We start from the raw sequence: 113,482 nt of genomic DNA on the forward strand, positions 1-113,482 counted from the left end.
AACCTGGGGGCGGCGCTGTACTCTGCGGGCAAATACTCCGACGCGGAACGGGTGCTCTCGCAGGCGGTGGCCCTGGATGGCCGCAACTCGGTAGCGTGGTACAACCTGGGTCTCACCCTGCGCTCCTTGGGCCGGGTAGCCGAAGCCCGGCGGGCCTGGCAGCGCTCTGCCGATCTGGGCTATGCGCCTGCCCGGGACTTATTGCGGTAGATTGGTGGCATGGGTTGGCTTAGAACAAATTGGCTCGATGCACTGATCTTCCTGCTGGTCGCAGCCATCATGGCGGGTGTGGTGCTTTTTTTGACCGGGGTTAACCCGTTTGCCGGATCACGGGGGGGGGCTACGCCCCCTTCTAGCGTTTCACCGCCAGCCCCGCAGGCCCAACCCCCAACCCCTCCACCTGCGCAGCCCCAGCCGCAAACTACCCCGGCAACCCCACAGCCCAGGCCCCAGACCCCGCCTGCCGCGCGGCCTCAGCCCCAGCCTGAACCCGAAACCGTGGTCACGGTGCTGCCCATTCCGCAGGCCCCCACGGCCCCAGCCCCCGTCGCCAAACCCGTTCCGGCTCCCCCCAAGGTAGAGGACAGGCAATCGCAACCGGTACAGCCGGAGACGGCCCGCCCTGTGCCCGCTCCCAGACCTGAGCGTCCAAACCTTACCGCCGATGCAGGTGGTACTTGGCGGGTAGCGGTGGGCTCATTTGGCAACCGCGAAAACGCCGAACGCCTGGCCGCGACCCTGCGCCGGCAAGGCTATCCGGTGCGCCTCGAGACCTCTGGAAGCCTTACCCGTGTTTGGGTGGGCCCCTACGATAGCCAGGCTCGAGCCCGCACCATCGCCAGCACGCTGGGTCAGTACCAGCCCCAGGTCGCTCGAATGACGGCCAGTTCCCCTTCAGCCCCCACCCCCCAATCCCAGACCGAACCCGCCCCCAGCGCTAGCCGCTTCCTTCAGGTAGGGGCTTTCCGCAACACCCAGAGCGCTCAGTCGGTGGTCGAGACGGTGCGGCAAGCAGGCTATCCGGTGGTGCTGGTGGAGGAAGGCGGCCTGGTGAAGGTGCGCGTGGGCCCCCTGGACGATGCTTCGTCGGCTGCGGCGGCCCTGCGGGCCAGGGGCCTCGAGGTTCTGGAGGTTCGCTAGATGGTTTCAACAGGAGTTTTCTATGGCTAAAGTACCCAGTGCGGCCATCTCCCGCCTGGTCACCTACCTGCGGATTCTGGAAGACCTCGAGGCCAGGGGCATTAACCGCACCTCCTCTGAACAACTGGCCGAGGAAGCCCAGGTCACCGCTTTTCAGGTGCGCAAAGACCTCTCGTACTTTGGTAGCTACGGAACCCGGGGGGTGGGCTACACGGTGCAGATTTTACGCCGGGAGCTGCGGCAAATTTTGGGCCTCAACCGCCGCTGGGGGCTTTGCATTGTGGGTATGGGCCGGTTGGGCCAGGCCATCGCCGACTACCCCGGCTTCAGCGAGATTTTCGAGCTAAAGGGTCTTTTTGACCGCGATCCCTCCAAAGTCACTGCCACCTTCAGGGGCTTGCAAGTCGAAAGCATGGACAATCTTCCCCGGGCCGTAGCCGAAAGACGCATCGAGTTCGGCCTTCTGGCAGTTCCTGCTGATTCGGCCCAAGCGGTGGCCGATCGTCTGGTAGAGTCAGGGATAAAGGGCATCCTGAATTTTGCTCCGGCAGTTCTGGAAGTGCCCAAGGAAGTGGCAGTGGAGAACGTAGATTTCCTGGCCGGACTGAGCAGGCTCTCGTTCTTCGTGCTCAACCCCAAGTGGAGAGAGGAGATGATTGGATGAAAAAACTTATTGCCCTGGTGGTGGCCGCTTTTATACTGGCGGGGTGCGGCAACTTTGTAACCGATTTTGGGATCCCTACGGTGCGGTTTCACTCGGTATCGTTTGGGCCCTCAGCGAGCGGCTACGAGGTCGTTTTTGAAGCGCAGCCCTTGCCTGGCAGCCCATCTGCGTATGTTACCCAGCTCAACCTGACTGGAGGCCCCGCGCTTAGCGGGTTTGGTGTGCCCGAGTGCCCGCCCCCCACCGCTGCTGACGACTGCCCTAAGCTAGTAAAATCCATACCGTTTAGCGCAAACCCCGGTACGCTGGCCATTACCGGTTATGTGGCTCAAAGCCTCAACGGAACGGTACGCACGGTTACGCTGCCTGCGCCGGTAGTTATCAATCCGTAAGCACGGTAAAGATGACCCTCTGAAAAACGACCAACCGCCGCTCTGGCAACCCCAGTTTAATAACCAGGCCAGGCCGCGCCCGGCCCTCAGCCAGCTAAATGGGTCAGGATCGGTGTGTAAACCCCTGCAAACCTTAGCTAAGTGCGCTTTAGACGGCCGGTGTTGCAAAAAAACGCTGCTAGGCAGGCCACCTGGCCGGGTATTAGGCCCCCACCTAGCCTCCCCCGTTGGGGGGGGAAGTAGAGTTCTTACTTTATGCACCGGCCCTGAAAAATGGATGCGAACCTAGGTTGCGCCGGGAGATGAGGTCTATAATCGTTGGGATGAGTATCCAGCCCTTCACCCTCGACCTTGAAGCCCAGCTATCGGAGTTCGAATCCCGCCTGCGGGCGGTGGTGCGGTCAGAGGTGGAGTTTGTTCAGCTCATCGAGGAAGACCTGGTAACCGCAGGGGGCAAGCGGGTGCGGCCCCGGCTGGTGTTTCTGGCCAGCAACGCGCTGGGCGGGGTTCCGGGCGCGATGGAGCTGGCATTGGCGGTGGAACTGCTGCACTCGGCCTCGCTCCTGCACGACGACTTAGTAGACGATGCCGAGACAAGGCGCGGCAAAGAGGCTGCTTTTCGCAAGTACGGCAACGCGGTCTCGGTGCTCTCGGGCGACTATCTGCTCTCGCGTCTGATGGCCCTCCTGGCCCAGACCGGGCGCATGGAGCTGGTGGCCATGTTCGCCGAGACCGCCCGGCAGCTTTCCGAGGCCGAGGTCTTGCAGTTTCAGGTGGCCGCTTTACACGATTACTCGCTGCAAAACTACGAGCGCATCATAGATGGCAAGACGGCCTCGGTGATGCGGGTGGCCTGTGAAGGGGCGGCGGTGCTGGGGGATGCACCAGTGGAAGAGCGGAAGGCCCTGGCCCGCTTTGGCTCCTTGTATGGGCAGGCCTTCCAGATGCGCGATGACTACCTGGACTTGATGGGTACCCCAGAGGTGCTGGGCAAACCGGCGGGCGGCGATGTGCGCGAGGGTAAGGTGACGCTTATTACCTTGCGGCTGTTGGAGGCCTATCCCCAAGAGGTGGAAGCCATCTTCAAACGTCGGGCCAGCGAGCCACACGATATTGCCCGCCTGCAGGAACTGGCGGAGCTTTCTGGGGCCGGCCTCGAGGTCACCCGGGCCATTGCGGCGCGGGTCGAGCAGGCCATTGCGGCCCTGCGGGTACTGCCCCATTCGGTTTACCGCGACGAACTCGAGGCCCTGGCCCGACGTGAGCTGGTGCGGGTAAAGTAGGGGGTTATCTACCCATCGACTGGGGTAGGCTTTCCGGTTTCGTCCACCGCGACATAGGTGAGGTTGCCCTTGGTCGCGAGCATTCTGGGTTCCCGCAGGTTTTCGCGGTAGACCTCGACCTCCACCGTGAGCGAGGTGCGGCCCACCCGCACGACCCTAGCAACCACCTCGAGCAAGTCGCCCACCTTAATGGGCACTTCGAACACCACCTCGCCCACCCGCACGGTCACGCAGCGCTTGCGGGCCCGGCGGATGGCCGCGTAGGAGCCCACCTTGTCCATCAGGCCCAGTACAAACCCCCCAAAGGCGTTGCCGCCAGGGTTGGCATGTTCGGGAAAGACCAGTTCTAGTGTGCGGGCTTCGCTCATACCATCACCGCTCACAGCCTACCGCTTGGCTGCAGGGGTCGGCAATCTACTTGATACCGAAGTTTGTGCGCGATACCCACACTTTACCCTCGAGCCTTTTTGTTTCTTCAAAATCAGCCTGCGGGTATACTCATGAGCGTCGAAATTAGGGTCAAACGCCCATGTGGGCTGTGACAAAATGGCCCCAAGACCTACGAAACGGAGGTTCTTTAATGCCGCTCAGAAACGCTTACTGCCCCCCTGGAGATGCAAGCCTGTGGGATAGCTTCTTGCGCCGCCTCGAGGCTACCATCAAAGTAGCCAAGATTCACCCCGCCACCATCCAGTACCTGACCCACCCCAAGCGCCTGGTGGGGGTCTCGCTGCCGGTGGTGATGGACGACGGCAGTGTGCGGAACTTTACGGCTTACCGGGTGATCCACAACATCGCCCGGGGCCCGGCCCTGGGGGGGGTGCGCTACCACCCGGAGGTAGGCTTGGGCCAGACCTGTGGCATGGCCGCCTGGATGACCCTGAAGTCGGCGGTGTTTGGCCTGCCTTTTGGGGGGTCGGCGGGCGCGGTGGAGGTAGAACCGGACAAGCTCTCGAGGCGCGAACTCGAGCGCCTCTCGCGCCGCTACGTCACGGAACTCATCGAGCTGATTGGCCCCGATGAAGACGTGCTGGCCCCCGATGTGGGCACCAACGAAACCGTGATGGCCTGGTTTCAGGACACCTTCACCATGACCCGGGGCCAGACTTCCCTGAGCGCGGTGACCGGCAAACCACCCCAGCTTGGGGGGGTCGCCACCAAAGACGAAGGCGGTGGGCAAGGGCTGGTGTATGCGCTTTCCGATCTGGCCCAGGCCAAAGGGTGGCCGGTGGTGGGCGCCCGCATGGCCATTCAGGGTTTTGGGCAGGTGGGCAGTGCGGTGGCCCGGTATGCGGTCAAGGAGGGCATCCGGGTGGTGGCCATCTCCACCAGTCGGGGCGGGGTCTACAACCCCGAAGGGCTGGATATAGCGGCCCTTGAGCGCCACTACGCCGAGCATGGCCACCTCGAGGGCTTCTCCGGCGGGCAGTACATCACCAACCACGAGCTGCTCACCCTGAAAGTTGACTACCTGGTTCCGGCGGCGGTAGAAGGCGTCATCCACGAGGGCAACGCCAAGCAAATCGCCGCACAGGTGGTCCTGGAGGGGGCCAACGGGGCCATCACCCCCGAGGCCGAATACCTGCTCAAACTCCAGGGCGTCCAGATTGTCCCGGACATCCTGGCCAACGGTGGCGGGCTGGTGCTGTCGTATCTGGAGTGGGTGCAAGACCTCTCCATGCTTTTCTTTGAAGAAGGCGAAGTGCAGCAAAAACTGCGTGAGTTCATTCACCAGAGCTTGCAGGCGGTGCTCGAGCGGGCCAAACCCTTGCAGGGCGACCTGCGGGCGGGGGCCTATGCGCTGGCTCTCGAGCGCATTAACGAGGCCAGCCGCTTACGTGGGGTATACCCCTGAACAGAGGCCGCTTTAGCAGTACATCACATACAGCAGTACATCATATACCAGCTATGAGCCATGAACCATCCGCTCCGTGGAGGAACGCATGAAATCCGAACCCCTTTCCTATCTTTGCAGCGATAACATCGGCCCCTGGGAAATCTATCTGGCCCAGGTTGACCGCGTCACCCCTTACCTGGGCAAACTGGCTTTCTGGGTCGAAGACCTCAAACGGCCCAAGCGCATCCTGATTGTGGATGTGCCGGTGCAAATGGACGATGGCTCGGTGGCCCACTTCGAGGGCTACCGGGTTCATCACAACACCTTCCGCGGCCCCGCCAAGGGGGGGATTCGCTACCACCAGGACGTGACCCTCTCCGAGGTGATGGCGCTATCGGCCTGGATGACCATCAAGAACGCCGCTGTGGGCCTGCCCTACGGGGGTGGCAAGGGGGGCATCCGGGTGGATCCCCGTAAGCTCAGCCCCGGCGAGATCGAGCGCCTGACCCGGCGCTACACCTCCGAGATTGGCATCATCATCGGCCCGGACAAAGACATTCCGGCGCCCGACATGGGCACCGGGGCCCGCGAAATGGCCTGGATGATGGACACCTACTCCATGAACGTGGGGCGCACCGCACCGGGGGTGGTCACCGGCAAGCCCATCGCGGTGGGGGGTTCGCTGGGGCGACAGGACGCCACGGGCCGCGGGGTATTCGTAACGGCGGCGGCGGCGGCGGAAAAAATTGGCCTGCCCGTAGAAGGCAGCCGGGTTGCGGTACAGGGCTTTGGCAACGTGGGCAACGCAGCGGCCCGCATCTTCCACGACCACGGGGCCAAAATCGTGGCGGTCTCGGATGTGACTGGAGCGATTCGCAACGATGCCGGTATAGACCCCTACGACCTCACCGCCCATGTCAAGCAGATGGGCGGCGTGAAGGGCTACCCCAAGGCCGAGCCCATTCCTGCCGCCGAGGTACTGACTACCCCCTGCGAGTTCCTGGTTCCGGCTGCCCTGGAAAAACAAATAACCGAAGCCAACGCCTGGAAGGTGCAGTGCAAAATCATCGCCGAAGGGGCCAACGGCCCTACCACCCCTGCTGCCGACGACATCCTGAGTGAGCGGGGGATTCTGGTCATCCCCGATGTGATTGCCAACGCAGGCGGCGTCACGGTGAGCTACTTTGAATGGGTGCAAGACTTCAACAGCTTTTTCTGGACCGAAGATGAAATTAATGCCAAGCTCGAGCGCCTCATGCGCCAGTCATTTGAGGCGGTCTGGCAGGTGGCCCAGGACAAAAAAGTCTCGCTGCGCACGGCGGCTTACATTGTGGCAGCTACGCGGGTACTGGAAGCAAGGTCTTTACTGGGGTTGTACCCGTAGCTAGGGGTCTTTGGTCTCCAACCCCAATGGGTATCTGTACATCAACGGATTTGAGCTTCTCCGGGGTGGTTGATCAAATCCACCCCGACCTATCCGCTCAAAACGCGGTAGAGTAGCTATGATGCGCGTTTTGGGCCTGATGTCCGGCACTTCGGTAGACGCGGTGGACTTGTTGCTAGCTGAGTTAGACGGGCGGCCTCCAAAGCTCCGCTGGCACGTGCTCGAGCACAAAGAGGTTCGCTTTCCGCACGACCTGCGGGCCCAGATTATCCGTACCCTGAAGTCGCAGGCCGTTACCCGCGAGGTGGCCCTGCTGCATCATGCCCTGGGGCGTTTTTATGCCGAAGCAGCGGCCCCTTTCAAAGGCCGGGTAGATCTGGTGGCTTCCCACGGACAGACCGTCTGGCACGAACCTCCCCAGGCCACCTTGCAGATGGGCGAGCCGGCTTATCTGGCCGAGGCCCTGGAAGTGCCGGTGGTGTCGGATTTTCGGCCTTCGGACATGGCCCTGGGCGGGGAGGCTGCGCCCTTTGTGCCCTACCCCGACCTGCTGCTCTATGGAGAAAAGGGGATCAGCCGGGCCATACACAACATTGGGGGCATCTCCAACCTGACCTACTTGCCCACCGACCTGAACCCCGAGAAGGTGCTGGCCTTCGATACCGGCCCCGGCAATGCCCTGCTCGACGAGGCCGCAGGCCGACTGGGTCTGCAACAGGATACCGGGGGAACAATTGCCGCTTCGGGCAAGGCTGACCCGGTGCTGGTTGAGCGCTGGCTTACCCACCCCTACTTTGGTCGTAAGCCCCCCAAATCTACAGGCCGTGAAGTCTGGAATCTGGAGACTTTAGATGAAGATGCGGCACTTCCCCCCGCCAACCTGCTGGCCACCCTGACCGAGTTCACGGCTCGCTCAATCGCGATGGCCTACCAGAATTTTGTGCTCCCACACGGGCTAGATGAAATCTGGGTAGCTGGTGGGGGGGCCTACAACGCCACCCTGATGCGACACCTCCGGACGCTGCTGCCGGTTCCGGTATATACCTTTGAAGAAAAAGGCCTTGACTCCAAACACCGTGAGGCGCTTTGTTTTGCGGTACTGGGATACCTTCGCTACCTGGAGCTACCCAACATTCTCAAGCAGACCACAGGTGCCCAGAGGGATGCCATCGCCGGAAAAATCACGCTGCCATCCACACACCGGAGCCAATAGAACAGCCTGAAAAAGGCACGTCCAACGCCACCTAGTCCTGGCCTCTTCTAAAACAGTGAACTGGGCGTTCTTGCAAAAAACTGGTGGGCCGTGCAGGACTTGAACCCGCGACCTGGCGATTATGAGTCGCTTGCTCTGACCAACTGAGCTAACGGCCCCCAAGCAGGGTTTAGTTTAGCGGGTTTGCCGGTTTTGCTCAACGCGGGGGATGCCTGTCCTGGCCAGTGAGCTGGTCTTCGAGTTCGCCGATGTAGGCCGCCAGGGTGTTGCCGGCTTTCTCGATATCCTCGCGCAACTCGTGTTCTACCCGGTCAATGCGCTCGACGAGTGCTTCAAGTTTGGCCTCGAGCCCTGCTGGGCTCTGGGCTTTGATGGCCTCGAGTTCCCCTTCGAGCCATTTCTTGAGTTCGGAGAAGCGGCTGGCCTCGGCCTCATCGGCCAGCTTGCGAGCAGAAAGCAGCTCGCGGGCGTATTTCTTGACCTCGAGCAAAGCGGCGGTCTCGAGCCCCACCGTGTACAAGAAATACACCACGACCAGCACCGCCATGATGGAAAGCATCACGATGCCAAAAGGTGCGGTTATCTGGGTAAAAATCAGCGAGAGCGTTTTTTCCTCGCTAAATACCGCCCAGTTGCGCCAGGCGAAAACCGCCATCAGGATGATCAGAACCAACAGAAAAACATTGCGCCCCCGCATCTCTAGCCTCGTATGGGATTATATCCTTTCCTACAAAGTAAACCTGAGCCGTAACGGTGCTTTAGGGCATATCCAGTAGGGGTTTTGCCCGTTGAGAACAGCAAAAAATGCACTCCTTACGGCGCGGTTTGATGGGAGCTGGTAGCCAGCGCACACAAGGCTATATTTTGTCTTTGCTCACTCTTTTTCGGTCTGGTATGTTGCAATCAGATTGAGCGGGTGGCCATATGAGGATTACGGCTCGTGCCGCGCCATGGGGTATCTTCGCAGCAAGGAAATCCCTAGGTGGTCTGGTTACCAAGAATTCAGTATGCACTTTAGTGCCCCCCAATGGATCGCACATCGCAATTATGGGCAATCAACCTGCTTCAAAACGTGCCGCAAAACAAGTTACCCGTGCACTAAGAGCCTAGACCAGCACGGACTCGGGTTGGTTGGCATCCTCGGTGAGCCGTAGGAAGAACTCCTCGAGGTCGGCAGAGCCGTGTTGATGCAAAAGTTCTTTAGGGGAGCCCAAGGCCAGCAGACGGCCCCGGTGCACCAGGGCTACCCGGTCGGCAACCTGCTCGGCGAGGTGGAGCTGGTGGGTGGCGTACAGCACCGCCCGCCCGTCCTTGGAATAGGCGTGGAGCAGGTCTTTGACCAGCCGGGTGGCGTGGGGGTCGAGCCCCACCATCGGCTCGTCCAGAATGAGCGCCTGCGGCGCGTGCAGCAGGCTCAGGGCCAGCGAGAGCTTTTGCCGCATACCGTGTGAATAGGTTTCAATCAGCGAGGAAGCAAAACGATCCAGGCGAAACTGCACCAGTAGCTCCTCGATGCGGGCCTCGGCCTGGGCTTTGGGGAGACGGTATACCCCGGCAGCAAAGCGCAAGAGCTCGAGGCCCGACAGCTTGCCGTACAGGTAGGGCCGGTCGGGCACGTAGCCAAACTGGGCTTTGGCCCGTACCGGGTCTTTCCAGACATCTACCCCGTTCACCAGCGCCCGGCCCCGGCTGGGCCGCAGCAACCCCACCAGCGCCTTGATGGTCGTACTTTTGCCGGCCCCGTTGGGCCCCAAAAGGGCCAGGGTTTCGCCGGGACGCACCTCGAGATTCAGGCCATCCAGCGCCACAAACGGGCCGTACCGCTTGCTGAGGTCTTCGAGCAGGATCATCGCCACCCTTAAAGCCTAAGGCCGAAGGCCCAAAGCAATGGTGCAAAACCTGCTCTATAGCCCCGGCCTATGAAGAAAAACCTACCTGAGCTCTTCCAGCGCCCGGCGCAGGATGGCATCCTTATTCAGGTCTACCTCGGCCTGGCCGCGCTCGGCGGGTAGGTTCACGGCAGGGCGGGGCTGGCTAAAGCTGAACTTGCCCTTGTCGTCGGCCCTGGTCGTAAAGGTCTGGCCGCCAATGCTGATGGTCACGTTTTCGCCCGGCTTGGCTCCGGTGCCCTCGAAAGCCACCGGTACCTCAAAGCGGGTGTCTTTGACCTCGATATCGGGCTTGATGCCCTGCTTGTTGATGCCCCGCCGTTTGGGGGTGAGCCACTCGAAGGTCACCAGGGTCAGGTCGCCGCCGTTGGCCAGGTCAATTACGTTCTGTCCCACGCCCTTGCCAAAGGAGGTTTCACCGATCACCTTGGCCCGCCCGGTGTCCTGCATGGCCCCTGCTACGATCTCCGAGGCCGAGGCCGAGTTGCCGTTGATGAGCACCACCATCGGGCCGCTCCAGGCGACCTGTCCGTTGGCCTCGCAGTAGAGCCGGGTTTCGCTACGGGTACGGGTATACACGATGGGGCCTTCGCGGATGAAAGCCCGCGCGACCTGGCAGCCCTGATCCAGCAGGCCGCCCCCGTTGTCGCGCAGGTCGAAGACCAGCTTTTGTACCCCCCGCTGCTTCATCTCGTTCAGGGCGGCATTCAGTTGCTCAATCACCCGCACATTGCCGAAGGTTTCCAGGGCCACATAGCCCACGTTTCCGGGCAGTATGGTCTTGGAAACCGAGATGATTTCCACCCGTTGCCGGATCATCTCGAAGCGCAAAACCGCGTTGGTACCATCGCGGCGCACACCTACGGTAACCTTGGTGTTTTGCGGACCGCGAATCTTGGCGACGATTTCGTTGAGGTCAAGCTTGGTCATGTCCTCGCCGTTGACCTCGATGATGACATCGCCGGCGCGAATTCCGGCATTGAAGGCGGGCAGACCACGAATCACGCCCTGAACCCGTGCGCCGCCGCCGTTTTCGTTGGGGGCCAGGGTGGCCCCAATGCCAAAGAACTCGCCCTGCACATCCTGGTTGCGCAGGCTGGCCCGCTGGGGCGGGGAGTAGCTGGTAAACTCGTCGTCCAGGGCCCCGAGCATACCCCGAATACCGCCCTCCAGCACCCGGTTGAGCTTGTCGGCCTCGAGGCGGCTCAAATACTGATTTTGGATTAGTTGATAGGTTTGTATCAGGGCTTGTCCGTTGGGGTTGCGGTTGAAGGCTTCGACAGCTCCCCCCGACAGTTGGGCATAGACCAGGGCAGCCAGAATGCCACCCGCTGCGATTAACCAGGCTCTGCGCTTCATGGTTTCGTTCACCTAACTCAACAGTGTAGCGGCAATGGATGAGAGCGAAGTGTTCATTAAAGGACAAAGCCGAAGGCCGAAAGCCAAAAGCACCTGGGCTTCAGCCATGTGACATTTGTGGGGCCCAAAATCCTGTGAACTTGTACTGGCCTGTAAGGTGGCGCTTTGTTGTACCCTGAGTACCGATGATTCACTTCCACCGGGTGACGCTCGAGTACCCCCGCACCCAGACCAAAGCGCTGTTTGACCTGAACCTGGAAGTCAAAAAAGGCGAGTTTGTGTTTCTGGTAGGGCATTCAGGTGCGGGCAAGTCCAGCCTGCTCAACCTGATTCTGAAGCGCCTCGAGCCCAGCTCCGGGGCGGTGTACTTTGCCGGAGAAAACCTCAAGGCCCTGCGCGGCGACCGCATTGCCCTGCACCGCCGCCGGATCGGGGTGGTGTTTCAGGATCACCGCCTCCTGAAGGAAATGACCGTGGAGGAGAACCTGCTGTTCACCCTGCGGGTGCTGGGGGTGCCCAAAACCGAGTGGGACACCCGCGCCACCCGCGTGCTGCGCCAGGTGGGGATTGTTCACAAGAAGCGGGCCTACCCCGAAGAACTCTCGGTGGGGGAGGCCCAGCGGGTGGCCATTGCCCGGGCGCTGGTGGGTGATCCCCAGGTCTTGCTGGCCGATGAACCAACCGGCAACCTCGACCCGGCCAATGCCCTGGCGGTGCTGGAAATTTTCAAATCGGTGCACGCCCGGGGGGCCACCGTGCTGATGGCTACCCATTCTCGCGACCTGGTGGAAGCCTATCCCCAGCGGGTGGTGGTGCTCAAGGCCGGGCAGTTGGTGCGCGACGAGCGGGAGGGCAGGTATAGCCTGGTGTAGAAGGGACTGGCGTTGGACATATATCCCTCATGGGGTGGTGATAGTATAAAGGCACCAGGCTAGAGGGGCATTTTGAAAGCCCAGACCACAGTTTCGGGACTCCCAGGCCCAGCGGAGGTATCCGAGTAGCCTTCGCTCCCCCGAAACCCCGCCTGGAAACCCAACTCGGGCAGCGATTGGAGGGCGAGAATGAACGTCTACAAGCTGGTGGGTCGTCAAATCGAGATTACCGAGGCCCTCAAGAACTACCTGGACAAAAAAATGGCCCGGCTGGATCGTCACTTCGAAGACAATGCCGAAGCTCGAGTGGTGCTCTCGCTGGCCCAGGGGCCGCGGGTCGAGCGCAAGGCCAAGGCCGAGATTCAGGTCAATGTGCCGGGGGGGATGGTGCGGGTAGAGGAGTCCGACCCCGACATGTATGCGGCCATAGACCGCTCGATTGACCGCCTCGAGTACCAGCTCAAGCGCTACAAGGAACGTCACTTCCAGCGGACACGCCAGCCGCTTCCTGAGCCCGTCATGATGGGAGCAGGACAGGCTGAGCTCGAGGAAGAAGCCACACCGCGCATTGTTCGTACCAAGCGCTTCAACATGAAACCCATGACCCCCGAGGATGCCGCCTTTGAGATGGAGGCCCTGGGCCACGATTTCTTCGTGTTCCGCAACTCCGAGACCGAGCAGATTAACGTGATTTACCGCCGTCGCGACGGCAATTATGGTCTTATTGAACCTACCGCATAAAAAAATAGAGTCGAAGCTTCATAAAGATGCTGCTGTAACGGGCGGCATCTTTTGGTTGGTGCAAGGTCACCAGCCCACAATACCGGATTCACAAAGACCGCGTACAAAACCAAACGCCAGAGCAGGGTCGGTGCGTAAACCCCCTGCAAACCTTAGCTTAGTGCGCTCTAGATAGCCAGTGTTGCAAAATAATGCTCGTAGACAAGCGACCAGGCCGGGTATTAGGCCCCCACCTAGCCTCCCCCGTTGGGGGAGGAAGGAGAGGTTTTACTTTATGCACCGGCCCTGAGACCCCCAGAGGCTATCTTTTTGAATCCTAGAGTACTCCTTTCAGTCGGGTTAGTTCGTCACTGTTTAGTGACGAACTAACCGAATCTGGTATTAGAACATGGTATCGGTGAGGACGGTGGGGTTTTTTTCCTGGTTCACCTGCCCGGATTTAGGGCGGTGCAGGGTGCGGGGGTAGTAGGTGGGGTTGCTCAGGGCTTGGGTCTGCTTGGCAACGGTGGCCGCCATTTTGGTCCAGCGCAACTCAGCCAGTCGCTTTCGCAAGGTCTGCTCGCTGATGAAATTTTCGGCCACCAGAATTTCCCCCAGCCGAGGGCGATAAATGCCATAGTTCTGCATTTGCATGGCCCGTGCGAGCTGTTTTGCGGAGATGTCGTTGTAGAAGAGCAATAAGTCGCCCAGGCGCAGCCGGTGGGCCTCGATGTGGGCTTCGCTCATGTAGGCGGATGTTGTCCTGGACGATATTTTGTTCAGCAAACCCAATAAAATCCAGCGCAGGGGAAAACCAGGCGGCAACCAAGAAGCCTGGCGTGCTACCTGAGAGCCATAGAGGGAGTGTACTGCCGTGTAGCGCATGGCCCAGCGAATCAGCAAAATTGCACCAATGAGGGCCAGCATCCCACCCACCACTGGATGATGGGCTGCAGGCCAGCCAAAGAATTGGGCCAGAAGGGCGTAAACAAAGGTGGGAAAACCCAACAGATGGGCCAGGTTGAGCAGGGTGGGGGCGTACTTGCTGGGCTGGGGAGGTCGGGCCTCTTTGAATGGGGTTTGTCCCAGTAGCAGACCGAGCAGTTGCCTACCCAGGCCATATGTCCAGGGCGTTTTGTTCCTGCCGATGGCATTATGGGGGCCAAAGGACTGCTGCACCGCAATCATTTCACGGTGTGTTTCACCGTGGTCGTCCAGGCGCCAGATGGGTTGCAGGTGAAAGTGAACCGGCTGGCCGATGCGCCACAGCCGCAGGGCGGGGTCGAAATCGGTTGCGTCCGGCTGTTCGCTAAAGACGTGACCATCGCTGGCCATCTCGGGTAAAAGTTCGCGACGCAAGGCAAACCCGGTGGATGCGTTGGGTATAAAAACCCCCAGGTGTTCCCGCAGCGGCAGGTGACGAAGCTGCTGTTCGGCCAAATCGGCAGCATAGCTTACTTCCAGCCAACGTTTCCAAAAAGGGCTCTGCGATGGCAGCGAGAGCACCGGCAACTGCACGGCGGGATATTTACGCAGCAGGGTGCTGTAGAGCTTGAAAGTGTAGGGATGGATTACATCGTCTGCACTATGTAGGGCCACGGCCTCGAAGCGTATCCGGTTGTTGCGTTCGAAGCGCTCGAGATAGCCGTACATGCAGTTAAGCAAATGCCCCTTGGGCAGGGGGCCAGGGCGGTCGTAAACCACCACGTGCACGTTGACGAACTCCTGGGAAAGCGCCTCTACAGCCTCCAGGGTTTTGGGATCATTGGGGTAGATGCCCACGAAAAAGTCGAGGTGCAAGGGGGAGTAGCTGGTGTAGCCCAGGGAGGCCCGGAGCATCGGGCCGATGCGCTGAGCATCCTGCTCGGTGGGCAGCAAAACCGCCAGGCGCTGGGGCCGGTCGGCCTCGAGTTCTTCGGGGGTCAGGGTCTGTTTTTTCAGGCTGCGGAAGCGTAGAAGATAGGCCACATCGAAAATCAGTTCGTCCCGAAAAAAAAGCGCATATACCAGCAGTATGCTCAGCACCAATCCAACAAGCCACACTTCACTCATAATGCCTCCATTCGGATAGGGCGATGGTTGAGACCAATGATGCTCTACAACCATCAATTACCGTCATGGTAGCTGAGAAAAGCCCGCTGTGTGCGAAAAGTAGCGGTTTAACGCATACTTTATGCAACTGTAACGTTGTTTCGCAGGTGGGGTTGCCGAGGGGAAGGTTCGCAAAGTCCTGTTCAAACGTGGGATTTTGAGAACTGACGAAGAACTGCTACAAAACGGATCCTGTCTGAAAACCTTTATGACAGTTAAAAATGCACAACTTTCCTAATCGCTAGACAGAAGGATATGCTGCTATCATGCGACTTCCCATTGGTTTTCGTGCGGGTGCCACCCAGGCTGGAATCAAACCCTCGGGCAAGCCCGACCTGGCCCTCTTGGTCTCGGGGACTCCGTGCAACTGGGCCTTTGTCGGAACCCTGAACAAGGCTGCCGCTCCTTGTGTAATTCGGGGCCGAGAACTGCTGGCGAGGGGTCAGCCGCTACAAGCTGTGGTGGTCAATGCGGGTAATGCCAACTGCGCTACCGGCCCGCAGGGTTTCTGGGCCGACCGGCAGATGGCCGAACTGGCCGCAGCCCAGCTGCATATCGCCCCCGAAGCTGTCCTGACCGCTTCCACGGGGGTCATCGGGCAGCCCTTGCCGGTGGAGAAAATTGAAGCAGGTCTACCCAATATTCATTTGGGCCAGGACATTGACCCCTTCATGGAAGCCATCCTGACCACCGACCTGGTGCCCAAGATGGCCGAGGCCACCTTGAAGAGCGGAGCCCGGGTGGTGGGGGTGTGCAAGGGCAGCGGCATGATTGCCCCCAACATGGCTACTATGCTGGCCTACATCGTCTCCGATGCCGAGGTTTCCCAAGCAGAGCTGCGCCGGGGCTGGCAGGGGGTGGTGGACAGAAGCTTCAACCAGGTCACGGTGGACACCGATACCTCTACCAACGATATGGCCGTTTTGATGACCAACGGCGCGGCGGGGCCGGTGGATCTGGGTGAGTTCTGGCAGGCCGTTGAACAAGTCTGTGTTGAGCTGGCCCGCAAGCTGGCCCGCGACGGCGAAGGGGCTACCAAGCTGCTCACAGTGAAAGTAACCGGGGCCTCTAGCGACGCGGAAGCCCGCAAAGCTGCGCTCTCGGTAGCGGCCAGTCCCCTGTGGAAAAGCGCTGTCTACGGCAACGATCCCAACTGGGGCCGCGTCATGATGGCGCTGGGGAAAGCGGGGGTGGCGCTCGAGCCAGACAAGGTTCGGATTGTCCTGCAAGGCATCCCCCTCTATGCCGGGCGGGTGCTGGATTTTGACCGTGCTGCAGCCAGCCAGGCTATGCAAGCCGACGAGGTGCTGGTAGAGGCCGACCTGGGTCTGGGTGAGGGGCAAGGAATGGCCTGGGGATGCGACCTTACCGAGGGCTATGTGCGAATTAATGCGCTTTATACCACCTAAAGTAACGCAAAAATAACGCAAAGGTGCTAGACTCTCCTTGGAGGTGAGCAATAAAATGAAACGTTTAGTCCCCTTGATCGTCTTGTTTGCGTTGGTATTTGGCTCTCTAGGCAAAGCTCAGTCGGATGGTTTTGGTCTCTACTCGGGCTTCCCGACCTGGCTTGGTGTGCAATACCAGGTCAGCAACTTCCGTGTAGGCGCTGGCCTTGCTTTCGCTGGGCTGGGGGCTGGAGCTGACTATATCTTTTTGGAGCAAGCCATCCCTGCTGCCCCGGGCTTCGATCTGAGCTGGTTTGCCGGCGCGGGAGCTTCTGTGGGTTTTTGGACCTTCAGCGGCGTGGGCGGCATCTACATCTTCCCCCACGGCCTGGCGGGTATCGAGTATGCCTTCCCGGGACAACCCTTTAGTGTCTATGGCGAACTGCAGGTTGGCTTTGGCATCTTTACAGGCACTGTGCCAGGCGTAGGTGGCCTGGACTTCAACGGGCGCGCGGGCCTAATTTTTAGGCCCTGAGCAACTGCTAGGATGAAGGGGTGCGTTTCGTGCCCCTTCTTTTTTTATTGCTGCTCTCATCGTGTCAACGGCCTGGGGATACCCAGCCGCCCTTGATTGGCATCACCCAACCCAAAAGCGGGGTGCTTTCGCAGCGTTCGTTGCAGGTACAGGGGTATGCCCTGGATGATGTGGGGATCCAAAGCGTGAAGGCAGGCGGAAAAGAGCTGCTTTCGGAGACCAACCGGGGGCAGAAGCTGGTGCGCTTTAGCTTCCGGGTGCAGGCCCCCCAGTCGGGGCAGGTGGAAATCAGGGTAGATGCCACCGACATGAGCGGCCAAACCCGCACGGTTCGGCTGCCCATGGTGCTGGATGCTCGCCCTCCGCAGGTTGTGATTGAACGGGCCGAGCGAGTAGTGACGGTGGTGCAACCGGCCAGCAAACGTACCCTGCCCGATGGCACCGAGGAGGAAATCCCCGCCCGCACCGAGTCGAGCTTGCAAATCTCCGGGCGCGTGCTGGACGACACCGGGGTGGATCGGGTGACCTTGCAATACGACCGAACCTTTAGCCCTTTGTCCCTGCCCAAGGGCAAGGAAGTTAATTTCTACGTGGAGGTTCCGGTGCGCCGCGTGACCCTGATTGCAGTAGATGCGGCGGGCAACCGTACCAGTGTGGAGGTGAGTCGCTGAGCGACATCTGCATATAATGCCCACTTTACCCAGACAGTTAGCTTTGAGGGTCATCCCAAACTCCCTCATCCAGCAACACCCCAGGTGCAGCCTATCGTGTTCCTATCGCCGTTTGTAAATAGCATGGTCGGGGTGTTACCACCTTCTCCCACCGGGGAGAAGGCAAGGGGTTCATGTGGGTTTGGTATAACAATAGCCGATGCAAGTTTGCATTACAAATCCTGTGCAAAACGGGTTTTGTTGAGGGCAAGCCCGCCAGGGGTGGGACGCAAGCCGTCTCTCAAGACCTCGAGCCAGCCCTCCCGCAGGGCTTTATTCCTGGCCTGGCGCAGGAAGGCGGGGTTCCAACCAAACTCCGCCAGCACTTCCTGCTCGGGGACCGGTTGGTCGTGGTGGGCCAGGTGGGCGACCAAAAGACGGGCCGCGACCTCGAGGCGCTCTCGTTCGCGGCGCAGCCGGGTGGTCAGATAGCCCCCCAGGGGTGAAAAAAGGAAAGCCAGGGCAAAGCAGATTCCGGCTACCGTGGCCATCATGCCGGCAATCGAGGCATCGAGCCAGATGGCCAGCCCGTAGCCCGCCAGGCTGGACACCACACCCACCCCCACGGCCAGGCCGATCATCACCGGCAGGCGCTGGGTGAGCAGGTAAGCCGTGGCGGGAGGAATAATCAGGAACGCCACAATCAAGATGGCCCCTACCGACTGGAAGGCCCCCACCGAGGTAAAGGAGACCAGGGTCATCAGGGCATAGTGCAATACGCCCGGTGCAAAGCCCAGGGCAGCGGCCAGGCCTGCATCGAAGGTGGAGAGCTTGAGTTCTTTGTAAAACAGCAGCACGAAGAGCAGGTTGAGCAGGGTCAGCGAACCCATCACCAGCCACGACTCGGGAATTTCACGGCCCCACAGGGTCAGGGTATTGAAGGGTGTATAGGCAATTTCACCATAGAGCACCGCGTCTAAGTCCAGGTGCACATGGCGAAAATAAAGCGATACCGCCAGTACCCCCAGGCTAAACAGGGCTGGGAATACGATGCCGATGGCAGCGTCGTTCTTAACCTTGCCGCTGCGGGTGAGCCACTCCACTAGACTTACGGTGACGAGTCCCGCTGCGGCGGCCCCCAACAAGGCGGGCAGGGTGGCCCGCTCGCCTCCCGAGAGCCAGTAGGCCAGCACAATCCCCGGCAGAACCGCATGGGAGATGGCATCGGACAGGAGGGCCATGCGACGCAGCACCAGAAAGGTGCCTACCAGGGCTGCGGCGGTGGAGACCAGGATGGCCGTGACGATGATGACCAGGTCGGCGTTCATATCAGGCGCCCTCGAGCGTTTTCGGCAGAACCCGCATGGCCTGTTCTAGTTCGTGGGCTTTTTGATGGCCGGCCGGTGTCAGCGCGTAGCCTGTGCGGCTTGGCTGTACCCAGCCTCGAGTCCGCAACATTTCCAGATGCCGCTGTGCTGCTGCCAGCGACTCGCGGCGGTGATGGGCCAGGGTCTGGGGGGTCAGGACATCGTGGTTGTGCAGCACATGGGCGTCCAGGAGAAGGCGCTCGAGGAAAATCCGGCGGCGGTTTTGTCGGGTACGAACCCCGTCCCACACCAGCCCACGCAAGGGGGCCAGGAACAGCGAAACCAGCAGAATTGCACTAATGGAGAGAATGACCAAAGGGCCGGTGGGCAGGTTCTCGCGGCTGGCCGAGACCAGGGCCCCGCTCACCCCGGCCAAGGCGCCAAACAGCGCCGAGAGCCCAATCATGGTGCTGAGTCGATCCGTCCACTGACGGGCTGCCGCCGCCGGCGCAATCAGCATGGCCGCCATCAAGACCACCCCCACGGTTTGCAGCCCCACCATTACGGCCAGCACCGTCAGTGAAGTGAGCAGGGTGCTCAGGCCGCGCACCGGCAGGCCCAGGCTATGGGCATATTCGGGGTCGAAGGAAAGGAGCTTGAACTCTTTGTAGAAAAGACCTACGGTGAAGAGGGCCAGCCCCCCCAGCACCATAAAGTTCAATACATCCGAGGCCACGATGGTGGCAGCCTGCCCGAAGATGAATTGATCCAGCCCCGCCTGGTTGGCGTTGTTGCTGTGCTGGATAAAGGTCAGGAGGGCAATGCCAAACCCGAAAAAGCTGCTCAGCATCACGCCCAGGGCCGCGTCTTCGGGCAGCCGGCTATGGCGCAACACGGCCAGCACCCCCAAAGAAGCCAGCCAACCGGCCAAGCCCCCACCCAGGAGCAAAATGAGGGGTACTTTGGAGCCCGTGAGGATAAAGGCCAGACAGATACCCGGCAGCGCCGCATGGGCCAGCACATCACCCAGCAAACTCTGCCGACGCAGCATGGTAAAAGCCCCCAGCACCCCGCCAATCACGCCCAACAGAGCCGAACCCAGGGCCACATTGCGCAGGGTATAGTCGGTGAAGATTTGGGATACAAGTTCAAACATATTATTTTCGGCTCATTGCAGTACCCGGTGCCTTGTTGGGCTGCGTGATGCTTGGAATGAGGGTTCTTGCACGCACAGGACGAATACTTTGTTGCACTTTCATATTCGCTTTTGGCTATCCACGATGGGCTATGGGCAAAGAAGCTGCCATCATACGTTCGCCATAGGTTTGTCTCAGGTTCTCAGCGGTGAAGACCTCGTGCATGGGCCCGCTTGCAATCACCTGTACGTTGAGCAGGGTCAGGTGGTCGAAGTAGGCCCGCACGGTTTCTAAGTCGTGGTGCACGACCACCACGGTTTTTCCATGACCTTTGAGCTCATGCAACACCTTCAAAATGGCGTCCTCGGTGACGGCATCTACTCCGGCAAAAGGCTCATCCATAAAATAGAGGTCGGCGTCCTGGGCTAGCGCACGGGCCAGGAAGACCCGTTGTTGTTGTCCGCCGGAAAGTTGGGAGATTTGCCGATGGGCGAATTCTCTCATCGAGACCTGCTCTAAGCAGTGCATGGCTGCCTCGCGTTCGTGCTTACCGGGCCGCTTGAACCAGCCCAACTTGCCATAGAGCCCCATCATCACCACATCCAGCACGCTGGTAGGGAAGTCCCAGTCCACCGTGCCCCGCTGGGGTACATAGCCAATTCGGGTGCGGGCTTCGGTTAAGGTCTGTCCGAAGAACCCAACCTGTCCGGAGGCTCTGGGCACCAGCCCCAGCACGGCCTTAATCAGGGTGGATTTGCCCGCCCCGTTGGGGCCGACAATGGCGCATAGCTGCCCGGGCGGCACCTCCAGATCTACGTCCCACAGCACCGGCTTTTCGCGGTAGACCACCGTCAGGTCGCGCACGCTCAGGGGGCTTGGAGCTTCAGGCGCTGAACGCCGGGCAGAGGGGGTGGGTTGGGCGGTCATAGCTGCCTCCCCAGGAGCCCGCTCACAATGGTGCGGACGTTGTGTTCCATCATGCCCACATAGGTGCTTTCGGGGGTGCCCGGGTTGCCGGCAGCGTCAGAAAAGAGTTGGCCCCCTACCGCCACATTCCAGCCTCGAGCCCGCACGGCGGCCACCACCGCCCCCATGGCCCTCTGGGGCACGCTGGACTCCACAAAGACGGCACGAATCCTTCGCTGGACAATAAAATCGGCCAGTTGCTGCACGTCGCGGGTTCCGGCCTCGCTCACCGTCGAGACCCCTTGGAGGCCGCGCACCTCGAGGCCATAGCGCCGCCCAAAGTAGGCGAAAGCGTCGTGGGCGGTGATCATCACCCGTTGCTGGGCGGGAACTTGCGCGATTTGCTGGCGAATGAAGGCATCGAGCTGCTCGAGGCGACGACCATAAGCCGCGGCGTTGGCCCGATAGTAGGCCGCTCCGACTGGGTCTATCTGGCTCAGTGCATCCTGCACGCGAGTTACCGTTAGCTTCCAGAGGGTGACATCGAACCAGACGTGCGGATCGTAGGTGTACTGCCCCCCAAAACCCCCGGGGGGCCGGATCAGCCGTTCGCGCGGAATGGCATCGCTGACCGCGATGGCCCTGGGCAGGCGCTCGAGGAGTTCGACCATCTTTCCTTCCAGGTGGAGCCCCGCGTAGAAAATCAGGTGGGCTTGCTGCAGTTTGCGCACATCCCCCGCCGATGCCTTGTAGAGGTGGGGATCTACCCCGGCCCCCATCAAGCCTTCGACCCGCACGCGGTTGCCCCCGACCTGCTGTACCAGGTCGGTAACGAAATTGACGGTTGCCACGATTTGGAGGGGTATTTGCTGCACCGGCTGGAGTTGGGCAATTTTGTCCTGCTGGGCTCTAGCTTGAAAAAGACAGGGGGTCAGTATTAGCAGGCTCAGCACAGAAAGCCACCGCTGTTTATCCATCATGGGGGCCTCCCTCGAGGTGCACCCACAGCACCTTGGCCAGGCTCATGGGAAGCAGATAGCGCTCTTTTCCGACCTGGATGCGGCTGCCCTCGGCTACCTGCTCCAGCAGTTGAAGCGCAGCGCCGGGTTTGAGGCCCAGGTGGGCCAGCAGGTTGAGCGCGTCCTGATCCTGGGTAGCGACCCGGGCCACCAGGCCACGTACACCGTGCTCCAAAGCGCTCAGGCGGCGGTTGGGGGTGGTGGGGGGCAGCTCGAGGGTTGCGCTGGGAATGGCGTCGCCGTGGGGGTCGTGGGAGGGGTGGCCCAGCCACTCGGCAATGCGCTCCTCGAAGGCTTCGGAGATGTGGTGCTCGAGCTTTTCTGCTTCGGCATGCACTTCTTCCCAGCCATAGCCCAGGGCCTCATGCAAATAGGCCTCGATCAGCCGGTGGTGGCGGAGTACCTCGAGGGCCACCCGGTAACCCGCCTCGGTGAGCCGCACGCCCCGGTAGGCCTCGTATTCCACCAGCCCCAGCTCGGCCAGTTTTTTCAGCATGCCCGTGACCGAAGCGGGCTTGACCTGCATCTGATCGGCCAGCGACTGGGTGGACACCGGATGGGTATCTTCCAATCGGCCAGGGCCCTCGCCTCCGCTGCCCAGGAGCAGCACCTGCTTCAGGTAGTCTTCCTGGGCTTCAGAGAGTGGGGTTCGGTTGGTCAACTTGTACATGTGCTCTCCCTCAAGACCCGCCCGTTGTATTTAGGCAAGCCTTCATAAATGGGATTTTATTTTTAGGCAAGACTAAATCTTTGTCAAGTGCCCTGCGGAAAATGAATGAGGCTACCCGGCCAAATACTGGCCGGACGAGGAAAGTGCTTTTTTAATAATCCAGCGGCGGCTGGTGGGCTACTGTGCTCTACCCTCCGCAAAGCGCCAGGCGGTCTCTACGCACTGCCCAGCGGTGGGGGGTGCTGAGGTTGTCATACCGGATTCAAAAAGATAGTCATTCAAACAAAAAAATCCAGAGGCTATCTTTTTGAATCCCAGAGCACTCCTTTCAGTCGGGTTAGTTCGTCACTGTTCAGTGACGAATAACCGGATCTGGTATCAAACACCACAGGGTTAGTCCGGCTTTCTTCAGGGTTTTAGCGGTGTGGCTGCCGATATAGCCCGCCCCTCCCACAACCAGAACGTTCATCAAAGCACCTCGATCATGGCTGAATCAAAAAATCTTCCCACAGCCCATTCCTAATGCGAAGCCGCTGCCTGAAGGCTCCTAAAGTAAGCGATGGTGTGGGTCAGGCCCTCGCGTACCGGCACCCGGGGCTCCCAGCCCAGCAGCGCTTTGGCGCGGCTGATATCGGGGCGGCGCTGGCGGGGGTCATCTTGGGGGAGTGGTTTGTGCTCGAGGGGCATCTTGGAACCTACCAGTTCCTGGATGAGCTCGGCCAACTGGAGCATGGTGTATTCCTCGGGGTTGCCCAGGTTCACCGGCTGATGGTACTCCACGTCCATCAGGCGGCGGATGCCCTCGATCAGGTCGTCTACGTACTGGAAGCTGCGGGTCTGGCTGCCGTCGCCGTAGATGGTGAGGGGCTGGCCGCGCAGGGCCTGGCTAATGAAGTTGGTGACCACCCGCCCATCTTCGGCGTCCATGCGGGGCCCATAGGTATTGAAGATCCGAATGATGCGGGTCGAGACCCCTTTGGCCTCTTGGTAGGCCACCGTAAGGGTCTCGGCGTAGCGCTTGCCTTCGTCGTAGATGGAGCGCGGCCCCACCGGGTTCACGTTGCCCCAGTAGGTCTCGGGCTGGGGGTGTACCAGGGGGTCGCCGTAGATCTCGGAGGTGGAGGCCAGGAAAAACTTCGCACCCTTTTCGACAGCCAGGTCGAGCAGATGGCGGGTGCCTTCGCCGTTGACCAGTAGGGTCTGGATAGGCAGCTTCAGGTAGCGCGGGGGGGAGGCGGGCGAGGCGAAGTGCATCACCCAATCCAGGGGCCCTGCTATCTGGAGGGGCTTGGAAGCATCGGCCTGGACAAAGTGAAACCTGGGATAACGAGAGAGCAGCTCGATGTTGCGCGGCTGGCCGCTGCTGAAATCGTCTATGCCCACCACTTCGTGACCCTCGAGCAGCAGCCGCTCTGAGAGGTGACTCCCCAGAAAACCCGCTGCGCCAGTAATGAGAATTCGCATTTTTACCCTTTCCTGCAAAGCCGGATTATGATTTTTTTCTTTGGTTCAACCCCGTGCATGAATCGCATGTCGCAGTTGGGAGGAATTTTCTTTGTGCTTTTAACTTCGGCTCCCGGCCATTCTGCAAGTGATCTACAAACCCGGCCCACCCCTAACCTTCCGCCGTGACCAGCTGCGGGTTGGTGCCTGTGCCCACCCCCACATGCTGAAAACCGGCTTTTTCCAGGCGCCGCTTGTCGAGGAAGTTGCGCCCGTCCACCACCAGGGGCTTTTTCATGACCCTGGCCATGCCCTCCCAGTCGAGGTCGCGGTAGACGGCCCAGTCGGTAACCAGCACCACTGCATCGGCATCCTCGGCCAAGTCCATCACGCTCTCGCAATACTCCACGGCCAGGTCGGGGTTTTGTTCCCTGGCCTGCTTTAGGGCGATAGGATCGTGGACGCGCACCTTGACCCCCTGCTTGATGAGACGCTGGGCGATATCCAGGGCCGGAGAATCGCGCAGGTCGTCGGTATTGGGCTTGAAGGCCAGGCCCAGCAGGCCAATGGTGCGGCCCTTGAGGATCTTGAGTTCGCGCTGCAGTTTTTCCACGATACGCTCGCGCTGGCGGTAGTTCACCTCGCGGGCTGCCTGCACGATGGGCATCGAGAGGCCGTACTCCTTGGCGGTCGAGACCAGCGCAGCGGTGTCCTTGCCGAAGCAGCTACCGCCCCAGCCGATTCCGGCCTGAAGAAAACGGGGCCCAATGCGACTATCCAGACCGATGCCACGGGCAATCTGGGTCACATCGGCACCTACCCGCTCGGCCAGGGCTGCAATCTCGTTGATGAAGCTGATCTTGACCGATAAGAAGGCGTTGGCAGCGTACTTGATCAGTTCGGCAGAGGCCAGGTCGGCGGAGATTAGCGGCACCGCTTTCATGGCATTGGGACGGGGCTGGAAAGCGGGCTCGGGAAAGCTTTGCTCAATCAGGGGACGGTAAAGGTTGTAGAGGGTCTCGAGGGCTTCCTCCCGCTCGGCGCCCACCACGATGCGGTCGGGGTAGAGCGAGTCGTAGATGGCTGAGCCTTCGCGCAGGAACTCGGGGTTAGAAGCCACCGCAAAGTTGCCCTTAGCCTTCTTGCCGTTCTTGGCCTCGTAAGCGCTTTGTACCAGCGACTCCACCCAGTTACCCGAGCCAATGGGTACGGTGGATTTGTTCACGATTACCGTGAACTTGCTGTTCAGGTGCTGACCGATGCCCTCGGCAGCCGCCTGCACATAGCGCAGGTCGGGGCTGCCATCGGGGGCCGAGGGGGTGCCTACCGCAACAAAGATCACGTCGGCATCCGGTACGGCTTCGGCGTAGGCGTCGGTGAACTTAAGGCGCTCGCGGGATAGGTGCATGAGTTCCTCGAGGCCCGGCTCGTAAATGTGCGCCTTGCCGGAGCGTAAAAGGGCCAGCTTCTTGAGATCCACATCCACGCAGGTTACCTGATGGCCAATGTAAGCCAGCGTGACCCCAGTGGTAATGCCTACGTATCCAGTACCGATGACAGCGACTTTCATAGCTTTCATGCTCTACCCCTCTCGTTGTAATCCATACAGTTGTGGCATGGAATATTGCAAAGCTGTTACACCGGATTCAAAAAGATAGTCATTCAAACCAAAAAATCCAGAGGCTATCTTTTTGAATCCCAGAGCACTCCTTTCAGTCGGGTTAGTTCGTCACTGTTCAGTGACGAACTAACCGAATCTGGTATTATTTAGTTTACAAGGCTCTCTGCCAGACCCAACCGCCAAATATCACAGCACAGATAGAGAAGCTGCCTCACAGGCGTCAGTTTTACGCCGCAGCGTTACGGTAGAGTGAAAGTGGGGGACAAAGTTCACGTTTTCCAGCTTATACATAGCTTTCCAGCCGCTTGACATCGTCTTCGCCCAGGTACTCGCCGGTTTGTACCTCAATCAAGACCAGATCCAGCAGTCCGGGGTTGATGAGTTGATGGGCAACTCCGGCCAGGGCACTGACCGATTCGCCCTGCCTTAGCATCTGTGCTCTGCCGTCCAGCCAGACCTGGGCCGTACCTCGCAACACCGTCCAGTGTTCGCTGCGGTGGTGGTGCAGGTGGTTGGAGAGGGCCTGGCCCGGCTTGACCACCACCCGCCGTATTTTGAACCCACTCGTTTCTTCCAGCGTCAGGTAGCTTCCCCAGGGCCGCCGGATGGTGCGGTGGCGGCGTACGGTGTCGTGCTTGGAGTGGGTGAGTTGTTCCACCACCTTCTTTACGTCCTGTACTTTATCGCGCCGGGCCACCAGCAGGGCATCGCGGGTATCCACGATCACCAGATCGCTGGCACCAATTACCGCTACCACACGGTCTTCAGTCTGGACAAAAGTATTGGTGGTCTCGAGCAAAACCGCCTCGCCAAACACCCGGTTGCCCGCTGCATCCGGCGGCACCATCAAAGCGGCAGCGTCCCAGGAGCCCAGATCACTCCAGCCCAGATCAGCGGGTACTACTGCTACCTGCGCGGCTTTTTCCATGACCGCATAGTCCACCGACTCACTGGGAACCTGTTTGAAGAGGTTTGCATCCAGATAGGCCACGTCCCCCTTCTCGCTACCCTGCCAGCAGTCCAGCGCTGCTTTGTACATATCGGGCTGGAGGTGCTCCAGGGCTTGCAGATAGGTGGTCGCCTTGAAGCAGAAAATGCCTGCGTTCCAGAAGAAGCGCCCGGTTTGCAGATAAGCCTCGGCAGTCTGCTGGTCGGGCTTTTCCACGAAGCGGGCAACCCGATATGCGCCATCTTGTAGAGGTAGACCTTGCTCGATGTAGCCAAAATTGGTGGCCGGGTAGGTAGGCTGAATGCCAAATGTCACCAGATAGCCCTCTTGGGCGATGGCCTGGGCCTGAGTGACCGCCTGGGCAAAGGCCTCTTCTCGCAAAATGAGGTGGTCGGCCGAGAGCACCAGCATGACCTCATCGGGGTTGTGCTCGGCAACCCACAAAGCGGCCATGGCAATGGCGGGGGCGGTGTTGCGGCGCAGGGGCTCGACCACAAACGAGGTCTGCACTTCGGGCATGCCCAGGGCCTCGTACTCACTGGCGGTGCTGTAGTAATACTCCAGGCCCGTAACAGTGAGCACCCGCTGAGCTCCAACCCGTGCGGCCCGCAAGAAGGCTTTTTGCAACAGGCTTTGCCCGTCGGGTAGTTTCATGAAGGGTTTGGGGTACTGTTCCCTCGAGACCGGCCACAGGCGTGTACCGGCCCCACCTGAAAGAATGACTGCCACCATGCTTCACCTCAAATGCCGTGGGGTCAGCAGACACCGCACTAAAGCATACTGTACGGGCCAGCACGGCAGAGCCGGGGTTATTTGATAGCCCACTGGGCTCGTCCTTTGAGCTTCTAGCCTTGTGTGGGGCCTTTAGCCTTTGGCCATAAGAAATCCGTTTATTTCGTTCCTAATTTTCCGAACAGTCACCCAAAATGCCACTGCTGGAAAGAAAAAGTTTTGCTAAGTACGACAACGTTAGGAATTTGCTCTACCCGAAAAGGGGAGCCCATAAGCCGCGCTGCTTTAAACACCGGCCACTTCTTTCGCCGAGACCGTCACCGCAAAAATCTAATGTGGGCGCACTTAGAGGGTTCCGCGGATGGGCACTGCCCCCCTGACCTCCCCCGCTGGGGGAGGAAAAGGAGGTCTTTTGCCAGGGCAAAATGGAATGCAACAGGCAGGTTTCTTATCAAACCCTGATTCCTTCGCTCCCCCAGCTCGAGTATGCATAGAATCTGCCCCGCTCGCCCTGCAGGTAGTCCATCAGGGGCTCCAGGAGGGGGCGGTGTTCATCCAGCTTGACGGCTACCTCCTCGGCGGTGAAGAAACGGGCCTCCACGATGTGCCCATCGGGGTCTTTGGGGTTGAGCAGGCCCTCGTAATCGGCACGGAAAGCCATGGCGATGGTGCGTTCGCTCTTACGGGCATCCTCTACCTGGATTACATACGCCAGGTGTTGAATGCCTCGGATCCGGAGGCCTGTTTCTTCCTGTACCTCTCGTGCGATGGCAGCCGGGATGGTCTCCCCAGCCTCGACCATGCCACCCGGCAGGGTATAGCGCACCCTGCCCCGGCGGCTCCAGTCGTTGGCGACCAGCAAAACCCGTCCCTGCTTGTCCAGCAGGATAGCCGCGGCTACCAATAGGTCACGTCGCAACCCATGCATACAGACCGCCTTTCACGCCCTAGGCGGACTTGGGTGCGCTGGAGAGGGCCTCGAGCTGGCGTTCCTGATCGGCCTTGCGCAGGGCTTCGTGCAGCTTGGAGAGGTCGCCCGAGAGTACGCCTTCCAGGTCGTGGGTGGTAAAGCCGATGCGGTGGTCGGTAACGCGCGACTGGGGGAAGTTGTAGGTGCGGATTTTCTCCGAGCGCTCGCCCGCCCCAATCTGGGCCAGGCGGTCTTCGCGGCGGCGGGCGGCCTCCTCGGCCCGTTTGATCTCCAGGAGCCTCGAGCGCAGGATGGAGAGGGCTTTTTCCTTGTTCTTGATCTGGCTGCGCGACTCCATGCAGGAAACAATTATGCCGCTAGGCTTGTGCAAGACCTGCACCGCCGAGTCGGTGGTGTTGACCCCCTGCCCGCCCGGCCCCGAGGCCCTCGAGACGGTAATATCCAGATCGGCGGGGTCGAGTTGCACGTCGACTTCCTCGGCCTCGGGCATCACCGCTACGGTCGCGGTGGAGGTGTGGATGCGGCCCTGGGTCTCGGTGGCGGGCACCCGCTGCACCCGGTGTACCCCGGCCTCGTATTTCAAGTAGCCATAAGCCCCCGGCCCCGTCACCTCGAAGGAGACCTTGGAGACCCCCCCTAAGTCGGTGAGCGAGGTGTCCAGGAGTTCGACCTTATAGCCGCCCCGCCGGGCATACTCCATAATCATGTCGCGCAGCTCGGCAGCAAACAGCGCGGCCTCCTCGCCCCCGGTGCCGGCCCGAATTTCCACAATGACGTTTTTCTCATCGATAGGGTCCTTGGGAAGCAGCAAGAGCTCGAGCTCGGCCTCGAGGGCCTTTACCCTGGGTTCCAGGGCCTCGATGTCGGCCTGGGCCATCTCGCCCAACTCGGGGTCGAACTGCAGTTCACGGGCCTCCTCGAGGTGGGCCAGGGTTTCTTTGTAGGCGCGAATGGTTTCTACCAGATGCCCCATCTCGGCATAGCGCTTGCTGATGCGCTGATACTCCGATGGGTTGGTGAGTACTGCCGGGTCGGCCAGTTGCCGCTCGAGCGTCTGGTACTCGGCTTCTAGGGATGCAAGTTTCTCTAGCATAAACGGTCACTGCCTACCAGGATAACGCGGATGCCACCTGTCCGATAGGTGATGCCTTACCGAGACACCTTGGAATCAGAACTCTCGGGCTACTGGAAGACCGTCAACAAACAGCCTTTAGCATTTAGCTTTCAGCTTCCTCTTTGGGTTTTAGTTGAATGGGGCTTTGTTTGCTGGGGTCACGACCTACTTTGTCGGCGTAAAAAGCCTTGATTTGCTCAAAGTCGGTCTCAATGTTGCCGCTGGGGGTGAAGTACCCTCCGATGCCCACCTCTTTACGGCTATAGTCAATGTAGGCCAGTGCAATGGGCACATTGGCCTCCAGGGCCATGTAGTAAAACCCGCTTTTCCAGTAAGGGGCGCGGCTGCGGGTGCCCTCGGCGGCCACCACCACCCAGAGGTTGTCGTGCTGGTCGAAGATGCGGGCTACCTGCTTCACAAAATCGCCGCCTGCTCTGGAGCGGTCTACCGGGATGCCCCCCAGCCAGCGCATCACCACCCCCAACACCGGGGGAAAAAGCTGTTTTTTGCCCACCCAGCGAAAGCGCGTGCCCGAAGCCATGCCCCACAAAAGCGCATAGAGAAAGTCCCAGTTGGAGGTGTGGGGGTAGCCTACCAGCACGAACTTTTTTCCGGGAGGCGGAGCCATCACCGCCGTCCAGCCCAGCATTCGCAAGGCCCAAACCCCAAAACGCTGCCAGGGCGTCTGGGGGTGAATCGCATACGGATGTGCCATTTGCTACTGGTATACCACAGCGGGCGGGGGTATCCTGTGCTATGAACAATGACCTGCGGGTTTTTTATGGTTGGGTGCGGCGTTCCCGCGAAATCCTCTTTGGCTACTGCACCTCGCTGCCGCCGGAAATCTATACCCAGGAGCGCCCCGATTTTGCCTTTGGCAGCATGCGCAACCTGCACGCCCACGTGGCTGACTGCTACTTGTGGTGGGTGGGTACGGTGGGCCTGGGCAAGCCCCAGGCCCCAATCCAGGGGTCGGAGGTGCCCGATGTAGCGGCCATGAGAAAGGTCTTTGCTCAAGCCGATGCGGTGGTCGAACAGGCCCTGCAAACATTTAACCAGCTCGACCAGATATACGAGTGGACGCATCCACGCAAGGGCTGGAAGGCCAAGGTGAGCCAGCGCTGGCTGCTGCTGCATCCCATCACCCACGAGTTCCACCACAAGGGCCAGATTACCGCTCTGGGGCGGGTGCTGGGGCATCCGGCAGTGCTTTCGCCAGGGGTGGACACCGATCTGGTTAATCCTGAGTTTTGACCAGGGCCTCCAGCATTCCCTGCGCCTCGCGCAGCCTGGCCTGTACCTCTTGCACCTGCTGCTCGAGGCTTCCGGGTGGGGGAAGCCGGGTTTCTTGCAGGCTTTTTCGCATCTCGTCCATGCTGTTGACCACAATGCCTACCAGCAGGTTCAAGAACACCAGCGTGCCCAGCAGCACAAACGAGACCATGTACACCACCGCCAGTAGGGGCTGGGCTTTGGGCTGGGTACACAAAGCGGGGTCGGGCAGCTCGAAGCGGTCGCAGCCGAAATACTGGATGCGGAGGATATCCACCCAGCCCTCCAGGGTCAGGATGCTGAAGAGGGTGAGCAGGGCGGTGTGCAGATTGCCGAAGTGGAAGGGGTCGCCCTGGCCGAACAAAAACACCCCGGCCACCGCATAGACGTAGAGCAGCAGCATCATCAAGACCAGCACCCAGCCAATGGAGGGGATGCTTTTGAGCAGGGCACCCAAAATAATCTGAAGGTCGGGCAGGGTGCGGATGAGCCGCAGCACGCGCAAGAGCCGCAGCAGGCGGGCCGCTACCGCATACGTTCCCAGGCCCGGCAGCAGGCTAAGGGCCACAATGACGAAATCGAACACGTTCCAGCCACTCTGAAAATAGTGCAGAGGCCGGGGCCAGAGGGCCGCCATGCGCAGGAGCACCTCGAGGGCAAACAGGGCCAGCACCAGGTTGTTGAGCAGGTGGAGGGTAGGGCCAAAGCGCTCCATCAGGGCGGGATAGGTCTCGAGGCCCACCAGCACCGCCGCAAATAGGATGATGACGGTTACCAAGCGGTTGAACGGTGCCGATTCCACCAGGCGGGAGAGGGTATTGGATACAGAGCGGCTCACACCTGAAGAGTATAGGCTGTCCAGTCAGATGAACTGCATGTAACTTCGTCGGTTACTGTATCTTAGCTCCGCTACTACCAGGGTCGGTGCATAAACCCCTGCAAATCTCAGCTAAGTACGCTTTAGACAGCCGGTGTTGCAAAAAAATGCTTGTAGGCAGGCGAACTAGACGGGTATTAGGCCCCCTCCAAGCCTCCCCCGTTGGGGGAGGAAGGAGCGGTTTTGCTTTATGCACAGGCCCCGCTGCCACTACCTGATGGATTGCGAAAAATCCCGAGCAGAAGACCAGGAATGGGGCGACCTGCGCCTTTGGCCGAGGATGGCCTACAGACTGGTGTGGCTGCCAAAAGCGCTTCATCCCTGGTAGACCACCTCGGTCTTCCACCGGCCGGGCGGCTGGGCGTGCAGCTCCCAGAACTTTTCGGCAATCAGGTCGGGGTCGAAGGGGGTGTTGCGCTTCACCTGGCCTGCAATGGTCACGGTGGCTACGTGGATGCCTTCGTGGTAGAGCTCCTTGCTGAGCGCACCCACCAGGGCGCGTAGCGAGGCTTTGCCAATGGAGAGCGCGGCCAAGTCGGGCGCGGGGTTCAGGGCCAGGCCGCCCCCGGTAAAGAGGAGGGTGCCTTTGCGGCGCGAGAGCATACCGGGGATCACCAGTTGGGCCGCCACCAGCGCCCCATACAGGTTGACCTTGAGGGTGTCCTCGAGGGCTTCCACGCTGAGCTCCGAAGCCCGGCTGTCCGCCGAGGCATAGGCGTTGTAAATCAAAACCTCGATGGGGCCAAGCTGCTTTTCGGTTTCCCTTACCGCTGAAATCAGTTGCGGCGTGCGGGTGATGTCGGTGGGAAAGGTTTTGACCGTGCAACCGTCGAGCTCGAGGGCGCCCGCATAGTTCTCCAGGTTGGTTTCGCTGCGGGCAACCAGACCCAGCCGATACCCCTCCCGGCCAAAGCGTCGGGCCACGCTCAGCCCGATGCCCCGCCCCATGCCCACCACCAGACAGACCTTGGGTTTCATACCTCGAGCGCATGGTAACATCAAGGATGCTTTTTGTGGATTCAGGTAACGCTGCCTGGAGCCGTTCTTGAACCGAATGCGAGTGGAACTATGTATCGAGTGGTGATTGTGGGTCGCCCCAATGTGGGCAAGTCGAGCCTGTTCAACAAACTATTGGGTTTGCGGGCCGCACCCGAGAAGTACGCCAAGGCCGGAAGCCAGTTTGCCGTGGTGGCCGACGTGCCGGGGGTTACCCGCGACCTCAAAGAGGGTGTGGTGGAGAACGAGCAGGGACGCTTCAAGCTGGTGGATACCGGGGGCTTGTGGTCGGGGGACGTGTGGGAGAAGAAAATCAAGCAAAAGGTGGAGCGGGCCATTCAGGACGCCGACCTGGTGCTGTTTGCCGTGGATGGGCGCAGCGATATTGCGACCGCCGACCTCGAGGTCGCCGACTTTTTGCGCCGCCAGGGTAAACCGGTGTTGCTGGTAGCCACCAAGATAGACGACCCCAAGCACCAGGCCTACCTGGGCGACTTTTATGCCCTGGGCTTTGGTGAAGCGGTTCCCACCAGTGCAGCCCACAGCCGGGGGTTTGACGAACTGCTGGAGCGCATCTGGGAGTTGTTGCCCGTGCGCCAGGGCGAAAGCGAGCCCGAGGTCGTGCCTATCCGCCTGGCCATTGTGGGTCGCCCCAACGCGGGCAAGTCCAGCCTGCTGAACGCCATTCTGGGCGAGGAGCGGGTGATTGTCTCGGAAATCCCCGGCACCACCCGCGACACCATCGACGTGGAGTTCGACTACGGGGGCAGCCGGTTCTTGCTGGTAGATACCGCCGGCATCCGCAAGCGCCCCGAGACCGGGGTCGAGGAGCAGGCCATCGGACGCGCCCACCAGGCCATTCTGGACGCCGACGTGGTGTTGCTGGTGGTAGACCCTAAGGAACTCGGCGACCACGAGCTCAAGCTGGCCAACGAGGCCCTGGACGCCGGCAAACCGGTAATCGTGACCATTACCAAGTGGGATCTGATTGAGAGCAAAGAGGAGGCCAAGCGGGTGCGGGCCGATCTGGCCCTCAAACTCTCCCACATCCAGCACCTGCCCATGCTGTACGTTTCGTCCGTTACCAAGCAAAACCTGCACAAGCTGCTCTCGGAAGCGGCCCGGCTCTACGAGCTGGCTCGAGTGCGCTTCGAGACCGCCGAACTCAACCGCTGGCTCTCAGTCTGGAGCACCCAGACCATGCTTCCTAACTTCAAGGGCAAGCCCCTCAAGCTCTTTTTCCTCACCCAGCCCGAGGTAGCCCCCCCGACCTTTGTCTTTTTTTGCAACCACCCCGAGTTTGTGACGCGGGCTTTCGAGGGCTTCTTGCGCAACCGCATCGGCGAAGACCTGGGCTTGCGCGAGATTCCCTTCCGGATGGTTTTTAGGGGCCGCAGGGAGCCGAAGGGTGGGGGAGAGGGTTCGTGAGGTTCAAGAGCCTCTGACCAGGGCTATGTAGACGGGCATTATGCCAGATTCGGTTAGTTCGCCGCCATCCTGTGCCGAACTAACCGAATCTGGTGTGAGTGGATGGGAACATGGGCTGGCCCGGATGCGCCTCGAGCACGCGATGCTGGTCGGGCCGGAGGAGGGCGTGGGTCTGGTGCAAAAGTCGCTGGGGTGGGCCAGAGCCCATTATATTCCCGGTATGGAGACCGAGGCCCTGGCCTACCTGGCGCGCACACTCCTGAGGCTGAGGCGTGTAGAGGAGGCGCTGGAGTATAGTGCCTTGGCCCTAAAGCGCCTGAATACATTCCCCCCGCCCTCCACGGGCCTTGGGCTGGCCCGCTATGAGGCCCTCAAAGGAGCGGGAGAGCCCTTGGCTGGGCAGATGCTACAGAAGGCTTTGGACTGGGTTGACCACGTTGCACAGCAGCACGTTCCCCAGGAGTTCCGCCAGGGCTACCTGAGCCAGAACCCCATCAATGCCGAAGTTCTACGGCTGGGCCGGTTGGAGGGATTGTCCTGAGCCAGGCGAGACCTCTGGCTAATTGGCTGCGCTCGCCAGCACCCGCCCGCTAGAGTCCGCAAACTCCACCCGCGTAAAGCGCCCCGGCACTTCCAGCAGCACAAAGGGGCTGGTGAGGGCCTGGGTCACAATGGCCCCCGGTGCTGGGCTCAAGAGGCGCAAGGTGACCCGCAGGGTATTGTCCGAAAGCTGGCTGCTTATGTATTGCACGCTGTAGCCGCCGGTGGGTTTTTGACCCCAGAAGAAAGCCACTACCCGGTTCAGGTTGAAGTCCACTGCCGGTGTGGCCGGCTGGGGAATCTGGTTGCCCGTGGCCAGGCGCCAGAGCGTCACCAACTGGCTGGTGTTGCTGGCCAGGTAGGCCGCCGGGTTCTGGGCGGTGTAGGCGGACTGCCCGCCTTGTTGCAGGATGCGCGGGGTGGGGCTGGGGGTGGGGGGCATAAGGGTTAGCTCCGTCTCGAGGCCATACTGCACAGCTAAAGCCGCCACCCGGCTTTGAGCGGGGGCGGGCTCATAGCGGTTGGGCACTAAAGGAGGCTCAATTTCGTACACCACCACCGGACGCCCTCCCCGGCGGCCCAGAATTTCCCGCAGCACCGCCTCGTTTTCGGCTTCCGAGAGGGGGGCCAGTCGGGGTGCACCAGGGCGGCTTTCCACCACCTGCGCGGCATTGCTGGCAAAAACATTGCCCAGCCGCGACCAGCCCCCGTCGAAGAGCCAGGTGCTTTGTACGTTGCGGTTGGTACGCACCACAAACTGTAAGCCGGGGAAGGTGCGGGTGGTCTGGGCCACGCGGGGCAGGGCAGGGTTTATCTCCCGGTAGAGCGCCTCGCCATCCACCAGCAGGGCGTCGGCCACGGCCAGGGGGCTGGCCGAGGGGCCACGGGTCAGGGCCAGGCTGCGCTCACCCAGGCGCACGGCCTGGGGTTCGCCGTAAAAGTATGTCCAGCGCTCGGTGTTCTCGGCGAAGAGCAACTGAATCTCGCTTAGTTGATAAGGTTGCTGCTCCGGTTGTGGTACACAACCCGCCAGCGCCAGCATTGTCAGAACCCACCATCGCTTCATGCCTTCATCTTAGCGGCTTTGGAAGTGCGAATGGCCCTGGGTGAAGCTTTGCTCAAAAGGCGGGGGTAGCTTTGGCTAGGGGTGAGAAGCTGCTAAAGGGGTATAGAGAGAGGTTTGTTGCAACTTCTGCTTGCTTTTGCCTGACGGCCCGGGGTCGAGTGCATCGCCCAACAGATTGAACCCTGGCCTTACGAACATGATAGCCAGCACTGGAAAGGTGGCCACGTATGTAGACCACGTAGTCGGATAACTTCCAAGGGGCTTACGCCCTCCGCTACGCGGATAACTTCGGCCCTTTTAGTTCGTCACCCTTTGATGCCAAACTAACCGAATCTGGTATGAATGAGCCGCACATGTCAATTTTAGGCAAGCAACATGCCGCAAAACAAGTTACCCGTGCACCAAGATGCAGTTTATCGTTACTTTCAACTTTCACTTAAGGGCCCTTGGGTCGAGGGCATCGCGCAGACCATCGCCCAGCAGATTGAAGGCCAGCACGGTAAACATAATAAATAGACCGGGGAAGATCATGGTCCAGGGCGAATTAAGTGCATAGCCACCCCGGAAGGCGTCCGATAGCATCGCGCCCCACTCGGGTGCGGGTGGCTGTGCGCCCAGGCCCAGGAAGCCTAAAGCGGCGGTCTCGAGCGTCGCGGTGCCGATGGAAAGGGTGGCCTGCACGATGATTGGGGGCAAAGCATTGGGCAGCAGGTGACGCAGTAGAATCCGCCGGTTGGGTGCGCCCAGTGCGGTAGCAGCCTGCACATAGTCGAGCTCGCGGGCAGAAAGCACCACACTGCGGGCCAGCCGAATATAGACCGGAATCTGCGTAATGCTGACTGCAATCATGGCATTGGTCAGGCTAGGCCCCACCACTGCCACAACGGCGATGGCCAGCAAAGTGCTAGGGAAAGCCAGCAAAATATCGGTAATCCAGCCAATCAGAGCCTCGATTCCGCCCCTGAAGTAGCCCGCAATCAGCCCCAGCAAAGTGCCTACGGTTAGGCTTAGGGCTACGGCGACCAGCCCAACCTGTAGCGAAATTCGGCTGCCGTGAATCACGCGGGTAAAAACGTCGCGCCCAAGGTTATCGGTGCCAAATACTCGCTCGGCAGAGGGGGGCTTCAGGCGGTTGATGTAGTCGCGGTCGGTAGCGGGATTATAGGGCTTGAACACAGGCGCCAGCAATGCGAGCAAGATGAGAAAAACAGCCATTACCAACCCGATTTTTCCCGAGCTGGATTTCATAAAGCGCCGAATCGCCAATCGGCTTGGGGTATCGTTGGAGGCCTTGGGAGCGGTCACAGTCAGGGCCATATCACCTCGCTAAGCTTGCGAAGTTCAAGCCCACACCAGGGAGATACTTGCTTTGGATGGACACAGTTTTTCATCGGTATTGAATCCTTGGGTCGAGCAGGGCATAAGACAGGTCTACCACCAGATTGACCACCACAAACACCAGGGCCACAAAAATAACCCCACCCTGTACGACCGGATAGTCGCGGTTGAGGATACCTTCATAAATCCAGCTTCCGATGCCGGGCCAGCTAAAGATGGTCTCGGTCAGGATGGCGCCGCCCAAAAGGGTTCCGAACTGCAAGCCGATGATGGTCACGACGGGCAGGAGGGCGTTTTTGAGGGCATGACGCCAGATTACCAGCCGTTCGGTCTGGCCTTTAGCCCTGGCGGTGCGCACGTAGTCCTGCGTGAGCACCTCGAGCATGGCCCCACGGGTGATGCGGGTCAGAATGGCCAGGGGGATGGTACCCAGGGTCATGGCGGGCAGAATCAGGTGCCGAACCACATCCCAGAAGCTCTGGGGCTGAAATAGCCCATCCAACACGTAAAACCCGGTAATGGGCTTAAACACTGCATCCACATCAATAGAAAGCCGCCCGCCTGCGGGTAGCCACTGGAGGTTCACCGCAAACAGGTACACCAGCAGTAAGCCCAACCAGAAAACCGGTAGCGACACCCCTAAGAGCGAAAAGGAGGTGGCAAGATTGTCCAGGAGCGTGTTTTTGCGCACGGCAGCCAGGATTCCAAAGGGAATTCCAATGACGACCGCAAACAGGGTTGCGGCGATAGCCAACTCGAAGGTAGCAGGCCAGCGGCGGGCCAACTGCTCGTTGATGGTGAGCTGATTGAAAATGCTCGTACCCAGATCGCCACGCAGCAAGTTGCCCACAAACAACAGGTACTGTTCCCACAGCGGGCGCTCGAGGCCCAGCTTGCTGCGAAGCTCGGCGATGCGTTCGGGGCCAGCCCGCTCGCCCAGCATGACCACTGCCGGATCACCGGGGATCAGATGAAGAAATATAAAAACCAGCAGTGAGATCCCAAACAAGACCGGGATGACACTCAACAAACGCCTGCCTGCATAAGACCACATGTGCTAGATACCTAACCTTTCAGATGATATATTTCTGGATTACAGTTGTGAAGTCCTGAAGAGTAAAAGGTACTGCTACCGATGGCCTCCAATAAAAAAAGGGCGTAGCGAACTACGCCCTACAGAGGGTCTGTGGGTTTAGCGCTTGACGATATCCTCGAAGGACTCGCTGCCCAATGGGCTGGGAACCCAACCGCTTATGGAAGTGCGCTGAGCGATGAGGGGCTGGCTATGCACGATGGGGATGCGCAGGGCCAGGTTAAAGGTGATTTCGTCGGCCTGCTGGTAGAGCTTGACACGCTCGGCCTGGTTGGAACTGGCGGCACCCTTCGCTAGAACCTCATTGAGTTCCTTAATGTCCAGCTTGTTGCCCGCGCTATCGAAGAGGTCGGTGATGGGGGAGGCGAAGTGGGGGTCGAAGAAGTTGGAAGGGTCGCCATAGTCACCCGTCCAACCCAGCATGTAGGCCTGGAAGCCTGGCGGGTTGCGGCGGTCGTTGAGGTAGGTGGCCCAGTCCTTGGTCTGGAATTTCACCCGGATGCCAATGGCCGAGAGGTCGGCGCCCATGGCTTCGGCAATTTCTTTGGGGGTGGGGAAGTAGGGGCGTGAAACCGGCATGTACCAGAACTCGAGGTCAAAGCCATTGGGATAGCCCGCTTCGGCCAGCATTTGCTTGGCCTTGGCGGGGTTGTACTCATAATCGGTCACTTTGGGCGAGTAGTAGGTTTTGAAGCTGCTGGGCATGAAGTGACCGTTGGTTACGCCCAGGTCGCCCCAGAAAGCCTTGACGATTTCCTTTTTGTTGATGGCCATAGCGATGGCCTGACGCACCCGCACATCGGAAAGCGGTTTGTAGCTGGGGTTCAAGGCCAGATAGCCCACATTGAAGCTGGGGCGGAAGACGGCGCGGAGGTTGCGGTCATTTTGCAGGTCTTTGAGGTTGGCTGGAGGAATGTCGGTGGTGAAGTCAATGGAGCCAGCCTTGAGTTCGGCCAGGCGCGCGGCAGGGTCCTTGATGAAGCGGAACACTACGCCATCGCTTTTAGGGAGGCCCGTCTTCCAGAAGTTGGTGTTCTTTTCCAGGATCAAGCGGTCGCCGGGGCGCCATTCCTTGAACTTGAAGGGACCCGTGCCCACTGCACCCCCTGCAGCCGTACCGTACTTGGCCCCAGCGGCCTTGATGGCAGCGGGGCTGGCAATGCCAAAATAGCCTGAGCCAATGGCCACCGGGAAGTAAGGCACGGGGCTATTGAAGGTGAAGCGTACGGTGTATTTATCCACCGCGCTCACACCTGCCAGAAAGCTGCCCTTGTCGCCCTTGTAGCCACCAAATAGCTCACCCCAGATTTCATAGTTGGAACCACCGCTGATGCGTGTGGGGTCTTTGGGATCCCACCAGCGGTTGACGTTGAACACCACCGCGCTGGCGTCAAAGTCGGTGCCATCGTGGAACTTGACCCCCTGGCGCAGACGGAATGTCCAGGTTTTGCCGTCTGGAGAGGCAAACCAACTGACCGCCAGCCCCGCCTGGGGATCGGTGGAGCCGGGTTTGAAATCTACCAGGGTATCGTAGATTTGACGCTGGGCATAGATGGAAATTCCATCGGTGATGTTGCCCGACTCGAGGCTTGCGGGCTCTCCGTTGGAGCCAAACACCAGGGTTTTTTGGGCCATGCCCAGGCTGCCCAATAGCCCAAGAGCCAAGATACCTAACAGCCGATATTTCATAATGGTTCCTCCTACCTTCGAGTTCACCCAATGAGCCGAAAACACATTAATTTGCGTTTTCAGCACTGGCTGAAATGGGCAAAACTCGGTAGCACAAACTACAGAGCGAAGTATACACCTGCCTGCTTATTCGTGAAGAGAGCCGAAAAAAATGAGCTCATGTTTGACGAAAGCAATCTGCTACCATAATCCTTACACCCGTTGGTTGGGGGTGCAACACATGCTTTTTTGTTTGTCCAGCTTGCTTCTGGCGAACCAGGAGGGCCAAACGTGGCCAGTGAAATTCAAAAACTAGAACTGATAGAGATCGAACCAAGTGAGCGCTACAGCGATGCGGCATTCTGGCGCAAGCTCCGGCGTTTTGCCCGTTACGCGGGCCGCGAGTTGGTGGAGAAGGCCCTGTGGCTCTACTACACCCTGCAGCACCCGGCCACCCCTGCCTGGGCCAAACGTACCATTGTAGGGGCTTTGGTCTACTTTTTGGTGCCCCTCGACCTGGTGGCCGACCTGGCGCCTTTGGTGGGCTTTACCGACGATCTGAGCGTGTTGTTGCTGGCGGTGGGCACTGTGGCTGCCCACATCACCCCGGATATCAAGGAGCAAGCCCGCCGCAAGGCCGATGAATGGTTTGGCTAGCGCTAGGCTCCGTCCCAGGGGCCGGGGGTTTGGTCGGGAATCTCCTGGGTTTGGGTATCGGTCTTGTAAAGCCGCATACCCCGGGCCAGGTAGTTGGCCAGGGCTGCCGGGCTATCCAGTGAGCAGGTGTGTACCCAGACCCTGTGGGCTCCGAGCCGCCAGGCCTCCTCGAGCGCACACGTGAGCAGATGGCCCCCCAGCCCCATCCCACTAAACTGCGTCAGCAGGCCAAAATAGACAATTTCGACATTCTCCTCGGGTTGCACCTCGAGCTGAAAGTAACCTGCCGGGGTGCCCTTCAGGTAGGCCACCCAGGTGTGCAGGTTGGGGTTCTGGGCATAGGCCCACCACTGCCGGTAGGTCCAGTGGGCCTTTTCGTACCAGTACCAGTTGCCCCCCACGCTTCGGTAGAGGAAGTGCTGCAACTCGGCGCAGGGAATTTCAGCTTTCATGACCAGAAGCCCCTCTATTTGTGCATGCTTGGGACGCAGTTCGTTGGGCGAGGTCATCTCGAGGTAATAGGTAGTAACTTCTGCCCGCATGGGCCGATTTTATCGGGGTGTTTTAGAGATTGACTACAGCGATGGAGTCTTTTGTGGCCATCGCCCTTACTTGAGCTTGTCCAGTAAATCCTGCCGCACCGGATGGAAGGCATCAAACACCACACTATCCTCGATAAAAAAAGCCTCGTGTTCCACCCCTGAGGGCACGTGGGCAATATCGCCGGGGCCAAGCTCGAGCCATTCTGCCCCAATCCGCAGCTTGAGCCGCCCCGAGACCACCAGGGTGATCTGTTCGTGGGGGTGGGCGTGGGGTGCTAAGGGCGAGCCTGCTTTACCCTCGGCCCGCATCAGCATGAGTTGTTCACCTGCAAAGGGGCGCAGCACCGCACCGGGCACCTCGAGGCCCGGCAGGCTGGCCGTGTGGGCAAATTTGGTTTTCATGACCCAACGCCTCCGATCCTTGATCTGGGCTAGAACCTAGTGCCCGCCCAGATAGGCCTCCTGAATCTCGGGCCGGGCTGCCAGCTCTTTGGCGGGGCCGCTCATGGCGAGGTGGCCGGTTTGCAAGACATAGCCCCGATGGGCAATCTGCAGGGCCAGGCGAGCGTTTTGTTCAACCAACAAAATGGTTTTGCCCTGCTGATTGAGCTTCTGGATAATCTCGAAAATAAAGTCTACCAGCACCGGAGCCAGCCCCATGGAGGGCTCGTCCATCAGCAAGAGCTTGGGGTCTTGCATCAGGGCCCGGCCGATGGCCAGCATCTGCTGCTCCCCACCCGACAGGGTGCCGCCCTTCTGGTGGCGGCGCTCGGCCAGCCGAGGAAACAGGGTAAAAGCCTGTTCTTTGCGCTCCTGCACAACCTTGGGGTCGTTGATCAGAAAGCCGCCCATCTCGAGGTTCTCCTCCACAGTCATGCGGGGGAAGATGCGCCGCCCTTCGGGCACATGCCCGATGCCAAGCCCCACAATTTTGTCGGCGGGCAGCTTATGGATGGGGCTGCCCTGATACACCACCTCCCCTTTGCGGGGTTTGTTCATGCCGCTAATGGTGCGAAGCGTGGTGCTTTTGCCAGCGCCGTTGGCGCCGATCAGGGTCACGATCTCGCCTTCTTCCACCGTGAGCGATACCCCTTTGAGCGCGTGGATGTGCCCGTAGTAGGTATGGATGTCCTTAACTTCAAGCAGAGGCATGCGTCCCTCCGGCCTGTCCGGCTGCGCCCTTGCCCAAGTAGGCCTCGATCACCTTGGGGTTGCTGCGAATTTCCGCCGGTAACCCCTCGGCAATCTTGGAGCCGTACTCGAGCACCGCAATCCGATCCGAGATGCTCATCACCATGGCCATATCGTGCTCAATAAGTACGATGGTCAGGCCCAGGTCGTCGCGCAGCTTGCACACCCGCGCCTTAAGGTCTTCGGTTTCCTGCTCGTTCATGCCGGCGGCGGGCTCGTCCAAAAAGAGCAGCTTGGGCTCTAAGGCCAGAGCCCGGGCGATCTCGAGCCTGCGTTGCTCGCCATACGAAAGCCCTGAGGCCAGTTCCTCGGCCCGCCTGTCTAAGTTCATGTAGGCCAGCAGCTCCATGGCCCGCGCTTTGGCCTTCTTTTCCGCCAGATGAAAACGCGGGGTATGTAGCAGGACATCAAAATAGGTCTGGTGGGTATGGCTATGATGGCCTACCAACACGTTTTCCAAAACCGTCATGGCCTTGAAGAGGCGGATGTTTTGGAAAGTGCGGCCAATGCCGTTGCGGGCGACCCAGTCGGGCGAGCGACCGGTGATATCGCGCCCAAAAAAAATCACCCTCCCGGTATCCGGCTTGTAGATGCCGGTGAGCAAATTGAAAAAGGTGGTTTTACCCGCGCCGTTGGGGCCAATGACCGAGAAAATCTCTCTGGACCGCACCTGCAGACTTACATCGTTTACGGCCACCAACCCGCCGAATTTTTTGGTGGCGTTCTGGACGTCTAGGGCCAGTTCGCTCATTTGCCACCCCCTTCCTGGGCCTCCTGACGGGCTTCTTGTAGCTCGGCTCTGTGTCTTTGTTCGGGTATCAGCCCTTCGGGCCGGAAGATCATCATCAGGATCAGAATCAAACCAAACACCAGGCGTTCATACTTTGCAGGGTTGAGCTGGGGGGGCAGGTTGGCCATGTTGTAGCCCAGAATGTTAACACCGGTCTGCCGCCAGGTGTTGAGCAAGTCGGAGAAGTCCTTGAGGATGCCGATGTTGAGTACGGTTACGGCAGCAGCACCCACCACCGCCCCGCCAATGGAGCCCATACCGCCCAGAATTACAAAGGCCAGAATGTTGATGGAGGCTTGCAAGGTAAACGACTCGGGGCTTACGAAGGTCTGCTTGGCAGCAAACACCGCACCCATAATGCCGGAAAAAGCCGCCCCCGTTGCAAAAGCCAGCAGCTTGGAGGGCAACAGTGGAATGCCCATGGCTTTGGCGGCGATTTCGTCCTCGCGAATGGCCACCCAGGCCCGTCCAAAGCGTGAGTTGGCCAGCCGAATGTTGACCAGAACCACGATGCCAATTACCAGCAGCACCAGTAGGTAGAAGAAAAACGAGTAGGCGATGGGCTCGTCGATGGGGCGCCCATACAGGCGTTCCGCCCCGATGGCTTTTAGAAACTCGGTGAGCGGCCCCACCTCAGGCCGGTTGACCGGCGTGATGCCTTGGGGGCCGTTGGTGATGTTCCAGGGTTTATCGAGGTTGTTGGCGAATACCCGCACCACCTCGCCCAGCCCCAGGGTTACGATGGCCAGATAGTCGCCCCTAAGCCTCAAGGCGGGCAGACCGATGAGTACGCCGGTGATGGCGGCGGTGATGATGGCCAGGGCCATGAACAAGTACAGGTAGTTGCCCGGCAGACCACCGGCAGGAAAACCGTCAATAAACGCGGAAGCCTGGGGCGAGCCAAAGATGCCCCAGGTATAAGCCCCTATGGCGAAAAAGGCGGCAAAACCCAGGTCGAGCAAACCGGCCTGGCCCACCACTACGTTCAGACCCAGGGCCAGCGCGGCAAAAATTCCAATCTGGATGCCCAGTTCAAACAAAAACGAGTTGGTAAGCCCGGCAATGGGCACCGCTATAAACAGGATGGCTACGCCCAGGGCGATGCGCACCAGATTGCTCAGGTTGGGCAGCAAAAAAGCCGCTACCAGCACGCCCAAGAGGCCATAAAAGGCCAGTTTGTCGTCGGGGTTGAGGCGCAACAGGATGGTCAGGGTAAGGGCCAGGACAGCCAGCAAGCCAGAGCGCCAGGGGGCAGGTATTTTGCCCAGGCTCACCAATCCCACCGAGATCAGCAAGGCGAGGTTGGTCAAACCGTTTTGCGGCATCAGCAAGGCCCCTAGAATGGAGAGGGCCGTGAAAGCGAGGGTGAAAGGAAAAATAAACCGGTTCATACCTTTTCGCTCACATTCTGGCCAAAGATGCCCTGGGGTCTAAAAAGCAAGAGCAAAACCAGGGTCAGGAAGGCGAACACATCTTTGTACTCGGTACCGAAATTGCCGTTGGTGAGGAAGGGCAGGTAGGTGCCCGAGAGGGTCTCGAGCTGCCCCAGAATCAGACCCCCGACCATGGCCCCGGGTATGTTGCCAATGCCGCCCAGAACTGCTGAAGTAAAGGCTTTGAGCCCGGGCAACACCCCGGAATAGGGGGTTACATTGGTGTAGAGCAGGCCAAACAAGACCCCGGCCACCCCGCCCAGAGAACCCCCGACCAAAAAAGTGCGCGAAATGATGGTGTCGGGGTTAATACCCATGAGCGCAGCCGTCTGCATATCCTGGGAGACGGCCCGGATGGCCTTGCCAAGCTTGGTGCGGTTGACCAGGTAGGTGAGCCCGATCAGCATCAGAATCGAGACCACAATGACGATAATGCCCTTGACTTGAATGGTGGTTTGTAGGGGTAGCTCGAGCACAGTGTTGAGAGCATCGAAAGTGCGGTACTGCATGTTGAACTCGTTGTGCCTGAGCGCTGCATAGATTCGGGTCAGGTCTTGCAACAAGAAGGAGACCCCGATGGCGGTAATCATGGGTACCAAAATGCTCTTGCTACCGCGCTTGCGCAGCGGACGGTAGGCAAAACGCTCCACAAGCACGGCCATGATGCCCGAGCCTATCGCAGCAAAAACCAGGGCAACCAGCAATAGCAAGAAGGGATTGGAAATTACTGGGGCTTCGGGGTTGCCCCAGAAGCGGAAAACCTCGAGGCCAATCACCGCCCCGATCATGAACACCTCGGAGTGTGCAAAGTTAATCAGCCCCAATACCCCGTAGACCATGGTGTAGCCCAGGGCTACCATGGCATACACAAAGCCCAGCAATAGCCCCTCGAGGAAAGTTTGCGGCAGGATGGCAAACAGATCGGCAACCGTCAAGTAAAACCTCCTATTTTTAGATTATACGAATGCACGCATATTTACTCACATGCAGATGCATTCTTTCCAGCTTTAGCCTGCCAGAGTATATCGGTTGCCGGTTGGGCTGACAACGGGGGTCACGGTGATTGGTCACAGCGTCAAATCTGACCCTGGGGTCAGTTTAGGGTTGGATCTGATACCAGATTCGGTTAGTTCGGCGCCGTATGGCGCCGAACTAACAGGGCCGAAGTTATCCGCGTAGCGGAGGGCGATACCGCCCCTTGGAAGGGAGTGCTCTAGGATTCAAAAAGATAGCCTCTGGGGGTCTTTGGTTTGGATGATTACCTTTTTGAATCCGGTATGACCACAAACAGAAAAGACTCCCGCCTCGGCGGGAGTCTATGGGTTTGAACCTTATTGCTTGGCAGCCGGGGGGGCAAACTGAATGACCCGCAGCACGTCACCGGGGTACTTGGCTTCCTTCATGCCCACGATGTAGTAGTCGGAGAGCTTACGGTCACCCTTGCTGTCAAACTCGATACGACCGGTAAGGCCGTCGAGCTTAACCTCGCGCACGGCGCGGGCTACCTGCTCGCGGGTGGGCTTTTTACCACCGTTGGCCTTGATAGCGGCCTCGAGGGCATTCAGGATCACGTTGGCAGCATCGAAGGCATACACGGCGTAGGCCTCGGGGTCTTTACCGAACTTGGCCTTGTAGCGCTGGGCAAAGGCGGCAGCCTTGGGAAGGGTGCTGATGGGGCCCGCGGTGGTGGTGAAGAGCACGCCCTTCGAGGCGCTACCGGCAATCTTGACCAGGTCGGAGGCGTCCAGACCGTCGCCGCCCATGAAGGTAGCGGTGATGCCGCGCTCGCGCATCTGCTTGACCAGCACGCCGCCCTTGTCGTAAATGCCGCCGTAGTAGACCAGGTCGGGGCGCTGGGCCCGCATCTGGAGAATGAGGGGCTGGAAGTTAGAGGCTTCCTCAGTGCCAACAATGGACAAAATGTTGGCCCCCAGTTCCTTGGCCCGGTTTGCAAAGGCTTCCGCCAGGCCCTGGCCGTAGGGGGTCTTATCGTGGATCACGAACAGGCGGGTACGCTTGAGAACCTTCACAGCGTACTCGGCTCCTACTGGCCCCTGTACGTCGTCTCGCCCGCAGATGCGGTTGACGCTCAAGTAGCCGCGGTCGGTAACGCGGGGGTTGGTATTGGCCGGGGAGACCATGACCAGGTTGGTGTCCTTGTAAATTTCTGAAGCGGGGATGGCTACGCCCGAGTTCAGGTGGCCCACAATGCCCAGTAGGTCGGCATCGTTGACAATACGGCGCGCTACCGCCACACCCACATCGGGGGTCGCCTGGTCGTCTTGAGGGGCAAACTGAAGCTGGAAGCCAAGCTGCTGGAAGCGGGCTTGGGCATCCTCGATGGCCATCTGGGCGCCCTGCTGGATGGCTGTACCCAGACCCGACTGCGGCCCGGACAGGGGCGAGACCGAAGCGATCTTGATGACGTTGGACTGAGCCGAGGCCACACCCAGGGCCAACGCGCCCAGCGCTAGAATTGCGAGTTTTCTCATGCCGATTCCTCCTAAACCTTCTTTTAGCCAAAAAACGGCTGGCCTATTCTACCTAACCCAGGCCGATGTGTGTCAATGTGGGTCATCGTTTTATAATCCAGCCACTATGAGGGTACACAATTTTGGTGAGACTGCAAACTTGACTCAAGACACAATTGCGCACTTAAAACCATGAAGCATACCAGTAAGCCTCGGAGGAGAGGGCGCCAAGGCAGGCCATCCACCGTTGGGTGGAGAGAGATCGATAGGCAGTAGGGCAATGCCCTATCTGCGGGGTCGTAGGTGAAGTGCGCTGCTCTGCGCCCGACTTGACAGAGTGCTTTGTATTCGGGGCGGGTAATAATTGAGCGTACTCGGTGCACAGGCAACTTGTCTTTCGGCAGTTTTGAAGCACGTCGACCGCCCAAAATTGTGATGTGCAGATCATTGAGGGGGACTGCAATGTGCATGAAATCCTGGTTGCCAGACCGCTCAGTATTCGGCCAGATACTGATTGAGTTCCCACTGGTGAACGGCAATGCGGTATGAGTCCCATTCGACCCGCTTGGCGTTCAGGAAATCCTTGTAGACCTGCTCTCCTAGGGCATTGCGTACGACCCGGTCTTTTTGTAAGGCTTCCAGGGCCTCGCGCAAGGTTCCGGGCATCTCGCTAACACGGTACTTGCGCCTGTCACGTACCGAAAGCTCATATACGTCACGTTCGATGGGGGGTGGGGGGGTCAGGTTGCTCTCGAGGCCCTCGAGCCCGGCGGCCAGAATCACCGCCAGGGCCAGGTAGGGGTTGCAGGAAGGGTCGGGGAAACGAAACTCTGCCCGGGTTCCCGCACCACGACGCTTGGGCACCCGAATCATGGCGCTGCGGTGCGAGACCGACCAGGCCACACTGGTGGGGGCTTCGTAGCCTGGGGTCAGGCGTTTATAGGAGTTGACCAACGGGTTGGTGATGGCGGCCATACCCTCTGCGTGTTCAAACAGGCCGGCAATAAACTGCAAGGCCGTTTTAGAGAGTTGATGCGGCCAGACCTCGAGCCTTCCTTTAGGCTCATAAAAGGCATTTTCGCCGTTTTTGAAGAGCGAGAGGTGAAAGTGCAGGCCCGAGCCGTTGATACCAGCAATGGGCTTGGGCATGAAGGTGGCGTGCAGGCCGTGGTTGATGGCCACACGCTTGACCACAAACTTGAGCGTGGTCAGGTGATCGGCTGCCTGAAGGGCATTGGTGTATTTCAGATCAATTTCGTGCTGACCGGGGGCCCCTTCGTGATGGGCGGCCTCGAGGGGCAAACCCAACCGAACCAACACATCCACCATATCCCGCCGGGCTTCTTCACCCTTATCGGTGGGAGCCAGATCGAAGTAGCCCGCCCGGTCGTAGGTGTGGGTGGTGGGGCTGCCTTCAGGACTGCGGTTGAATAGGAAGAACTCCACCTCGCTGCCCACGTAAAGGTTCTCGAAACCTTTTTTCTGGGTTCGCTCGATTTGTCGCTTGAGCACCTGCCGGGGGTCGCCCTCAAAGGGCTTGCCATCGGGGTAGGCAATATCGCAAATGAGGCGGGCAACAGCGCCTTTGGTGGTGGGCTCGAGCTCCTTTGGGTAGATGATAAAGGTGTTGTAATCCGGCTTCAGCAGCATGTCCGACTCTTCGACCTCGGTGCGACCAAAGCCCTCGATAGAGGAGCCATCGAACATAATTTCGCCGTCCAGCGCTTTTTCGAACTGGTTGACGGGCAGTTCTACTACCTTGTTGATGCCCAGAATATCGGTGAACTGCAATCGCAAAAAGCGTACCTGATGGGCTTTTAGCTCTTGCAAAATGTCCTGCTTGGTTCGTGCCATGTGTACAGCATACTGGTACCGCCGGGGCTTTTGACAGGCGTATTGTTATAGCCAGGTGCATGGGTGCGATTCGTAGAACCGGTGCTCAAATCCCAAAAAACGATTGCAGGTTATACCCAAAAGTGGTCACTACAAAGCCTGTGGGCTGCGACATAGCCACAGGTTGTGTTTGATTCAGATTAAGGCATTTTGTGTTCCATCTCAGTCAAGGGGTGATTGAAGCCACTATCATTGACCCGTTTTGTGGCGCTTTACGCAGCCAAACTTGGGAGGAAGCATGAAACAAACCTGGTTGGCAGTAATGGCTTCGTTGGGAATCGGTAGCATGGCCCTCGCGGATGGCTTTTCCATCACCGGAAACTTGCAGTTTTTGCCCGATTTTGGCGTGGTGGGCGGGCAGTTCGTTACGCCCTACCGCAGCTACCGGGGTACGGCGGTCAACTACACGTTTAACCTGACCGACAATATTGTGGCCGGCGCCAGTCTGCGCCCGGGGTTTTTTGCCGGGCAGTTCGTACTGGCCAGCCGCGCCGGGCTGGTGGGGGTTGCTAAGCTCAACGAATCCAATTCGGGCTACGTGGAAGGAGCAATTCGTTTCGGCTCGAACCAGATTATCCTGCCTGGCCCGTTTAGCTTCGACTTCGATGCGGGCGGGGAAATCTTCATCACCCAGCGTATTGCCGATGCAGCCGTGTTATATGGGGGCGCAGGCCTGGACGCAAGCCTGGTGGTCGTGCCAACCATAACGCTGAACGCAGCAGCCAATGCCTATGCGGGCCTGAAACTCGAACTGACCCGCGACCTGAGTGCCTATCTGGAAGGGGGTCTTCGCTATCCGTTTGGCCTCAGCCTGGGCTACGACATAACCGCTTCCCTGTATTACACCATCGTGCGGGGTGTGCGCCTGGGCATATATGGGGGTTATGCCAATGCCAGTGGGGCCGCAGGCGCATGGAAACTGGGTATTGCCGGCGAATGGACGGAAAAACCCGAAACCCTGGGAACGCCGGGCAACTACCTGCCCTGAAGTAAGCTCGATAAGCCAGCAGCCTCCCGAACGGGAGGCTTTTTTGATACTTACTGCTGGGCTAACCGGTAGACAGTGCCCCGGTGGTCAATCACATACAGCTCGCCAGCGGCATCTTCGCCAAAGGAGCTAATGTTCAGGTCGGTTCTGAGAACTTCCCGGCTCTGCCAGCGGTCACCCTGCGGGGTAGCGATCCAGATGCGGCCACTCACGTAGTCGGCGTAAAAGTAGGCCCCGCGAAAGGCCGGCATAGCGCTGCCCCGGTAACGGTAGCCCCCGGTGATGGAGCGACCCTGGTCGTGGGTGTAGGTTAACACCGGCATAACCAGCCCCTCGCGGTTGCAGTTTTGTGGGGGGTTGAAGCAGCGGTCGCCTTCCATGATGCGCCAGCCGTAGTTCTCGCCCCCCTTGCTGCTGGCAGGCTGGAAATGCACTTCTTCGACGGCATTCTGGCCCACATCGGCAATCCACATATCGCCGGTCTGGCGGTCGAAGCTGAAGCGCCAGGGGTTGCGCCAGCCATACGACCAGATTTCGCTCTTGCGTCCGGCCAGGGTGGGGTTGTCGGTGGGAATGGCATAGGCCCGGTTGCCTTCGCTGCGGTTGACGTCTATTCGCAAAATTTTGCCCAGCAAGGTGTCGAGCCGCTGGCCGGCATTGATGGGGTCGCCCCCTGCGCCGCCGTCGCCCATGCCGATGTAGAGCATGTTATCCGGGCCGAAGGCGATCATGCCCCCGTTGTGGTTGGCGTAGGGCTGCTCGATGGTCAAGAGGATCTGAGCGGAGGCTGCATCGGCGCGGTTGCCGTTTGCGCGGTAGCGGGCCACTACGGTACTACCCTGGCGGTTGGTGTAGTTGACGAAGAACAGGTTGTTCTGGCGAAAGTTGGGGTGGAACGCCAGCCCCAACAAACCCCGTTCACCGCAGCAGGAAACCAGACTGCTTACGTCCAGGAAAGGCTCGGCCAGTAGCCGCCCTTCTTGCAGAATGCGGATGGTGCCGCCTTGCTCCACGATGAATAGCCGTCCGGTGCCGTCGGGCGAATAGGTCAGAAACAACGGGCGACTGAGGTTATTGGCTACTGGAACCAGGTTGATGGTTTGGGCGGACGCCAGACTGAGTACCAAGAGGACAAAAAAGACCATTGCTCGCATGGCTCCAGTGTAGCCAAGCGCAGCCTGAGGCCGATGTGTATGGGCTACAAGTTTGGTTTCAAGCGCAGAATCTTTCCGTTGTCGGTGGAGATATATATCAAACCATCTGGCCCAGTGACGATATCGCGCAAGCGGCCAAAACCAGGATTGGGGCCGCTGTTGGTATCAATCAGGATCTCCTCCTGCACGACCGACTCCCCGTTCAAAACCAGCCGGTATAGCCGCCCGGTTTTAAGCGTGACAAAGAAAAGGTTGTTGCGCCAGGCGGTAAAGACGTTGCCTGTGTAGAACATCATGTCGCTGGGTGCGATGGTGTTGGTGGCCGTGTAGTGCTTGATGGCCGGCTGGTAGTTGTTCAAGCTGGGGCAGGGGTCGGTCCCCAAGCAGTTGGGCCAGCCGTAGTTCTTGCCCTTATTGATGACATTGAGCTCGTCCTTTACATCGGGCCCATGCTCGGTAGACCACAGGAGGCCGGTGCCTGGCTGGAAGGCCAGCCCCTGGGGGTTGCGATGGCCCAACGTCCAGACAGGACTACTGGGGAACGGGTTATCGCTGGGAATCGAGCCATCGGGATTGATGCGGAAAATTTTGCCAGCCAGCGCAGATACATCTTGCGCGGCTGGCTGGTCTTGGGCATCCCCCATCGAAAAGTAGAGCTTGCCATCGGGCCCCCATACCACCCGGCAGCCGTTATGGGTAGATGCGCCACGCATGTTGTCCAGCAAGATCAATTCATTGCTCAAAGCACTGCCGGAAATCTCGAAGCGCGAAAGCCGGTTGCGCGAGCCGCCACTGGAAATGGAGTAGCAAATGTAGACCCGGTTGTTACTGGCGAAGTTGGGGTCGAGTTCCATACCCAGAATGCCGCCTTCGCCATCGTCTCGTACTGCCGAGGTGCCGTTGTAGTGGGTTATGGCGCCGGTACTCACGTTCAGGGCGCTCACACGAATCTGGGTCAAATCCCGATTGGTAAAGAGCAGCCGACCGTCGGGGGCGAAGTTAAGGCTCCAGGGCACACCGCCCAGACCACTCTTAACTTCTTCTACCCGAAAGTTGATGGGACCCGAAGGGGGATCGTTGGGTTGACAACTGACCAGGCTGAGGGCTAACAATGCAACAATTGAAATTGGTCTCATGGACTCTCCCGAGCTGGATTTGGCTGTGACTCCATTGGACATGACTGAATTAAAACTAAGCCGAACTTCTGAGTGCTTTCTGAAATAGCGCTCAACAGTTCAAAACTGGATTGGCCTGATGGATGGTTGACCTCGAGCAGTTATAGAATGACCTGGCAGTGTAGCAGAGGAGGAATCATGCGCCGTAGAGACGTACTCAAAGCAGGTTTGGTTGGCGGGGCTGCCCTGGCTGGGTTGACCCGGGCCCAGGGCGGCAACTTTACCATGACCATCGTCCACATCAACGATACCCACGCCCGGCTCGAGCCCACCGGCGGCCTGACCCTGGGGGGGCAGCAGAACCAGCGCCTGGGGGGTTTTGCCCGGGTGATCTCGCTATTTGACCGGCTGCGGGGCACCGCCACCAACCCCCTGTTCTTGCATGCGGGGGATGTATTCCAGGGCACGCTTTACTTCAACCAGTACCAGGGCCTGGCCGACCGCTACTTCCTGCACCGCATGGGCATCCGGGCTATGTCTCCTGGTAACCACGAGTACAACCTGGGGCCCGATGGGCTGGCCAACTTTTTGAACGGGGTGCGCTTTCCGGTGGTCTCGGCCAATACCGACGTCTCCAGGGAACCCAAACTGGCCGGGCGCATCAGGCCCTATGCGGTGGTAAGCGTGGGGGGCCAGCGGGTAGGGATTATTGGCCTGACTACCCCCGAGACCTCCATTCTCTCGAGCCCCGGCCCCAACGTGCGTTTTACCGATCCGGTTCCGGCCACCCAGCAGGCTGTAGTGGAGCTGCTGGCCAAAGGCGTGAAGAACATCGTGGTGCTTTCGCACCTGGGCTACCTGCAAGACCAGGAGTTGGCCCGCAAGGTTACGGGTGTACAGGTAATTGTAGGCGGTCACAGCCACACCCTGCTGGGGCAGACCCCCTTCCCCGAGCTGCGCCCGGGCGGGGCTTACCCCACCATCGTGAAGAACCCCGAGAACAAGGATGTGTTGGTGGTACAAGCCTGGGAGTGGGCCAAAGTGGTGGGCCGCTTGCAGGTTACCTTCAATGCCCAGGGCGAACTGGTGGCCCACCAGGGCCAGGTGATTCCAATGAGCGCCAACCTGCCCGAGGATCGCTTCGCGCTGGACGCCATTGCTGCGTATGGCCTGCCCATCGCGGCGCTGCGGGCCCAGGTGGTTTCCAGGGCAGCTGTGGCCCTCAACGGCGAGCGCAACGATGTGCGCCGCCGCGAGACCAACCTGGCCAACCTGATTGCCGATGCGATGCTCTGGAAGACCCGCCAGGCTGGGGCCACCATCGCGCTGCAAAACGGTGGGGGCATCCGGGCCAGCATCCCAGCAGGAAACATTACCGTGGGGCAGGTCAACGAGGTACTGCCCTTTGGCAATACCCTGACGGTGCTCGAGCTCAAGGGCAGCGAGATTTTAGCGGCCCTGGAGAACGGGGTTTCCCAGTGGGAGCAGATTGCAGGCCGCTTCCTGTCCGGTGTGGCCGGTATCCGCTACACCTTCGATATGGCCCGTCCGGCGGGCAGTCGTGTGACCCAGGTTCAAGTCCAGACCCAGACTGGTTTCCAGCCGCTTGACCCGAACGCCACCTACCGAATCGTGACCAACAGCTTCACGGCCTCAGGGGGCGATGGCTTTACCTCCTTCCGCGATGCCAAAGGCTTCCGGGTAGACACCGGCTTCAGCGATGCCGAGGTGTTGATCGAGTACCTGCGAACCCAGCCCTCCTGGGAGCCCCGCCTGGAAAACCGCATCACCATCCTCAACGAACCCAGGGGCCAGCGCTGGGAAGGGCCGTTCTACGTGGATAGCTTCCTCCGAGTGGGGGTGTAATTCCATGTTCCGATAGTTCGTTACCGAAAAGTAACGAATCAACCGAATTGGGTATTACCAGGGCCCTTTGACCGCTCAAGCAAAACAATAAACCTCCGCATGCGGAGGTTTATTGTTTGGGTGTGACCGGTTGCTTTACGCGGCTTCCTTGGAGAGGCGTTCCAGGCCACCAGGGTTTTCCAGCACCAGCTTGCCGTAGCCGGAGCGGATGTAACCCTCGCGGGTGAGTTCGCCGATCACCTTGGTGACGGTCTCGCGAACCGAGCCCACTGCCGAGGCGATCTCGTCGTGGGTGGCCTTGACCCCCACCCGCCCGTTCTTCTCTGTGTAGGCCACGGGGGTGCGGGAAAGGTCGAGCAAGGTCGCGGCAATACGGTTTTTGAGGCGCTGTCCGGAAATGCGCTGGATGGTCTGGTAGGTCTGGGCCAGGGCTTTGACCAGGCCTTGCACCAGGCTGGCCATTTCCTGGGCGGATAGCTGGGCCGGGGCCAGGGCATCCACCTTGGTTTCGGTGACGGCCTCGGCAAAGTAGGTACGCTCGGCACCGGAAATAACCTCTTCGCCAAAATACTCACCAGGACGCACAAAACGTAGGGTCAGGGCATTGCCTTCTTCGTCTACGCTCTGGAGCCTTACCAGACCCTCCCGAACCCGGTAGAGCTGATCCTTGGGGCTGGGCACTCCGGGATAGAGAATGATCTCGCCAGGATCGAAGGTTAGGGTGTCTAGGATGCTGGTTTGCATGGGTTCATCACTCCTCACAACCGACTATAGCAGGCTTGAGTGATTTTGTAAACATTTATATTGATTTATTTGAAGTGAGTGAGGACACATTTGGAAAGATGTGTGTGTTGGGCTTGATATGTGTGTGTACGCGAGTAACAGGTGCGCTGGATGTAACCATGGCTGGGCAACCAATAACCCCATTACCACCAACCCCGACGTTTCATCCAGAGGGCCAACCCTCCCCCAATGAAGAGCAGCCCCCCCCAGAAAAAGGCTCGTCCGCTAGCCCACTGGTACTCGGTGAAGGCCTCGAAATTGGTGCCGTAAATCCCGGCCCACAGGGTCATGGGTAAAAACAGCACCGAGATGACCGTGAGGGCCTGCACCACCCGGTTGAGCCGGTTGTTCTGGGCTGAAAGGTGGACTTCCAGTACGTTGGATAGTTCGTCCCTGGCCGCATCTAAGCCCTCGTAGACCCGGCCCATGCGGTCGGTAAGATCGCGGAACAGGTAGGCCTCGGCGCCCAGCAAGGGGAGGCGCTCGAGGTGTAGCAAGGCCTCGCGGGCCTGCGAGACCAGGCGTCGGGTGCGCAGCACCTCGCGCCGGGCGGCAAAAACCCGGCGGGGGGTCTCGGGGGTGTTGTCGCCGTTCAGGGCCAGCTCCTCGAGGTCTTCGACCCGGTCGGTGAGGGCATCGGTGTACTCGAAAAAGGTTTGGACGCCCTGATCAAGCAGGCGCTGCCACACCCGCAGGCAAGAGCCCCCGCGAAAGCTGTTCCAGATTTGCTCGAGGTACTCTACGGGCTCGTTGCGATAGGTGAGTAGCACCTGGGTTTCGGGAAAATAAAAGTATGAGACCCGCTCGGTGCGGCTGTGGGCGTTTTTGGGGGTCTCGAGGGTGCGAAAAATTAGGAAGAGGTGCCTGGGGTACTCCTCGAAGCGGCTCCAGTGGCCAATCTCCTGGGCATCGGCCAGAGCCAGGGGGTTGAGGGGATACTGCTTTTGAATCAGGGCAATTTCCTCTGGGGTGGGGGTCTCGACATCCACCCAGACCTGGGCTTCCAGCAGGCCACAGGTTCCACCGTCGGAAAGTTGCTTGGCCCGAATCATGCCCTTTAGCTTACCCCTCGGGAGAGCGGCTCACAAAAAACGCACGGCTTGCTAGGTGCTTTGCTCGATCCACTCGAGGTAGCTTGGCAGGCCTGCCTCAATTTTGTGGGCGATAATCTCGGGTACTTCGTAAGGGTGGAGCTCTTTGATGCGGGCTTCCAGGGTTTGGTAGCGGGCTTGACGGGTTTTGATGATGAGCAAAAGCTCGTGGTTCTCCCGCACCTCGCCCTGCCAGCGATAGACCGAGGTGGTGCCCGGTAGCAGGTTTACGCAGGCAGCCAGCCCTTCATGCACCAGGGCTTGCGCTATTCTTTGACCGCTGTCCAGGTCGGGCACGGTGCAGAAAACCGTCAGGTACATGCTTACCAGCTTACTGCATGCCCAGCTTATGTACCGCCAGACGGGCCGCTGCCAGATCCCATAGGGCGTGGCCCACGCTCTTGAAAAGCACCGGGCCATCGGTGGGCTTGGGCTGCTGCAGGGCGATTTCCAGAGGCTTCACCTGGTTCCAGTCCACCTGGGCTTGTAGCAGATCGCCCGCTTCAGAGCGGGCACCCTTGAGGGTATCCACATAGATCCGGGCCTGTCGAACCACTTGCGGGGCCACCTCGGCCATATCGGGCCGATAAGCGCCCACCGCTGCGATAAAGGCACCGGGAGGAACCTTGAACAACAGCGGCGTCTGGCTGCTGGTGGCACAGACAATCAGGCTGGCTTCATGCAGGGCAGGCTCGAGGGCAGAAATAGCCTGGGCCAGCATTCGGCGCTGGCGGGCATAGGAGGCCAGCGCTTCGGCGTGTTCAAAGCTACGCGAATACACATACACCTTGTCCGTTCCCAAGCCCTCCTGGAAGGCTTCCAGGTGGCTTTTGCCCTGGGTTCCCGCCCCCAGGATGAGGAGCGGTCCCGAGGGGTTGGGGGCCAGGGCCTGGGCTGCCAGGAGGGATACCGCAGCCGTGCGGCGGGCCGTCACCACTGAACCCTCCAGCAAGGCCAACCGCTCGCCGGTGTCGGTGCGCATCACCCAGACCTCGGCCCGCACGCTGGGGTGCTGCTGGGGGTGTACCGTCACCAGCTTGGTCGCGGTGATGGTGGGGTCGGCAGCGGGCATTAGCAACAGGGTTGCACCGCCTGCGAGCGGCACCACCAGGCGCTCGGGAGCGGTTATCTGACCCCTGGCGTGGTCAGCCAGCACCCGCGCAATCGATTCGGCCAGCACGGGGTACGGAAGAAGAGCAGCGGTTTCCTCCGCTGAAAGAATTCGCACCTGTCTAGCCTACCCCGAAAACTGCGCTTGCGGAGTGGTTTGCGGTTTTATTCCGACGGGAGAGAAGGGTGGCAGTCCACCTCTCCGATGGCATCACCGCCCGTATCAGCCGGAGGGGGTCTCCTGAACCGTCCTATGCAGGTTGCCTTGAGAGAATCTGCACCCCATTGCCGACCTGAACCACGCCACCCTCGAGCACCCTGGCGTAGAGGCCGCGCTGACCCAGAAGCACTTTGGGCAAGCGCAGGTCGAACACCGAGAGAGAGCTGCATACCGTGCAGACGGTGGTTAGTTCCAGCAATGCCGTTCCGATCTGAAGGTGGGCCCCAGGCTCCAACCGGTGGGGGTCAAAATCCACCAGAATGTTCTCGCCCAGCGCCCCAGAAGGTAGCAGGATGCCCGCTCGAGCGGCCCGGTCATAGGTTGCACGCCCTGCAATTAGCACCGCACGGTCGGGGTGCTTACCGAAATGCCGATCCCCTTCCACGCCTTTGCCAGCCACCAGCACTGCATGAGGGATGGGGGGTTTGGGCAGGGTGGTGCCCTGCCCGGCGTGCAGGGACAAGACCCTATTCATCGCAAACCAAGCTGTTGGCGGGCCGAGAGCACTTGCTGAGCGGTTAGGTTCTTGCCGCGCTGGGCCTGCACCTCGGCCTCGGTAAAAGCAGCCTGGCCTGCGGGCAGGGCATTGCCCCACTGGGTGGCAATGTGGGTGAGTACGGCAGCAATTTCGGCATTGCTGAGCTGGGCGTACCCAGGCATGATGCCGTTGTAGCTAGCGCCCTTGACGCTAATCTGGCCCTGCAGGCCGTAGAGCATCACCTGAATTAGCCACTCGCGCCCGCCCCGGGCCGCCAAAATCTCGGGCACATGCCCGGCCAAAGGTGGGAAAGCCCCAGGAATGCCCGCGCCGGTGGCCTGATGACAGCCGATGCAGTTGTTGTAGACCGCAGCACCACTGGCTGTAGCGGCAGCCTGGGTTTGAGTGGGTGCCGGAGCTGCCGCGCCTGGGGCCAGGCGGGTGGCCAGATAGTCCAGGATGGCTGCGCGTTCTTCAGGGGTGACCTTGAGGCCGTAACCCTGCATTTCGGTAATCAGGCCGTCCCAGCGCTCTCGGGTCTGCCGCTCCCGGGTTACGAAGCCGATCTCGTGGCAGCTTTGGCATTTCTGCAAAACGAGTTCCCGCCCAGGCCCTTCTGGCAGTGCATTTTGACCTAGACCCATCCAGAGAGCTGCGAGGGCCAGCAGGGTTACCCAGACCAGGTATCTGACTTTCATTACTATCTTCCTCCCTGATACCAAAGAATAGCATGCTTCTAGAGGCGGTTTTGTGTGGTGGCCACACCCGAACCCAGGCTAAAAAAAACGTAAAGGTTCGACCGGCAACTAGGGGTATAGGGCTGCCGGTCGAGCAGGGCTGATGTCCAGGCGTTCAGGTGACCTTAAACTTGACCCGCATCACCCCGTTCCACTCGTAGCCGCGTTCGTTCCACCAGACGTTGCCATCCAGGGGCTGGGTGCGGCCCAGGGCATCGGTAGCACGGGCCATCACTTCGTAGTCGCCGGGGGCCAGCAGTTGCGGCGAGACCCAGCGGTACCAGCCAAACTTGCCCTCGTTGCCTTCGATGATGGCCTTGCGCCAGCTAGTGCCGCCGTTGACCGAGACTTCGACGCTCTCCACCGGGGCCAGACCGTCGTTCCAGGCAACCCCGCGAACCTCGACCAGGCGGCCCTTGACGCTGCTGCCGGCCAGGGGCGATAGGATAAAGGAGTTGATGTTGGCGCCCCAGTTGGAACGCGAGTTGTTGAGGGTATAAGGATAACGGCTGCCCGGCTGGGTAGGCAGGATGGGGGTGTTCCAGCCCGGCAACACCGGCACCCGGTAGCGGGGCACCTGCTCGTTGCCAGAGCTTTCGTTGGCGGTGAACTCGAGCTTCGCCAGCCACTTCACGTTGGCGGTGCCAAAAGTGCCTGCCGCCACCAGCCGCACCGGGCCTCCGTGAACAGCGGGCAGGGGCTCGCCGTTCATGCCCAGGGCCAGCATGGCGCTGTTGTAGTCCAGCACGCTGATGGGGAAGCTCTTCTCGTAGGGCTGGGCACCGCCCTGGGTCGAGGCGTTCATGGTGATGAAACGGGCGTTTTCGTTGAGCTTGACCCCTTTGGCCTCGAGCAGGGTCTTGAGCAACACCCCGCGCCAGGTAACCTGACCCACCCCGCCATAAGTCCAGGGGTTCCCCGAGGGACGGGGGTTGAAGAAAGAGCGGCCGTTGCCCGAGCATTGCAGCACGCTGGTGACCTCGGTCTGGGGTAGCCGCGAAAGCTCCTCAACGGTAATGCGGAAAGGAGCGCTTATGAGCCCTCCAACTTCCACCACCCAGCCCGGCTGCACGTTGGGCTCGGTGGTGTTGAGGCCGGGCAGGTCGATGTTGTTGCGAATAAATAAATTGGCCTTGCTGGTGATACGTTCGGAACCCAACAGCTCCAGGGTAGACTCCATGACCACCGGGCGTGACGACAGCACCACCAGCTTGGGGTTCTTGCCGCGCACCACCTGGTCGGCAGTGGGTTGCTGCTGGGCCATCCCCAGCCCCATCATGCCCACGGCGGCCCCAGCCGCAGCCGTCTTCTTCAAGAAAGCGCGGCGGTTCATTTCAGCCTGTTCTAAAGATACTTTTTTCTGCTCATCCATCTGAGCCTCCTCCCAAACAGTAGAAGTGATTGAGTTATTGAAACTACCTTAGTTTGAGTCTTTTGAAGACAGCGTAATGCTACACCAAAACCGTGGCATACTCAACTGGGGTATACAACAGGGCCGTGCATAAAATAAAACCACTCTTTCCTCCTCCCTCCCCTCACCATGTGGGGCGTCATGGTGGGAAAAGCGATCAGGTTTTCTCGAGCCTGAAGCGCTCCACCGCTCGTAGACCGCGCCGCCCAAAACGCCGGGCCAGCTCCAGTTCGCCCATTACCAGCACCGTGGGCCGCCCATGGGGACAGACCCAGGGTAGCTCGCATTCGGCCAGAGCATCCAGCAGGGCCTGGGCGGCAGCACCCGCCAGCGGATGCCCGGCCTTGACGGCGGGCAGGCAGGCCAACCGGGCCAGCACGTTGCGCCAGGCTTCGGCAAAGCTGGCAGCGCCCAGGCTCCCCCTAACCACCTCGGGAATGAGGGAGGGATGGCCAGCCAGAAAAGCCGGAACACTACGGATGCGGTATTTGCCAGGGCCAAACGGCTCCAGGCGCAACCCGGCTTGCTCGAGTTCCTCCGCCCGCTCGGCAAAGTTCAGCTCTTCACCCAGCGATAGCGAGACCAGCTCGGGGTGAGGAAGCTCGAGGGGCGGCTCTTTGCGATAGCGGCGAGACAGCTCCTCGTAGAGGATGCGTTCGTGGGCAGCGTGCTGATCTACCACATACAGCTCGTCGCCCGACTCGGCCAGAAGGTACAGCTCGCGAAAGCTACCCAGGTAGCGCAGGCGGGGGAAACGGGCGCGCTGCACCGGCACCGGCCCGGTCAGGGGGGTGGGCTCGGGTAAAGCACGGGCCAGGGGGTGGGCCGATAGCAGGTTTTGCACGGCCTGGGAGACAAAGCCCAGAATGGCCTCGGCCCGGATGAGTTTGACCCTGGATTTGTCGGGTGAGGTGTTGATCAGCAGGTGTTCGGCAGGAACGTCCAGGTTCAGCACCCCCACCGGAAATTGACCCGCGGGCAATAGCTCCTTGTAAGCGGCCAGCACAGCCTGGAGCAGGGGCTCGGGCCATTCTACCGGGCGGCCATTCAGGGCCAGCAGCAGCCGGTCGCGGCGGGGGCGCGAGAGCTCCGGGCGTGAAAGCAGACCGCAGAGGCGGAAAGCCCCTTCGGTGGCCTCGAGCGCGAAGAGCCGGTTGGCGACCACCGAACCCCACAGCAGCTTGGCCACCTCGGCAAAGCCCCCGCCAGCGTGGGCAATTTTCTCATCGCCGTCTAACAACAGCCGCAAAGCCACTTGCGGGCGGTGCAGCAGGTAGCGCGAAACCAGTTGCACCACCTTACGGCCCTCGGCGGCGGGGACCTCGAGCGCATTCCGACGGGCGGGCAGGTGGCTGAACAGGGCGGTCACCTCGACCCGGGTACCGGCAGGGGCGGGGTGTTCGTGGAGTTCTACTTGGTCCTGAAATGCCGTCAGGGTAGCTCCCCCCAGTTGATGGGGGGGCCTCGAGGTCAGCCGTACCCGGGCGGCTTGCCGAATGGCCCAAAGCCCTTCGCCCCTAAAGCCCAGGGTGCGGATATGTTGCAGGTCGCTGAGCTTGCTGGTGGTGTGGTGTTCCAAAGCCAACGGCAGTTCTTCTCTGGGGATACCCGCGCCGTTATCGCTGACCACAATCTTATCCAGGCCCCCGCCCAAAAGCTCGACCAGGAGCCGGGTTGCGCCTGCGTCTAGGGCGTTCTCGAGCAGTTCGCGCACCACATCAGCAGGGCCCGACACCACCTCCCCCGCCGCAATCTCGCGGATCAGGTCGGGAGGCAGTTTGCGAATCATGGCAGTCAGGCACCAGGGGCTTCGACGACCTCCTGGGAAAGGCCCATGAGCATCGCTTGCAATTTTCGCAGGAAGAGCAGGGCGTCTAAGGGACTGGTGCGAGCCAGGTCGAGCTCCAGAAGTTCTTCCAGTACTTCCCTGGACAACCCTTTCTGGCTGGCTTCCAGCCCGCTCACGACGGTTTTAGCCCGCAGCACGACCTCTACTGGAAGGCCTGCTAGCCGGGCCACTTCCAACCCGTAGCTTTTGCTGGCCGGTCCTGGCAGCACTTGATGATAAAACACCAGCCCCCCCGCCTCCTCTTTAGCGGCTACATGGGCGTTGCGTGCTGCGGCCATACGCTCGGGCAGGGCGGTGAGTTCAAAATAGTGCGTGGCAAACAGGGTATAGGCCTGTACCCGGTCGTGCAGGTGTTCACAGGCCGCCCAGGCCAGGGCCAGGCCGTCGTAGGTACTGGTGCCTCGCCCAATCTCGTCCAGCAGCACCAGGCTTTGGGCGGTTGCGTTGTGCAGAATGGTGGCCAGCTCTTCCATTTCTACCATGAAGGTGCTGCGTCCGCCCGCGATGTCGTCCGAAGCGCCAATGCGGGTATAGATGCGGTCAAAAAGGGGCAGCGTGGCCGACTCGGCAGGCACGAAGGAGCCAATCTGGGCCAGCAGGGCAATCAGGGCCGTCTGGCGCAGATAGGTAGACTTCCCGGCCATGTTGGGCCCGGTCAGAATCAAAAGCCGGGCCGAAGGGCTCATGGAAAGGTCGTTGGGAATAAAGGGGGTGCTTCGCTCCACCACTGGATGCCGCCCAGCCACAATGTGGAGGGTGCCGTTGTGCGAGAAGCGAGGACGGCTGTAACCGTACTCCACGGCGGCCTCGGCCAGCGCAGCGTATACGTCGAGTTCAGCCAGCACCTGCGCGGCCTGGCGCACCTCATCGGCCGCCTGAGCTATCTGCTCGCGCAACTGTAAAAACACCGCATACTCGCGCTTGACGGCCTCGGTTTCGGCTTGCAGGATTTTGCGCTCTTGCTCCTTGAGTTCGGGGGTGCTGAAGCGCATGCGGTCTTTGAGGGTCTGGAGGGCCCGCCAATCTTTGGGCACCAGGGTGTAGTGGGGGCGGGTGACCTCGAGGTAGTACCCAAACACCGCGTTGTAGCCCACCTTCAGGTTGGATATGCCGGTACTATCACGCTCTTCGGTTTCCAGCCGGGCAATCCAGGCCCGCCCTTCCTCGGCCCGGTGGCGCAGCTCGTCCAGCTCTGGGTCGAAGCCTTCTCGAATGAGGCCGCCATCGGTTAGCTTGAGCGGTGGGTCTTCTACGAGAGAGGCCGTGATCTGTTCGACCACGTGGCTCAGGCTGGGCAATCGTTCGGAGAGGCTCGAGAGGGGCCCCAAACCGATCAGAAGCCCCGATAGCTCGGGTAAGAGCGACAAGCTACGCTGCAAGGCCGAAAGGTCGCGGGCGCTGGCTTTTCCTGCCAGCAGGCGGGCTGCGAGGCGCTCGAGGTCGTGCATGCGGTATAGAATTTTCCGCACTTCGCTTCGCATGACCCCGTCGCGTACCAGTGCCTCGACCGCATCCAGCCGGGCCTGCAAGGGAGCTTCCTCTACCAGTGGATGCCGCAACCAGGCCCGCAGCAAGCGCCGTCCGGGTGCAGTGCGGGTCAGGCCCAGCACCCCCAGCAGGGTGCGCTCCTCGCTTCGGTCCCCCACAAAACTCGGCTCGTAGATTTCCAGTGTGCGCAGGGTGGCCTCGCTTAGCTGCATGAAGGCGCTGGGGTCGTAGCGCACAAAGCTGCGCACCTGGGGTAGCCCATTCTCCTGCACCCGCAGCGCGTAGGCCAGCACCGCCCCCGCCGAGCGCAGTAAGGCTGGGTGCTCCAACCCCGCGGGCAAAGGGTCGAATTGCGATTGCAGGGCAGCCTTCCCAACCTCCCCCTGAAAGCCCTCTTCCGACAACATCACCGGGAAACGCCGCTGGAACTCTTGTAAGAAGGCCTGGTTATGGTACAGCTCCGGAGCCAGCAGCACCTCGGCAGGCCGGAAGCGAAAAAGCTCGTCATAAAGGGTGCTTTTGCCATACAGAACGCTGCCACGAAACTCGCCAGTGGAGATATCCAGCAGGGCCAGACCGTAGCCGTCGCCGGTGCTAATGGCGGCCAGGTAGTTGGCCTCCGGCTTCAAAAGGTTCTCGCGCATGACTGTGCCGGGCGTAAGCAGTTGGGTCACCTCGCGGCGCACCAGTTTGTCGGCCTCTTCGGCCAGCTCCATCTGGTCGGCTACGGCCACCCGGAAGCCCAGCTTGAGGAGTTTTTCCAGGTGCACATCCACCGAGCGTACCGGAATACCCGCCATGGGGGTGGTGAAATCCTTGGCGGTTTTGTGGGTCAGGGTCAGGTTCAGGGCTCGTGAAAACCGCTCGGCGTCCTCGCCAAAGGTCTCATAAAAGTCGCCTACCTGAAAGAGCAGCAAATAGTCGGGGTAGGCATCCCGCAGTTCGACGTACTGCTCGAGCAAAGGCGGTAAGGGGCCCGGCCCCTGGCCCTTGAGGGTCATGTTCAACATGATACCCCTGATGTCCAGCAGTAAAGAATAAGTAACTATTGTGGCCGTAATCGGTGGCCTAGCGGGCTACTTCCCAGGCCAGATGTTCAAGTTCAGGCTTGATTAGCTTGGTCCAGGCCACCATCACCGCGTTGGGCGAACCTGGAGTGGAAATGACCACCTTCTTACGGTAGGTTCCGGCGGTGGCACGGGAGAGCATGGCGGCAGCGCCCACTTCGCTATAGGAAAGCATCCGAAACAGCTCGCCAAAACCCGGCATGGGCTTCTCGATCTTGCGGGCCAGCACGTCGTAGGTGGTATCGCGGGGGGCGATGCCGGTGCCGCCGTTAAACAGGATAATTTGCGCCCCGGCATTGACCATGTCATCCAGCGCCTGCGCTACCTGCTCGGGCTCGTCCTTGATGATGCGGTAGCCCACGATGCGGTGACCCATAGCCTCGATTTCGGGCTTCAGGTAGTGGTAGTTGGTGTCGGTCTCGGGGGTGCGGGTGTCGGAGGCTGTAACGATGGCGATGTTTACCGGCCCTCTGGCCATGGCGATTTCTTTATGCTTTTCGGTACTCTCAGACATGGTCGGAATTCTACGCTGTTGCAGGGTCAGATGAGCGTGGGACAAATGGGATTTTACCTCTTCTCTTCACTTTGACTTTTAACCTTCGAGTTATTCCCTGTGGCGCAGCTCAATCTTGTGGCGCAATCACGAAGGCCGAGGCCAGCTCATCTTTCTCGCTCAGGTTCATCACTTTCACGCCGCTGGTAGCCCGTCCATACTGCGAGATGCTGGAAACCTTGGTGCGGATGGCGATGCCCCGGCGCGAGAGCACCAGCAGGTCTTCGTTGCCCTGTACACGGATAAGGGCCGCCAACTGCCCCACCTTGTCGTTGGTGTTGAAGGTGATGACGCCCATACCGCCCCGGCCTTGCAGGGGATACTCGGAGACGGGGGTACGCTTGCCGTAGCCGTAGGTACCCACCGCCAGCACCTCACCTTCCTCGCCTTTGGGCAGAATGACCAGCGAGACCACCCGGTCGTCGCGGCCTTCTTTGAAGCGGATGCCTGTTACGCCCTGGCTGGCCCGCCCGGTGGGACGTACATCGGAAAGTTCGAAGCGGATGGCCTGACCGCTGAGGGTGGCCAGCATGGCCTGGTCGCCCTCCTGGGCGATGGCCACACCAATCAGGGCATCGTTCTCGACCAGATTGATGGCGATGAGGCCCGCGCTGCTGAGGTTCTGGTACTCCTTGATCTCGGTGCGCTTGATCAGGCCGTTCTTGGTAGCAAATACAAAGTAGCCTTCCTGGGTCAGGTCGCGCACGTTCAGAAGAGCTGCCACCTCTTCGCCTTCTTGCAAGGGCAGTAGGCTGACCACGTGGGTTCCTCGGGCCTGGCGGCTGGCCTCGGGGAGTTCGTGTACCTTCTCGCCGTAGACCCGGCCCCGATTGGTGAAGATCAATAGGGTGTCGTGCATGGAGGCCACAAACACCGAGATGGCCTCGTCTTCCTCCTTGGTTTTGCCGGCCTGGGCTCCCACGCCCCCACGCCCCTGTGCACGGTAGGCTTCGAGCGGGGTGCGCTTTATGAAGCCCTGGCTGGTCAGGGTGATCACCATTTCTTCGTCTTCAATCAGATCCTCGATGCTGAAGCCTTCCTCGAATTCGGTGATCTGGGTGCGGCGCTGGTCGCCATATTTCTTCTTGATCTCGAGGAGTTCGTTCTTAACCACCCGCCACAGCCGCTTCTGGTCACCTAAAATGGCCTCGAGGCGACCAATTTCCTCCATCAGTTCACGGTACTCTTCTTGTAGCTTGTCGCGCTCCAGACCCACCAACCGCTGCAAGCGCATGTCCAGAATGGCCTGGGCCTGAATCTCGCTCAGGCTGAAGCGGCTGATCAGCCCGGTGCGGGCTTCGGCGGCATCCTGCGAGGCGCGAATCAGGGCGATGACCTCATCAATGTGGTCGAGGGCGATCAGCAGACCTTCCAGCACATGAGCGCGCTCCTTGGCCTTGCGCAACTCGTACTCGGTGCGCTTACGCACTACCTCGCCCCGGTGGTCGAGGTAGTGGCGCATCATCTGCAGCAGGGTAAGCACCTTGGGTTCGCCGTTCACAATGGCCAGCAGGTTGACGGTGAAGCTGGTTTGCAGGCGCGAGTGCTTGTACAGCTTGTTGAGCACTACCTGGGGATTGGAACCGCGTTTGAGTTCGATGGCGATACGCATGCCCTGACGGTCAGATTCATCGCGCAGGGCCGAGATTTCTTCAATCACCTTGTTGCGCACCAGGGTGGCGATCTGGCTGATCAGGTCGGCTTTGTTGACCTGATAAGGAATCTCGGTGAAAACCAGCATGGCCCGCCCGTTTTTGTCTTCGTTACGTACCCGGGCCCGCACCTTCAGGCTGCCGCGCCCGGTGGCGTAAGCTTCCTTGATGCCCCGGCGGGAGAGCTTGGCTCCCGTCGGGAAATCTGGCCCTGGCAGCACCTTCATGATTTCGTCCAGGGTCACGTCGGGGTTGTCAATCATGAGGGCCAGGGCATCAATGGTCTCGGAGAGGTTGTGCGGCGGGAGACTGGTGGCCATCCCGACGGCGATGCCGGCAGCACCGTTAACCAACATGTTGGGAAGGGCAGAAGGTAAGACCTCAGGCTGTTCCTGGGTGCCGTCGTAGTTGGGCACCATGGGCACGGTCTCCTTGTCGAGATCCTGCAGCATCTCGTAGCCCAGGTTGGACAGGCGGGCCTCGGTGTAGCGCGGGGCCGCGGGGGGATCGTTGTCAATCGAGCCAAAGTTCCCTTGCCCGTCGATGAGGGGATAGCGCAGGCTCCAATCCTGGGCCATGCGTACCATGGTGTCATAGATGGCCGCATCGCCGTGGGGGTGGTACTTCCCCATCACCTCACCCACAATTTTGGCACTCTTGACGTGTTTGCGGTTGGGGAGTACGCCGTCCTGGTAGGCGCCGTAGAGGATGCGCCGCTGCACCGGCTTGAGGCCATCGCGCACGTCGGGCAGGGCCCGATCCACTATGACCGACATGGCGTAGTTGATGAAGCTTTGTTTGACTTCGTCGGTGATTTCAATGGGTAGGACTTGGGACATTCAATATCTCCTGTTTCGTTTTCGGCACAAAAAAAGCGCCTTGGACGCGCTTTCTATCCAACACAATATTATACCTTATCTGGGCTTTTACGTCAAAAACATAAAATTGCCGAGTCATATAAAAAATTCGGTTGAGCAAAGAAAGGGGCTTCTAAACTGGATTTGTGAATAACCCAGAGAAGCCCAAAGACAGTGTAGCTTGCCGGAACTGCGGAAGTGTGAAAGTCGAGTGTGGCGGCTATCGCAAGCGGAAGCTGCGAACCCTGAATGGCATAGAAGAAACCCGACTCAAACGCCTGCGCTGTGCTGGGTGCAAACGGCAGATAAGGGTGGAATATACCCCAGAATGCCAACGTTATCGCTGGTATAGCCGCCTGGTGCAGGGTTTATTTGCCATCCTTGACAGCTATCGGGTTACCGAGGCGGTCAAAGCGGATATCGCTGCCTTGCTGGGTTATCCGATTGTGCTGGCCACCCGACTGGATTGGGCCCAAAGCGGTGGTGACCGGGGACAGACCTTGCTCAAAGCAGAGAACGCACAGATCAAAGGGCTTATCCGCACGGTTTGTGTGGATGACTGGGTGTATGGACGGGATAGCCGGGGCCAGGGTTATGGGGTCTGGGAAGCCCAGAGCGGCTGTCCTGTATCGGCTGATCTGGCCGAGGAGCGGGGGTTTGAACGGGTACGGGATTTGCTCAGCGATGGGTTGCTTGATGATGTGGTTTCCGATGGGGCGCCCGAGATCGCCGAGGCTTTGCACTGGCTGGGGTCTAAAGTGCAACAGGTCAGGTGCTGGTTCCACCTGAGCAGGGATATCCTGGGCAAGACCCCCCAAGATCAAAGGAATCGGCTGCAGCTGGAACTGCAAGTGCTGTTGGAGATGAAGACCTTGGGGGAGGCGGAAGCCAACAACACCGCCGAAGTGGGGAATGGCAGGCTGTGGCGACGGCAAAAACGTAGAAACATCCGGTCTATTCCTAGAGCTAAGGACTGGCTGCAGATTGCCCTTTACCGTACTCGTCACCGTCCAATACAACATTCCCTCTCTGCTTGGCAACGGCTTTCAAACCAATCCTCGCCAAAATGTTGGTTTTTACCCATCATCACACCACTTCGTTACTCAACCGAATTCTTTAGATGAGTCTAGTTCGCCGCCATCCGGCGCCGAACTAACCGAATCTGGTATAATAAAGTGTTCTTTATGTAACTTTATGCCGGAAACGCCTATGGGTTCTCCATCGCGAACTTTGGGTAGCCGGTTGCTAAACGCGCGCCGTCGCCGTTTTGTGGGGCGGGGCGCTGAGCTGGCGCTGTTGCGAACCACGCTCGAGGAAGCCGAGTTGCCCTTTGCGCTCTTGCATGTGTACGGACCAGGGGGGGTAGGGAAGACCGCCTTGCTGGGAGAGTTTGCTCGAGTAGGGGGGGAAGCCGGGGTTGGGGTAGTGCGGCTCGATGCCCGCAATATGGATTCCTCACCAGAGGGTTTCCTATCGGCCCTGAGGCTGGGATTGGGTCTGGATGCAACGGCCTCACCGATCGAGTTCCTGTCGCGGCAAGGGCGTAGCCTGCTCCTGTTGGATACCTATGAAAACCTGACCCCACTGGACGCCTGGTTGCGCGAGACCTTTTTGCCACAATTGCCAGAGCATACCCTGGTGGTGTTTGCCGGGCGTAAACCGCCCGGTGCGGCCTGGCGCTCCGATCCCGGCTGGCGCGACCTGATCCGTACCCTTAGCCTGCGCAACCTGCGGCCCGAAGAAAGCCGTGAGTATCTGACCCGGCGTGGTGTGGTGGAAGAAAAGCATCAAGCTGTGCTGGACTTCACACACGGGCATGCGCTGGCGCTCTCGCTGGTGGCTGATGTGCTGGAGCAGGGCGCAGGCGAGTGGGACTTCGACCCAGGCCGTCATCCCGATGTGGTGGCGGCTCTACTGGAACGCTTTGTGCAGGAAGTACCCAGCCCGATCCATCGCCAGGCCCTCGAAGCCAGCGCACTGGTGCGGTCTACCACCGAAAGCTTGCTGGCCGAGTGTCTGCATATTGAAGATGTCCACCCATACTTTGAATGGCTGCGCAAATTGTCGTTTGTGCAATCGGGGCCGGTGGGGCTTTTCCCCCATGACTTGGCCCGCGAGGCGCTGGAAGCAGATTTGCGCTGGCGCAACCCCGACTGGAACGCGGAGCTGCACCGGCGGGCCAGGGGCTACTACACCCGCCGCCTGCAAGAAACCCGTGGACTTGAGCAGCAGCACATCTTGTTCGATGATGTCTATCTGCATCGCCACAACCCCATGGTCAAGCCTTTTTTGGAGTGGGGCGAAACCGGCGGTGTGTTTGCTGAGCGGGGCCAGGCTGAAGACCACCCGGTGGTGCTCGCAATGATTGCTCGGCACGAAGGGCTAGAAGCCGCCAGGGTAGCGGCGCGCTGGCTGGAGTTGCAGCCTGAAGGGTTGACCGTTTACCGGGGGGTGGGTTCACAACCGGCGGGGTTCATGTTGATGTTGGGTTTGCACAAGGCCAGCCCGGCGGATCTGGCTGCCGACCCGGTGGCCCAGCAGGTGTGGAACTACACCGAGCGCTACGGGCCAGTACGCCCCGGTGAACAGGTTTCGCTTTTTCGCTTCTGGATGGAGGGTGAACGCTACCACATGGTTTCGTCGGTTCAGAGTGTGATTTTTCTCAATACAGTGCAGCACTATATCTCCAGTTCTAAACTGGCCTGGAGTTTTTTTGGCATTTCTGGGCCGGAGTTCTGGTTGCCGGCCTTTGCCTACATGAATATTCACCATGCCAGCGAGGTGGACTATGTCTCGGGAACCCATGCTATTGGAGTGTTTGCCCACGACTGGCGCAAGCAGCCGGTAGCGGCCTGGCTCGAGATGCTGGGCGAACGCGAGCTGGCCACGGAACTCAACCCGGCCCAACTGCAAGACCATCGCCCTGCCCCGTTGGTAGTACTTTCCGAGCCCGAGTTTGAGGAGGCGGTCAAGAACGCCTTGCGGGACTTTATGCGCCCGGAAGCGCTGGCGCACAACCCTTTGCTGCGCTCGAGGTTGCTGCTCGAGCCCACCCCCAAAGCCTTACGCACAGCTATCTGGGAAGCTGCGCAGACCCTCAAGGCCAACTCCAAGGACGAGAAGTTCTACCGCGCCCTGGAACGCACCTACCTCGAGCCTGCCGCCACCCAGGAACTGGCCGCTGAATTGCTGGGCCTGCCCTTCTCCACCTACCGGCGGCATCTGGTAGGAGCCGTCGAACGGGTGGTCAAACTGCTTTGGCAGCGCGAACTATCGGGGTAGGTATAGGCCGGTGAGTAGTTTTTGGTCTGTTGGATGAATACCCCCTTGTTGCATTTTTGTGCCTGGGCTGGGATGTACCAAAGGTAAAGTCGCCCTCGCCTGGGCAAACCAGGCGTATGATACGCCCAGCTACTGTTTATGAACCTCCAGATTTCCGACCTCGAGCGCTGCTACTGGTGCGCGGGGTTGTTCTTGCAGTTCGTGGCCGAATCGAGTGATACCGACGGCAGCTATACCCTTGTGGATGGCGTGATTCGTCAGGGCACTGAACCCCCGCCGCACGTGCACACCCATGAAGACGAGGAACTTTTTTTGCTCGAGGGCCGATTGCGCTATTGCTATGGCTCTGGCGAGGGGGATAGGACGGAAGGGGTGCTGGACCCCGGCGGGTACGTGTGGATGCCCCGCGGGCAGGAACATTATTTTGAATGCCTGACCCCCCAGGTACGGCTGTTGGTGCGGCTTTCGCCGGGGGGTCTGGAGCAAGCCTTCAAGGCGTTTGGGGTAGCAGCTACCGAGTCGCTGCTGCCCCCGCCGCGCGAGGCCGTTCCCGGCTTCGAGACCATCGCCGGCATTTTCGCCGAGCGCGGGGTGTATTTCGTGCGGCCGCAGGAGTAAAGGCTTGATTGTCTAAAACGCCCGCCCGCGCTGAGGGGTGGGTATTTTCTGGTCTGTAAAGTGAGCAAACCATTGGCGTAGCTTGTTCCTGCTTCGGGGGATGGATGGGTTTTTACGCCCTTGTCATACCAAATCCACATGAACCCCTTGCCTTCTCCCTGGAGAGAGAAGGTGGCGACACCCCGACCGCGCTATTTACAAACAGCGATAGGAACAGGAACACGCTTGACTGCACCTGGGGTGTCGCCGGATGAGGGCGCTTGGGACGACCCTTAAAGCTAACTGTCCAAGTAAAGTTGGTATCACACCTCAAGGAATACAACATCGCTAGACCCACAAGGTCTTATACCAGATTCGGTTAGTTCGGCGCCGGATGGCGGCGAACTAACAGGGCCGAAGTTATCCGCGTAGCGGAGGGCGATACCGCCCCTTGGAAGTTATCCGCGTAGCGGAGGGTGCAAGCCCCTTTGGAAGGGAGACGCTTTTTTCGCCGACCGTAAGGGAGGGGTGTGCTCTGGGATTCAAAAAGATAGCCTCTGGGGGTCTTTGGTTTGGATGATTATCTTTTTGAATCCGGTATAAAACACCTGCCGGAAGAGGCAAGTGTTTGTGGGAAACGAGATGAGTTGCCCACAAAGGCTGCCTACAGCGGTTGGCTGTGGGCGGTTTTTTGGGTCGGTTGACGAGTGGGTTTAATGGCAGGGTTTTGCTGAGCAGTTTTTGAACTGGCGGATGAACAATTCCTGTAGCTATAACTTGTTTCAGTTCGGGAGACCCTGAACCTATTGGAGGAACCTATGAAACAAGACCGCCGTTCCGCCCTCAAGCAACTCACTGCCGCCGGACTGGGACTGGCCCTATCGGGCAAGGTCGGCACTGCCCTGGCCCAAGCCAACCTCAAGCCCGCTTTCGGGAGCCGCGCCGCCCTCGCCAACAGCGTGTGGTTCAACGGCGCACTGTTTAGTGTGCTGGCCGACAAGGCCACCACAGGGGGTTCATATGCCCTGATGGACGTGCGGGTGCGCCAGGGCTTCGAGGCCCCACCTCACGTACACAATGGCGAGGACGAGATCTTCTTTATCCAGGAAGGCGAGGTCACCTTCACCTCCGGCAACGTGGTAACGGAAGCCAAGGCGGGCGACCATGTGTTCCAGCCCAGGGGGGTGCCCCACTTCTTCAAGCTCAAGACCCCCACCGCACGGATGCTGGTGACGTTCACGCCGGGGGGGCTCGAGGAAGCATACCGCCGCTTGGGCGTGCCAGCCCAGCGGCTGGACTTGCCCTCGCCCCCAGCCGGCCCTCCCACCCCGGAGCAACTGGCCACGGTAACCAGGGTCTTTGGTGAGTTCGGTTTTGTGCTGTTGCCCCGCCCCTGACCTGAATCTGGCTGGGTAGTTGTCTGGATGTTAGCCCACCAAAATGAATAGCCAAAGAGTCACAAAAGGAGAATTGCTCGATGTCCACGACTCTCAACCCAATGGACTTCGCGATCCGCTTTTTCAATGGCCAGGATGAGCTGCAAGGATCGCTCAGGCCAGAGCTACTCGCACCCGCCTATAGGGCAGAGATCATGGGATTTCCACCTATGGATGCGGCCGGACATGGCGAGTTTGGTCGAGCCTTCTACAACGCATTCCCGGATCTCTATCATTCAATTGATGAAACCCAAGTCACCGACAACGGCATCGCGGTGCGCTTCACCTTGCGCGGCACACACACGGCGCCGTTCATGGGCATTCCGGCCAGCAACCGTGCTATTGCTGTATCGGCCATTGCCCTGCTGACGATCGTGAATGGCCAGGTGACCCACCTTCATGCCATCTTTGATCAACTAGGCATGATGCGTCAGCTTGGCGTGGTGCCCTCGTAGAACTCGTGCCTTTGTGGCTGGCTAGCGCAGCAGAACTCATGTTCCCCAAACGTTTCAAATCCTCGGATGGGTTGAGCCTCTCATGTTACGGGATTCAGCCCCCCGGCTTTAACCGTGGCCGGGTAGTCCTGGTTCACGGCCTGGGCGATCACGGCCGCAGCTTGCCTTACCGCAACCTGTCGGAGGCGTTGTGTGCCCAGGGGTTTGCTACTTATGGGTTTGATCTGCGCGGACACGGGCAGTCGGAAGGCCCGCGCATGTATGTCGAGGCGTGGGCCAGTCTGCGCGATGACCTGAGGCGCTTTGTAGATTTGGTGCGGCAGGAAGACCCAACCCCCCCGCTCTTCCTGGTCGGGCTCAGCTTGGGGGGCTTGCTGGTGCTCAACTATGCCCAGCACCACCCCCAGGGTCTGAGCGGGGTGGTGGCGGTAGCGCCTGCGCTGGATGCCTCGGGGGTTCCGCCCTTGATCAAGGCCATGATGCCCCTGCTGTCGCGCCTGCTGCCTCGGGTCCGGGTCAATCCGGGCCTTAGCCTGTCCGGCATCACCCGAGACCCTGCCATAGCGCGGCAATACACTACCGACCCTCACTTTCAAACCCATACCACCCCACGCCTGGCCTCCGAAGTTCTGAGGGCGATGGAGGAAACCCGTGCCAGGGCGTCCCGCTTAAGTCTGCCCATGCTAATCCTGCACGGCGAGGCCGACACCCTGGTGCGCCCGCAGGGCAGTGCCGACTTTTTTGCCCGGGTTGGGGCTACCGACAAACAGCGCCTGACCTACCCCGATGCCTACCACAACCTGTTCCTCGAGCCCAACCGTGCCCAGGTGTTTGCCGACATTGGGGGCTGGCTCGAGTGGCATTAGGGCGAATTCAGGAACTAACTTTGGGGTGAGACGAGCGGTAATACCATCTGGGACGTGGTTTGTCATCCTACTATACCTCGAATCAAACGGCAAGCCGCCCGAGACTCAGAACGAGCAGTTTTTGACCTGGATATTGAACAGCGTCTCGGGACAAAGTGTGACGCACCAGGAGGAACAGATGAAAACAGGAAAACATGCGGTGGTGATTGGTGGGAGCATGGCGGGGCTTCTGGCAGCGCGGGCGCTCTCGGAGCAGTTTGAACAGGTGACGATACTCGAGCGCGACCACTTCCCGCCCCCAGGCCAGCAGCGCAAAGGGGTGCCCCAGGGCCGCCACGCCCACGGAGTGCTGGCCCAGGGGGCACAGATCTTCGAGGGGTTCTTTCCCGGTTTGACCCAGGAACTGCTGGAACAGGGGGCGCTCGGCAGCGATATCATCCAGGATGGTTACTGGTACCAGAACGGCGGTTTCCATGCCCAGTTTGATAGCGGATTGAAGGGCTTGCTGGTCAGTCGTCCACTGCTGGAGGGTTCGATCCGACAGCGTGTACTCTCACTGGGGAATGTTAAAGCCCTATCGAGGGTCAACGTCAGGGGTTTGCTCAGCGAGAACGGGCGGGTGGTAGGTGTAAAACTCGATGGCGACGGCCTTTACGAACTGCGAGCCGATCTGGTGGTAGATGCCAGCGGGCGCGGCTCGCAAGCGCCGAAGTGGCTCGAGGACATGGGCTACGAGCGGCCAAAGCAAGAAGAGGTGCGGATTGATCTGGCCTACGCCACCCGCATCTACCGCCGCAGCCCCCAGGACTTTGGCGGCAAGGATGCCTTTGTGATTGGTTCCAACGCCCCCCTTAAGCGCGGTGGGGTGGTGCTGCACCTCGAGGGCCAACGCTGGATCGTCACGCTGGCAGGCTTCCTGGGCGACCACCCTCCTATCGACGAACAGGGTTTCCTCGAGTTTGCCCGTACTCTTCCCGTTCCCGATATCTACAACCTGATTAAGGAGGCCGAGCCGCTCTCTGAGATTGGTGCTTACAAGTTTCCTGGCAGCCAGCGCCGCCGCTATGAAAAGCTGGCTCGCTTTCCTCGGGGCTTCCTGGTGATGGGGGATGCGATGTGCAGCTTCAACCCCATCTTTGGTCAGGGCATGACCGTGGCTGCCAGCCAGGCCCGGCTGCTTTTGGAGGTGTTGAAAGCCGGAAGCGAGAACCTGGCCCAGCGCTTCTACAAAAAAGCTGCCGTGCTGGTGGATGGGCCCTGGAGCATCGCGGTGGGGGCCGACCTGAGCTACCCCGAGGTGGAGGGGCCGCGCAGTCCGATGGTCAACTTCATTAACTGGTACGTGGCCAAACTGCACATTGCGGCCCGCCGGGACCCCGCCCTGGTACTGGCCTTCCAGGAAGTGGCCAATCTGATGGCCCCCCCACCCAGCCTGCTGGCTCCAGGTACTGCCCTGCGGGTGCTGTGGGGTAACCTGTTCCCCCGCAAGCCGACGGTAGCCCGCAGGCCAGGGGTCTCCCCCCAGGCAGGCGATTGAGAAGGCCTACCCGTAGGAGGAAACCATGAGCAATATAGAAACGCTACGCAAAGCCCACCAAGCCTTTAGCGCCGGTAACCTGGACGAAGCAACCAAGGTGCTGGCCCCGGATGGCACCATGACCGACCACGGGCGAGGCCAGGTCTACCGCAGCCGCGCGGAGTTCCGCCAGATGCTGGCCGGTTTTGTCGCCATGGCCGCCAATATCAAAATTGTGGATGCCCACTATATTGAGGCCGGCGACTGGGTCACGGCGCGGTTCCGGGCCGTTGGAATTCAGGACGGCCCCATGTCCGGCACGCCTTTTGGGCCCAGCCACAAACCTTTTTCGCTGGACGTGTGCGAGGTCTGGCGCTTTGGCCCAGGTGGCCTGGCCATCGAAGGTCACAACTATTCCGACGGCCTGGGCTTGCTGCTGCAACTGGGGCACCTGACCCTACCCGCTTAGAGAAGGAGACACCCATGGCCCATCCTGGCACAACCCTCCACGACCCCATCAGCGGGGTTCAACTCACCTTTATCCAGACCGCCCGCGACACCCAGGGCAGGGGCTTCGCGGTGGAAATCCTCTACCCGCCGGGACCGGGAAAGAAAGGCCAGCAGCCCCACTTCCACACTAGCTTTGACGAGCAGTTCGAGGTGCTTGCGGGTACAGCTACCTACCTTTTGGACGGGGTAGAGCAGACCGTGGGGGCGGGGAACCGCTTTAGCATCCCGCAGAATATTCCCCACCTCAACCCCTACAACGCGGGGTCGGAGCCCCTGCACCTGCGCCAGTGGGTCGAGCTTCCGCAGCCAGACCGCAGGATGCTCGAGGCCTTCGAAGATTTTCTCGAGACTGGCTTTGGTCTGGCCGCCGAGGGTCGGCGCCTGGGCTTGCTACAAAAGGCGGTGCTGTTTCAGACCCTTCAGCCCGGCTCCTACATGGTGGGCATTTCCGCTCCGCTTCAGCGGCTAATATTCGGAGTCCTGGCTGCATTGGGGCGGATGCTGGGTTACCGGCCCCGCTACGCCCGCTTTGCGAGCTCCGAGCCTGCCCCCAATCACAAGCTGGCCCACGAGTACCACTTCTACGACCGCTGGCTGATTCCCGCTTCAATCGAGCAGGTCTGGGAGAGCATCACCCAGATCGAGCTCTACACCCAGTGGTGGGGCCAGGTCTACGACGAGGTGGAACGGCTTAGCGAGGGCCATCAAAACGGGGTTGGAGCCAGAACCAGGGTCAAGGTGCATGGTTCACTGCCTTACAAGCTGAGCTTTGTGGTTGAAAGTGTAGAAATGGAATGGCCTCAGATGCTGGTGGTCAAGACCACAGGTGACCTGGTTGGCACCGGTGTGTGGCGTTTACGCAGCGTGGAGGGCGGCACCGAGGTCGGCTACGACTGGCGGCCCAGGGCTGAGTTCCTGCTGGTGCGGCTGCTCTCGCCTTTTCTCAAGCCTTTGTTTCGCTATAACCACGACTGGTGCATGCAGCAAGGTGAGAAAGGGCTGCTGGAGTGGTTGGCCGGGGCTCGCCCAATGAAGTCGGCAAGGGCTTGAGTACCGCGCCTACGCCTGAAGACCCAAGATGTAGGAGGAATCATTGAACAAGCTTGAAGTCGTTCAGAACAATATCGAAGTGGCCCAAGCTATCTACCAGCGTTTTGGACAGGGAGATATTCCCGGGGTGATGGCCCTGCTCCACCCTGATGTTGACTGGGTCTGGTATGGCCCCCCGGAGATTCCCTGGGCCGGCACCCATAAGGGTCACCAGGATATGCTTAAGTTCTTTGGGGCCATTGGGGCCACGGTGAGCGTGGAGGCTTACGAACCCCGCGAGTTTTTGCCAGGGGAAAACGGCCTGGTGACTGTGTTGGGCTGGCAGCGGGTGCGGGTCAAGGCTACCCAGAAAGCCTGGGAAACCCACTGGGCCCACATCTGGACGATTCAAGACGGTTTGGTGGTTCGCAACAGGGAGTTTTACGACACCGTGCCGGTATTAGAGGCTTTTAGTTAAACCTACCGAACCGGAAGTTGGTGCCGTCTAACAGTTTGAAGCACCTGCCCGGTAGGCTCACCACAAGGCCACCGGGCTGAAATCCGCCCCCAGCACCTCTTTGGGGTTGGCCGCAATCCAGTTCAGGGCGGTGGCGTAGACGTTGCGGAAATCGGTCTGGTATTTGAGCGCGTTGAGCTCGAGGTCTTCTAAGTCGGGTTCGCTACCGAACAACCCGCCCTTCACGCCACCTCCGAGTACCAACATCAGCCCACCCTCTCCGTGGTCGGTGCCAAAGGAGGCGTTTTCGGCGACCTGTCGTCCAAACTCGCTGAAAACCATAATCATTGCGTCCCTATCCCGACCAATGGCCTTCATATCCGCACGAAAGGCGGCGGTGGCCTGGGCCACATAGCCCAGGAGCTCAGCCTGGCGCGGGGGTTGGCCAGCGTGGGTGTCCCAGCCGCCCAGGGTGGTGTAGTAGACGCTGCTGCCCAGCCCCCCGGCAATCATGCGGGCGATGTCGCCCATGCTTCGGCCAAAGGCGTTGTCGGGGTACTGGGCGCGGTTTTTCACCTCGCGCAGCCGCCCGATTTTGTCCAGGGCCCCCCTCAGCGAGAGCATGGCCTGCCGTACCTGCTCGGCGGTACCGCCGCGGGCTAGGCGGGCCTCCTTGTCGAACGCTTCCTCGAACTGCCGAGGCAGCCGAATACTAAAGGCATCAATGCTGCTAATAGCAGGTGCGCTGCGTCGCTCGCCCATCTGGGCCTGGGGGGTGGCTCCGCCCAGGAAGGTGTCGCAGAAAGGGTCGTCCTGGAGATCGCCCCAGCGGCCCAGCCAGCCGGTTTCTTGCCTGCGGCTGGGGTCGGCGGTGTGCCAGATGGAAGTGGAAATAAAGTGACTGCGGTTGGGGTTGGGATAGCCCACCTGCGGGATGATGGCCAGTTCGCCGTTGTTCCACATTGACATCAGTGGCCTTAGTTCGGGGTGAAAGCCCAGTTTTTGCCCCTTGGCTCCCAAATCCAGGACTTCCTCGCGTTTGATGGCGATGTTGGGGCGCAGGCGGTAATATAGTTCGTTGCGGTAGGGAATCAAGGTGTTGAGCTGGTCGTTGCCGCCAAACAGGTTGATAACCACCAGGATTTTGTCCCTGGACTGCGCCGCCAGAGCCGTTCTGGAGAGCAGCGAGGGTGCGCCCTGCCCCAGGGCCAGGGTCAGTAGGGATTTTTGGATAAAGTCGCGTCGGTTCATGTAAACCTCGTCAAGGGTTCTAAAGCTGACGTTACAGGAGCTGAGCCTCTGGCTTAACCAGGGCCAAAGCACCCCCGGCGTTGTCCATGAATACCTCGAGGTCGAGACCGCGCTCCCGACCGGCAAAACCTGCCAGCAGGTTGAGCCGCGTGAGGAAGGGCGACTCGGCCAGCCAGGCCAGGCCCCCGTCCCACCCCGCTACATTGGGCGGGTCGAAAGGAATTTGTCCCATGGCTGCTAAAGCCTGGTAAAGCCCCCGTCCGGGTCGCTCCTCAAAGTCCACCCTGCTGACCCCGGCGGCATGCCACAGCCCCACCAGGTACTCCAGCGGGCTTTTGATGAGGGCATTGCGGTACTCGGGATCGTAGAAGGCTTCGTGGGTGAAGAGCCAGTACAGAAACTCTTTTGTCCCGCTGCTGCGGAAGACCCGCGCTCCCTCCTGCACCAGCGGCTCGGGGGGGTCGGGGCAAAGATAAAATTTCAGCAGTTTGCGCCCTACAAATTCGTAGGTCTTGGGGTGGGCAATCAGGATTTCCAGCACCTCCTCGCCCGATCTGATGCGCTTGCCCAGAAAGGTTTTCTCGCCCGGGTCGTGCCAGTTGCGGTTGAAAACAAACTCGTAGGCCACATTGGCACTGGCCTCGCGGGGCCGCTGGTTGCCGGGAAGCCGCACCGTCCAGCCGGTGAAAGCCCGCGCTGCTTCCAGGATGTCCTGCTCGGTATAGTGGCCGGGCCCGATGGTGTATAGCTCGAGCAGTTCCCGCGCCCAGTTCTGGTTGGGGTGTTCCTTGCGACTCTGGGCGTTGTTGAGGTAGAGGAGCATGACCGGATTGCGGGCGATAGCCTTCAGAAGTTCGCCGTAGGGCCCGTAGCCCAGTTGCCGGAAGGTGGCAAACTGGTTCCAGAAGTCTATGCCTTGGGCCCCCATTGTCTCGCGGAACTCTGAGGTCAGGTGGCCATGCCAGAAGAGCACCATCCGCTCGGCGGCGGGGGTAGGGGTGGTAAGCCAGTGGTTCAGCCAGAGCTGGCTGATTTCGCGGTGCTGCTGGACGCGTTCGTTGCGGGTGGCGGCGGTGGTGTAGACGGGGGCCGGGGCCGGGTCGCGCAGCAGGTAGTCTACGGCGGCCTCGAGGCCCATCTCCACGAGTTGTTGGGCCTCCTGCTTTCGCCCTCTTGCGGCGGCCCGGCGCAGCAGGTGGGTGGCCTGGGGGTAGGTCAGTGCTCGAGCCATCGTGAATTTCCTCTTGGCTAGAAAATAGCCTACCTACCTGAAATCAGCCTTAAGGAAGATAACGAACGGCTAGAGGACAGAGATCATCAGGGGTATGGAGCCCTCGCCTTTGCGCTGCCCGCATAATCTGGCATAAAATCCGCGACAAAGGAGCGTTATGAAAAAGTATCGTGTTGAATCCGGCAGTTCATTTCGCCTCGAGCATTTCGACCCCAACGACACCAGCGCCTTCAAGGGAGGTAAACAGGAAGCCCTGGTGGCGCTGGAAGCGCTTAACAAAAATTTGGAAAGGCTACAAGAACTACTCTTTGCCGAAGGCAAGCATAAGGTGCTGGTGGTGTTGCAGGCCATGGACGCTGGCGGCAAGGATGGCACCATCCGGGTGGTCTTCGACGGGGTAGACCCCAGCGGGGTGCGGGTGGCCAGCTTTGGCGTACCCACCGAGCATGAGCTGGCCCGCGATTACCTCTGGCGCGTGCATCAGCAGGTGCCCCGCAAGGGCGAGCTGGTCATCTTCAATCGCTCGCACTACGAAGACGTGCTGGTAGTACGGGTCAAGAACCTGGTGCCCAAAGAGGTCTGGCAAAAGCGCTACCACCACATCCGGGAGTTCGAACGAATGTTAGCCGACGAGGGCACTACCATCCTCAAGTTCTTTTTGCACATCTCCAAAGACGAGCAACGTGAACGCCTGCAAGAGCGCCTGGACAACCCCGAGAAGCGCTGGAAGTTTCGCAAGGGTGACCTCGATGACCGCAAACTATGGGACCAGTACCAGGAAGCCTTCGAGGACGCCCTGCGCGAGACCAGCACCGCATACGCCCCCTGGTATGTGATACCGGCTAACAAGAACTGGTATCGCAACTGGTTGGTGAGTAGCATCCTGGTCGAAACCCTGGAAAGCCTCAAGATGCAGTACCCCAAGCCGGAGATTGGCCTCGAGAAAATCGTGATTGAGTGAGCGAGCGGCCCTACCCGGGATTGGGCGCCGAGTAGACCCGCTCCTGCCAGGTTTGCTGGGCTTTGCGTACCTGCTCTGGGTCGTTCTCGGGAGATTTTATGTGAAGAGCGCTCTAGCCGGGTTGTAATTTCCGTCGAACAGAAATCACTCGAGCGGCAAAATGAAGCTGTATGCCAAAGGCTTACCAGGTTTATCAGAGGGTGTTGGAGGCGGGCCGGGACTATCTGGGCCGGCCCAAAGCCAGCGACCCGGAGACCGCAGAGGCCCTGCTGGGGCTGGATCAGGCTTCCTTTGCGGCTTTTACACACCGGCTCGGGCTGGGCAGCACCAAGCACCTGCGCTACACGGTGCTGCCCCTGGCCTGTGCCAGGCCGCCCCTGGGCCCCGTCCTGCGCGAGATGCTGGCCGCGGGAGCCAGCTTTGCCGAGCTGTACAAGCTGCAAAGCCGCTACGGCAGGCATGAACTGGAAATAGCCCAGCTCCAGGAAGCAGCCAAAGCACGGACCTGGCGCAGCCTGCTGGTCAAGCGGCGGGCGCTGCCCAACTGGGCGACCAGGCCGGTCTGGATTTTTCCCACCGATGTACGGTTGCGTCGGCTCGAGGGCCTGAACCCTGCGATAGCCGAGGTGCTGGTGGAACGGTACAGCCGGCCGGGGGAGTGGGTGGTAGACCCCATGGCCGGCGAGGGGACGGTAGTGCAAAAAGCCCTCGAGCTGGGCCGCCAGGCCTGGGGGAGCGATCTGAACGGAGACGACCGCCTGGTCAAGCGGCTTGACATTGCCGACCTGGCCGAAGCCCTGGGCGAAGAGGTGGCCGATTTACTGGTACTGCACCCGCCTACCTTTGCCTGGTTTGCCCAGAACGTCTTCGACTACAAAATACACGAACACCCCGAGACCGATTACGCCAACTGGCTCTCGGGGCACCTGGGGCATGCCCTGCCGGTGCTCAAACCCGGGGGGCGACTGGTGCTGATTGTGCGGCCCGACCATAAGCCGCGAGGGCTGATCCGCAGGGACGGGCTGCTGCGGTGGGCGTTTGTGGCCCCTGTGGAAAACCTGTTGAGCGAGCAGGATCTCGAGCCCCAGCACTACCACCTGGCTGTCTCGGAGGATGGCGAGGAGGACTGGAGCATTTTTGTGGGCCGCAAACCGACAGCGGAGGACTGACGGTACGGTTCCTACAGGCGGAGCAAGAAACCCACCCTTTGCAGATTGCGTTCGGTCTAACTCCTGAGCCGAACCTGGGCCTGGCAGATGGAAGTGCTTTGTGGGGCAGCCAGCATACCTAACTCCAGGCCCTCTACTTCCGGCAGCTCTTCCAGCAGCCTCGAGACCCGCAGCAGCACATCTTGCAGGCTCTCCAGGTGGGCCTTGCCCGATAGGGGGGCCAGCATCTCCAGCGCTTCGATATCGGTCAGGGGGGTGATGCGCATGCCCAGTTGTTGCTCGCCCAGCGGCAGACCCGTGAGTGCCAGCGTCAAAACCGGGCCAAACAAGGGGTCGCTCACGACCCGCAGGGTCAGGGCGATGCCCTGGCCGGAATCCGACACTTTTAGGCCAAAGTAGCCCAGCAGTTGCTTGGTACGTGCCGCGCTCAGGAGGCCTTTGGCCGTACCCACCAGCGCCCGGGCTTCATCTTCTTGTACCCCGTGGTCGGGAATTTCCCCAGGCGGTTTCTTGCGCCACTGGGCGTAGGCGTAAGCGGCCGCCAGGGCTTTGCCTGCCGACTCGGGGAAGCGGTACGAAGGAACCAGTTCTTCTCCCAGCCGCACCCGGGGCCGCCCAGAAGTCATGAAGCAGGTCAGAACTGGGATGCTCACGCCCTGTTCGCGGGCTTCTTTCAGGGCGGTACGTAGAGCCTCGCCTACTTCATCCAGGGTGGCATAACCCAGGGGTACAAACAAAGCAATAGCAGCGTTGTAACCGCTGGAAAGGAGTTCGCGCGCTGCTGCCAGGTACTGCTCGGCGGAGGCACGGGAGCCCAGGTCGCGCACCTCGGCAACAAGCCCTTCGGCCTCGAGGGCGTCCTTGGCCAGATAAGCGGGCCCCGAGGCATTGGTCAGCAAGGCCACCTTAGGGCCTTCCGGCAGGGGCTGGTAGGCCAGCATGGCCGCAATGTCGAACATCTCTTCCAGATTTTCGGCTCGCACCACCCCGGTTTGCTGGAAAAGGGCCTCCACCACCGGGTCACGCCCGGGTCGCACCGCCAGGATGGGCTTTTTGCGCCCTACCCGCCTGGCCAACCGGGCAAACCGCCGGGGGTTGCCAAACGACTCCACATACAGCAGGATCAGTCCGGTATCGGGGTCTTCTTCCCAGTACTGGATCAGGTCGTTGGAGGAGATGTCAACCTTGGCTCCCAGCGACACAAAGTTGGAAAACCCCAACCCCATCTCGCGGGCGTATTCCAGCACGGCCAGCCCCACCGCGCCGCTCTGGCTGGACATGGCGATGCGTCCTTTGGGCGGTAGCCGGGAGGCCAGCCCGGCGCAAAGCTGCACTTCCGGGCTGGTGCTCATGAGGGCCAGCGAACCCGGCCCCAGGAGCCGCATCCCGTAGTGGCGACAGGTCTGTAACAGGGTTTTGATCTGGGGTGTCTCCATGTCGGTAGTCACCACCATCAGGGCCCGTACCCCTCGCTGTCCACAGGCTTCGGCGGCCTCGAGTACCTTGTCGCGGGGGGTGGTCACAATGGCCAGGTCAACCGGCCCCGGCACGGCTTTGATGGAGGTGTAGGCCAGCATCGAGCCCACCACCGGCACGTCGCCCGCCGCAGGGGTAGCCGCGGGATTCACCGGATAGACCGGGCCTTGAAAACGGTTCAGTATGAGGTGTTCCAGAACCTGGTAGCCTACGCTCTTGGGGTCGCGGGAGGCCCCCACCACCGCTACCCCCTTTGGACGCAAGACCGGCATCAGCGAGGCCACGGTAGCCACCCGCTCTCGCAGCTCGAACCTAGCGACCATTTCCGGGCTGGGTTCAATCTCAAAGCTGACCTCGACCTCACCGGAGTCGGTGTGGGACTCTACCTTGAAGCCGCTGGCTTTGAACACATCCAGCATCTGTTTGTTCTCGGCCAGGGTGAAAGCATGAAAACGCCGGATGCCCCGCTGAACGCCAATCAAGGCCAGTCGCTCGAGCAAGAGCGAACCCAGACCTTTGCCCTGATACCAGTCGTCTACCAGAAAAGCCACTTCGGCGGAGGTAGAACCCGGCCCCTCCTGCACATACTCCCCGGTGGCAATAATGCGCTCGGGGTCGCCCGAGAGTACCACCAGGGTGACCTTGTCCTCGTCTGGAGGCTTGCGAAGCAGCAGGTCGGCAGCAGTTTCGGGGCGGACTTCCGAGAAAAACCGGAAGGTGCGGGCCTGGGGTGAAAGGCGCTCGAGGAACTCCACAAACAAAGGCCGGTCTTCGGGTTTAGCGGGCCTCAGGGTGGCGGTGCGGCCATCCTTGAGCAGGATGGGACCGGACTCGAGGGCATATTGCGGGGTGGGGGGTGGAATGTAGCGTTGGGGCATAGAACCGTCCTGACTAACAGGATAGCGACATTCGCCTGGGAAGACTGTCCTCGTGCACCGGTAATTTATTTTGCGGTACGTTTTGAAGCACGTTGATTGCCCAAAATTGCAATGTGCGGCTTATTAAAGAGGAAAGTAGTGCATACCGAGCTATTGGTTACAAGGCCGCTCGGATGAGGATTTGTCGGATTTTTCCACAAACAAGCCGGACTGTGTAAGCGCCGGGAATTGCAGCTATGGGAGAACATCCAAACTGCTTTTCAGAACGCTGACGAACTCAGACCCAATGGCGTATGTTGGGCGTATGAAACTTCGAGATCAGGTCATGCGACTGGGGGTACCGTGGTTTGTGGAAGTGCCTGCCTCGCGCCGCAGCTATGTTCAACTGTACCGCGCGCTGGAACAGAGCGGCTCACAAATTGTCGCTCGAATACGTAAGTCCAGGTCGTCCCTGGCCGAAAAAACTATCCGCCACATTATCGGCATCGAACGCTGGGGTCAGCGGCGCTTGCGGGTTGCGCTAAGCGAGCCTTTGCTGATGGATGGACACCATCCCTACAAGCCGCCCGAGGGCCTCACCCACGATAGACTGGCCGAGGAGTTCCAGGCCACCCGCCAGCAGACTTTGGCCCTGGTCAAGCGCCTGGAAGACCTTCCTGTCGGCGAAAAAATCCCCCACAACAGCCTGGGGCCCCTCTCGGTCAAGGGCTGGCTGTTTTACCTTAATCTTCATGCCGATCTAGAAAGCCGCCGGTTGCGCTAGCCCTGGTTCCATTTGGAATCAGTTGCGGCTGGCTGTACTCTGAAAACATGCGGCTAAAGACGAAGTTTTGGCTCGAGTCCGACACGGGCAATTTTTTGCTGGGGCCGGGTACTTTACGCTTACTCGTAGCGGTAGCCGAGCGCGGCAGCCTCAAGGCCGGGGCTAAAGCCATCGGACTGAGCTACCGCAGCGCTTGGGACAGGCTTAAAAAAGCCGAGGAAGGGTTGGGCTTTCCACTTTTGGAGCGCCACTCCGGGGGAGAAGGTGGCGGGGGCAGCACGCTTACCAAAGATGCCCTGGAGCTGGTCGAGCGGTACCGGCGTTTTGCCCAGGAATCAGAAGCAGAACTCGAGGCCCGTTTTACCGTGGTTTTCGCAGACTGGCGTAAAGGCGCGAGCACCTTGCAAAATGTAAAAGCAAAAAAGAACAAAAGATAATTTTTTGTTTTACACTTTGCACAATACTGCACTTTCTGCGTAAAGTGTTGACATAAAAAATGCAATATGTTAGCATTCATATGCCAGACGCTTCATGTATCGCTCCCCGGTTGCCAGACCGGGGAGTCCTCCTGTTGAGAGCACTCTTCACAAAGATGGAGCCATCGTGGGTTGTAGATCCTCTGTTTCAGACAGAACCGTGGCCGCCTGAACGGGCGGCCACGTCAGTGGAGTGTGCGATCAGTGGAGTGTGCGATATGAAAGACGGCCATGTATAAAGAAAGCCCCATCCTTGCAGGAGGGAGAGGTATGATTTCATACCGGATTCAAAAAGATAATCATTTAAACCAAAAAACCAGAGGCTATCTTTTTGAATCCTAGAGCACTCCTTTCAGTCGGGTTAGTTCGTCACTGTTCAGTGACGAACTAACCGAATCTGGTATCAGAGCTGTTTCTACCAATCCCTGGCGCAGCCGTCCTCGGCTGTACAAGATAAAACGCTTGCCAGGAAAGGCAGATGGCACAAGCCGCGATCAAATTTCAGGATTATAGGCTGCTGGAGCTACTGCTTCCGGACGTTTGGTCTGAGCGATAATCTCACGAACGCGCTCACCCTGTACAATTTCCGACTCCAGAAGTTCCTCGGAGAGCTGGTGTACGGCCTTGGCGTTGTCGGATAATACCTGTTTGGCTTTTTCGTAGGCCCGGTCCAGAATAGCGCGTATGTCGGCGTCGATAAGGCGACTGGTCTCTTCGGAGTGGTCCTGTTTCTTAGCAATTTCCTCACCTAAGAAGATAGGCCCTGTGTTGGAGCCCCAGGCCACGTTTTTGAAGTGGTCGCCCATGCCCCAGTCCAGCACCATTTGCTTGGCCAGACTGGTGGCTTGTTTGAAGTCGTTGGAGGCCCCGGTGGTGATGGTGCCGACAAATAATTCTTCTGCAGCCCGGCCAGCCAGGGTCATGGCCAGGGTATCCTCGAGGTGTTCCTTGCTCATCAGGATGCGTTCCTCAGGCTTGCTCCAGCGTACCCCCAGGGCCATACCTCTGGGCACAATCGAGACCTTCTCGGTCTTGTCGGCATAGGGCAGCACCTCACCCGCAATCGCATGACCCGCTTCGTGGTAGGCCACGGCCCGCTTTTCCTGCTCGCTGAGCTTCAGGGTTCCCCGTTCCAGACCCAGCATAATTTTGTCGAGCGCGGTCTGGAAGTGTGCGTTGGTAATCTCGGTGGCGTTTTCGCGAGCAGCTTGCAAGGCGGCTTCGTTGACCAGGTTTTTCAGGTCGGCTCCGCTGAACTGCGGGGTGAGGCGGGCCAGGTTGTTCACGTCCACATCGGGGGCAAACTTCTTGCCCCGCATGTGCACCAGCAAAATCTCCTTGCGTTCTTCCAGGGTAGGGAGCCCAATAACCACCTGGCGGTCAAAGCGCCCCGGGCGCAACAGGGCCGGATCCAGAATGTCCGGGCGGTTGGTGGCGGCCAGCACGATGACGCTGGTGTCTTTCTCGAAGCCGTCCATCTCGGAAAGAATCTGGTTGAGGGTCTGTTCCCGCTCGTCGTGGCCGCCGCCAATGCCAGCACCGCGCTTGCGTCCAATCGAGTCGAGCTCATCGATAAAGATGATGGCCGGGGCGTTGCGGCGAGCTTCCTCAAACAAGGTGCGCACCCGGCTGGCCCCTACCCCCACAAACATCTCCATGAACTCCGAGGCCGAAACCGAGAAGAAAGGCACACCCGCTTCCCCGGCAACGGCGCGGGTCAGGAGGGTTTTACCGGTGCCGGGCGGCCCGACCAGCAGCACACCCTTGGGAATCTCGGCCCCAATGGCAATGTACTTCTGCGGGTTCTTGAGGAAGTCCACCACTTCCATTAGTTCCCGCTTGGCTTCGTTATGCCCGGCCACATCTTTAAAGGTGGTACTGACCCTTCGCTCCTTGCCATACTGCCGGGCCCGGCTCTGCCCAAACTGCATGACCTGACCTGCTCCCCCCTGCGAACGCATGAAGAAGAACCACCAGAAACCAATCAGGAGCAGAATCGGCAGGAGGGTAAACAGCAACTGTCCCCACAAGCTGGGGGGGCGGTTGGTAATCTCGACCCCATTCTGGCGCAGCAGGTTGGTGAATTGCGGGTCGCTGAAGCCCGGAGGAAGCGCGATGACGGTAAAGCGATCGGTGGTTTCAGTGGCGTTGCCAACCTGAATGCGCTCAGGGGCTTTGAAAAAGCCGTTGATACGGCCTTCTTGCAACACCACCCGGGCGACCTTGCCTTGCTCGACATAGGCGATAAAATCGCTATACGACACGGTGGTGCGGGCGTTGTTGCTGCCGCCAAATAGGGTAAAGAGCCAATAGGCCAGGATGACGACAATTATCAAGCTCCAGGGATTGATGCGCGTAGGCAAAACGTAACCTCCATTGGGTGCCCGCCAGGCGGGCGATGCATAATCCACCGACTGATCGGCGAACTGACGCACCTTAACTGAAGTATATGGTACTCAATCCCAGTGTGAGGAATGAGTTCTAGGGTGTAAAGCGGTTTGGGGAGAGGGTTTAAGCTACATCCAGTTTGCAAATCCGCATGGCACGTCGGCAAAACCATACCGCTCCTGGCAATACCTGGTGGCTCGTGCGCGAATCCTTCGGCCAGGCCCTGAATCGGCAGGCTGCGTTAGGGTGCTGGTCAGCAACCCCACCTAGTACCCAACATAAAAGGACAATTTAAGAAACCCCAGGGGTTGTCTTACTTGAACCCTACAACACTCCTTTCGGTTGGGTTGATTTTAGTTTACGTTCGGTAACGAATCAACCGAATCGGGTATGAATAGAGAAAATCGCCCCAAGCAATGCCACAGGACAGATAAGCTGGAGAGGGCCGGCGCTTTGCTTTTGGCGGTGAGTTTCATTGATTTGAGCTTGTAGCCTGTGGCTTATCCTGCAGCACTCATTGCTTTCAGCTTTCCGCCTTATGATGGGTAGCAATGCAAGCGGTTCTCGAGGCCCTCCACCAAGGCGACTACGATACGGCGTTTGAGACGCTGGTACGCACATTGGCGCTGGCGCAGGGGCAGGACGCAGCCGAGGCGGCCTTGCTGCTGGCGGAGGCATATTCGCTGTATGGGGAAGGGGGTATCGAGGGGGCCAACCGGGCCCTGGAAGAAGGTCTGGGCAGTGTACCCACCCTCGAGGCCCACCCCCGTTACCGCGCCATTTTGGGCGAGATGCGGGCCTTGGAAGGGGCCTCGGAAGAAGATGTGCGGCAAATTTTGCCCCAGACCACCGACCCACGTGCGCTCTACCACCGGGCCCAGGCCCTGATGTACCTGGGCTTGCCGGAAGAGGCGCTGGAGATTCTGAACCGGCCCCTCGAGCTACCCGCTTTCCTGGCCTGGCGGGCCCACACCTTGCGGGGCAAGGCCCTGGAGCGTCTGGGCCGGGCCGCCGAGGCGGCTGCTGCCTACAAGGACGCCGCACGGCTGGCGGTGGGGCTGGAACACTACTGGAACCTGATAGACGCGGCGGCAATGTTCGTGGAGGCTGGAATGGGCCAGGAAGCCCTGACGGCCCTGCGGGAAGCCGAGCCCGACGCCCCCGAGCTCGAGGATCCGGAAGATGCGGCCACCCGCTACTACCTCGAGGCCCGCAGCCAGCTTTTGTTGGGTAACCCCAGCCTGGCCCTCGAGGCCATCCAGCGCGCTTTGGAGAAAGAGCGAGAAGGCGCCGAGCTGGCCCACGGTACCCCTTTGGTTCACGGGCAGGCCCTGATGCAGCTAGGCCACCCCCGTGAGGCCATCGATGCGTTCCGTGAGGCCGTGCGGCGGGCCGAAGACCCCGACAAAAGCTATGCCCTGCACGAACTGGCGGTGGCCTATCTGGAAGCCGGCGAGCTGGCCGAGGCCGAGGCGACCCTGCGCGAGGTTATGCGTGACCCCGAGTATGGCTACCAGGGTGAAGCCTATGGCGATCTGGCCGAGGTCCTCTACCGCCTGGGCCGCTACGAGGAAGCCTCTCGGGCTGCCCAGGAAGCCATTCGGCTGGGCAGTTTGAGCGCCGGACATCTGATTCTGGGCAACCTGGCTTACGACCTGCTGCACCTGGAGGAGGCCCTCGAGCACTACACCAAAGCCTGTGAAGAGGCCCTCGAGGGCAGCCGTGACTGGGTCACGGCCCAGCAAATGGTGGTGGACACCCTGGCCCAGTTGGGGTTTCGTCGCCCCGACGAGATCGTCTCGCGCAGCGAGGCGGTGTTGCCCTTCTTGCACCCCGCCGATGAGTGGCATCACACCCTTAGCAACTACCTCGAGCGAGCCAGAAGCCTGATGGGTGGAAGCCGGACACTGAACTAAGTTGCGCCATGGTAGATTGGCGAAACCAGCGTATGCGGTAATCTCGTACCTGGCGCAATTCCCTACAGGCGTTGCGATGCCCCAGCTTGCCTTTCAATGAAGCAAATACTTAGTGTAGCGGTAATACCAGATTTAAAAAGACGATTCACAAAACCAAAAAACCTGTAGGTTTTCTTTTTGAATTCTAGTGCACAGGCAGTTTGCTTTGTGGTCAGTTTTGAAGCACGTTGATTACCCAAAAATTGCAATGTTCGGCTCATTGAGCGTGACTAAAATGTACACCGAGTTGCTGATAATACCAGATTCAAAAAGATAATCATCCAAACCAAAGATCCCCACAGGGTCGGTGCGTAAACCCCTGCAAACCTTAGCTTAGTGCGCTCTAGATAGCCAGTGTTGCAAAATAATGCTCGTAGACAGGCGACCAGGCCGGGTATTAGGCCCCCACCTAGCCTCCCCCGTTGGGGGAGGAAGGAGAGGTTTTACTTTATGCACCGGCCCTGAAGATCCCCAGAGGCCATTTTTTTGAATCCTAGAGCACACCCCTCTTGAACGGTCGGCGAAGAAAGCGTCTGCCTTCCAAGGGGCGGTATCGCCCTCCGCTACGCGGATAACTTTCAAGGGGCGGTATCGCCCTCCGCTACGCGGATAACTTTCAAGGGGCGGTATCGCCCTCCGCTACGCGGATAACTTTCAAGGGGCGGTATCGCCCTCCGCTACGCGGATAACTTTCAAGGGGCGGTATCGCCCTCCGCTACGCGGATAACTTCGGCCCTGTTAGTTCGCCGCCATCCGGCGCTGAACTAACCGAATCTGGTATGACCAGATCATAGAACTGCTTTTTTCATGATTCCAACCGGATTCTAGGCTAAGGTCAGAACCATACAATAGAGCTCATGAAGGTACTGGCCCTCATTGCTCACGATGGCAAGAAAACCGATATGGTGTCTTTTGCCAAAGACCACAAAGACCTGCTTTCGCGCTTTCCCCTGGTTGCGACCGGTACAACCGGACGACTCTTACAGGAAAAAGCTGGCCTGAACGTGACCTGCATGCTTTCTGGGCCGCTGGGTGGCGACCAGCAGATCGGGGCCATGATTGCAGAGGACAAGGTACTGGCGGTTATTTTCTTGCGTGATCCCCTCCAGGCTCAGCCTCATGAACCGGATGTACAGGCCCTGATGCGGGTCTGTGATGTTCATAACGTTCCCCTGGCAACCAATCTGACAGCCGCCGAGGCCGTGCTGGCCTGGCTCCAGAGTGATTTATCGGCCAATGAGCGGCAGGTCGGTCAGTAGGAAAAGGTGTTCACCAAACAGCGAGAGCGGGTAGTTGGCCAATAGGGCCTCTGGTCAGGCCTGCACCTGGATACCCGCGATAGTGTCAAAAACCCGAATGTTAGAAAAGTTGAGTGTTATATTAGCAAGTAGGTATGACACCTCTCGAGTGGATTCAACAAATGGTTGAGGCCAACCGCGAAGCCTTACAGCAAATGCCTTTCCCCCCGGGTCTAGCGGAATATGTGGACGAGCTGGTTAAGTCGGGGCAGACAGAGCAGGTCATCGCCCTGATGAAGATGAGTTTCCTGATTGGCATCCAGCAAGGCGCGCGAAGCCACGAGACCCCTGCCCCTCCCCCCAACCGCATCCAGGCTTAGGTGAACAACTGAAAAAGCAGTGTACCGGACGCTTGTAGAGCGCCCACAAATACCCACCCTCGACGATTGAATAATTTGTTGAATAATCTAACGTAATTTCTAAGGTCATCATCCAGCTGTTGGTATTTCCCTAGCAGAGGAAGACGCTCGGAAAAAAGCTGGCTCGAGCCCATCGGTGAGCCAAATGCAAAAAATATATCCAGCTTAGAAACAAGGCTGGGTGGGCCCAACCGTGTTTAGTGCTCTACATGGCCTGTAGGGTATAGTTGGCGAAACCGGCTTATTCGTGCTCCTGGGCTATCCGGTTGGGGGCCTTTGTAGTGGAAATTTGCGCATTTAGCGCACACGGGGTCGTCTACTGTGTCCAGCTTAGCCGAATAAAACCCCGTACTGAGATGCTGGTGAGACACATGGGGTAAATACTGGGGAACAGGAGGCCAGGAATGAAACACTTAAAACACGCTTTGTGGGTGGCTTCGATGATTTGTGGAATCGCAGCGGCCCAGGCCGAACTCAGACCTGGTCAGCAATACCAAGGCGGTGTACAGGTCAAGTCCTCGATGCTCGGTATCAGTTTTACCTTGCCCAAAGGTTGGCCAGGAGCCTACAAAGAAGAGGGTGGACAGGCGGTGTTGGTGCTGGGGTCCAACAGTGTGGAGGGCGTCGGAGTGGTGATTTTTATGAAAGACCAGACCCCCGCCCAGGTGGTGGCCGGTTTGAACGAAGCGCAAGACCTGGGGGCGGGGGTGGTATTGGAACTGGTGGGTTCGGTCAAGACGCAAGGCTCGAGGGTGACGGCCCGTTATCTTAACAGCCAGTACGTAGGGCGGGCGCTGGCCTTGCTGGGCTCGAGAAACCATGTGATCTATTTCTATGCTGGCCCGCAAAAAAACGAAGCCCTCTATGGGCAACTGCTGGAAGGGCTTGCAGGCTCCACCAGGTTCCAGGCTCCTATGGCGGCTCGGCCCCAGCCGGCACCCCCAGCCCCAACCGGCGTGGCGCGGCAGTGGACGCAGTTTCTGGCTGGCAAGATGCTCAAGTATTTCTCCAGCTATAACTCGGGCGGCGGTGGCGGGGGGATTTCCGAACAGCGCACCCTGCACCTGTGCTCCGACGGTAGCTTCGCCTACTTTGACGAAAGCCTGACCACCATCAATGTGCCGGGTGCATCGGCCTCGAGCGGGGGCAATGGTCGGGCCCTGGGACGCTGGCGTATTGAATCAGCCACCCAAAACAGCGCCGTATTGCTGCTCAATGTGGATGGGGGTGGGGTAGAGCGCCTGCGGGTCGAATACGACGGCGACAAGACTTTTCTCAATGGACAGCGCTGGTTTCGTGTCGAGAGCGATACCTGCCGCTGATACTTTCCATCCCCTGCTCCTGTTCTCCACAAACACTCCACCATCTGGTGGGGTGTTTTACTTCCTGCTTGCAGGGCCAACGAAGGCGCAGCTTATTGTTGGGGGGTTATCTGAGTACGGGTCGTTCGGGTTACCCGTTATCCCCAGCCGTTATGCAATCGTGTCGCGTCAAGCCGACCCAGGATTAGATGGTAACGTTCCAAGGTTTTTATTCCTGATTGCTGCGGGTTTTTTTCTTCACGGCGGGGTTACGAACGCTTACATAATGTAGATTTAGACCTTGTAACTGCGCATGAAACACCCCAAGACTTCTCCTGCCGAAATCCTGGATCGCTTTACGCGAGAAGTGTTGTATGGCGATGTTATTGGCAGCGCCAGTGATTGTGGAAGTGTACGTCTGGGGATAGATGTAGAAGCCAAAATCTCGGTGGAGAACGGGGTTTTGCGCTTTGCCCCCCTGGATACGCCAGGCTGGGGCCGCCAGGGAATTGCCTATGGCCCCTTTGCCCGGAGAGCCGGACTGGCCTTTGGGGTCTTGATGCTCAACGGACACAACAACTCACAAACCTATGCCGAGCCCCTGAGCACCCCGCCGCTACACCTTGTTGGCGGCCAGGAGAACTCTACCGCTCGAATTCCATTCAAGGCGCATTTCTGGCCCCAGCCCATCCGGGAAAATCTGGCAGTAGGCTGGTTTGATCAGCCTGTGCCAACCAACCCCCTCGAGTCCGGTCAGGCCCTGGTCATGCAGGGGCATCCCCGTGAGAATGGCCGGCTGTATGCAGCGAAGGTGCGGGGTTTACATCACCTGCTTCTGGGCGTTCAGAACAACCCAATCTATCTGCTTTCGATACTGCGCGAGAAGGGGGTGGCTTTTTATGCCGGTTCGCTCGAGGGCAGCCGCAACCTCCCAGCCCTGCCCAGGCTGCGGCCTTTGGCGATAGACCCTTATAGCCTGACGGCAAAGGATTTATACGCCGGGGTATACCAGTCCATTCTGGGGGAAATGGGGCACCGGATAGACACCCGTGTGTATGGGGTACGGGTAGCCGATGTGCCCGCTTGGCAGGGGTACGGCACAGCCTTGCTGGTCGACCCCCAGCCACAACTGGGGCGCAAGGCGGCTCAGGGTGGGGTGTGGCAACTGCACGGCCCCGGCATGCTTTTGCAAGCGCGAGAAGCCGGAGGGCTGTTTCATGTGCGCCTGACTGCGCCTGCCAGCCTGATCTGGCGTTACCACGACCCAGGGCATTTTCTGGCCCTAGAGCTGAAAGCTCAGGAAGTCCGCTTGCGCTTGCAGTATGGCCTCCAGCAGTATGTGCTGGCTGCCCAGCCCTATGCTGGCGCAGCTCAGCAACCCCACTGGGTGCAGGTGCTGGACGATGGAAAAGCCCTCATCATTACCCTGGACGGCCAGCCCCTCTTTTCCGAACACCCCATCCTCGAGCATCGCCTGGCCAACGAAGCTGGGGTTGGACTGGTTGGACAGGCTGCCGACCTCGAGGTGCATCCACGCGAAGTGGAACTCCCGCCAGAGCTCGATCTGGGACTACCCTGGCAGGCCAAGGGTCAGACCACAGTGTTCGCCCCCTATCTGAACCATCCCGCCGAAGATTTGCTGATATCCTGGGAGCCCACCCTGGGACGTGCAAATTTGATGCCTGCGGAGGGGGGCCTGCGTATCGAAGCGGCTGCGGGAGAACGCGCCGTCTATACCATGCCCTGGGACAGTACCCATCTGGCCGATCTGGAAGTCGAAATTCTTCCTCCAGGCCAGAGTAAGGGGCAAAACCAGCAAAGCCAAGCCGGAGTCTGTTTCTGGCAAGATGCCAGGCATCATCTGGTGGTGGCCTTGCACCTGGACGATAACGAAAGCTCGGTGGCGGCAATGCTGCGTTTTGCCGGTTATGAAGACCCTTTCGACATGGTCTGGAGTCGTGTACCCGATTTGCTTTACCACGGCGTACCGGTGCGTCTTCGAGCGGTTTGCGATGGCGAACGGTTTCAGGTCTACCTTGAAGACGAACCTGTACTGTACCGGGCGCTGAGCGACATTTACCCCGGAGCCGATCGCCTATACATCCGGCGGGTAGGGCTTGCTTTGAGTGGCTATGGAGAAGATACCGGTAGTATTTTCCGCTCCTGGGTCGCGCGCAAGTAGACGTCCAAGTTTCCTTAACCGTTGGATCGATAGCCTAAATAGTCCAGAGAAGAATTGCCAAGTGGTCTGGTAACCAGGAAATCGGTATGCACTACGATCCCTCTAAATGAGCCACACACATCGCAATTATGAGCAATCAACGTGCTTCAAAACGCACCGCAAAACAAGTTACCCGTGCACTAAGAACTATCCTGGTGAAACCCCAGGGTCGGTGCGTGAACCCTTGCAAACCTCAACCAGGAGCGCTTTAGACGCTTGGTGTTGCAATAAATGCTCGCAGGTAGGCGACCTGGCTGGGTGTTATGCTCCCACCTAACCTCCCTCGTTGGGGGAGGAAGGGAGAATTTTACTTTATACACCAGCCCTGGGTGAAACCCATTGCGGGTTGCTTCAAGTACCAATTTGAATTTTATGCCCGAGGGGCGTGTTCAGAATGTCGGGGTAGGGTAGGGCAACGATAAACTTGCCCCCCCGTTTTAAATACTCCGGGTATCGGCTGGCCATCTCGCCGGGTTGATGGCTGAGCAGGAGCAGATAGTCGGGTTGTTCTTCGAGCAGCTTGTGGTCCCCATAGATAGGGACATGCACCCCAGCTATGTAGCGGCCCTGTTTGCTGGCATCGCTATCTACTACAAAATCAATTACCTCGCGACCAAGCCCAACATAGTTGAGAAGGGCCGTGCCCTGGGCATTGGCTCCGTAGGCGGCCACCCTTCGGCCACGGGCCCGTAGTTCGGTCAGTAGAGCCATCAAGGCTTCGCGCACAGCGGCGATGCGGGAGGCAAACTCGAGGTAATAGGCGGCCCCGCCCAGGCCCAGGGCCTGCTCTTCCTCCATATACCAGCCAACCGAGGATTCGGCCTGACGGGTCTTGCCCAGGTAGTAGCGCAGATAGTCCTCCGAGAGTGGTTCGACCCGCTGGAGCCACAAGCCGTGACGGCGCACCAGTGCGTGCAAGGCACTGACCGAGAAATAGTGTTGCTGTTGGTAGGTAAAGTGCTCGAACTGCCGGGCCTCGAGCAACGCCCGCACATAGGGCAGTTCCATCACCACCGAGCCCGTATCCTTGAGCACCACCACGAGGCTTTCGAGCAGCCCGTTGAGGTCGCTGCTATAAGTAAGCAGTTGATTGACCAGCACCACATCGGCTTGCAGACCTTCCTCGCGCAGCAGGTGGGTATAGTGGCGATCAAGGCGCTTATGTCGGGTGGGAATGCCTTTGCTGGAAGCCGCTTTGCTGCGCTCTGGATGGGGCTCGAGATATACCACTCGCACCCCCGCCTGCATTAACTGACGCATCAGCTCTAGGCTGCTGCCCTCCAGGGCCAGTACCAGGTGGTGTGAGCCCAGCCGATAGCTGTGCATCAGCCGCTCGAGCAACCCCTCCTGCTCCGGCTGAGCAGGGGCCGGAGAATCCTCAGCAGCGTCGCCCATGAGCTGAACCAGGCTACAGCGCTTGCAAAAGCCCACCTCGAGGCTGCGCCGTTCTTCGGGGCTGGCAAGCTGATCGGCGCCCACAGTGCTGGAGAGGGGTAGCCTTCCCAAGCTGAGAAAGGGCACCAATTCTCCCGACCCGCACGAGCGACACGTCTTGACTTTCTTCATCGAACTCCCCTGGGCCGCAACAGCGGCATCACTGTCTAGAGGGTACAAACCAGGCCGTAATCCTTCCGTTATCGGGGTTTACCCGCGTGGGTAGCGGGTTATACCGGTTCGTTAAGGGGTCTAAAATGCGCTTTTTTATGAACAACGTAAGCGTAACGCGTTCTTTAACGAGCCAATAGTGAACGGTTAATCTTGCTTGAATGCTGATCTAAAGCGATATAAAGCCGCCTAAAGCCACCTATTGCTATGATTATGGATAAAGGTTGTTAATTTCTGGTGCTTCTATGACACGCGCTTCTGGACATCCGCAGGCGGCCAGACCTTCGGTTTTCTGCTACAGCAGGGGATTGTGAACCAAAATGGACAAATGAACCTTTTGCCCTAAACGTCCTGTTGGAAATGGGCTACCCTAAATTTATGGCCATTGTCACACCCCAAGCCATTCGCCAGGATTTTCCGCTTCTGATGCAGCGTCCCGACCTGGTCTATCTCAACTCAGCGGCCACCAGCCAGAAACCCGAAGTGGTTATCGAAACGATCTCGCGCTACTACCGGGAGCTCAATGCCAGCATCCACCGGGGGGCCTACACCCTGTCGATGCAGGCCAGCGAAGTCTATGAGCAGGCCCGCCGTACCCTGGCCCGCTTTATTGGGGCCGATGAGCGCGAGGTTATTTTTTTGCGTAACACCACCGAGGCCCTCAACCTGGTGGCCTATGCCTGGGGGCTTCGCAACTTACGGCCCGGCGACGAGATTCTGCTGACCGAGATGGAGCACCACGCCAACCTGGTACCCTGGCATCTGATCTGTGAGCATACAGGGGCCCGCATCAAGGCCATTCCGCTGGGGCCGGATGGCCGTCTGGAGCTCGAGGCTCTGGATGCCCTCCTCACCCAGCGGGTCAAGCTGGTGAGTGTAATGCACGTGTCCAATGTGCTGGGTACGGTCAATCCGGTGGCCCAAATTGCTCAGGCGGCCAAAGCCGTGGGGGCCCTGGTGGTGGTAGATGGGGCCCAGTCCGCCCCTCATATGCCCATAGATGTGCGGGCACTGGGAGCCGATTTCTACGCTTTTTCCGGGCATAAGATGCTGGGGCCCACTGGGGTTGGGGTGCTGTGGGGCCGCTACGAGGCGCTGGAAACCCTGGCCCCCTTTTTAGGGGGTGGCAGCATGATTCGAGAGGTATATCTAGAGCGCTCCACCTATGCAGCACCTCCCCAGCGCTTCGAGGCCGGAACCCCGGCGGTAGCCGAGGCCATTGGGTTGGCGGCGGCTGCAGAGTACCTGATGAACCTGGGCATGGACAGGGTATGGCAGCACGAACTCGAGCTGGCCGCCTACGCCCTAAAGCGCCTGGACGAAGAGCTGCCCGAGGTGCGCACCTTTGGTCCAAGGGGCCCCGACCGGGGCGGGGTGATTCCTTTTGTGCTGGGCGGCATTCACGCCCACGACGTGGCCACAGCCCTCGACCAGTACGGCATTGCCGTGCGGGCCGGGCACCACTGCGCCCAGCCCCTGCACCGCAAGCTGGGCGTACCCGCAACGGTGCGGGCCAGTTTTTATGTCTATACCGCCCAGGAAGACATAGACCGCTTTATCGAGGCGCTGAAGAAGGTGCGTGACTTCTTCAAGGACTGGCTCTGAAGGTCTAGACCCTCCAGCATCAGACCATGGGCACTTCTTCACGGAACTGTAGCTCGTAGAGATCTTTGTAAAGCCCCCCCTGGGCCAGCAGCTCTTCGTGGGTGCCCTGCTGCACCACCTGACCTTTGTCCAGTACCACAATCCGGTCGGCATTGCGCACGGTGGAAAGTCGGTGCGCAATCACAAAAGTGGTGCGGCCCTGCATAAGCTTGTCCAGGGCTTCTTGTACCAGGGCCTCGGACTCCGAGTCGAGCGAGCTGGTGGCCTCGTCCAGAATTAAGATGCGGGGGTTTTTCAGCAAGGCCCGGGCAATGGCGATGCGCTGGCGCTGCCCGCCCGAAAGTTTGACCCCGCGCTCGCCCACCAGGGTTTGGTAGCCCTGGGGGAATTCCTGGATAAATGCGTGGGCATTGGCGGCTTTGGCGGCCTCGATAACCTCGGCCTGGCTGGCCTGGGGGTTGCCGTAGCGGATGTTGTCCTCGATGGAACCTGAAAAGAGCAGGGTTTCCTGGGGCACCAGCGCAATGTGCCGGCGCAAGTCCTGAAGCCGTAGCTGGCGGATGTCCACTCCATCCAGGGTAATGCGGCCCTCGGTCACATCGTAAAAGCGCGGGATCAGGGCAATCAGGCTGCTTTTACCCGCTCCGCTGGGGCCTACCAGGGCCACCACCTGGCCTGGGGGAGCAGTCAGACTGACCCCGCGCAAGACCTCGCCGCGGTCGTCATAGGCAAAGTGCACGTTCTCCAGCTGCACCTCGCCCCGCACCGCGGTTAGGGGAATGGGGTTTTCGGGTTCTTTCAGGTCGGGCGGGGTATCCAGCAGCTCGAAAATCCGGCTGCTGGCCCCCAGGGCGCTTTGTACCTGGCTCCAGATGCCCGCCAGGGTACCCACGCTGGCGGCCACGTTAAAGGCATACAGGATGAAGGAGACCAGCTGCCCTGGGGTAATCTCGCCCAGCGAGACCAGCCGCCCGCCGTACCAGAAGATGAGGCCCAGGGCGCTGAAAATGGTAAAAAATACCACCCCACTGAGGCCGGAAGAAACCAGCGCCCGCCGTAGGGCGGTACGGTACGACTCGCCGATGAGCTGGCTGTAGCGCTCGGCCTCGAGCTTCTCGGCGGTAAACGACTGCACGACCCGGATGCCGCTAATGGACTCCTCGGCGCGGGCGTTGGCCTCGGCTACTTTGTCCTGGAAGGCCTTGCTGAGCCGCCGGATGATGCGTCCCAGCACGATGGCCACCAGAATGACCAGGGGAACTACCGCCAGGATAAAGCTCGAGAGCTTCCAGTTGGTCCAGAACAATATGCTCAAGGTGGCGGCAAACATCAGCGGGGTGGTGAAAAGCTGAACCAGGGCGTTGGAGACCACGCCCTGCACCGTGGCCACGTCCGAGGTCAAGCGGCTGGTGATGTCGCCAGTTTTGTGGTTCTCGAAAAAACGTGGCGAGAGGCTTAGCAGATGGCTGAACAGGTGGCGGCGCAGGTCGGCCACCACCCCCTCGCCCGAGCGAGCAAAAAGGTAGTTTTGCAAGCCAGAGAATAGGGCCTGGCCGGCAAAAACCATCACCAGCAGCAGGGTGTAGCGGTCAATCTGGGCCAGGTTGCCCTGCTGGAAAATCGAGGCGTCCAGCATCCGGCTAACCAGCTGTGGGAAGGCCAGAAAAAAACCGGTGGAGACGAGGCTCGACAGGCCAGCCAGCAGCAGGCCCAGGCGGTAGGGGCGGGTATAGCCCAATAGGCGGCCAAGCTGGCGGAAATCGCGCCTCGAGGCCGATGAAGATGTTTGTAATGCAGGTCGCATATCTGGCTGATAGTCTGATGCAGCCATGGGGCTGGCATTGTGGGCTGGGTCTTAATGCCCCGTTCAACCGTCTTATACCAGATTCGGTTAGTTCGGCGCCGGATGGCGTCGAACTAACAGGGCCGAAGTTATCCGCGTAGCGGAGGGCGTAAGCCCCTTGGAAGTTATCCGCGTAGCGGAGGGCGTAAGCCCCTTTGGAAGTTATCCGCGTAGCGGAGGGCGTAAGCCCCTTGGAAGGGAGACGCTTTTTTCGCCGACCGTTCGGGAGGGGTGTGCTCTAGGATTCAAAAAGATAGCCTCTGGGGGTCTTTGGTTTGGATGATTATCTTTTTGAATCCGGTATTACAATGGTGCTTATGAGCCTTCTGGAGGAGCTGTACAAAGAGATTATCCTGCGCCACTACAAATCGCCCCACAACTATGGCCCCTTAGACTCGGCCAATGTGCGGGTGATGGGCGACAACCCCTCCTGCGGCGACCAGATTGAACTAATGGTTTTGACCGACGGGGAGAACATCGCAGACCTGCGCTTTCGCGGACAGGGCTGTGCCATCTCCCAGGCCTCGGCCTCGCTGATGACCGATCTGGTCAAGGGTAAAACCTGGCTCGAGGCGCTGGCCCTGGAACAGCAGTTCAAGGCCATGGTTGTGGACGGCGCGGCCCCCACGCCAGAACTGGGCGATCTGGCGGCACTGTCCGGGGTGCACAAGCTAGCGGCCCGGGTCAAGTGTGCGACCTTAGCCTGGAACGCCCTGGAACAAGCGGCCCACCAAGTGGGCGCGCTGTCCCGCGAGCCCAAAGATTAGCTAAAAACAACGGACGTTAAAAGCCTAACAAAGCAGGGTGCTGAAGTCGTTGAAATCGGCGCGGAATCCGCCGGGTACGCCCCTGGCGATTACCGAGACGGCGTCGTGGGAATGAAGGCTTTCCTGGTGCGAGCAGGCCACCTGGAAGTCTAGAATGCGTGGGTCGGCTATGAGTTGCTCGTAGACCAGCCGGGCAGCATCCTCCACAAACTTCACGTAAGCCCCGTTGAGCTCGGCGAAGGCCTGTTCGTCTTCTCGCTTCACCATGACCTGAGTCTCGGTTTTGAGAGCCTCGCGGGCGTGCTGGATCAGGTCTTCCAGGTGCAGCGAGGTATCGGGGGCCACTTCCACCTTGATGCGGGCCTTGGAGCGCTGGCTGTGGGGAATGGCATAGGCCCCCCGGTTGTCGCGGGCGTGTTCGGCCAGCTCGGCGGAGCAGGGGCAGGCCGAGGAATATACAAAGTCGAGCTCCACAAAGCGCCGAATGGTGCCGTTTTCTTCGACTAAGGCTTCGTAGCTACCGCTATAATACTGATAGCCTTCCAGCCCAGAGCGAAGGGCAGAAACCAGCATGGGGTAGCTAAAGGCCACCTTGACCCGCGCGCTCAAGCTATCTAGGTCGCGTCGGTAGTCCTGCACTACCTGGGCCAGGGTGTCTAGGCTGAAGACCTCCTCTTTGCGGCTGTAAAAGGTGCGAATAATCCGGCTCATGTTGATGCCCTTGAGGTCGGCCTGGAGCGAGACCGTGCCGGTCACGCGGGCCTCGAGGGTCAGGGCTTCGCCCCGTGGCGTGGCAAACTTGAGCGGCAGCTTGAAGCCGGAGATACCGACCTGCTGGATGGCCACATTGGCCCCCTCGACCGAGTCCACGGTCTCGGTCATGTCGGGCAGGCTGGCCTTGTAGGCGTCGTCGGGTTGGAAGTGGGGGTCGTAGTAACGGGTAATGACGGGCTCCGCACCGTCGGTGTTACGGAAGAGATAGGCTTTTTTGCCGCCGTTTTTGTCCAGTTTGGGAAGGGGTAGATCGAGGATTTGCTTGTTGTCGTAGCTAAGCAAGGGGGACTCCTTTTCCGCCAGCAACCTCGAGCAGTCTGGCGGCTCATCAATGCCAAGGGAGCCTGGTAAGTGGGGTCTGAACCACCTCCCTTGCGCCTGGTTCAGGCCCCATGGGCAGTTTGTAGCTGCCCTGATACAGGATGCCATCTTGTACAAAAACTAAACGTAACCTGAACGCTAGTTTTTCTGAAGCGCATATGTGGCCATGACTGCCGCGCAAAACCCTGCCCTGGCTGTCGGGTGTAGCATGCCCTAAAGATTCCATCCACCAGCAACCTCCAGAACCTGTCCGGTCAGATAGCCATTGGCCTCGTCCACAAAGAACAAGACTGCGCGAGCCAGCTCCTCGAGCTCGGCCAGGCGGCCCATGGGGATGTCCTTTAGCGGTTTGGAGACGGAGTTCTCGGCCACCCCCGGCGAGACCACGTTTACCGTTACCCCCAGAGCGGCTAAGCGCTGGGCCAGCGACTTGCTGTAGATGATGAGGCCGGTTTTGGCAATCACGTAGGGGGTGATATCCGGTCGGGCCAGCAGGTTTTGTGCACCCGCGAAGCCGATATTGACTATTCGCCCGTAGCCGGATTTGCACAGGTAGGGGAGGGCCGCCTGGGTCAGGTAAAAAGGCGCGTTTAGGTTGGAGTCCAGCATGGCGTGCCACTCTTCGGGGCTCAGCGTTTCAACGGGTTTTTTGAGGTAATTCCCCACGTTGTTGACAAGCACCTGCAATCCGCCGAGTTGTTCGGCTACACTATGAATCAGGCCCTCTGCTTCCTGTATCAGGGTGACATCCGCCGCTACCTTGATGGCCTGCACCCCTCGCTCCAGGGCCTCCTGGCGGGTGCGCTCGGCTTCGCTCTCGCTGCTGCGATAGTGAACGGCCACATCAAAGCCCTTTTCTGCCAGCGCAAGCAAGATAGCCCGCCCGATGCCTTTGGCCGAGCCCGTTACCAGGGCAACCTTGCTCATCCTTCCCCCTGAAGGTACTTCTCTATCAGGGTGCGGGTGATGTTGTTCAGGGGGTACCCCAGGGCTTCTTTTGGGATCACCCAGGCCCACTCGAGGATTTCCTCATTGGGTTTTATGGCCTCAACAAGGCTTTCGGCGAAATAGTTGATGAACAAAAAGTGCATGGGCTTGTAAAACTGCGGGTCGAACACCCCTTCCAGCAACAAGGCGTAGCGGATGCGGGTAAGCTCGAGGCCCACCTCCTCGCGAAACTCCCGTTGCAAGCGGCTGTTTCCATCGGCTCTCCCCACTCAATCTTGCCCCCCGGTACCCCCCACAAACCCTGCCACTTGGGGGTCTTGACGATCAAGCACCCGGCCCGAAGGCCCCTTGACCAGGGCCCCAACGGTGGGAATGGGGTATCTGGGCTCCATACAGCGACCTCCAGGCTACGCGGGCATGCACAAAGAAAAGGTGCTGAAGGTTAACATAGGCCAAAGGCCAGGGATCGGGAGACCTCGAGCCCAGTCTAATTCTGCAACTCCTTGTAGACCGCATAGACCCGCCCGCCTTTGGGATAGGCCTCGAGGGTGTACAGCACGGCGTGGTTGGGGAGGGCGGCTTTGGTTTTTTGCGGCAGGCCGGTCTCGAAGGCTATTACCAGGGGGTCGTTGCGGCGAAAACCGGCGCCCCGGCTTAGTCGGCCCTGGATGCGGGGGTGCTTGGCGCTGAAATAGACCCGCAGCGGCTTGCTGCCGGCCATTAATACGATGGAAGGGGTGGGGCCGCGTTCAGCCAGCGCGATGATGACCACCTCTTCCGAGACCTGGTGTAACTCGGCCAGTTCGGGTATAAGCTGGGGGCTCTGGCCCTTTTTGGCCAGGGCTGCGTCCACCACCTCGCCGGGCAGGAGCATCTCGGCGGCCCCCAGGTTGCACAGGGCCTCGAGCTCCTTTTCCAGCTCTTGGCCCTCGTAGGCCTCGTGCAGGTCGGAGAGCAGGTCGTCGTCCTGCTGGATCAGCACGTGCATCACCTCGTGGGCCAGGGTAAAGCGCTGGCGTTTGGGCGGGGAGTCCTGATCAACCAAAATATGATTTTGTTCCGGCACCAGCGCCCCAAACTTGCCCTCCGGCAGCTTGCTATAAGAAAGGCTTGCCCCAATGCCCCCGGCCAGCCGTTCGGGCGTGAGGGGGGCATGGGCCTTGCGGTAGCCCTGGGCCAGTGCGATTACCTTGGGTCTTAGATTCATAATCCTTGGCAAAGCTATCTAATGGCCACAAAAATCGAGACCCGCTGGCTGTTTTCGTACACCTCGTAATCGAAGGTGTAGGCCCTCTGGGGTGCGCCGGACTGAGCAAAATAGGCCCGGATGTGTTGCCAGGTCTGTGCGACTCGGGCTGGACTGGCGCCTGGCGCAGTAAACATCAAATACCAGCCCCCCGGCACATTTAGCCCGCTCAGGCCGGGTGGAACGTCATCTTGTCCCATCACCTGGTAGCCCAGCAGCACGGAGAATGAACCCGCTGGGGCGTAGTTATAGTAAACCCCAAAGGGCTTACCCTTGGCCAGGCGCTTGGGTATCAGCAGCTCGAGCTCGCCGCGCTCGATTTTTTCCCACAGGGCCGGGATTTTAGCAGTCTGGGGGTTTTGCTCCAGGGCCAGGCTGGTGCGAACCTCGTAGCCCGCAACAAAAAAACCAGACTCGCGGGTACGAACGGGCTTGTCCATAGCCATCATCTTACTGAGGACATGGCTGAGGACATGGCACTCAGCAGCGCTTATCCCTGGCAAACTTGACCATGGACGGTTCGAGAAAAAGCCTATGGCATGTTGGTATGCCATAGGCTTTTGGCTTTTAGCTCCCGGCTACCCTTCCAGCACCCGCTTCAGATGCAGGAAGATTTCGTACCAGTCGCGCTTCGACTCCGGGCGCTTGCCGCGCAGCTCGATGCGAGCCAGGGTGCGCTGCCACTCTGGGGTGATCTCGGCCCCCAGGGTGGGGTCGGCAATCAGCTCGGCCAGGCCCCTGGGCAGCGAGGCTTCGGTACGCTCACCGTAGAAGTCCACTGGTGCCAGCAGATCGTTAACCGTTACGTTGTAGGAGCCGGCCAGGGTTTGCAGGGTGTCGAGGGAGGGGTTGGTGCGGCCCCGCTCGAGGTCGGACAAATAGGGCACGGAAAGCCCACTCTTCTCGGACAAATCCTTTAGGCGCCAGCCCTGCTGGGTGCGCAGTTCGCGAAGACGTTCGGCTAATGTCATAGTTCTGACGTTAGCATAAAAACTTTCTACGGTCAAGACGTAATGTCCTGGGGTAGGTGTTGCGTTATGCAGATAGATTATGCTAATATCATAATGGGAGGCAGGCATATGAACATCAACGAAAATGTCTGGAGAACCATTGGACGTGGCACCGCACATCCCAGTGAAGTGCTCAACACCCTCATCGAGCTTGACAACCGTAAGGGCCAGATTGGTTTGTGGGCCCTGGAAAACGAGCTGCGCGAAAAAATGCCCCTGCTTCGCCCCGTGGTTCAGCCGCTGGCCCAGGCCTGGCTCGAGGCCACCATCCTCTACCGCACCACCTACTACCCAGAAGACCGTCTGTCCAGGTTGTTCCACCGCTTCACCCAGCCGGAACGTCCACATCTTCCGGTCGCAAGCTAGCGCATGACTGTCTCTGGATGCTGGCCCCGCATAGTGAGGGGTGGAGGTGGGTATGTTTTCGACCCTATTTCTGGAAGTAGAGGCCCGGTATCGGCACCAGCGTTTGATCGAGGAAACCGTGGGGGTTGGCCCCACTGTTGCGAAAGTAGTTCAGGAGGCCCGCATGATGCAGCTCGCCCAGCAAGCCCAGGTTTCGGTTGTGGAAAATATGCGTCGGGTTTCGGCGTATGTGTTCGTTTCTTGTGCTCAGCCCAAACGCCTCGCGCACGCCCTGAGCCGCCTGCCTGGGGTGGTCAAGGCCGATGCCTTGCTGGGGGCCTCCGAGGCGGTGCTGGTGGTAGAGCAGCACAACTTTGAAGCGCTGCAATCCCTCCTGACCGAGGTACAGTCCACCCCTGGGGTCAAGAAGATTTCGGTGAAGCTGGCGGCCTGAAGCAGAGCGACATTTGCCCGCCTCGCCCCAACGCCCATAAACGTGTAATGTAAACTGAAACCGCTATACAGCAAAGGAGAATCTCATATGCCCAGTATTGTCCCCCACTTGTGGTTCGAGAAGGAAGCCAGGGAAGCTGCTGCCTTCTATTGCAGCGTATTTCCGGATTCTAAAATCACCAGCACCGTTGTTTTGCGCGATACGCCCTCGGGCGACTGCGACCTGGTCTCGTTTGAGCTGGCGGGCCAGCCCTTCATGGCCATCAGTGCGGGGCCGTTGTTCAAGTTCAACCCCTCGGTCTCCTTTATCCTCAACTTTGACCCCACCCAGGGCCGCACCAGAGAAGACCTCCAGGCCCTATGGAACAGCCTTTTGTCCGGCGGTGAGGAGCTAATGCCGCTGGGTTCGTACCCTTTTGCGCCCCTTTTTGGTTACCTTCGAGACCGGTACGGGGTCTTTTGGCAGTTAATCCTTTCGGACAATATGGAACCCAGGCTGCCTTTTGTTATCCCGTCACTCTTATTTGTGGGGGATTTGCACGGCAAGGCCGAGGAAGCCCAGAACTTCTATTTGTCTATTTTCAAAGATGCCCGCAGTGGCGTGACCTTTCGCTACCCGGCCGGATCGGAACCCGAGCGAGAGGGTACGCTCATGTACAGCGATTTTATGCTGGAAGGCCAGTGGTTTTCGGTTTCGGAGAGTGCCCTCGAGCACGGTTTTAGCTTCAACGAAGCCATCTCGTTCATGGTGTATTGTGATACCCAGGAAGAGATCGACTATTACTGGTCCAAGCTCTCGGCAGTGCCCGAGGCCGAGCAGTGCGGCTGGCTCAAAGACAAATACGGCCTGAGCTGGCAGGTGGTGCCCCGGGCCATGGAGGCCATGCTGCATGACCCCGACCCGGAGCGGGTACAGCGGGTCAACCAGGCGGTTCTCCAGATGAAAAAGCTCGAGCTTGCCGAACTGCAAAGGGCCTATGCCTGATGGCTTGCAAGCCTGTAAACCCGGGCGGTAGAAGTGTTGCCCCTGGTCTTGAGGTGATGTATGCAGGTGAAGACGCTGGCGATTATCCCGGTGGTTCCGAGCCGCGACATAGAAGAGTCCTTGCGTTTCTATCAGACCCATCTGGGCTTTGAAGACCCCTTTACCTGGGGGCAGCGGGTCGAGTACGGCGGGCTCAGCCGGGATGGGCTGCGGCTGCACTTCTACCTCGAGCCCAACCCGGAGGTGGGCCAGAACTATGCCTTCCGGCTCGAGGTAGACGAGGTAGATTTGCTCTATGTGCGCTGCGAAGCCGCGGGCATCGTGCACCCCAACGGCAAGCTGGAAAACAAGCCCTGGGCTACCCGCGAGTTTACGGTTCTGGATCCTTCCGGTGTGGCCATTCGGGTCTACCAGGAGCTCAAGGGATAACCCGCTCTTTGGGCGCTTGCAGGAGAGCTTGGCCCAGGGCCTCGCCAGGAGGGCCGTCGCCCCGGTAGGCCTCGGGTTCTTTCTCGACCCAGACGTAGCCCTTGCTGTGAAATTGCAGGCTGCGGAAACCCTTGGCAAAAGCCACCTCGATGAGCTGACCTAACGAGCCGGCCTCGATTTCCTTTTCTTCTAGCTTTTCCAGCAGTTCCGGGGGTAGGTCGGGCTCGAAGCCTTGCCGGGCGGTGAGCACCTGATAGGCTGACTCTCGCGCTTCCATGGTGCCGCCCTGGGCAAAGTAGCGCTCCAGCACCCGGTACCAGTCGCCGTTACGGGTGATGGGGGCCATGGCGGTATAGGCTTGCTCGAGTGCCTCTGGACTGTAATCGTGGTACTGGTTCTCGTGCACCACCAGGGCTCGAGGCAGCCGAGGACGCGGGCTGGGGCTTTCGTCTGGCACCCCAACGCACAGACCGGCTACCGGTATCACCCCCTGCGGCAGCTGGCAGAGCCGGACAATCTCCCGAATGCCGTTCAGCACCCCTCCAATCCATACAATGCCGTAGCCCAGGCTCTCGGCCATGGTGGCCAGGGCGCTTCCGGCCAGCACCGCATCGGTAATGGCAAAGTGCAGGGCGGTGCGGGGCCAGCGCCCAAAGGTGCCCCCCCGGTGCTCGAGCAACCGCCGCAGCCGGTAAACGTCGGCCAGAATCAGGAAGAATTCGGCACAGGTCTCGATGTGGGGGTTCTGGCCGGAGTGGCTCGAGATTTCCTTTCTGAGTGCCGGGTTGCTGATGCGCAGCAGGCTGTACATCTGCGCGGTGGCGTCGGTGGGGGCCCGCTGGGCGGCAAAAAGAATCTTGTCCAGGTCGCCTTCCCGCAGGGGTTCAGGCTTGAACTTGCGCACGCTGGCGCGGCGTTGGTAAAGCGTGTAGAGCTCGCTCACGGGCGTAGCCTATCGCTATACTGCCCGTCCGAGTGTGGCGCTGGTTGTAGAGCCCGGCTGGTGCACGGGTCACTTGTTTTGCGGCATGTTTTGAAGCACGTTGATTGCCCAAAATTGCGATTTGCGGCTCATTTGGAGGGATCGAAGTGTATATCGATTTCCTGGTTACCAGACCACTAATACCAGATTCGGTTAGTTCATCACTGTTTAGTGACGAACTAAGTTTAGTGACGAACTAACCCGACTGAAAGGAGTGCTCTAGGATTCAAAAAGATAGCCTCTGGATTTTTTTGTTTGAATGACTATCTTTTTGAATCGGGTATAATACAGCGTCATAGAGATGGCTATATCTGGGGATTTGCCCTTCCATGGCAACCCCACCCTTGCCCTCCCCTGCCAGGGGAGGGTAGGCAGTGTATGGGGGTCTATACGACGCTGCACTAACGGAGTTTCTTTTCCATACAGATGCTCAGCGGGTCTTCGAAGTAAGGGCCAAACGGCGGGATGCGCTGGAAGCCAAAGCCCTGATACAAGCCGATGGCCTCTTTTTGGTGTACGCCCGTCTCGAGGCGGAGTAACCGAATGCCTCGCTCGGAAGCGTAGGTTTCTAGATGGGCCAGCAATTGCTTTCCCACACCCCGCCCACGAAACGCAGGCCGCACGTACATGCGCTTGAGTTCGGCGTATTCGCTGCCAACAATCTGCACCCCGCCGCAGCCCACCGGCTGCTTGTCCAGGTACACCACGAAGAAGGCGACCCCCTGCTGGATCAGCTTTTCCACGCTGTAGCCGTGGCGGCTCTTGGGGGGGTAGTGGGCGTTCAGTATCGCATCGAGCTCGGCAATCAACGCTCGAGCCACAGCGCTGTCGGGCTGCTCGGGTTGAATATGTACCCGCATGCTTTAGCTTAGCGCTTCGATGCCGGGCAGGGTGCCGAGCTCGAGGAGCTCCAGGCTGGCCCCCCCGCCGGTGGAGACATGGCTAAACTTATCGGCCATGCCCAGCTTGTTGGCTGCTGCTACCGAGTCACCCCCGCCGATTACCGTAAAGGCGCCCTCCAGCTTGGCAATGGCCTCGCCCACCGCCAGGGTGCCTTTGGCAAAGTCGTCTATCTCGAAGACCCCCATAGGCCCATTCCATAGCACCGTCTTGGCCCCCTGCAGGGCCTCGGCAAAGGTACGGGCGCTCTCGGGCCCAATGTCCAGGCCCATCCAGCCTTCCTCAATAGCGTTGGCGGGCATAATCCGGGTGGGGGTTCCGGCCTCGATTTTCTGGGCCGCCACCACATCACTGGGCAGCAGCAGCTTGACCCCCAGACTGGCGGCTTTTTTGAGCAGGCCCTGGGCCAGGTCTAGCTTATCGTCCTCCACCAGGCTCTTGCCCACCTGTCCCCCCTGGGCCTTGAGGAAGGTAAAGGCCATCGCGCCGCCAATCACCATGCCGGTTACTCTGGGCAACAGATTCTCGATCACCCCGATCTTGTCCGAGACCTTGGCCCCGCCCAGCACCACCCAGTAGGGCTTCTCGGGGTTGTGGAGCACCTTACCGATGCTCTCGACCTCCTTTTCCATCAGGAAGCCTGCATAGCTCGGCAGGAACCGCGCCACACCCGTAACCGAAGCGTGCGCTCGGTGGGCCGAACCAAACGCATCCAGCACAAAGGCATCGGCCAGGCGGGCGAAATTTTTCGCCAGGGCTTCGTCGTTCTTTTCCTCGCCGGGCTCAAAGCGCACATTATCCAGCAAAATCACCGAGCCAGCGGGGGCAGCCTTCACGCGCCCCAGGGTGGTCTCGCTGGCCGGGGTGAGTTCGGGCGAGCCCCCAATGAAAATCACCGGCCTGCCCAGGTGTTTTTCCAGCACCGGAGCCACCGGGGCCAGGCTGCTGGTCTCCTCAAAGCCGCCCTTGGGGCGCCCCAGGTGCGAGATCAAAACAAGGGTTGCACCCCGCTCCAACAGATGTTTGAGGGTCGGAATGGCCGCTGCAACTCGGGTCTCGTCCTTGACCTTGCCCTCCTTGATGGGCACGTTGAAATCCACCCGCACCAGCACCCGCTTACCGGCCGCGTCGAAGTCTTTGAGGGTACGCATATTACCTCCAAGATTGAGCCGAAAGCCAAGGGCCTCGAGCCCAAAAAGCTCCAGGCTCTTTGCTCTTCGTGTTTATAGCTTCTTGCCGATGTACTGCGCCAGGTCGGCCACGCGGCAGCTATAGCCCCACTCGTTGTCGTACCAGCTCACCACCTTGACCAGGTTCCCCACCACCAGGGTGTCCAGGGCGCTGAAGATGGAGGAGTGGGGGTCACCCTTGAGGTCGCTGCTAACCAGGGGTTCCTCGGTGTAGGCCAGGATACCCTTCATGGGGCCTTCGGCTGCCGCTTTCATGGCCGCGTTGATTTCTTCTTTGCTGGCTTCTTTGTTCAAAACAGCGGTGAAGTCCACCACCGAGACCGTGCTGGTCGGCACGCGGAAGGCCATGCCGCCAAACTTGCCCTTAAGCTCGGGGATGACCAGCCCCACGGCCTTGGCCGCGCCGGTTTCGCTGGGCACAATGTTGAGGGCAGCCGCCCGGGCGTCGCGGGGGTCGTCCTTAACGGCATCCACCAGGCTCTGGCTGGCGGTGTAGGCGTGCACGGTGGTCAGGATGCCCTTCTCGATACCAAAGTGGTCGTTGAGCACCTTGGCCACCGGGGCCAGGCCGTTGGTGGTGCAACTGGCATTGGAAATTACATGATGCTTGGCGGGGTCGTACATGTGTTCGTTGACCCCCATCACCACCGTCAGCATCTCGCCCTTGCCGGGGGCGCTGATGATGACCTTCTTGGCCCCGGCTTTGAGGTGGGCCTCGGCGGCCTCGAGCTTGGTAAAGCGCCCGGTGGACTCAATCACGATGTCGGCCCCAATCTCGCCCCAGGGCAGGTTGGCCGGATCTTTTTCTTCGTAGACCCGGATGGTTTTGCCGTTAACCGTAATATTATTCTCGTCGTAACTTACGGTTCCGGGAAAGCGGCCATAGTTGGAGTCGTATTTGAACAGGTGGGCCAGAATGGAGTTATCCGACAGGTCGTTGATGCCGACCACTTCCACCCCGCGCTCCTGCAGAATCCGGAACACCTGACGGCCAATGCGCCCGAAACCGTTGATGCCTACTTTCATAAGATTCCTCCTACTTGAGCCAAACGCCGGATTGCTTCAGCGTTCCGCAGGACACTATAACGCCTTCATTCTAAGACGCCCAGATACAGGAATACCCCTTTGAAATAAGTGATACTTCAGGTTTATCTACGGCGGTTTGTGGCTGAATACCCGTTAGGGTCATCTGCTGAGCCACCCCCACAGAAGTTCTTTGCATGAGAAGCCCAAATACAAAAATACTCCGCCCGAACAACCTCAGGCGGAGACGGGTGCCCTGCGGGCTTAGCGGGTGCGGCCGGCCAATAGATCCTCGGCGGCTTTCTGGGCCTTGTCGAGGGCGGCTTTGGGGGTGGCCTGTCCCAGCACGGCTTCCTTGATGGCCTGGCCCAGAATGTCGAAGCGAATCTGCTCCCACTGCGAGAGGGCCGGCTCGAAGCGGGCAAAGCGGGCCTGGCTGATGGCCACACCAAAGGCGGGGTTCTCCTTGACGAAGCGGGTTACTACTGGGTCTACGCCTGAGCCTTGGTTGACCGGCACATAGTTGGCCGCCACTCCAAACACTGCCTGAGCTTTGGGGGAGATGATAAAGCGCAGGAAGTCGGCGGCCACCCGTTTTTCTTTGTCGTCGGCCCCCTTGAATACCACGATGTTGGTGCCCTGCACCAAGCCAAAACCGGGTTGTTTGTCGGTGCGGCCCGGCAGGGTGGCCACGCCTACGTCGAACTTGGCCGCCCGGGCATAGAAGCTGTAGCCTGCCGAGGAATCGGTAGAGAAGCCAAAAACCCCCGACCCGAAGTTCTCGTTGATGAAGCCGTTGGTGATGGGCTTGGCCCAGCCGTCCTTGACGGCCTTGACCAGGAACTCGAGGGCCTCCAGCCCTTTGGGCGAGTTGAGCACCAGTTTGCCGTTTTGCAGGTAGCTGCCCCCCAGGGTAAAGAACCAGTAGGCATAGGTCGAGGCATCGGGCACAAACCAGTACACCGGCTGTTTTTCGCCTTCGGAAATTTTCTTGGCGGTCTCCACAAACTCGGGGATGCTCAAAGGCACTCGAGCGTTGTATTTCTTCAAGAGGTCGCGGTTGACGTAGAGCAGCTGGATGCTCTTATTGAAGGGCACCCCATAGATTTGGCCGTTGATCTTGACCGCATTCGCAAATAGCGGGTTAACGCCCTTCAGATCCACCCCAAGGCTTGGAATGGGCAGCAGGGCGTCGCTTTCCAGATAGAGCGCCATGTTGTTCTCAAAAGCCTGGGCCATCACCGGGATTTTGCCCGAGGCAAACGAAGCCTTGATCTTGGTGGAGAGGTCGCGGTAGTTGCCCTGGCTGACCGGGCGCACACAAACCTTACCCCCCTGGGTGCGATTGAACTCTACGGCCAGATTGTCCAGGGCATCCTTGGGTGCTCCACCCCGGAAGCCATGCCAGAGTTCGGCTACCACTTCGGCTTTTTCGCACTGCGCTTTGATGATATCTTCTGGTCTTTGCTGAGCTAACCCCAGGCCAGCGGCGAGCACCAACATTCCGAGCAACCACTGTTTCATCTCATCCTCCTACGACACTTTTGAACCCCAATGTCAGGGCTATGTGAGCCCGCTTGACCCCCAAATTTATACCCTTACTTTGCAGCGCCGACTACAGGTTTGTAGAGTGCATCTGACGTTTGCTGTGGACTTTCTTCTAGTACTGCTAGTTTATCTGACGGGTTCGATTAATTTCCCTATCCTGGAGGGTCGCTTACGGGGTTGGGACATCCGCGAGCGTGACCTGGCCGGTACGTCGGGGGTTTTCGCCAACTCGTAAGAGTTTGGGGGCTGGGGGTGGGGGTGCTCGAGGTGGGCAAGGGGATGCTGGCAGCCTGGCTGGCGGTTTTTTCGGCTAGTTTTTGTGCCGTGTCCCTTTGTGCTCTGGCGGTGGTGGCCGGTCATACCGGATTCAAAAAGATAATCATCCAAACCAAAGACCCCGAGAGGCTATCTTTTTGAATCCTAGAGCACTCCCTTCGGTCGGGTTAGTTCGCCGCCATACGGCGCCGAACTAACCGAATCTGGTATCACATCTGGCCTGTATGCTTCGGCTTTCGCAGGGGTGGAGGCTTGGCGGTGGAGGTATTGTTTTGGGTTCGCGAGCGAGACCGCATTCAAGGGAGCAGCTCCATCCTGTTTACGGCTATTCTGGTTTTGCTCTATCTGGCCGATGTGCTACGAATGGATGTCGGGGCCCCCTATACCCTTTTTGCGCTGGGGGTCATGGCGTTGCGGGGTGCGCCGGTGCGTACTGGC

Annotated in this window: 106 protein-coding genes, 1 tRNA gene and 1 pseudogene (2 of these 108 only partly in view); 46 read left to right on the forward strand and 62 right to left on the reverse strand. The window is 59.7% G+C overall.

Translation table 11 applies throughout. The features are described from left to right. The 5 genes from Q0X23_RS09455 to Q0X23_RS09475 form a co-directional block, all read left to right on the forward strand. Positions 1-210: the 3' portion of a tetratricopeptide repeat protein gene (locus Q0X23_RS09455; protein ID WP_297860057.1), read on the forward strand. It extends 1,233 nt beyond the left edge of the window; 210 of the gene's 1,443 nt are visible here — the last part of the coding sequence; its start codon lies beyond the left edge, outside the window; its stop codon occupies positions 208-210. A gap of 9 nt (positions 211-219) precedes the next feature. Further along, a complete protein-coding gene (locus Q0X23_RS09460) occupies positions 220-1,140 on the forward strand; it encodes an SPOR domain-containing protein (protein WP_297860058.1) in 921 nt (306 codons plus the stop codon). A 22-nt stretch (positions 1,141-1,162) separates the two neighbouring features. Beyond that, complete coding sequence (locus tag Q0X23_RS09465; protein WP_297860059.1) at positions 1,163-1,804, forward strand: redox-sensing transcriptional repressor Rex; 642 nt, start codon at positions 1,163-1,165, stop codon at positions 1,802-1,804. Next, positions 1,801-2,196 (forward strand): hypothetical protein, encoded by a 396-nt coding sequence (locus tag Q0X23_RS09470; RefSeq protein WP_297860060.1) that lies wholly within the window; start codon positions 1,801-1,803, stop codon positions 2,194-2,196. Before Q0X23_RS09465 ends, Q0X23_RS09470 begins: the two co-directional genes overlap by 4 nt. A gap of 323 nt (positions 2,197-2,519) precedes the next feature. Beyond that, positions 2,520-3,479: a polyprenyl synthetase family protein gene (locus Q0X23_RS09475; RefSeq protein ID WP_297860061.1), complete on the forward strand. Its 960-nt coding sequence runs from the start codon at positions 2,520-2,522 to the stop codon at positions 3,477-3,479. An 8-nt stretch (positions 3,480-3,487) separates the two neighbouring features. Here the strand turns inward: Q0X23_RS09475 and Q0X23_RS09480 are convergent, their stop codons facing one another. Beyond that, positions 3,488-3,847, reverse strand: a complete 360-nt coding sequence (locus tag Q0X23_RS09480; RefSeq protein WP_297860062.1) for an acyl-CoA thioesterase — start codon at positions 3,845-3,847, stop codon at positions 3,488-3,490. Between the two features lie 212 nt (positions 3,848-4,059). Between Q0X23_RS09480 and Q0X23_RS09485 the strand changes: the two genes are divergently transcribed. The 3 genes from Q0X23_RS09485 to Q0X23_RS09495 all read left to right on the forward strand — a co-directional run bounded on the left by Q0X23_RS09485 (position 4,060) and on the right by Q0X23_RS09495 (position 7,913). After that, positions 4,060-5,334 (forward strand): Glu/Leu/Phe/Val dehydrogenase, encoded by a 1,275-nt coding sequence (locus Q0X23_RS09485; protein ID WP_297860063.1) that lies wholly within the window; start codon positions 4,060-4,062, stop codon positions 5,332-5,334. Positions 5,335-5,422: 88 nt separating this feature from the next. Then, positions 5,423-6,700 carry a Glu/Leu/Phe/Val dehydrogenase gene (locus Q0X23_RS09490; protein WP_297860064.1) on the forward strand — a complete coding sequence of 426 codons (1,278 nt, stop codon included), beginning with the start codon at positions 5,423-5,425 and terminating at the stop codon, positions 6,698-6,700. Between the two features lie 118 nt (positions 6,701-6,818). After that, a complete protein-coding gene (locus Q0X23_RS09495) occupies positions 6,819-7,913 on the forward strand; it encodes an anhydro-N-acetylmuramic acid kinase (RefSeq protein ID WP_297860065.1) in 1,095 nt (364 codons plus the stop codon). Positions 7,914-7,994: 81 nt separating this feature from the next. Here the strand turns inward: Q0X23_RS09495 and Q0X23_RS09500 are convergent. From Q0X23_RS09500 to Q0X23_RS09515, 4 genes are all read right to left on the reverse strand, one after another. Next, a tRNA-Ile gene (locus Q0X23_RS09500) sits at positions 7,995-8,071 on the reverse strand. A 38-nt stretch (positions 8,072-8,109) separates the two neighbouring features. Beyond that, complete coding sequence (locus tag Q0X23_RS09505; RefSeq protein ID WP_297860066.1) at positions 8,110-8,610, reverse strand: DNA cytosine methyltransferase; 501 nt, start codon at positions 8,608-8,610, stop codon at positions 8,110-8,112. Between the two features lie 409 nt (positions 8,611-9,019). Continuing rightward, positions 9,020-9,763 (reverse strand): ABC transporter ATP-binding protein, encoded by a 744-nt coding sequence (locus Q0X23_RS09510; protein ID WP_297860067.1) that lies wholly within the window; start codon positions 9,761-9,763, stop codon positions 9,020-9,022. Positions 9,764-9,844: 81 nt separating this feature from the next. Next, entirely contained in the window at positions 9,845-11,161 is a 1,317-nt protein-coding gene (locus Q0X23_RS09515; RefSeq protein WP_297861201.1) for a S41 family peptidase, read from the reverse strand. Positions 11,162-11,346: 185 nt separating this feature from the next. On the opposite strand from Q0X23_RS09515, the gene ftsE reads away from it, so the two are divergent. Further along, positions 11,347-12,033, forward strand: a complete 687-nt coding sequence (ftsE, locus tag Q0X23_RS09520) for a cell division ATP-binding protein FtsE (RefSeq protein WP_297860068.1) — start codon at positions 11,347-11,349, stop codon at positions 12,031-12,033. A 189-nt stretch (positions 12,034-12,222) separates the two neighbouring features. Continuing rightward, positions 12,223-12,774 (forward strand): ribosome hibernation-promoting factor, HPF/YfiA family, encoded by a 552-nt coding sequence (hpf, locus tag Q0X23_RS09525; RefSeq protein WP_297860069.1) that lies wholly within the window; start codon positions 12,223-12,225, stop codon positions 12,772-12,774. A gap of 381 nt (positions 12,775-13,155) precedes the next feature. Here hpf and Q0X23_RS09530 read toward each other — a convergent pair whose 3' ends face one another. After that, positions 13,156-14,805 carry a glycosyltransferase gene (locus Q0X23_RS09530; RefSeq protein ID WP_297860070.1) on the reverse strand — a complete coding sequence of 550 codons (1,650 nt, stop codon included), beginning with the start codon at positions 14,803-14,805 and terminating at the stop codon, positions 13,156-13,158. Positions 14,806-15,110: 305 nt separating this feature from the next. Between Q0X23_RS09530 and argJ the strand changes: the two genes are divergently transcribed. The 3 genes from argJ (at position 15,111) to Q0X23_RS09545 (ending at position 17,438) form a co-directional block, all read left to right on the forward strand. Then, positions 15,111-16,253, forward strand: a complete 1,143-nt coding sequence (gene argJ / locus Q0X23_RS09535) for a bifunctional glutamate N-acetyltransferase/amino-acid acetyltransferase ArgJ (protein WP_297860071.1) — start codon at positions 15,111-15,113, stop codon at positions 16,251-16,253. Positions 16,254-16,308: 55 nt separating this feature from the next. Continuing rightward, a complete protein-coding gene (locus Q0X23_RS09540) occupies positions 16,309-16,767 on the forward strand; it encodes a hypothetical protein (protein ID WP_297860072.1) in 459 nt (152 codons plus the stop codon). Positions 16,768-16,859: 92 nt separating this feature from the next. After that, positions 16,860-17,438: a hypothetical protein gene (locus tag Q0X23_RS09545; RefSeq protein WP_374707453.1), complete on the forward strand. Its 579-nt coding sequence runs from the start codon at positions 16,860-16,862 to the stop codon at positions 17,436-17,438. A gap of 212 nt (positions 17,439-17,650) precedes the next feature. Here the strand turns inward: Q0X23_RS09545 and Q0X23_RS09550 are convergent, their stop codons facing one another. The 12 genes from Q0X23_RS09550 to Q0X23_RS09605 all read right to left on the reverse strand — a co-directional run bounded on the left by Q0X23_RS09550 (position 17,651) and on the right by Q0X23_RS09605 (position 29,960). Then, a complete protein-coding gene (locus Q0X23_RS09550; RefSeq protein ID WP_297860074.1) occupies positions 17,651-18,745 on the reverse strand; it encodes a metal ABC transporter permease in 1,095 nt (364 codons plus the stop codon). A 1-nt stretch (position 18,746) separates the two neighbouring features. Next, positions 18,747-19,880, reverse strand: coding sequence for a metal ABC transporter permease (locus Q0X23_RS09555; RefSeq protein WP_297860075.1), 1,134 nt, complete (start codon positions 19,878-19,880; stop codon positions 18,747-18,749). 115 nt (positions 19,881-19,995) lie between these two features. Next, entirely contained in the window at positions 19,996-20,787 is a 792-nt protein-coding gene (locus tag Q0X23_RS09560; RefSeq protein WP_297860076.1) for a metal ABC transporter ATP-binding protein, read from the reverse strand. Beyond that, positions 20,784-21,746: a metal ABC transporter solute-binding protein, Zn/Mn family gene (locus Q0X23_RS09565; protein WP_297860077.1), complete on the reverse strand. Its 963-nt coding sequence runs from the start codon at positions 21,744-21,746 to the stop codon at positions 20,784-20,786. Before Q0X23_RS09565 ends, Q0X23_RS09560 begins: the two co-directional genes overlap by 4 nt. Further along, the gene (mntR, locus tag Q0X23_RS09570) at positions 21,736-22,455 is read right to left on the reverse strand and encodes a manganese-dependent transcriptional regulator MntR (protein WP_297860078.1); all 720 of its coding nucleotides are present in this window, start codon (positions 22,453-22,455) and stop codon (positions 21,736-21,738) included. The genes Q0X23_RS09565 and mntR overlap by 11 nt, the downstream gene beginning before the upstream one ends. A 352-nt stretch (positions 22,456-22,807) precedes the next feature. Next, positions 22,808-22,924: an NAD-dependent epimerase/dehydratase family protein gene (locus Q0X23_RS09575; RefSeq protein WP_297860079.1), complete on the reverse strand. Its 117-nt coding sequence runs from the start codon at positions 22,922-22,924 to the stop codon at positions 22,808-22,810. A gap of 50 nt (positions 22,925-22,974) precedes the next feature. Then, positions 22,975-23,919, reverse strand: a complete 945-nt coding sequence (locus tag Q0X23_RS09580) for a UDP-glucuronic acid decarboxylase family protein (RefSeq protein WP_297860080.1) — start codon at positions 23,917-23,919, stop codon at positions 22,975-22,977. A 151-nt stretch (positions 23,920-24,070) separates the two neighbouring features. Continuing rightward, a complete protein-coding gene (locus Q0X23_RS09585) occupies positions 24,071-25,468 on the reverse strand; it encodes a UDP-glucose/GDP-mannose dehydrogenase family protein (RefSeq protein ID WP_297860081.1) in 1,398 nt (465 codons plus the stop codon). Between the two features lie 334 nt (positions 25,469-25,802). Next, positions 25,803-27,200, reverse strand: coding sequence for a mannose-1-phosphate guanylyltransferase/mannose-6-phosphate isomerase (locus Q0X23_RS09590; RefSeq protein WP_297860082.1), 1,398 nt, complete (start codon positions 27,198-27,200; stop codon positions 25,803-25,805). A gap of 451 nt (positions 27,201-27,651) precedes the next feature. After that, the gene (locus Q0X23_RS09595; protein ID WP_297861202.1) at positions 27,652-28,119 is read right to left on the reverse strand and encodes an NUDIX hydrolase; all 468 of its coding nucleotides are present in this window, start codon (positions 28,117-28,119) and stop codon (positions 27,652-27,654) included. Between the two features lie 28 nt (positions 28,120-28,147). Beyond that, positions 28,148-29,224, reverse strand: coding sequence for a peptide chain release factor 1 (gene prfA, locus Q0X23_RS09600; protein WP_297860083.1), 1,077 nt, complete (start codon positions 29,222-29,224; stop codon positions 28,148-28,150). 124 nt (positions 29,225-29,348) lie between these two features. Further along, positions 29,349-29,960, reverse strand: a complete 612-nt coding sequence (locus tag Q0X23_RS09605) for a lysophospholipid acyltransferase family protein (RefSeq protein WP_297860084.1) — start codon at positions 29,958-29,960, stop codon at positions 29,349-29,351. A 41-nt stretch (positions 29,961-30,001) separates the two neighbouring features. Between Q0X23_RS09605 and Q0X23_RS09610 the strand changes: the two genes are divergently transcribed. Continuing rightward, complete coding sequence (locus Q0X23_RS09610; RefSeq protein WP_297860085.1) at positions 30,002-30,499, forward strand: DinB family protein; 498 nt, start codon at positions 30,002-30,004, stop codon at positions 30,497-30,499. Here the strand turns inward: Q0X23_RS09610 and Q0X23_RS09615 are convergent. Continuing rightward, positions 30,483-31,355 (reverse strand): ion transporter, encoded by an 873-nt coding sequence (locus tag Q0X23_RS09615; RefSeq protein ID WP_297860086.1) that lies wholly within the window; start codon positions 31,353-31,355, stop codon positions 30,483-30,485. The two genes, Q0X23_RS09610 and Q0X23_RS09615, sit on opposite strands and share 17 nt — an antisense overlap. Before the next feature lie 354 nt (positions 31,356-31,709). Next, the gene (locus Q0X23_RS09620; RefSeq protein WP_297860087.1) at positions 31,710-32,372 is read right to left on the reverse strand and encodes an SDR family NAD(P)-dependent oxidoreductase; all 663 of its coding nucleotides are present in this window, start codon (positions 32,370-32,372) and stop codon (positions 31,710-31,712) included. A gap of 90 nt (positions 32,373-32,462) precedes the next feature. On the opposite strand from Q0X23_RS09620, the gene der reads away from it, so the two are divergent. Beyond that, entirely contained in the window at positions 32,463-33,818 is a 1,356-nt protein-coding gene (gene der / locus Q0X23_RS09625) for a ribosome biogenesis GTPase Der (RefSeq protein ID WP_297860088.1), read from the forward strand. Positions 33,819-33,912: 94 nt separating this feature from the next. Next, positions 33,913-34,359 (forward strand): hypothetical protein, encoded by a 447-nt coding sequence (locus tag Q0X23_RS09630; protein ID WP_297860089.1) that lies wholly within the window; start codon positions 33,913-33,915, stop codon positions 34,357-34,359. Between the two features lie 18 nt (positions 34,360-34,377). Here Q0X23_RS09630 and Q0X23_RS09635 read toward each other — a convergent pair whose 3' ends face one another. The 4 genes from Q0X23_RS09635 to Q0X23_RS09650 all read right to left on the reverse strand — a co-directional run bounded on the left by Q0X23_RS09635 (position 34,378) and on the right by Q0X23_RS09650 (position 39,544). After that, positions 34,378-35,424: a protease complex subunit PrcB family protein gene (locus Q0X23_RS09635; protein ID WP_297860090.1), complete on the reverse strand. Its 1,047-nt coding sequence runs from the start codon at positions 35,422-35,424 to the stop codon at positions 34,378-34,380. 432 nt (positions 35,425-35,856) lie between these two features. After that, a complete protein-coding gene (locus Q0X23_RS09640; protein ID WP_297860091.1) occupies positions 35,857-36,741 on the reverse strand; it encodes an ABC transporter permease in 885 nt (294 codons plus the stop codon). A 70-nt stretch (positions 36,742-36,811) separates the two neighbouring features. After that, complete coding sequence (locus Q0X23_RS09645) at positions 36,812-37,816, reverse strand: ABC transporter permease (RefSeq protein ID WP_297860092.1); 1,005 nt, start codon at positions 37,814-37,816, stop codon at positions 36,812-36,814. 138 nt (positions 37,817-37,954) lie between these two features. Then, entirely contained in the window at positions 37,955-39,544 is a 1,590-nt protein-coding gene (locus tag Q0X23_RS09650; protein WP_297860093.1) for an ABC transporter substrate-binding protein, read from the reverse strand. Positions 39,545-39,814: 270 nt separating this feature from the next. Between Q0X23_RS09650 and Q0X23_RS09655 the strand changes: the two genes are divergently transcribed. Continuing rightward, positions 39,815-40,180, forward strand: coding sequence for a YkvA family protein (locus Q0X23_RS09655; RefSeq protein WP_119342204.1), 366 nt, complete (start codon positions 39,815-39,817; stop codon positions 40,178-40,180). Between the two features lie 2 nt (positions 40,181-40,182). On the opposite strand, the gene Q0X23_RS09660 is transcribed toward Q0X23_RS09655, so the two are convergent. The 8 genes from Q0X23_RS09660 to Q0X23_RS09695 form a co-directional block, all read right to left on the reverse strand. After that, complete coding sequence (locus tag Q0X23_RS09660; RefSeq protein WP_119342205.1) at positions 40,183-40,722, reverse strand: GNAT family N-acetyltransferase; 540 nt, start codon at positions 40,720-40,722, stop codon at positions 40,183-40,185. 66 nt (positions 40,723-40,788) lie between these two features. Beyond that, positions 40,789-41,124, reverse strand: coding sequence for a cupin domain-containing protein (locus tag Q0X23_RS09665; protein WP_119342206.1), 336 nt, complete (start codon positions 41,122-41,124; stop codon positions 40,789-40,791). Positions 41,125-41,160: 36 nt separating this feature from the next. Then, on the reverse strand, positions 41,161-41,874 hold the full coding sequence (locus Q0X23_RS09670; RefSeq protein ID WP_297860094.1) for an ABC transporter ATP-binding protein: 714 nt from the start codon (positions 41,872-41,874) through the stop codon (positions 41,161-41,163). Then, positions 41,861-42,664, reverse strand: coding sequence for an ABC transporter ATP-binding protein (locus Q0X23_RS09675; RefSeq protein WP_119342208.1), 804 nt, complete (start codon positions 42,662-42,664; stop codon positions 41,861-41,863). The genes Q0X23_RS09670 and Q0X23_RS09675 overlap by 14 nt, the downstream gene beginning before the upstream one ends. Next, positions 42,661-44,094: a branched-chain amino acid ABC transporter permease gene (locus tag Q0X23_RS09680; RefSeq protein WP_147075559.1), complete on the reverse strand. Its 1,434-nt coding sequence runs from the start codon at positions 44,092-44,094 to the stop codon at positions 42,661-42,663. Before Q0X23_RS09680 ends, Q0X23_RS09675 begins: the two co-directional genes overlap by 4 nt. Then, on the reverse strand, positions 44,091-45,071 hold the full coding sequence (locus tag Q0X23_RS09685; protein WP_297860095.1) for a branched-chain amino acid ABC transporter permease: 981 nt from the start codon (positions 45,069-45,071) through the stop codon (positions 44,091-44,093). The genes Q0X23_RS09680 and Q0X23_RS09685 overlap by 4 nt, the downstream gene beginning before the upstream one ends. A gap of 396 nt (positions 45,072-45,467) precedes the next feature. After that, positions 45,468-46,628: a branched-chain amino acid ABC transporter substrate-binding protein gene (locus Q0X23_RS09690; RefSeq protein ID WP_297860096.1), complete on the reverse strand. Its 1,161-nt coding sequence runs from the start codon at positions 46,626-46,628 to the stop codon at positions 45,468-45,470. A gap of 471 nt (positions 46,629-47,099) precedes the next feature. After that, on the reverse strand, positions 47,100-48,461 hold the full coding sequence (locus Q0X23_RS09695; protein ID WP_297860097.1) for a glutamine synthetase family protein: 1,362 nt from the start codon (positions 48,459-48,461) through the stop codon (positions 47,100-47,102). Between the two features lie 277 nt (positions 48,462-48,738). Here Q0X23_RS09695 and Q0X23_RS09700 point away from each other — a divergent pair, with 277 nt between their 5' ends. Continuing rightward, positions 48,739-49,488: a hypothetical protein gene (locus tag Q0X23_RS09700; RefSeq protein ID WP_297860098.1), complete on the forward strand. Its 750-nt coding sequence runs from the start codon at positions 48,739-48,741 to the stop codon at positions 49,486-49,488. 50 nt (positions 49,489-49,538) lie between these two features. Here the strand turns inward: Q0X23_RS09700 and Q0X23_RS09705 are convergent, their stop codons facing one another. Together Q0X23_RS09705 and Q0X23_RS09710 are read right to left on the reverse strand one after the other, a co-directional pair. Beyond that, positions 49,539-50,642 (reverse strand): sorbosone dehydrogenase family protein, encoded by a 1,104-nt coding sequence (locus tag Q0X23_RS09705; RefSeq protein ID WP_297860099.1) that lies wholly within the window; start codon positions 50,640-50,642, stop codon positions 49,539-49,541. A 44-nt stretch (positions 50,643-50,686) separates the two neighbouring features. Beyond that, positions 50,687-51,778, reverse strand: coding sequence for a sorbosone dehydrogenase family protein (locus Q0X23_RS09710; RefSeq protein WP_297860100.1), 1,092 nt, complete (start codon positions 51,776-51,778; stop codon positions 50,687-50,689). 177 nt (positions 51,779-51,955) lie between these two features. On the opposite strand from Q0X23_RS09710, the gene Q0X23_RS09715 reads away from it, so the two are divergent. Then, positions 51,956-53,623, forward strand: a complete 1,668-nt coding sequence (locus tag Q0X23_RS09715) for a bifunctional UDP-sugar hydrolase/5'-nucleotidase (protein WP_297860101.1) — start codon at positions 51,956-51,958, stop codon at positions 53,621-53,623. A 135-nt stretch (positions 53,624-53,758) separates the two neighbouring features. Here the strand turns inward: Q0X23_RS09715 and Q0X23_RS09720 are convergent, their stop codons facing one another. From Q0X23_RS09720 to gyrA, 11 genes are all read right to left on the reverse strand, one after another. Continuing rightward, complete coding sequence (locus Q0X23_RS09720; protein WP_297860102.1) at positions 53,759-54,367, reverse strand: helix-turn-helix domain-containing protein; 609 nt, start codon at positions 54,365-54,367, stop codon at positions 53,759-53,761. Between the two features lie 182 nt (positions 54,368-54,549). Then, on the reverse strand, positions 54,550-55,458 hold the full coding sequence (locus Q0X23_RS09725; protein ID WP_297860103.1) for a magnesium transporter CorA family protein: 909 nt from the start codon (positions 55,456-55,458) through the stop codon (positions 54,550-54,552). Positions 55,459-55,509: 51 nt separating this feature from the next. Then, entirely contained in the window at positions 55,510-55,818 is a 309-nt protein-coding gene (gene cutA, locus Q0X23_RS09730) for a divalent-cation tolerance protein CutA (RefSeq protein ID WP_297860104.1), read from the reverse strand. Between the two features lie 10 nt (positions 55,819-55,828). Beyond that, positions 55,829-56,725, reverse strand: a complete 897-nt coding sequence (locus Q0X23_RS09735; RefSeq protein WP_297860105.1) for a delta(1)-pyrroline-2-carboxylate reductase family protein — start codon at positions 56,723-56,725, stop codon at positions 55,829-55,831. 133 nt (positions 56,726-56,858) lie between these two features. Beyond that, positions 56,859-57,302 carry an MOSC domain-containing protein gene (locus tag Q0X23_RS09740; RefSeq protein WP_297860106.1) on the reverse strand — a complete coding sequence of 148 codons (444 nt, stop codon included), beginning with the start codon at positions 57,300-57,302 and terminating at the stop codon, positions 56,859-56,861. Further along, positions 57,299-58,003, reverse strand: a complete 705-nt coding sequence (locus tag Q0X23_RS09745; protein WP_297860107.1) for a c-type cytochrome — start codon at positions 58,001-58,003, stop codon at positions 57,299-57,301. Before Q0X23_RS09745 ends, Q0X23_RS09740 begins: the two co-directional genes overlap by 4 nt. Positions 58,004-58,157: 154 nt before the next feature. After that, positions 58,158-59,414: a sulfite oxidase gene (locus Q0X23_RS09750; protein WP_297860108.1), complete on the reverse strand. Its 1,257-nt coding sequence runs from the start codon at positions 59,412-59,414 to the stop codon at positions 58,158-58,160. 196 nt (positions 59,415-59,610) lie between these two features. After that, the gene (gene mutL / locus Q0X23_RS09755) at positions 59,611-61,242 is read right to left on the reverse strand and encodes a DNA mismatch repair endonuclease MutL (RefSeq protein WP_297860109.1); all 1,632 of its coding nucleotides are present in this window, start codon (positions 61,240-61,242) and stop codon (positions 59,611-59,613) included. 5 nt (positions 61,243-61,247) lie between these two features. Then, positions 61,248-63,791 (reverse strand): DNA mismatch repair protein MutS, encoded by a 2,544-nt coding sequence (gene mutS, locus Q0X23_RS09760; RefSeq protein WP_374707455.1) that lies wholly within the window; start codon positions 63,789-63,791, stop codon positions 61,248-61,250. A 67-nt stretch (positions 63,792-63,858) separates the two neighbouring features. Beyond that, a complete protein-coding gene (locus Q0X23_RS09765; protein WP_297860111.1) occupies positions 63,859-64,371 on the reverse strand; it encodes a molybdenum cofactor biosynthesis protein B in 513 nt (170 codons plus the stop codon). Between the two features lie 109 nt (positions 64,372-64,480). Beyond that, the gene (gene gyrA / locus Q0X23_RS09770) at positions 64,481-66,901 is read right to left on the reverse strand and encodes a DNA gyrase subunit A (RefSeq protein WP_297860112.1); all 2,421 of its coding nucleotides are present in this window, start codon (positions 66,899-66,901) and stop codon (positions 64,481-64,483) included. 218 nt (positions 66,902-67,119) lie between these two features. On the opposite strand from gyrA, the gene Q0X23_RS09775 reads away from it, so the two are divergent. The 10 genes from Q0X23_RS09775 to Q0X23_RS09820 all read left to right on the forward strand — a co-directional run bounded on the left by Q0X23_RS09775 (position 67,120) and on the right by Q0X23_RS09820 (position 77,088). Next, positions 67,120-68,043 carry a hypothetical protein gene (locus tag Q0X23_RS09775; protein ID WP_297860113.1) on the forward strand — a complete coding sequence of 308 codons (924 nt, stop codon included), beginning with the start codon at positions 67,120-67,122 and terminating at the stop codon, positions 68,041-68,043. 118 nt (positions 68,044-68,161) lie between these two features. Beyond that, positions 68,162-70,201 carry an AAA family ATPase gene (locus Q0X23_RS09780; RefSeq protein WP_297860114.1) on the forward strand — a complete coding sequence of 680 codons (2,040 nt, stop codon included), beginning with the start codon at positions 68,162-68,164 and terminating at the stop codon, positions 70,199-70,201. Between the two features lie 138 nt (positions 70,202-70,339). Further along, on the forward strand, positions 70,340-70,819 hold the full coding sequence (locus Q0X23_RS09785) for a cupin domain-containing protein (RefSeq protein WP_297860115.1): 480 nt from the start codon (positions 70,340-70,342) through the stop codon (positions 70,817-70,819). 797 nt (positions 70,820-71,616) lie between these two features. Beyond that, complete coding sequence (locus tag Q0X23_RS09790; RefSeq protein ID WP_297860116.1) at positions 71,617-72,195, forward strand: cupin domain-containing protein; 579 nt, start codon at positions 71,617-71,619, stop codon at positions 72,193-72,195. A gap of 80 nt (positions 72,196-72,275) precedes the next feature. Further along, positions 72,276-72,689, forward strand: coding sequence for an ester cyclase (locus tag Q0X23_RS09795; RefSeq protein WP_297860117.1), 414 nt, complete (start codon positions 72,276-72,278; stop codon positions 72,687-72,689). Between the two features lie 11 nt (positions 72,690-72,700). After that, the gene (locus Q0X23_RS09800; protein WP_297860118.1) at positions 72,701-73,555 is read left to right on the forward strand and encodes an alpha/beta hydrolase; all 855 of its coding nucleotides are present in this window, start codon (positions 72,701-72,703) and stop codon (positions 73,553-73,555) included. 178 nt (positions 73,556-73,733) lie between these two features. Further along, the gene (locus Q0X23_RS09805) at positions 73,734-75,092 is read left to right on the forward strand and encodes an NAD(P)/FAD-dependent oxidoreductase (RefSeq protein WP_297860119.1); all 1,359 of its coding nucleotides are present in this window, start codon (positions 73,734-73,736) and stop codon (positions 75,090-75,092) included. Between the two features lie 25 nt (positions 75,093-75,117). Then, on the forward strand, positions 75,118-75,540 hold the full coding sequence (locus Q0X23_RS09810) for a nuclear transport factor 2 family protein (RefSeq protein ID WP_297860120.1): 423 nt from the start codon (positions 75,118-75,120) through the stop codon (positions 75,538-75,540). A gap of 14 nt (positions 75,541-75,554) precedes the next feature. Further along, positions 75,555-76,631 (forward strand): cupin domain-containing protein, encoded by a 1,077-nt coding sequence (locus Q0X23_RS09815; RefSeq protein ID WP_297860121.1) that lies wholly within the window; start codon positions 75,555-75,557, stop codon positions 76,629-76,631. Positions 76,632-76,674: 43 nt separating this feature from the next. Then, positions 76,675-77,088 (forward strand): nuclear transport factor 2 family protein, encoded by a 414-nt coding sequence (locus Q0X23_RS09820; RefSeq protein WP_297860122.1) that lies wholly within the window; start codon positions 76,675-76,677, stop codon positions 77,086-77,088. Between the two features lie 57 nt (positions 77,089-77,145). Here the strand turns inward: Q0X23_RS09820 and Q0X23_RS09825 are convergent, their stop codons facing one another. Beyond that, entirely contained in the window at positions 77,146-78,318 is a 1,173-nt protein-coding gene (locus Q0X23_RS09825) for a DUF1501 domain-containing protein (RefSeq protein WP_297860123.1), read from the reverse strand. Positions 78,319-78,349: 31 nt separating this feature from the next. Beyond that, positions 78,350-79,549 carry a DUF1800 family protein gene (locus tag Q0X23_RS09830; RefSeq protein WP_297860124.1) on the reverse strand — a complete coding sequence of 400 codons (1,200 nt, stop codon included), beginning with the start codon at positions 79,547-79,549 and terminating at the stop codon, positions 78,350-78,352. 157 nt (positions 79,550-79,706) lie between these two features. On the opposite strand from Q0X23_RS09830, the gene Q0X23_RS09835 reads away from it, so the two are divergent. Both Q0X23_RS09835 and Q0X23_RS09840 read left to right on the forward strand, forming a co-directional pair. Beyond that, positions 79,707-80,510, forward strand: a complete 804-nt coding sequence (locus tag Q0X23_RS09835; RefSeq protein ID WP_297860125.1) for an AMP/ADP-polyphosphate phosphotransferase — start codon at positions 79,707-79,709, stop codon at positions 80,508-80,510. Positions 80,511-80,680: 170 nt separating this feature from the next. Further along, complete coding sequence (locus tag Q0X23_RS09840) at positions 80,681-81,679, forward strand: TRM11 family methyltransferase (protein WP_297860126.1); 999 nt, start codon at positions 80,681-80,683, stop codon at positions 81,677-81,679. A gap of 56 nt (positions 81,680-81,735) precedes the next feature. On the opposite strand, the gene Q0X23_RS09845 is transcribed toward Q0X23_RS09840, so the two are convergent. Next, positions 81,736-84,033 (reverse strand): GNAT family N-acetyltransferase, encoded by a 2,298-nt coding sequence (locus Q0X23_RS09845; RefSeq protein ID WP_297860127.1) that lies wholly within the window; start codon positions 84,031-84,033, stop codon positions 81,736-81,738. A gap of 304 nt (positions 84,034-84,337) precedes the next feature. Between Q0X23_RS09845 and Q0X23_RS09850 the strand changes: the two genes are divergently transcribed. Further along, complete coding sequence (locus tag Q0X23_RS09850) at positions 84,338-84,796, forward strand: DinB family protein (protein ID WP_297860128.1); 459 nt, start codon at positions 84,338-84,340, stop codon at positions 84,794-84,796. Between the two features lie 47 nt (positions 84,797-84,843). Then, entirely contained in the window at positions 84,844-85,233 is a 390-nt protein-coding gene (locus Q0X23_RS09855; RefSeq protein ID WP_297860129.1) for a winged helix-turn-helix domain-containing protein, read from the forward strand. 533 nt (positions 85,234-85,766) lie between these two features. On the opposite strand, the gene ftsH is transcribed toward Q0X23_RS09855, so the two are convergent. After that, the gene (gene ftsH, locus Q0X23_RS09860) at positions 85,767-87,635 is read right to left on the reverse strand and encodes an ATP-dependent zinc metalloprotease FtsH (RefSeq protein WP_297861203.1); all 1,869 of its coding nucleotides are present in this window, start codon (positions 87,633-87,635) and stop codon (positions 85,767-85,769) included. A 576-nt stretch (positions 87,636-88,211) separates the two neighbouring features. Between ftsH and Q0X23_RS09865 the strand changes: the two genes are divergently transcribed. The 5 genes from Q0X23_RS09865 to Q0X23_RS09885 all read left to right on the forward strand — a co-directional run bounded on the left by Q0X23_RS09865 (position 88,212) and on the right by Q0X23_RS09885 (position 94,755). Next, positions 88,212-89,576: a tetratricopeptide repeat protein gene (locus tag Q0X23_RS09865; RefSeq protein WP_297860130.1), complete on the forward strand. Its 1,365-nt coding sequence runs from the start codon at positions 88,212-88,214 to the stop codon at positions 89,574-89,576. 896 nt (positions 89,577-90,472) lie between these two features. Next, positions 90,473-90,874, forward strand: coding sequence for a methylglyoxal synthase (gene mgsA, locus Q0X23_RS09870; RefSeq protein WP_297860131.1), 402 nt, complete (start codon positions 90,473-90,475; stop codon positions 90,872-90,874). A gap of 134 nt (positions 90,875-91,008) precedes the next feature. After that, the gene (locus Q0X23_RS09875; protein WP_297860132.1) at positions 91,009-91,233 is read left to right on the forward strand and encodes a hypothetical protein; all 225 of its coding nucleotides are present in this window, start codon (positions 91,009-91,011) and stop codon (positions 91,231-91,233) included. Positions 91,234-91,676: 443 nt separating this feature from the next. Then, positions 91,677-92,594, forward strand: a complete 918-nt coding sequence (locus Q0X23_RS09880) for a hypothetical protein (RefSeq protein WP_297860133.1) — start codon at positions 91,677-91,679, stop codon at positions 92,592-92,594. A gap of 292 nt (positions 92,595-92,886) precedes the next feature. Then, positions 92,887-94,755, forward strand: coding sequence for a LamG domain-containing protein (locus tag Q0X23_RS09885; protein ID WP_297860134.1), 1,869 nt, complete (start codon positions 92,887-92,889; stop codon positions 94,753-94,755). A gap of 390 nt (positions 94,756-95,145) precedes the next feature. Here the strand turns inward: Q0X23_RS09885 and Q0X23_RS09890 are convergent, their stop codons facing one another. After that, complete coding sequence (locus Q0X23_RS09890; RefSeq protein WP_297860135.1) at positions 95,146-96,360, reverse strand: methyltransferase C-terminal domain-containing protein; 1,215 nt, start codon at positions 96,358-96,360, stop codon at positions 95,146-95,148. A gap of 417 nt (positions 96,361-96,777) precedes the next feature. Here Q0X23_RS09890 and Q0X23_RS09895 point away from each other — a divergent pair, with 417 nt between their 5' ends. Further along, positions 96,778-98,004, forward strand: coding sequence for a cysteine desulfurase (locus Q0X23_RS09895; protein ID WP_374707456.1), 1,227 nt, complete (start codon positions 96,778-96,780; stop codon positions 98,002-98,004). A gap of 19 nt (positions 98,005-98,023) precedes the next feature. On the opposite strand, the gene Q0X23_RS09900 is transcribed toward Q0X23_RS09895, so the two are convergent. After that, positions 98,024-99,808 (reverse strand): ABC transporter ATP-binding protein, encoded by a 1,785-nt coding sequence (locus Q0X23_RS09900; RefSeq protein WP_297860137.1) that lies wholly within the window; start codon positions 99,806-99,808, stop codon positions 98,024-98,026. Between the two features lie 356 nt (positions 99,809-100,164). Here Q0X23_RS09900 and sufU point away from each other — a divergent pair, with 356 nt between their 5' ends. After that, entirely contained in the window at positions 100,165-100,614 is a 450-nt protein-coding gene (sufU, locus tag Q0X23_RS09905; RefSeq protein WP_297860138.1) for a Fe-S cluster assembly sulfur transfer protein SufU, read from the forward strand. A gap of 24 nt (positions 100,615-100,638) precedes the next feature. On the opposite strand, the gene folE2 is transcribed toward sufU, so the two are convergent. The 6 genes and pseudogenes from folE2 to Q0X23_RS09935 form a co-directional block, all read right to left on the reverse strand. Then, complete coding sequence (folE2, locus tag Q0X23_RS09910) at positions 100,639-101,694, reverse strand: GTP cyclohydrolase FolE2 (protein ID WP_297860139.1); 1,056 nt, start codon at positions 101,692-101,694, stop codon at positions 100,639-100,641. 228 nt (positions 101,695-101,922) lie between these two features. Further along, positions 101,923-102,636, reverse strand: coding sequence for a bifunctional dihydropteridine reductase/dihydrofolate reductase TmpR (gene tmpR, locus Q0X23_RS09915; protein WP_297860140.1), 714 nt, complete (start codon positions 102,634-102,636; stop codon positions 101,923-101,925). Continuing rightward, positions 102,633-103,049: pseudogene (locus Q0X23_RS09920) on the reverse strand (NUDIX domain-containing protein). The gene tmpR and the pseudogene Q0X23_RS09920 overlap by 4 nt, the downstream one beginning before the upstream one ends. A gap of 95 nt (positions 103,050-103,144) precedes the next feature. After that, entirely contained in the window at positions 103,145-103,864 is a 720-nt protein-coding gene (locus tag Q0X23_RS09925; protein WP_297860141.1) for an ImmA/IrrE family metallo-endopeptidase, read from the reverse strand. A 14-nt stretch (positions 103,865-103,878) separates the two neighbouring features. Next, positions 103,879-104,343: a GyrI-like domain-containing protein gene (locus Q0X23_RS09930; protein ID WP_297860142.1), complete on the reverse strand. Its 465-nt coding sequence runs from the start codon at positions 104,341-104,343 to the stop codon at positions 103,879-103,881. Between the two features lie 138 nt (positions 104,344-104,481). After that, complete coding sequence (locus Q0X23_RS09935) at positions 104,482-104,874, reverse strand: helix-turn-helix domain-containing protein (protein WP_119340561.1); 393 nt, start codon at positions 104,872-104,874, stop codon at positions 104,482-104,484. Between the two features lie 108 nt (positions 104,875-104,982). On the opposite strand from Q0X23_RS09935, the gene Q0X23_RS09940 reads away from it, so the two are divergent. The 4 genes from Q0X23_RS09940 (at position 104,983) to Q0X23_RS09955 (ending at position 107,125) form a co-directional block, all read left to right on the forward strand. Next, the gene (locus Q0X23_RS09940; RefSeq protein ID WP_297860143.1) at positions 104,983-105,279 is read left to right on the forward strand and encodes a hypothetical protein; all 297 of its coding nucleotides are present in this window, start codon (positions 104,983-104,985) and stop codon (positions 105,277-105,279) included. Between the two features lie 52 nt (positions 105,280-105,331). Further along, a complete protein-coding gene (locus tag Q0X23_RS09945; protein WP_297860144.1) occupies positions 105,332-105,712 on the forward strand; it encodes an Lrp/AsnC ligand binding domain-containing protein in 381 nt (126 codons plus the stop codon). 87 nt (positions 105,713-105,799) lie between these two features. Continuing rightward, positions 105,800-106,696, forward strand: coding sequence for a VOC family protein (locus Q0X23_RS09950; protein WP_297860145.1), 897 nt, complete (start codon positions 105,800-105,802; stop codon positions 106,694-106,696). Between the two features lie 60 nt (positions 106,697-106,756). Next, positions 106,757-107,125, forward strand: coding sequence for a VOC family protein (locus Q0X23_RS09955; protein WP_297860146.1), 369 nt, complete (start codon positions 106,757-106,759; stop codon positions 107,123-107,125). Here the strand turns inward: Q0X23_RS09955 and Q0X23_RS09960 are convergent. From Q0X23_RS09960 to Q0X23_RS09980, 5 genes are all read right to left on the reverse strand, one after another. Next, positions 107,115-108,068, reverse strand: a complete 954-nt coding sequence (locus Q0X23_RS09960) for a nitroreductase family protein (protein ID WP_297860147.1) — start codon at positions 108,066-108,068, stop codon at positions 107,115-107,117. The genes Q0X23_RS09955 and Q0X23_RS09960 overlap by 11 nt on opposite strands. A gap of 440 nt (positions 108,069-108,508) precedes the next feature. Then, positions 108,509-108,967, reverse strand: coding sequence for a GNAT family N-acetyltransferase (locus Q0X23_RS09965; protein WP_297860148.1), 459 nt, complete (start codon positions 108,965-108,967; stop codon positions 108,509-108,511). Between the two features lie 3 nt (positions 108,968-108,970). Then, complete coding sequence (gene pgk / locus Q0X23_RS09970) at positions 108,971-110,158, reverse strand: phosphoglycerate kinase (protein ID WP_297860149.1); 1,188 nt, start codon at positions 110,156-110,158, stop codon at positions 108,971-108,973. Between the two features lie 72 nt (positions 110,159-110,230). Further along, entirely contained in the window at positions 110,231-111,223 is a 993-nt protein-coding gene (gene gap, locus Q0X23_RS09975; RefSeq protein ID WP_297860150.1) for a type I glyceraldehyde-3-phosphate dehydrogenase, read from the reverse strand. Positions 111,224-111,484: 261 nt separating this feature from the next. Next, positions 111,485-112,744, reverse strand: coding sequence for an ABC transporter substrate-binding protein (locus Q0X23_RS09980; RefSeq protein ID WP_297860151.1), 1,260 nt, complete (start codon positions 112,742-112,744; stop codon positions 111,485-111,487). Between the two features lie 124 nt (positions 112,745-112,868). On the opposite strand from Q0X23_RS09980, the gene Q0X23_RS09985 reads away from it, so the two are divergent. After that, positions 112,869-113,003, forward strand: a complete 135-nt coding sequence (locus Q0X23_RS09985; protein WP_297860152.1) for a hypothetical protein — start codon at positions 112,869-112,871, stop codon at positions 113,001-113,003. Between the two features lie 299 nt (positions 113,004-113,302). Further along, positions 113,303-113,482: the 5' portion of a hypothetical protein gene (locus tag Q0X23_RS09990; protein ID WP_297860153.1), read on the forward strand. 24 nt of this gene lie beyond the right edge of the window; the window shows 180 of its 204 coding nt (coding positions 1-180); the start codon lies at positions 113,303-113,305; its stop codon lies off the right edge, out of view.

Source organism: Meiothermus sp. (assembly GCF_026004115.1).
Lineage (GTDB): Bacteria > Deinococcota > Deinococci > Deinococcales > Thermaceae > Meiothermus.

Bases quoted from the DNA above. Each gene is read 5' to 3' on its own strand.
- Q0X23_RS09505 (WP_297860066.1), bottom strand. From the start codon at position 8,610: ATGCGGGGGCGCAATGTTTTTCTGTTGGTTCTGATCATCCTGATGGCG.
- Q0X23_RS09825 (WP_297860123.1), bottom strand. From the start codon at position 78,318: ATGAACCGACGCGACTTTATCCAAAAATCCCTACTGACCCTGGCCCTG.
- Q0X23_RS09680 (WP_147075559.1), bottom strand. From the start codon at position 44,094: ATGAACCGGTTTATTTTTCCTTTCACCCTCGCTTTCACGGCCCTCTCC.
- Q0X23_RS09890 (WP_297860135.1), bottom strand. From the start codon at position 96,360: ATGAAGAAAGTCAAGACGTGTCGCTCGTGCGGGTCGGGAGAATTGGTG.
- Q0X23_RS09945 (WP_297860144.1), top strand. From the start codon at position 105,332: ATGTTTTCGACCCTATTTCTGGAAGTAGAGGCCCGGTATCGGCACCAG.
- Q0X23_RS09745 (WP_297860107.1), bottom strand. From the start codon at position 58,003: ATGAAAGTCAGATACCTGGTCTGGGTAACCCTGCTGGCCCTCGCAGCT.
- Q0X23_RS09965 (WP_297860148.1), bottom strand. From the start codon at position 108,967: ATGCGGGTACATATTCAACCCGAGCAGCCCGACAGCGCTGTGGCTCGA.
- Q0X23_RS09675 (WP_119342208.1), bottom strand. From the start codon at position 42,664: ATGAGCGAACTGGCCCTAGACGTCCAGAACGCCACCAAAAAATTCGGC.
- Q0X23_RS09725 (WP_297860103.1), bottom strand. From the start codon at position 55,458: ATGATTCGGGCCAAGCAACTTTCCGACGGTGGAACCTGTGGCCTGCTG.
- Q0X23_RS09470 (WP_297860060.1), top strand. From the start codon at position 1,801: ATGAAAAAACTTATTGCCCTGGTGGTGGCCGCTTTTATACTGGCGGGG.
- Q0X23_RS09940 (WP_297860143.1), top strand. From the start codon at position 104,983: ATGAACATCAACGAAAATGTCTGGAGAACCATTGGACGTGGCACCGCA.
- Q0X23_RS09560 (WP_297860076.1), bottom strand. From the start codon at position 20,787: ATGACCGCCCAACCCACCCCCTCTGCCCGGCGTTCAGCGCCTGAAGCT.
- Q0X23_RS09485 (WP_297860063.1), top strand. From the start codon at position 4,060: ATGCCGCTCAGAAACGCTTACTGCCCCCCTGGAGATGCAAGCCTGTGG.
- Q0X23_RS09740 (WP_297860106.1), bottom strand. From the start codon at position 57,302: ATGAATAGGGTCTTGTCCCTGCACGCCGGGCAGGGCACCACCCTGCCC.
- Q0X23_RS09690 (WP_297860096.1), bottom strand. From the start codon at position 46,628: ATGAGAAAACTCGCAATTCTAGCGCTGGGCGCGTTGGCCCTGGGTGTG.
- Q0X23_RS09865 (WP_297860130.1), top strand. From the start codon at position 88,212: ATGCAAGCGGTTCTCGAGGCCCTCCACCAAGGCGACTACGATACGGCG.
- Q0X23_RS09720 (WP_297860102.1), bottom strand. From the start codon at position 54,367: ATGCAAACCAGCATCCTAGACACCCTAACCTTCGATCCTGGCGAGATC.
- Q0X23_RS09850 (WP_297860128.1), top strand. From the start codon at position 84,338: ATGAAACTTCGAGATCAGGTCATGCGACTGGGGGTACCGTGGTTTGTG.
- Q0X23_RS09670 (WP_297860094.1), bottom strand. From the start codon at position 41,874: ATGCCTCTGCTTGAAGTTAAGGACATCCATACCTACTACGGGCACATC.
- Q0X23_RS09475 (WP_297860061.1), top strand. From the start codon at position 2,520: ATGAGTATCCAGCCCTTCACCCTCGACCTTGAAGCCCAGCTATCGGAG.
- sufU (WP_297860138.1), top strand. From the start codon at position 100,165: ATGAGCCTTCTGGAGGAGCTGTACAAAGAGATTATCCTGCGCCACTAC.
- gap (WP_297860150.1), bottom strand. From the start codon at position 111,223: ATGAAAGTAGGCATCAACGGTTTCGGGCGCATTGGCCGTCAGGTGTTC.
- mutS (WP_374707455.1), bottom strand. From the start codon at position 63,791: ATGACCCTCAAGGGCCAGGGGCCGGGCCCCTTACCGCCTTTGCTCGAG.
- der (WP_297860088.1), top strand. From the start codon at position 32,463: ATGTATCGAGTGGTGATTGTGGGTCGCCCCAATGTGGGCAAGTCGAGC.
- Q0X23_RS09805 (WP_297860119.1), top strand. From the start codon at position 73,734: ATGAAAACAGGAAAACATGCGGTGGTGATTGGTGGGAGCATGGCGGGG.
- mgsA (WP_297860131.1), top strand. From the start codon at position 90,473: ATGAAGGTACTGGCCCTCATTGCTCACGATGGCAAGAAAACCGATATG.
- Q0X23_RS09845 (WP_297860127.1), bottom strand. From the start codon at position 84,033: ATGCCCCAACGCTACATTCCACCCCCCACCCCGCAATATGCCCTCGAG.
- cutA (WP_297860104.1), bottom strand. From the start codon at position 55,818: ATGTACCTGACGGTTTTCTGCACCGTGCCCGACCTGGACAGCGGTCAA.
- ftsE (WP_297860068.1), top strand. From the start codon at position 11,347: ATGATTCACTTCCACCGGGTGACGCTCGAGTACCCCCGCACCCAGACC.
- mntR (WP_297860078.1), bottom strand. From the start codon at position 22,455: ATGTACAAGTTGACCAACCGAACCCCACTCTCTGAAGCCCAGGAAGAC.
- mutL (WP_297860109.1), bottom strand. From the start codon at position 61,242: ATGATTCGCAAACTGCCTCCCGACCTGATCCGCGAGATTGCGGCGGGG.
- Q0X23_RS09540 (WP_297860072.1), top strand. From the start codon at position 16,309: ATGAAACGTTTAGTCCCCTTGATCGTCTTGTTTGCGTTGGTATTTGGC.
- Q0X23_RS09875 (WP_297860132.1), top strand. From the start codon at position 91,009: ATGACACCTCTCGAGTGGATTCAACAAATGGTTGAGGCCAACCGCGAA.
- Q0X23_RS09645 (WP_297860092.1), bottom strand. From the start codon at position 37,816: ATGTGGTCTTATGCAGGCAGGCGTTTGTTGAGTGTCATCCCGGTCTTG.
- Q0X23_RS09640 (WP_297860091.1), bottom strand. From the start codon at position 36,741: ATGGCCCTGACTGTGACCGCTCCCAAGGCCTCCAACGATACCCCAAGC.
- Q0X23_RS09515 (WP_297861201.1), bottom strand. From the start codon at position 11,161: ATGAAGCGCAGAGCCTGGTTAATCGCAGCGGGTGGCATTCTGGCTGCC.
- Q0X23_RS09620 (WP_297860087.1), bottom strand. From the start codon at position 32,372: ATGAAACCCAAGGTCTGTCTGGTGGTGGGCATGGGGCGGGGCATCGGG.
- Q0X23_RS09950 (WP_297860145.1), top strand. From the start codon at position 105,800: ATGCCCAGTATTGTCCCCCACTTGTGGTTCGAGAAGGAAGCCAGGGAA.
- tmpR (WP_297860140.1), bottom strand. From the start codon at position 102,636: ATGAGCAAGGTTGCCCTGGTAACGGGCTCGGCCAAAGGCATCGGGCGG.
- argJ (WP_297860071.1), top strand. From the start codon at position 15,111: ATGCGACTTCCCATTGGTTTTCGTGCGGGTGCCACCCAGGCTGGAATC.
- Q0X23_RS09695 (WP_297860097.1), bottom strand. From the start codon at position 48,461: ATGGCACGAACCAAGCAGGACATTTTGCAAGAGCTAAAAGCCCATCAG.
- Q0X23_RS09610 (WP_297860085.1), top strand. From the start codon at position 30,002: ATGAACAATGACCTGCGGGTTTTTTATGGTTGGGTGCGGCGTTCCCGC.
- gyrA (WP_297860112.1), bottom strand. From the start codon at position 66,901: ATGTCCCAAGTCCTACCCATTGAAATCACCGACGAAGTCAAACAAAGC.
- Q0X23_RS09650 (WP_297860093.1), bottom strand. From the start codon at position 39,544: ATGAAATATCGGCTGTTAGGTATCTTGGCTCTTGGGCTATTGGGCAGC.
- Q0X23_RS09955 (WP_297860146.1), top strand. From the start codon at position 106,757: ATGCAGGTGAAGACGCTGGCGATTATCCCGGTGGTTCCGAGCCGCGAC.
- Q0X23_RS09840 (WP_297860126.1), top strand. From the start codon at position 80,681: ATGCCAAAGGCTTACCAGGTTTATCAGAGGGTGTTGGAGGCGGGCCGG.
- Q0X23_RS09815 (WP_297860121.1), top strand. From the start codon at position 75,555: ATGGCCCATCCTGGCACAACCCTCCACGACCCCATCAGCGGGGTTCAA.
- Q0X23_RS09555 (WP_297860075.1), bottom strand. From the start codon at position 19,880: ATGTTTGAACTTGTATCCCAAATCTTCACCGACTATACCCTGCGCAAT.
- Q0X23_RS09465 (WP_297860059.1), top strand. From the start codon at position 1,163: ATGGCTAAAGTACCCAGTGCGGCCATCTCCCGCCTGGTCACCTACCTG.
- Q0X23_RS09510 (WP_297860067.1), bottom strand. From the start codon at position 9,763: ATGATCCTGCTCGAAGACCTCAGCAAGCGGTACGGCCCGTTTGTGGCG.
- Q0X23_RS09900 (WP_297860137.1), bottom strand. From the start codon at position 99,808: ATGCGACCTGCATTACAAACATCTTCATCGGCCTCGAGGCGCGATTTC.
- Q0X23_RS09895 (WP_374707456.1), top strand. From the start codon at position 96,778: ATGGCCATTGTCACACCCCAAGCCATTCGCCAGGATTTTCCGCTTCTG.
- Q0X23_RS09935 (WP_119340561.1), bottom strand. From the start codon at position 104,874: ATGACATTAGCCGAACGTCTTCGCGAACTGCGCACCCAGCAGGGCTGG.
- Q0X23_RS09855 (WP_297860129.1), top strand. From the start codon at position 84,844: ATGCGGCTAAAGACGAAGTTTTGGCTCGAGTCCGACACGGGCAATTTT.
- Q0X23_RS09715 (WP_297860101.1), top strand. From the start codon at position 51,956: ATGCGCCGTAGAGACGTACTCAAAGCAGGTTTGGTTGGCGGGGCTGCC.
- Q0X23_RS09700 (WP_297860098.1), top strand. From the start codon at position 48,739: ATGAAACAAACCTGGTTGGCAGTAATGGCTTCGTTGGGAATCGGTAGC.
- Q0X23_RS09665 (WP_119342206.1), bottom strand. From the start codon at position 41,124: ATGAAAACCAAATTTGCCCACACGGCCAGCCTGCCGGGCCTCGAGGTG.
- Q0X23_RS09580 (WP_297860080.1), bottom strand. From the start codon at position 23,919: ATGCGAATTCTCATTACTGGCGCAGCGGGTTTTCTGGGGAGTCACCTC.
- prfA (WP_297860083.1), bottom strand. From the start codon at position 29,224: ATGCTAGAGAAACTTGCATCCCTAGAAGCCGAGTACCAGACGCTCGAG.
- Q0X23_RS09575 (WP_297860079.1), bottom strand. From the start codon at position 22,924: ATGAACGTTCTGGTTGTGGGAGGGGCGGGCTATATCGGCAGCCACACC.
- Q0X23_RS09490 (WP_297860064.1), top strand. From the start codon at position 5,423: ATGAAATCCGAACCCCTTTCCTATCTTTGCAGCGATAACATCGGCCCC.
- Q0X23_RS09590 (WP_297860082.1), bottom strand. From the start codon at position 27,200: ATGGTGGCAGTCATTCTTTCAGGTGGGGCCGGTACACGCCTGTGGCCG.
- Q0X23_RS09930 (WP_297860142.1), bottom strand. From the start codon at position 104,343: ATGGACAAGCCCGTTCGTACCCGCGAGTCTGGTTTTTTTGTTGCGGGC.
- Q0X23_RS09925 (WP_297860141.1), bottom strand. From the start codon at position 103,864: ATGAATCTAAGACCCAAGGTAATCGCACTGGCCCAGGGCTACCGCAAG.
- Q0X23_RS09495 (WP_297860065.1), top strand. From the start codon at position 6,819: ATGATGCGCGTTTTGGGCCTGATGTCCGGCACTTCGGTAGACGCGGTG.
- Q0X23_RS09835 (WP_297860125.1), top strand. From the start codon at position 79,707: ATGAAAAAGTATCGTGTTGAATCCGGCAGTTCATTTCGCCTCGAGCAT.
- Q0X23_RS09585 (WP_297860081.1), bottom strand. From the start codon at position 25,468: ATGAAAGTCGCTGTCATCGGTACTGGATACGTAGGCATTACCACTGGG.
- Q0X23_RS09830 (WP_297860124.1), bottom strand. From the start codon at position 79,549: ATGGCTCGAGCACTGACCTACCCCCAGGCCACCCACCTGCTGCGCCGG.
- Q0X23_RS09550 (WP_297860074.1), bottom strand. From the start codon at position 18,745: ATGAACGCCGACCTGGTCATCATCGTCACGGCCATCCTGGTCTCCACC.
- Q0X23_RS09980 (WP_297860151.1), bottom strand. From the start codon at position 112,744: ATGAAACAGTGGTTGCTCGGAATGTTGGTGCTCGCCGCTGGCCTGGGG.
- Q0X23_RS09765 (WP_297860111.1), bottom strand. From the start codon at position 64,371: ATGTCTGAGAGTACCGAAAAGCATAAAGAAATCGCCATGGCCAGAGGG.
- Q0X23_RS09885 (WP_297860134.1), top strand. From the start codon at position 92,887: ATGAAACACCCCAAGACTTCTCCTGCCGAAATCCTGGATCGCTTTACG.
- Q0X23_RS09810 (WP_297860120.1), top strand. From the start codon at position 75,118: ATGAGCAATATAGAAACGCTACGCAAAGCCCACCAAGCCTTTAGCGCC.
- Q0X23_RS09660 (WP_119342205.1), bottom strand. From the start codon at position 40,722: ATGCGGGCAGAAGTTACTACCTATTACCTCGAGATGACCTCGCCCAAC.
- hpf (WP_297860069.1), top strand. From the start codon at position 12,223: ATGAACGTCTACAAGCTGGTGGGTCGTCAAATCGAGATTACCGAGGCC.
- Q0X23_RS09785 (WP_297860115.1), top strand. From the start codon at position 70,340: ATGAACCTCCAGATTTCCGACCTCGAGCGCTGCTACTGGTGCGCGGGG.
- Q0X23_RS09710 (WP_297860100.1), bottom strand. From the start codon at position 51,778: ATGAGACCAATTTCAATTGTTGCATTGTTAGCCCTCAGCCTGGTCAGT.
- Q0X23_RS09460 (WP_297860058.1), top strand. From the start codon at position 220: ATGGGTTGGCTTAGAACAAATTGGCTCGATGCACTGATCTTCCTGCTG.
- Q0X23_RS09880 (WP_297860133.1), top strand. From the start codon at position 91,677: ATGAAACACTTAAAACACGCTTTGTGGGTGGCTTCGATGATTTGTGGA.
- Q0X23_RS09750 (WP_297860108.1), bottom strand. From the start codon at position 59,414: ATGGATGAGCAGAAAAAAGTATCTTTAGAACAGGCTGAAATGAACCGC.
- Q0X23_RS09530 (WP_297860070.1), bottom strand. From the start codon at position 14,805: ATGAGTGAAGTGTGGCTTGTTGGATTGGTGCTGAGCATACTGCTGGTA.
- Q0X23_RS09480 (WP_297860062.1), bottom strand. From the start codon at position 3,847: ATGAGCGAAGCCCGCACACTAGAACTGGTCTTTCCCGAACATGCCAAC.
- pgk (WP_297860149.1), bottom strand. From the start codon at position 110,158: ATGCGTACCCTCAAAGACTTCGACGCGGCCGGTAAGCGGGTGCTGGTG.
- Q0X23_RS09605 (WP_297860084.1), bottom strand. From the start codon at position 29,960: ATGGCACATCCGTATGCGATTCACCCCCAGACGCCCTGGCAGCGTTTT.
- Q0X23_RS09635 (WP_297860090.1), bottom strand. From the start codon at position 35,424: ATGAAGCGATGGTGGGTTCTGACAATGCTGGCGCTGGCGGGTTGTGTA.
- Q0X23_RS09705 (WP_297860099.1), bottom strand. From the start codon at position 50,642: ATGCGAGCAATGGTCTTTTTTGTCCTCTTGGTACTCAGTCTGGCGTCC.
- Q0X23_RS09565 (WP_297860077.1), bottom strand. From the start codon at position 21,746: ATGATGGATAAACAGCGGTGGCTTTCTGTGCTGAGCCTGCTAATACTG.
- Q0X23_RS09795 (WP_297860117.1), top strand. From the start codon at position 72,276: ATGTCCACGACTCTCAACCCAATGGACTTCGCGATCCGCTTTTTCAAT.
- Q0X23_RS09790 (WP_297860116.1), top strand. From the start codon at position 71,617: ATGAAACAAGACCGCCGTTCCGCCCTCAAGCAACTCACTGCCGCCGGA.